The organism is Paenibacillus sp. Z3-2, assembly GCF_054161325.1.
In genome coordinates this window covers 4093623-4208965 of sequence record NZ_CP096397.1, presented here as the reverse complement: position 1 = coordinate 4208965, position 115343 = coordinate 4093623, and the positions used below count along the sequence as shown (strand labels likewise).

Sequence of the window (115343 nt, the reverse complement as noted above, 5' to 3'; positions counted from 1 at the left end):
GTTAGAGCCTGCTCTCGTGAGTCAATTAAAAGATGCGGCAATGACCAATCAACAGACCTTATTTATGCTTATGATGGCATCCTATCAGATTCTGTTGTCCAAATATTCAGCTGCAGAAGATCTTATAGTGGGCACTCCTTTTACATGCAGAGATACCCTCCAGCATGAACAAATGGTAGGCATGTTCGCCAACACGCTGGCACTTCGGAGTGAACCCAAGGCAGAACTGTCGGTAAGCGTATATCTGGAGAAGATGAGAGAAATTACGCTGGCAGCATATCAATACGGCCGATATCCACTGGAAGACCTGATAGATCGCTTGTCACTGCCGTTTGATTCAAGTCGACATCCATTGTTCGACACGATGTTTATGCTACAGGATTCGGCAACAGCACAGATGCATATACCGGGACTTGGGGTCGAGTATGCAGAGTGGGATCATCATGTATCAAAATTTGACATGACATGGGTCTGTACATATTCCGAAGATGATATGACGTTATCTGTTGAATATCGAACGGATCTGTGGGAGTCACATACCATAAAACGGATGTTACAACATTATGTACATTTGCTGCAGCAGATCGTGGCTTTCCCAGAACTGAAAATCGGGGAACTGGAGCTTGTAACCGAATCTGATATTGCACAGATAGATGTATGGAATAACAGCGATGCAGATTATCCTATAGATGTTTCTGTGGCTAGGCTGTTTGAGCAGCAGGTTGAGCTCGGCAGCGCGAATCCGGCTGTCGTGATGGACGGTTACCGTGTTACGTATCAGGAGTTAAATGATCGCGTGAATCGTCTTGCACGATACCTTATTTCACAGGGCGTTCAGCCTGGGCAACGTGTCGGGCTAATCATGGACCGCTCCATTGAGGTCATTGTTGCAATGCTCGCCATTGTCAAGAGCGGAGGGGCGTACGTCCCTATTGATCCGAGCTTTCCAGGGGACAGGAAGACATTCATGTTGATGGATAGCGGGGCAAGGTGGTTGATTGCAGACCATCCTGATCAGATCCCCAACTATGAGGGTGAAGCTCTGATTTTTAATGAAAATGTCTGGGCACACGAATCCAATCAGAATCCGGTTCTTATCCGAAATAATGTGAATAACAGCGCATATGCCGAGTCTCCTGGACCGGAAGATCCCTTATATGTCATGTACACCTCTGGTTCAACCGGCACCCCAAAAGGGGTAATTACGACACACCGCAATGTGATCAAGACGGTAATTCATAATGGTTACGTGGATATCACCCCTGAGGACCGCCTGCTACAGATATCTAATTATGCTTTTGACGGATCGACCTTTGACATCTATGGTGCCCTGTTACACGGTGCTGAACTTGTTCTGTTGAAAAGGGAAGAGGTGCTGGATGGGGGTGCTCTCGCCAAGGCCATTCGCGAACAACATATCACGATCGCTTTCATGACAACGGCACTATTTAACACATTGGTAGATCTGGATCCGTCGTGCCTGAACGGGACTAAGAAAATTCTCTTTGGCGGTGAGAAAGTATCCGGGACACATGTCAAAAAGGCCGTTGATCTGCTTGGCAAGCATAGACTTGTACATGTATACGGCCCGACAGAAACGACGGTATTTGCCACATTTTACTCCATCGTTTCTGGTGAATACATTCCAATTGGTCAGCCAACGAATAACACAAAAGTGTATGTGCTGAACCATGAAGGCAAGCGATTGCCTGTTGGTATTCCTGGCGAGTTGTATATAGGTGGACAAGGACTTGCCCAAGGATATTTGGGACAACCGGAGCTCACCCGTGACAAATTTATAGCTAGCCCATTTATTCCGGGAGAACGTCTATATCGCACTGGAGATCTGGTTAAATGGCTGCCGGATGGAAATCTGGAATTCATTGATCGAATTGACCATCAAGTGAAGATTCGTGGCAATCGGATCGAACTAGGGGAAGTGGAGGGACGCCTGCGTATGCTATCGGGTATCCATGAAGCGATAGTGATGGCGGATCGTGACGATCAGGGTCACTCCTATCTATGCGCGTACACTTTACTTCAGGATGGAGAAGCCAAGCAGCCCTTTCAAGAACTGGTAACGATGTGGAAGCAGGAACTCAAACAACAAATACCGGAGTATATGGTCCCAACCGTCTTTTCCATTTTGAATGAGATACCGCTTACTCCGAATGGAAAGATTGATCGGAAGAAACTTCCGAAGCCGACAATTGTACGAGGTCAGCAATATATTCCAGCAGAGAACCCGGTCCAACAGAGCTTGATTGAGATATGGGAAAGCGTTCTAGGCATTAAGAAGATAGGAATACAGGATCATTTCTTTGAATTGGGCGGACACTCTCTGAAAGCCATGTTACTAGTAGGCAAGATTCACCAGGAACTTGATGTCAGACTTACCTTGCTGGATGTATTCCAGGCCCCAATTCTTCGGGACATGGCTGGATGGATTCAGAAGGCCGCTAGGAAACAGTATAGAGCCATTGAGCCGGCTCCGGTGATGCAATCATATCCTGTTACATCGGTTCAGAAACAGATCTATTACGCCCAGCAATATGAGTACAGCGGAACAAGTTATAACATGCCAATGTTATTTGAAATCTCAGGCGCATTAGACACGGCTCGTCTGGAAGCATGTTTTAGACGGATCATCGCACGCCATGAAGCCCTGCGGACATCATTCGATATGGAAAATAGCGAGTTAACTCAACGCATTCATTCGATAGATGAAGTGGAGTGGAAGCTTGAAAGGTGGACTATGGATTCATTGGAATCCTCGATCCAGGAATCTGATGGAACTGAAACAGATCTAATATCTGGCGTGATGTCCACTTTTGTTAAGCCGTTTGATTTGGCAGAAGCACCGCTGATCAGGGCATGTGTAATTGAATTCGATAGGGAACGGTATGTACTGGCGCTGGATACACATCACATTGTGTCTGACGGGGTGTCTACTCACCTGATATATGATGAACTGTTTGATCTTTATCAGGTACGGACACTCGATCCGATCCGTGTTCAATATAAGGATTATGTGATGTGGAAGCAGAAACAGCAGGCAAGCCGTACGTATGAGGAAACGCAGCAGTTCTGGTTGGCACAGTACTCGGAATTTGAAAGTTCCGCTGAACTTCCAATGGATCGTGCACGTCCTGCCATCAGATCGTACCGGGGGGCATCATATACATTTGGCCTGCCAAGTAAGAAGGTACAGGAATTGAAAAGAGCAGCTGCGGGTTACGGGGCTACTCCATTTATTCTTCTTTTATCGGTGTATGGTCTGATGTTGTCTAAATATACGGGTGATGAGGACATCACCATAGGGGCACCGATTGCCGGACGAGAACATGTAGATGTGGAGTCCACTGTGGGGATGTTTGTAAACACGCTGCCTTTGAAGCTTAATCCAGCTGCTGATCTGACGGTTGGTGAATATATCCAGCATGTCAAAAAATATATGCTGGAAGTGCATGAGCGAGGCATGTATTCTCTCAGCGATCTATTAGACAAACTTCATTTTTCTTTTCAGCCGAGCCGCAATCCTTTATTTGACACATTGTTTGTACTGCAGGATATGACGCTCCCCGTCAAAACACTTCAGGATATATCTGTTCGCAAGTTGGATTGGCATGGACAGCAGGCCAAATTCGATATGTCCTGGGTATGGCATGAAGATGGGGATGAACTCGTGGCTGAGGTTGAATACAGTTCAGACCTATGGGACCGGGTTACCATCGAACAAATGACTCGTCATTATGTTTATTTGCTTGAACAACTATTGAATAACATGGATACGAAACTGCGGGATCTGGAGTTGCTTACCCTGCAAGAAAAGAAATATTTTAGAGAGCTTAATAAAACCGATGCTGAATATCCAAGAGACTGGACTGTTACGGAGGCATTTGAATCCATAGTATCAGAGCAACCTGAACACGAGGCACTCCTGTACGGTACAGAGATGGTGACTTATGGACAACTGAACGAACGCGTAAACCGGATGACAGCATTACTCAAGCGACGTGGAATTAAGCCTGGTGACTACGTCGGACTGTTAACACATCGTAAACCGGAGATGATCATTGCCATCCTGGCGATATTAAAAGCAGGAGGAACGTATGTCCCTCTCGATCCCAAATTCCCTGAAGACCGACTAATCTACATTCTGCGGGATAGTGGAGCTGAGTGGCTCATCATGGAGCAGAATCAGACCCTTGATTCCTACACGGGAACAATCATCCCGTTGCTCGAACCACAAGTTTATGCAGAGGGTAGTTCAATACAGACACCAATCTCCTATTCAGCAGAGCAACCGGTCTATGTCATGTACACCTCGGGATCTACCGGAATGCCCAAAGGTGTGGTAACGAGTCACCGCAATGTAGTGAAAACCTGTATCAATAACGGATTTGTTGAAATTGGGCGAGAGGATCGAATGTTACAGTTGTCCAATTATGCATTTGACGGGGCCACATATGAAATCTTTGGAGCACTTCTTAATGGAGCAACGCTCGTGCTTATGCCCAATCAACATGTTCATGATGTGTCGTATCTTACACGCACATTGAGACAAGAGAGGATCACGAGTCTTTTCATGACAACCTCCCTGTTCAATACGGTAGTTGATTATGACGTACACAGTCTGCGTGGTATGAGGAAACTGTTTATTGGCGGCGAAGCTGCCTCGGTGAATCATGTAATTAAAGCATTGGATGTGCTGGGAGAACATCGGATTGTAAATGGTTATGGCCCGACGGAGACAACCGTATTTGCAGCAACGTATTCCATTGATGAGAGAGTAAGGGAAACCGGGCGTGTTCCCATTGGCCGAGCCATTCATAATACAAGGCTTTATGTATTGAATACATGGGGCAAGCCCCAACCTGTGGGAGTTCCTGGAGAGTTGTACATCGGAGGCGAGGGTCTGGCTGACGGATATTTGGGACAGCCGGAGCTGACGGAAGAGAGATTTCTAGCCTGGCACATGGAAGGGGAAGATAGAGTCTATCGTACAGGAGACCTCGTAAGATGGTTAAAGGATGGGACCATTGAATATTTGGGTAGATTGGATCAGCAAGTGAAAATCCGTGGAAATCGGATTGAGCTGGCAGAGATCGAGGATCACATCCTTGCTCTGAAAGAGGTCAACGAAACTGTAGTTACCGCACATCGTGATGACCAAGGGCATTCCATGTTGGCGGCGTATGTTGTAATTGACCCTGCAAGTGTACTTGCCCGAAATGAAACGAAGAACGAGCATCAAGCCGAGAACTGGAGAAGAATCTTAAAAGAAACACTTCCTGAGTATATGATTCCATCCGTATTCATCGAGCTCTCATCCCTACCGCTTACACAGAACGGGAAGCTGGACCGAAAAGCTCTGCCTAAACCTGACCTTGCCAGACTGTCTTCAAATTATGTGGCTCCTTCAACACATACGGAGAAGGAACTGGCACAATTATGGACTGAAGTTCTGGACCTCGCACAAGCGGGCTTGCAAGATCATTTCTTCGAAATGGGTGGGCATTCATTGAAAGCAATGGTTCTCATAGCGAAGGTACAGGAGAAATGGGCTATCAAATTAAGCATGCCTGATTTATTTAATGCTCCAACGCTGCAACAGATGGCCTCCTTGATTGACCAAGGGGATAAGCAGAATCATACCCGGATTCCGCGCGTCAAAGAGCAAGAGGATTATCCGGTGTCGTCGGCACAGAAGAGATTATATCTGGTGGAACAGTTCGAGGATACCGGGACAAGCTACAATATGCCCATGGTACTGAGGATGAACGGGAAACCCGATGTGATCCGTCTGGAGCTTGCGCTGAAAGGACTTATTCATCGGCATGAATCACTAAGAACCTCCTTCAGAATGGTTGATGGTGAGCTGCGACAGCACATTCATGACCTGAAGGACATGCATTGGAAACTGGAACTTATAGCCGAACCTGAAACGCTTGCTGGTCTTGAGAGGGATGAACAGCTGGCTCGGTATATTGGCACATTTGTCCGGCCCTTCGATCTTGGATGTGCACCGCTTATGAGAGCAGGGTTATGTGAACTTTCAGATAGAGAATATGTGTTGGTCTTGGACATGCATCACATTGTTTCGGACGGAGTGACGACCGGAATTCTATATCAGGATTTTATTCAACTCTATCAGGGACATCCTCTTGATGAGATGACAGTTCAATATAAGGATTACACCGTGTGGATGAGTGAACAGAAGAGCAAGGCGGCCTACCTGACGAGTGAAGATTACTGGTTTAAGCGGTACGAGAGAGACATCACCGTATTGGATATCCTCACAGAGGGTCGTCGCCCAAGCCGGCGACAATTCACAGGTTCTTCCCATACGTTTGAACTGAGTCCTCAGCTGAGTGGCGCAGTGAAACAGTTAGCACAACAGACAGATGCAACACTCTTCATGGTAATGTTGGCAGCATATAACATTCTTCTGTCCAAGTACACGGGGGAAAAAGATATTGTTGTGGGCATTCCATTTGCGGGAAGGACTCATACGGATATCTCTTCCGTTGCAGGCATGTTCGTTAACACGTTGGCGCTGAGACAAGAATTGTGTGGTGATCTCCGGATTCACGAGTGGATCGGTCATGTGCGCAGGGACACGTTGCTGGCTTATGAACATGGAGAGTACCCATTGAATGAACTTATTGAGAAGCTGAATATCGCAAGAGATCCAGAGCGCAATCCGTTATTTGACACCATGTTTGTTCTACAGGATGCCAAACCCCTGACGGTAGAACTGCATGAGTTGCATATTGAACCACTGGATTGGACGAGTAACACTTCTAAATTCGATATGACTTGGGTAGTTCACGAGAATAAGGAATCTCTTAAACTGACCATAGAATATGCGACAGACCTTTACGAGCATTCTCAGATGGAAAATATGGCGCTTCATTATGAGCATGTGTTAAGTCAAATGTCCTCCTCCCCGGACATATTATTGGACGAGATCCAGCTGATCACTCCCTCGGAAGAGCAGGAGATCCTGGTACAGTTCAACGACACTTACGCAGAGTATCCGCGTGATCGTACGATTAGCCAGCTGTTTGAAAGCCAAGTATCGCTTCGTCCCAATCATACGGCGTTGCACTTTTATGGGGATACGCTAACCTATCGGGAGCTTCACCAGAAGGTTTGTCAGCTTGCAAGTTATCTTGAGCAGAGCGGCTTACGCCGTGGAGATGCTGTCGGCTTGTTGGCAGACCGTTCGATTGACATGATTGTGTCGATCTTGGGAATCTTGCGAGCAGGAGGTGTATATGTTCCGCTGGATCCTTCCTATCCACAGGAGAGAATGATCTACATGCTCGAACACTGTAATGCAAGTATGCTCGTTGCTCCATCGGATAGACCTCTCCCTGGGTTCCAGGGGTTCGTGGTTCCATTGGAAGAGTCCAGTCGAACCCTATTAGAGAAAGACAGATTATCTGTTCAATACGATGGGAATCCAAAGACATTAGCGGATGAAGCGACCATGCCAGCGTACATTATGTACACTTCTGGATCGACCGGATTGCCGAAAGGTGTGGTCACTACACACCGAAATATCATTAAGACAGCGATGAATAATGGATTTATCCATATCGATGAACAGGATCGTATGCTGCAGCTCTCCAACTATGCCTTTGACGGATCAACTTATGAGATCTTCGGTGCATTATTGAACGGGGCAACGCTTGTATTGATCAGTAGAGAGGACATGCTGGATATCAACAAGCTTTCCTCTATTATGAAGGGGCAGCGGATCACATCTGCTTTTGTAACTAGTGTACTGTTTAATGCGCTGGTCGATCATGATGTAACCTGTCTGCAACATGTGCATCGATTATTCGTCGGAGGAGAGGCACTTTCCAAATCTCATGTCATGCAAGCTCATCAATATCTGGGAGATGATCGGATCGCGAATGGGTATGGTCCGACCGAAACAACTGTTTTTGCAACGACATATAATGTCGGACGTAATCTGGCAGGTCACGGTTCGGTTCCTATTGGAAGACCCATTCATAATACGAAAGCCTATATTCTCAATGCGCAAGGCCATCTTTTACCTGTCGGTGTAGCAGGTGAACTATATATTTCCGGTGAGGGTGTAGCAGAGAGATACGTCGGAGATCCGGATCTGACACTGAACAGGTTCATGGAAGATCCATTCTGTCCTGGTGAACGAATGTACCGGACAGGGGACAGAGTCCGATGGATGCCTGATGGCTGTATTGAATTTCTTACACGGATCGATCATCAGGTCAAAATTCGCGGGCACCGAATTGAACCGGGAGAGATTGAGTCAAGGCTGATACAGCATTCTGACGTACAGGAAGCGGTCGTTGTTCCTCGTCAGGACAATACAGGACATTATCTGTGTGCTTATATCGTTTCATCGGAAGGATTCCAAGAACAAGAGCTCAGAAAGTATGTTCAGCAGAGTTTGCCCGAATACATGGTGCCGTCGTATTTTGTACCGATTCTAACGCTTCCGGTAACGCGTAACGGCAAGCTGGATCGAGGTGCTCTCCCTGCACCGGATCTGAACAGCATAAAAGGGGATTATCGTCCACCTGTAACTCAAGAAGAACAAATATTGGCCCAAGTCTGGTCGGAAGTACTGGGTGTGGAACATGTGGGAATCGACGACAACTACTTTGTCCTCGGAGGGGATTCCATCAAATCCATACAGATTGCTTCAAGACTCACTCGTCATCAGCTCAGACTACAGGTCAAGCATTTGATGCTGTATCCGACAATCGCGGAGTGTGCCGAGTTTTTGGAACCTATGGAAACGAGGAAAGAGCAACAAGAGATCATTGAAGGAGACATCCCTCTCACTCCAATTCAACAATGGTTCTTTGCACAGGGATATAGCAACATGAATCATTGGAATCAATCCATGATGCTATACAACCGAGAAGGATGGGATACGAACACGGTAAATGAGGTGTTCCATAAACTTTGTGAACACCACGATGCGCTACGTATCCGATTCGATATCCAGCCGGTTGGTGTGGTACAGCGTGTTTCCCCAATAGACAAGGATAAGGATTTCCCTATGGAGATACATGAAGTGGAAGCTGACGGGGATCATGCCCACCTTGAACGTTTTGCGACAGCGATTCAATCCAGGGTGAACCTGGGACATGACTTAATTCAGCTTGGTGTGTTCAGGACACCTGAAGGTGACCATCTGCTTATTGCAATGCATCACCTTATTATTGACGGTGTATCGTGGCGAATTCTGCTGGAAGATTTCCACTGCTTGTATCAGGCTATTCTCCTGGGGGACAAGACGGTGAAGTTGCCCGAGAAGACAGATTCCTATGCCTTCTGGAGTCGTGAACTTCAGAACGTAGCCACATCTGAAGAGATGAAGCGTCAACAAGCGTACTGGCACAAGCTAAATCAGAAAGCACTACAACTTCGCGATCATCACGATAAACCTGGTTTGCTCAAGCAAAGCAAAATAGTGACTTTGGAACTGGAACCTTACAGAACGCGCCAGCTATTGACTGAAGTTCATCGTGCGTATCATACCAAAGTCATGGATATCCTGTTGACGGCTCTCTCCATGACGTATGCAAAAGACATTGTTATCGATCTTGAAGGACACGGGAGAGAAGGCATACTGGACCATGTGGATACCACAAGGACCGTAGGCTGGTTTACCACGATCTATCCTGTGCTTCTCAGTACAGCTCATGAAGAACTTGGTGAAGCGCTGCGTCATACGAAAGAAATGCTTCGTGGCATTCCTGGCAAGGGAACTGGGTATTCCGTCTTGAAATATCTAACTTCCGAGTTGAATTTGGAGGAGTCACCGTGTGATCCCGGCATTGTCTTTAATTATCTGGGGCAATTTGGAGGAGATACACAAGGCGAGTCGTTTACCATGTCATCCATGCCTATGGGCGAATTGATTAGTCCACTTAACCGAATGTCCCATTTCGAAGAGTGGAACTGTGTTGTCGATGAAGGGAAATTCCAGCTGATCCTTCGTTATGATCCTTCAAGGTTGGATGAGAAAGAAGCTATGGAACAAGTAGCCAGCTATGGCTTGAATCTGGAGAAATTGATAGTGCACTGCCTGACTCGTGAAGCTGAGGAGTATACACCCAGCGACTTTAGCGATGCAGACCTCACGTTGGATGAACTTGATGATATCTCGGATATCATTGGCAAGCTGTGAGTTTTCCGGAGATTCCTGGAAATGGAAAGGAATCTCCGGGGCTCCTTCGGCTATCTATAGATTTAAGGGGAGGACATAAGGGATGATGAACAAACCGGAAATTGCTGATATTTATCCATTATCTCCAATGCAAGAAGCACTGCTGTTTCATTCGCTTTACGACCAGGGAGATGTATATTTCGAGCAAATGATTTTTACGATTGAAGGATTCATCGATGTCAAGGCATTGGAACGCTCCATGAACAAAGTTATCGAGAGATATGATACGCTTCGGACGATCTTTATTCACGACAAGATTAACAAACCACGACAAATCGTGTTACGTAACAGAAAAATAAAAGTAGAATCCTATCACTTGACTGAGTCTGATCCAGTCGAGCAACGGAAGATGATCCGGCAGATGGCAGAAGAAGACCGCCAGCGACCTTTTGACTTGTCCAAAGATCTCCTGCTACGCCTGCAAATCATTCATACCGGCCCGGCGGCATATACGCTGATCTGGAGCAATCATCATATTCTGATTGATGGATGGTGCCTGGGTATCATTTTTCAGGAGTGGTTCTCCCTCTACAAACAGGAGATTCACGGAACACCTGCACAACTTGATCGTGTTATTCCCTATAAAAGATATATTAAATGGTTGGGTGAACAGCAGGAGACGGAAGCCAGAACCTATTGGAAGAAATATCTCTCTGGTTATGAGATCGGAGCAGACTTCCCTGCGGAAATAGCTTCGGATTCAGCCGAACCACCGTCGATTCAAGAGATTACGTTTAATTTGGGTAAGGTGCTGACAGAGCAATTAATGGATGTTAGCCGTAAATATCAGGTCACAATGAGCAGTCTTTTTCAGACGTTATGGGGAGTCGTGCTTCAATATTACAGTAATTCTGACGATGTGGTTTTTGGAACCGTAGTGTCTGGAAGGTCGGCTGCCATACCGAATGTGGAGAAAATTGTAGGTTTGTTCATTAACGCTGTACCTGTAAGAATAACGTCGGATGAGAAACAGTCATTTGCCCAATTACTAAAAGAGACACACCAAAATGCCATTCTGTCCGAGGAGTTCAGCTATCTGTCTCTCGCTGAAGTGCAGGCAGAAGCAGGCCAGAATGGTCAGCTGTTTAATCATATTATGGTGTATGAGAACTACCCGTCCAGTGCCAGCATGTTTGATACCAAACAGTCTGAACTGGGATTTGATATTACTTCCATTGAAGCCTATGAACATACCAATTATGATCTGAACATTTCCATAGGTCCAGGTGAGGAGATTCGGGTCAAGATCAATTACAACGAGCAAGTATATTCGGGTCCTTTTATCGAGCGGTTGTTTGTTCACCTGAAGCAAGCCTGCCTATTAATCGCCCGAGAACCCGAGATAAGTGTTTCAGATATTCGTATCCTGACCCCGGAAGAAAACCATATGCTGGCGAAAGGGAACGAGACCATAGCAGACTATCCGAGGGACCAGTCCATTTCAGAATTATTTATTCGACAGGTAGAGTTATATCCTGATCATCCAGCGATTCAATTCGCTCATCAGACATGGACTTATGTAGAACTCCATGCTCTGGTTGAAGATTGGGCCAAAGCGATACAGTGGCATGGCATAAAGCCAGGAGACAAGGTAGGTCTGGTTGCCCGGAAATCCATGGAGATGATCGCAGGCATGTTGGCTATAATTCGGGCTGGCGCTGCCTATATTCCACTTGATCCCACATTTCCCGCCGAAAGATTGACCCATATGCTTCACGATAGTGGTGCACGATCCCTGCTTCGTTTCACTGAATTAGAATTGCCTGGCTATGAGGGAGATATCTTAACCTTGGATATGTTGATGATGCATGAACGTTCATTCAACTCGGACAACCACCAAGAGATTGATATCCTTTCGGGTCCTCGGGATGCCGCGTACATTATCTATACTTCGGGTTCAACTGGCAAACCTAAGGGCGTGGTTGCAACTCATCAAAATATCATCAAGACTGTGCGAAATAATGGTTATGTGGAACTGAACTCCAAAGATCGGATTCTGCAAATTTCGAATTATGCTTTTGATGGGGCTACCTTCGATATATACGGGGCATTGTTGAATGGCTCGACGCTTGTACTGACTACTGAAGAACAGATGCAGAATGTAGCTTCGCTTGCCGATATGTTCACGAAGGAAGAGATTACGGTCGCTTTTATGACAACTGCGCTATTTAACACGATGGTGGATTGGGACCCGAGCTGTTTCAGCAAGGTAAGACATCTCCTGTTTGGCGGTGAGAAAGCTTCAATCAGGCATCTAAACAAAGCATTTGCTGTCCTGGGACCAGAACGATTATTGCACATGTATGGGCCAACAGAAACGACGGTCTATGCGACATATTATCCGATTACGCGGCCTGATCTCGTACCCATAGGCAAACCGATCCATAACACCACTGCTTATGTCATGAACTCCAAACGTAATCCAATGCCTGTTGGTGTGACGGGAGAGTTATACATTGGCGGTGAAGGGTTGGCCAGTTACCTGAATGCTCCAGAATTGATGCTGGAACGCTTTGTGGATAACCCATATGCTCCGAATGAGAAAATGTATAAAACTGGGGATTTGGTTAAACGTCTGTCTGATGGAAATTTGGAGTTTATAGATCGTAAGGATCATCAGGTCAAAATCAGGGGTCACCGCATTGAGCTGGGAGAGGTGCAGGAGAAGATGAGGGCTCTTTCCGGAGTGGAAGATGTTCTTGTTACGACATGGCGGGATGCGCAGGGGAGTTCCAACTTAAGTGCATATATCATCCCTGTTCAATATGCAGATGCTCATGTGGAGCAGAATCAGCAAATTCAGAATTGGAAGTTGGCGTTGAAAGACCGTTTACCAGAATATATGATTCCTGCTGAATTCCAGATTCTTCGTGCATTTCCGCTTAATTCTAATGGCAAAATCGATCGGAAAAACCTTCCTATTCCAAAGGTGATGGGTCAACCCAAAAATCAGCCACTGTCTGGAGATACCGAACATAAGCTGGCTCAGATCTGGGAAGATGTATTGGGCATTAAACCAGGTGCCGGGGATCACTTTTTTGAACTTGGGGGTCACTCGTTAAAAGCTATGATGCTGGTAGCCAAAATACATAAGGAGATGGACGTAAAGCTTTCTTTGCATGAAGTGTTCCATGCAGCAGTACTGCGGGACATGTCTGTATGCATTGAAAATTCTCGCAAAAGTGTATATAAGGCTATTCCTGCCGCGGAACGACAGGACTCGTACCCGGTATCCGCATCGCAGAAAAGAGTGTATATTGCACAGCAGCTTGCTCCCTTGGAGACCAGTTATAATATGCCAATGGTACTGGAGATTGAAGGGAAACTTAACCGGGATAAGCTTGAGAAGGCCTTCATACAGCTTATACAACGGCATGAGGTTCTAAGAACGCGTTTCATCTGGTCTGGTGAACACTTGCGGCAACATATTTTGGAGCCTGCGGAATTAAACTGGAAGCTATTCGACTATGAAATGCAAGAACAACAAGTGGAGATGTATCGCGGCAAGGATGCTGTTGATGGTAAGAAAACGATGATTGCCTTACATCTTGAGACATTTGTACAGCCATTTGATCTTTCAACCGGTCCGTTGATCCGTGCAGCCCTTGCTGAAGTAACATCCGATCGAAGTCTCTTGTTCATTGATATTCATCACATCGTATCTGATGGTGTATCTACCGGAATCATTTATAAAGAACTGACCCGATTATACGAGGGCGAAGAGTTGTCACCCGTAAACCTACACTATAAAGACTACTCCGTATACGAACAGAATGAGCGAACAAGTCAGAGATATGAGGATAATCGGAAATACTGGTGTGCTCAATTCGAGGGTGAACTTCCGAGTACAGAGATTGTACCTGATTATATCAGGCCTTCCGTTCGATCTTATGAAGGGCATTCGATCTCATTTCAACTTGAATCTGAGCTCACGGATCGCCTAAAAGGTCTTGCTGCTAAGCATAAAACCACACTATATGTTGTCTTGCTGGCTGCCTATAATATCATGTTATCCAAATATACCGGAGAAGAGGATATTGTGGTCGGTTCACCCACTGCCGGAAGATATCACGAAGATGTTCAGCCTATGGTGGGTATGTTCGTCAATACGCTGGCCCTACGTAATCAGGTGCCAGGTGAACTCACAGTGGATGAATTCATAGCTCGGGTGAAGTCCAATTTTGTTGAGGCGCAAGAGCATGGAGAGTTCCCTCTGGAGGACCTGCTTGAGCATCTTCAACTGTCAAGGGATCTTAGCCGGCATCCGTTGTTTGATACCCTTTTTGTACTGCAAAATATGGATATTCACCCAATCCAACTGACGGGAACTACATTTACTGCAGCAGAGTGGGACTGGAATCATGCCAAATTTGATATGACATGGGGATGCCAAGAGGATCGCCATGGCTTGAACTGGACAGTGGAATATGCTTCCTCCATCTATAAAAAGTCAACCATTCTGAAGATGATTGATCACTTCAAAAACATACTTGTACAAATGGGTGATGCCCGCATCATGAGGCTGAGGGAAATTCATTTGTTAACGAACGATGAGCAATCCGCTATGCTTGCTTGCAATGAAACTCAGGCAGAATACCCACGTCAATCCAGTATTTCGTCAGCAATTGAGGAGCAGGCTGCCCGAACTCCTGATCAGATTGCGGTCATGGATAAATATCAGAGCTTGACATACAGGGAATTCAACGAAGTGACAGATCAATTTGCACGCGTACTGATGGAAAAAGGAATGAAGCAAGGAGATGTTGCAGGTCTCTTGACAGATCGTTCTCTGGGAATGATCATAGCTATTTTTGGGATTCTCAAGACAGGTGCTATGTATATTCCTATTGATCCTTCCTTTCCCGAAGAACGCAAGCGTTTCATTATGGAAGACAGCAAGGCCAATTGGCTGATCACAGCCAATGAATTAACTATGGCTGGATGTACAACACATCATCTGTCACTTGATGCAATACTTCAAGAGGCAGCAAGGACGAAGCAACAGTTCAGCAATTGGAAGTTGCCAGCAATCTCACCGGAAGCAACAGCGTATATGATGTACACTTCGGGCTCGACCGGTAAGCCCAAAGGGGTTATGACCAGTCATCGAAATATTATTAAGACAGCCATTCACAATGGCTTCAGTGAACTGTCCCCTGCCGATCGGGTACTTCAAGTATCCAATTATGCATTCGATGGTTCAACTTATGAGATTTTTGGGGCACTATTAAATGGTGCATCACTCCTATTAATCGCCAAACATACTTTACTCGATGCTGCCGAGCTGGCCAGAACGATGGATGAACAACGAATTACGTCTGCCTTTATGACGACGACATTGTTCAATACGATGGTCGACTATGACGTTACATGCTTCAAACATGTGAGGAAACTATTCTTTGGTGGAGAGAGCGCATCGATTAAACATGTACTGAAAGCACTGGATTACTTGGGTGAGCATCGTGTTGTGAATGGGTACGGACCGACAGAAACCACTGTTTTTGCTGCGACATATTCGGTTGAAAACAGTTTGCGTCAACATGTTCGGGTTCCCATCGGAAGGCCGATACACAATACACGACTGTATGTGCTTAATCGCTGGAACCAACTCCAGCCTATAGGGGTTCCTGGTGAGCTGTACATCGGGGGGGAAGGTGTATCGAAAGGATATCTGAACCAGCCCGGTTTGACGGAAGAACGCTTTGTTCCAGATCCATTTGTCCCTGGAGAAACGATATATCGAACAGGAGATTTAGTTGTTTGGAGAGAGGATGGCCAACTAGAGTACTTGGCAAGAATGGACAATCAGATCAAAATTCGGGGCAACCGGATAGAACTCGGTGAGATTGAAACCAGATTGAAAGAAATTCCCTCCGTCAATGAAGCAGTGTTAATTGCGCGCAAAGAGGAGCGTGGCGAGGGTTCCCTTCTTTGTGCATATGTAGTGCCCGAAGACCTTGCTACGAAGCAGATGGACAGCTCCGGTCTGGTTTCTAAGTGGAAGGATGAATTGAGACAGTCACTTCCGGAATATATGATTCCTGCTTTTATTCTTATTGTGGACACCATACCGATGACATCCAATGGTAAGGTAGATCATTCTGCTCTTCCCGAGCCTGCGGCTAAATGGAATACGGCGGAGGTTATACAGCCTGAGAACCCGTATGAAGAGCAGTTGCAGCATATCTGGTCCGAAGTTCTCGGGAAGGATTTTCCGGGCATGATGGAATCATTTCTGGATCTTGGAGGACATTCGCTTAAAGCGATGACCATGGTAGCCAAAATACACCAGAAGTTTGATGTAAAGCTAAGCCTTCAGGATATCTTCAGCCATCCTACCATTCGGGAGCAGGCAATGCTTATCCAGGGGAACGACAAGCTTCACAGGCATGTCTCCCTCCCTACTGTGAAACAGGATACAAGTTATAATGTGACTTCTGCTCAGAGAAGATTGTATATCATTCAGCAAAATGAAAATATGGGTACCAGTTATAATATGCCCATGGTATTACGAATCGAAGGTCATCTGAATATTGAACGACTCGAAAACGCTCTGCTTCAGTTGATTGAGCGCCATGAGTCCTTACGAACCTCTTTCTTAGTGGAAGACGATGAGGTTAGACAACAGGTACACGCGCCGGGCGAACTGGACTGGAAACTTGCTATGACAGAAGTAAATAATGGCACATCGCAATACGGGTCTATAGATCATGACGAGGCGTCATGGGTGGCGTCATGTATTTTGCCTTTTGATTTGTTAGCTCCAAGCTTGTTTAGAGCTTATGTCCGCAAGCAATCGGATACGCAGCATCTATTATTGCTGGATGTTCACCATATCGTTTCGGATGGGATATCAACAGCGATTATGTACGACGAGTTATTCAGAATATATGAAGGTGAAGAGCTACCTCTTCTGCAAAAACAGTATAAAGATTACGCTGCCTATGAGCAGCTACAGCAATCAACGGAAGCCTACAGTGCTGCTCGTGATTATTGGCATCGACTGTATGAGGGAGAGCTGCCGATATTGGACTTCCCTCTGGAGAATGTGCGTCCACGAGTACAGCGCTATGAAGGAGCGCAGCATACATTCCTGCTGGGTGACGTTCTTGCCAAGCGCCTGACCGATCTCGCGGCGAGCCAGGATACAACCTTGTATGTACTGCTATTAGCCGCATATTACATTCTGCTATCCAAATATAGCGGACAGGAAGATATCATTGTGGGTACACCGATCGCAGGCAGAGATCATGTCGAAACGGCTTCCATGGTGGGGATGTTTGTTAAAACGTTGCCTTTGCGCAGCGAAATCAAGCCGGAACTTACGGTTGCAGGGTACATGGCTTCATTGAAGCAACGTGTACTGGATTGCTCCAATCATGCGCTGTACCCACTTGAAGAGCTGCTGGATCATCTGCAAATGGTCAGGGAGCCGAGTCGTCATCCCCTGTTTGAAACGTTATTTGTACTACAGAACATGAACATGGCTCAGCTAAAGGCGGATCAGCTAAATATTGATCAGATGGAGACCACAACAGGGCGATCCAAGTTTGAGATGACTTGGGCTGGACATGAGTTGAAAGAAGACATCTCCATGACGATTGAATATAATACCGACTTATTTTCCCATGCCAGGATCCAACAAGTGTCTTCCCATTATGCGCACATTCTTGAACAGATGGTCAACGATCCCAATCTGAGTCTCAACGATATTGAATTGTGTACATTGGAGGAAAGCCTGTACTTTGAGAAGAATGAAGGACAAGTTGTTGAATATCCAAGAGAAGAAACAATACCAGTGCGGTTTGAAAAACAAGTGAGACAGCACGGAGATCGTCCTGCTTTGATCATGGGCTCCGTGAGCATGACCTATAGTGAGCTGGGTATGAAAGTTATACGGATGGCTGAAACGTTAAAACAGGAAGGGGTTCGTCCGGGAGACAGAGTCGGATTGTTAACGGATCGCTCTATGGGAATGATCGTGTCCATTCTCGGCATTCTAAAATCCGGAGCCACGTACGTTCCACTTGATCCGGGCTTTCCACAAGAGCGCATGGCCTTCATGCTTGAAGATAGCCAGGCACAATTGCTCATTGCTGAACAAGGTCGAGCTGTTCACGGATTCTCTGGGAAAACGATGGTGTTAAATGAACAGTGCTGGAGCGGACCTTTTAACGAAGAGTTCGAGTGGGATCAAAAGTCCCAACCGGATCATGCAGCTTATGTGATGTATACATCGGGTTCGACCGGGAAGCCCAAAGGAGTCGTGACTACACATCGTAACATTATGAAGACCAGTATCCGGAATGGGTTCATTGACATGATGCCTACGGATCGGGTGCTGCAATTGTCCAATTATGCTTTTGACGGATCGACATATGACATTTTCGGAGCTTTGCTGAATGGTTCCGCGCTTATCTTGATTTCCAGAGAGGACATGCTGCATATTACAGAACTGGCCCGTACATTGGATGAACAGCGAATTACAACTGTCTTCATGACGACGGCACTGTTTAATACGCTGGTAGACTTCGACTTGAGTTGTCTGAAACATGTGCGAAGACTGTTTTTTGGTGGGGAGCCCGGTTCCAGAAAACATGTCCTGAAAGCACTGGATTATCTTGGTCCCCATCGCATTATTAATTGTTACGGCCCAACGGAAACGACTGTTTTTGCAACAACATTCTCTGTGGACGAGAGTATGCGCGATAGAAGCAATGTGCCAATAGGCTGCCCAGTTCACAATACACAGGTATATGTGCTTAATTCGTGGGGAAAGAGACAGCCAATTGGGGTACCCGGAGAACTCTATATCGGGGGAGAAGGACTGGCACAGGGTTATTTGAATCAACCAGTATTGACGGAAGAGCGATTTGGTAAGAATCCGCTGAAGTCAGGAACAAGACTCTATCGTACAGGAGATTTGGTGAAGTGGTTACCTGATGGAAACTTGGAATTCCTGGATCGTTTGGATCAGCAGGTCAAAATTCGTGGCAATCGAGTGGAGCTGACAGAGGTCGAAGGCAGGCTTCTTGTATTGCCGGAAGTTAAAGAGGCGATGGTAACATCTGGACGGGATGAGCAAGGACACTCCTTTCTCTCAGCATATATCGTTCCTCATTCGACATCTGAGCCTAGGCTGGCGAGTATTATTCGGGAACAGTTGCTTCAAGATCTTCCAGATTATATGGTGCCTTCAACTTACACGTTGCTTGACTCTTTTCCGCTCACCAGTAATGGCAAAGTGGATAAGAGAATGCTTCCGAAGCCACAACCCCTGGTAACCGAGAGTTATGTTGCACCAACCAATCCACTCGAAGCTGAACTGGCCGAAATTTGGACCAATGTTCTGGGGTTATCAAGAGTGGGCATTCACGACCATTTCTTTGAACTTGGAGGGCATTCTCTTAAGGCTATGTCTCTTATTGCCCAGATCCATAAAGCTTTTGATGTAAAGTTGACGGTACAGGATGTGTTTACCTACACTTCCGTGCTGGATCAGTCCAAGTTTATTCAAAAAGCTAGAGGGACCCATCGTTATGCATCGTTGCAACCAGTGACGGTTCAAGATACCTACCCTGCTTCGTCGGCTCAGAAGAGACTATTTTTCCTTCAACATATGGATCAGCAGAGTACCAGTTACAATATGCCAATGATATTTGAAATTGAAGGTGAACTCTCTGCTGAGCGACTCGAGGAAGCTTTCATCTCCCTGATCCATAGACATGAATCTTTGCGTACGTCTTTTGAACTTGTTCAAGGGGATCTCAGACAACGCATATGGCCTGCAGCAGACTTGGAGTGGAGGATGGAGCGTATATTGGCTGTTCATTCGTTCATTCGCCCCTTCAATCTGAGAGATCACAAATCGCTTATTCGTGCAGGCTTGTTAAGTACTTCAGCAAATACGCATATTTTGGTTGTGGATACTCACCATATTGTTTCTGATGGTACATCGACCAGTATTATCTTCAGTGAACTGTTTCAGTTGTATGAACAACAAAAGTTTGAGCCGCTTCCTGTTCAGTACAAGGAGTATGCTGTCTGGGAACAGGAACAGAAGAACGCGGAAAGCTATCGAAGCAGTGGGGAATACTGGCTGAATCAATTCCAAGGTGAACTCTCGGTGCTGAATCTTCCTTATGACAATGCCTATGGCAGAACGGATAGAGCTACTGGGGCACGAGTAGAGATGCAGCTTGGAGCAGAGCTGACTGAGCAGCTGCAGATGCAGGCAGAAGAGAATAAAACAACGTTGTATACGGTAATGATGGCGGGCTATTCCATCCTATTGTCCAAATATGCCGGACAGGAGGATATCGTCATCGGTGTACCTACAGCCGGGCGGGAACATGCAGATACTGCATCCGTGGTTGGCATGTTCGTGAATACGTTGGCATTGAGATTGAGACCCGAGGGAGAGATCGAAGTACAGAGATACATTCAACAGGTTCACAACCTGTTGCTGCAGGGCTACGAACATGGGATGTATGCTCTTGAGGAGTTAATTGAACAGTTGGCATTGCCCAGAGAACTGAACCGCCATCCGCTATTTGATACGATGTTTGTGTTGCAGAACATGGAGCACTCATCACCTGAAGCGAGTTCGATCTCCATACGTCAGATACCTTCTGGATCGAGTGAGCCCAAGTTCGATATGACATGGGGAAGTGTTGAGCACGATGGAGGCCTGAGCCTAACCGTTGAATATAATGAAAATCTGTTCTCTTCGGAAACGATTGAGCGCATGATGCATCATTATGAACATATTTTGCAACAAATGGTGATTCGCCCTTATGAGCAAATCATGAAGATTGAGATGTGTACTCCGGAGGAAAGGCTGCACCTGGCAAGTCTCGAAGGAGAGATCGTAGATTACCCGAGGGAAGAAACGATATCACAAAGGTTTGAAAAGCAAGTGCTGCAATATGGGGATCGTCCATCCGTTGTGATGGGTACGGAGGAGATAACCTATGGAGAGTTGGAGATAAGGGCCAATCAGCTTGCAGAGATACTCCGACTGAAGGGAATCGCCTCGGGTGGAGTGGTAGGATTACTGGCTAATCGCTCCATAGGCATGATCGTATCCATTATGGGGATTTTGAAGGTGGGAGCCGCATATGTACCGCTTGATCCGACATTCCCGGAAGATCGGTTAGCCTACATGCTGAGAGATAGCCAAGCCCAACTATTAATCTTTGAAATTAATCTGGGCGTACCTGATTTTCAGGGTCAAACGATATTGCTAGACGAACGCTTATGGGATGAAGTGGCCAAGGAGGAGGTTGTATCTGATCGGGTTCACACATGGACGGCTGATTCACCTGCCTATGTCATGTACACATCTGGATCGACGGGTGCACCCAAAGGAGTCGTCACTACGCATCGGAATATCATGAGAACAAGTGTGAATAATGGTTTCATGGATATGGGGCCGGAAGATCGGGTTTTGCAGTTGTCCAACTATGCATTCGATGGATCAACCTATGAAATATTTGGCGCATTGCTTAATGGGGCTGTTCTGGTGCTGATTCCCAGGGAGAACGTTGTACACACAGCTGAACTTGCCAGAACGCTGAAAGAAGAGCGGATTTCCTCTGCTTTTATGACAGCTACACTGTTCAATACCCTTGTGGATTATGATGTGACCAGTCTGATACATGTTCGCAAACTGTTTTTTGGCGGCGAAGCAGCCTCCCGAAGTCATGTTCTAAAGGCTCTGGATTATCTGGGACCACACCGATTGGCTAACGGATACGGACCTACAGAGACGACCGTTTTTGCTGCAACCTATACTGTGGATGAAACGCTGAGAGATAGAAGGAATGTACCTATTGGGCGTCCGGTTCACAATACCAAAGTCTACGTGCTTAACCGTTGGGGACAAAGACAGCCGATTGGTGTTCCAGGGGAACTCTATGTTGGTGGGGATGGCCTGGCCTTGGGATATCTCAATCAGCCTGCGCAGACATCAGAACGATTCATTAAAAGTTTTATAACACCTGGAGAGATCATTTATCGTACTGGTGATTTGGTCAGATGGTTGCCTGATGGAAATCTGGAATATTTGGATCGCCTGGATCAGCAAGTCAAAATTCGTGGCAATCGTATTGAACTTCCCGAAATCGAGGATCGCTTGATATCACTACCTGAAGTGAGGGAGGCTGTAGTTGTTCCCAAACGGGATAAACAAAACCATTCTTATCTTGTGGCCTACGTTGTACTGCAATGGGAAGAACAGGCTGGACAGGAACAACAGGCCCATATCAGGCAAGAGTTAAGTTCAATGCTTCCACAGTATATGATCCCGTCTAGATTTGAGTTTCTGAATAATCTGCCGCGCAACTCCAATGGGAAAATAGACCGAAAAGCCCTGCCAGAGCCAGTCAATCAACTGATGAACGGCTATTGTGCCCCCCAAAATACGCTTGAACAGGATTTGGCAATAATCTGGGCACAGGTACTTGGCATTGAACGTGCAGGTACAGAGGATCATTTCTTTGAACACGGTGGACATTCACTGAAAGCCATGATGTTAAATACACTTATCCAGGAGCAGCTTCATATCCGGATAGATCTGCATGATGTATTTAAGTATCCGACGATAAAGTTGTTGGCCGCTTACATCAAGCAGCAAGGAACAGCCCTTTATCATGATGAATATGAGCCTATTCTTCCTGCACTTGAACAGAGCACTTATCCTGCAACGCCTTATCAAGCTTACGGTTACGAAGCAAGCGAGGACAATAATCATTGGAATATGCCAATGGCATTTCATATCAAGGGAAGACTTCAGGCGAAGCGGCTGGAGAATAGTTTTAGGGCTCTAATTGAACGCCATGAAGCTCTGCGTACCTCATTGCACAACGAGGGAGGACAAGTGGTTCAGTGTATTCACCAAAGGACTCCTTTTGACCTGATTCAAGAGAACGTTGAGTCAGAGTCAGACAGAATACGTATCATGGAATCTTTTATTCAACCGTTCAATACAGCACGGCCACCACTTCTTCGTGCGAAGCTGCTCCATATGGGAGAAGAGGATCACGTACTTCTGATGGACATGCATCACGCCATATCGGATGGTACATCCGTAGGCATTCTGATGAACGAATTGATTCAGCTCTATCAGGGGATAACGCTTCCGCTTGTTCAGTTACAATATAAAGATTATGCCGTTTGGCAAAAAGACAGGCTTGATCGGGGAGAATACGCAGAATCCCAAATCTTCTGGAAGGAAGTACTTCGCGGCTACCAACCCTTTACGGTAAGTAGCGAACGTGTAAGTGACAAGGACATCACTTCTTATGTGGGAGATCAGATAGTTGTGAAGCTACCTGCAAGCCATCTCGTACAACTTAGAGAAAAGCTCCATGATTCAAGCTTAACGGACTACGCTATTTTATTTTCGGTATATTTGCTTACGTTGCATCAGAAGACGGAGAGAACGGACCTGATTGTAGGAACGTATGCATTTGGCAGAAGAAGACCTGAATTGCAGGACACGGTTGGTTTGTTTATTAATTCAATTCCCTTGCGAAATATTATATCAACAGGCGATACGTATCACCAATATCTTCTTAAGCTCCAGGCTAACCAAATAGATGCATTTGATCATCAGGATTATCCATATGAAAGAATGATGGAAGATGCAGGTTTCTCTTCTGCACCCGATGGGGATTTGCTGTTTGATACCATGTTTAACCTCAACAATTTTGCTCAGCGCTCTGTAGAAATTTCTGATATTCAGATTACTCCATTCAAGTATGAATGGAAGTTCAGTGAGTATGAGATCTATGTTACAGCTCAGAAAATTGGAGAAGATTTCAGTATCCACTTTGATTATCGGGTGGCAAGTTTCACTCGGGAGGAGATGGAACAGTTTACAAATCAGTATCTGAGGTTATTCGAACATATTGTGGAGAAACCTCATATTCTTATTGATCATCTGAATCAAATGAACTATTGGAAAGATTCTGTGATACACTAATATAAACCATTCATAGGAGGAGAAAAACATGAGCAAATTTTTCAAATTCGGAGTTGTAAGGGACGAGGAAGTACCCGAAGAGATCAATGAATTGGTGGAAGAAACAGAGAAACTGCCTGAGACGATTAGACAGGAATTAAGTGACGCTTTCAAAGAAGAAGATGAAGATAAAAATAAATAATAAATAATAATTTAAGTTTTCATAATGTACCCTCTTGCAAATCTCAGGAAAATATGAGATATGTAAGAGGGTACATACATAAAGTGCATTGACGGAAAAATTTGGATGTGATACTATTAGACTGAATGGTCAGTCTTTTGATGGAGGGGTCTTCAATCGAAGTCAAACGGAGAAAAGATGTTGCTCAGATCAAGATGGATATTGCTCGTAATACCAAAGAGTTATTTGCCCAAAAGGGATATAGTGCAACCTCCATGGAGGACATATGTACAATCAATAATCGAAGTAAAGGCAGTATATATTATCATTTCAAAAGTAAGGAAGAACTCTTCATGTATCTCATCAAACTCAATAACGAAGAGTGGATGGATTCATGGCTGGAAAAGGAACATCAGTACGAGACGTCCGTAGATAAACTGTATGGTCTTGCGGATCATTATGTTGACGATTTGGCGAATCCGCTCAATCATTCGATTAACGAGTTTGTCTCGGGTCAGGTGGTCAGTCAAGAGATGCTGGATGAGATGCTTTCCCTGATCCGAATTCCTTATATGACTTATGAGCGGATCATCTCGAAAGGGATTGAGGATGGCGAACTGAAACCGGAAGACCCACAGGACTTAATGCACATTATTAACGGTCTTTTTAACGGATTAAGCACACTTTATTATGAGAAGGATCTGACCGATATCAGACGACTCTACAAAAAAGGTATTGCCAGCATGTTAGTGGGCATCCAACAACTTCAACAATGAAAAGCTGATGTATAATCAGTTTTTCTTTTGAAAATTAACAAACCGGACAGTCGGTTTAAAGGGAGATGGAGAATGAGCACATTGTTCAGGAACAAAGCTTTTCTTATCGTCACGGGGTCTGATCTACTGCAAAATCTGGCTATATGGATACGGAATATGGCGATCCTTTACTATGTGATGGATCAAACCCAGGGCAATCCCATAGCGGTCTCGCTTATAACGGTCCTTGAGTACGCTCCGATTTTCGTTTTCTCCATCATTGGCGGTGCACTTGCTGATCGCTGGAATCCCAAACGTACAATGATACTGGGCGACATGCTCAGTGCATTATCCATTGTAATGATTATTGCCATCTTGTCTTCTGGTTATTGGCAGATTTTATATGTTGCCACTTTTGTGTCCTCTATCGTTAGTCAGTTTTCACAGCCATCATCCGTGAAAATTGTGAAGCGAAATGTAGAGGAAGAGCATGTGCAGTCTGCAATTGCCATTACACAGAGTGGTCAATCTCTTTTCTTGATTCTCGGGCCTATCGTCGGAACTTTTATATATACCGTTATGGGGATTCAAACCTCGATGTATGCATTACTTATTCTGTTCATGGCCTCCGCTATTCTTCTTACTTTTTTGCCGAAAGATTCCGCCCAGCGGGAAACGGACACTTCATTACTGGCGGATATCAAGGAGGGATGGCAATATGTCGGGCAATCCCGTTCATTAAAAATGCTTAGTTTGGTATTCGTCTGTGTGGGACTCTCTTCAGGTCTTATCAGCCCACTCGAAATATTTCTGATCACTGAACGTTTGGGACTTGAGCAGACGTCATTACAGTTCCTGTCTGGTGTATCTGGATTAGGTCTGCTGATCGGTGGGGGAATCGCTGCTGCTTTGAGTGGCAAGTTGAATCAAACGTTGACTCTAATGGTAGGGGTGCTGTGTCTGGCTGTAACCACGATGGGTGAAGTATTATCCAGTTGGTTCTGGTTGACTCTTGTCATAAGTTTCCTGAGCTCCATCAGTCTGGCTTTTATCAACGTCATTATCTCCACGTACTTAGTTACCCAGATTGATGAGCACTTGATCGGGAGAGTAAATGGTACCATCACCCCGCTATTCATGGGGGCCATGCTTATCGGATCTTCCATGGCAGGTGTACTCATGAATAACACATCCTTAGTTATCGTCTATATCATCTCGGTTACCGTGATGGTCTTGAGTATCCTTCCAGGTATGAGAATTCAATTTCGCAATGAGCAGACTGCTCCCGTGAACACATTGAATCCGGAAGTTGCTCATCAGGCCGTAGACTAGGAAATTGGAGGAAGTTCATGAATTGCATACATCTCATCTGCTTTCCTTATGCTGGGGGTTCATCCATGGTGTATTATCGCTGGCGTAATAACCTTCCTTCTCATATTCAGTTACATCTGGTTGAATTGTCCGGAAGAGGTCGAAGAATGAACGAACCTCTGTACACATCCATGGAACAGGCTGTTGAGGATGCCTATTTATCTATTCCGTCCCACTTGTTCGAGGAGAAGATTGTTCTATTTGGATATAGCATGGGAAGCCTTATTGCTTATGAACTGGCTCATTACATCAAGGATAAACAGGGCAGAGATCCAGCGCATCTTTTTGTGGCTGCGAGAAAGGCTCCACATATAACCAATCATAAAAAAGCGATACATGCATTGCCTCACGATAAGTTTATACAGGAAATGCTTCAACTTGGCGGCATGTCACCAGAAGTATTTGAGAATAAAGAATTAGCGGAGATCTTCGTTCCCCTGCTCAGATCAGATCTGCAGATCGTTGAGAACTACCAGTGGGCAGGGTCAAGAGAGCCGTTAAATACAGATATAACCGTTCTTGCGGGGGCTGATGACTTGATTCCCATGGAACACATGCATGCATGGAACCAAGTAACGAAGGGGAGTTGTACGCTAAGTGTCTATCCGGGTGACCACTTCTTCATTCATCAGCAGTATAATCGGATCACGGAGCAGATCGCCCGTGTACTGAGCGAGTATGTATGATGAGAGCGTAAGCTAATCGGTTGAGGAAGTTGCAGCATTATGCATCTTAACTCCATCCCGATAAATAACAAAAACCATGATCATGTAGGGTCCCTGTATTGTGAGTCTTTGACTATGGGGACTCTACATGTTTATTTAGGAAAGGAATGTATATGAGCATTTTGCATAAATCCAAAGAATGACTTTCAATCAGCAAGATATAGATCGAAATGGTTCTATTCGTCTATATCTTGTACCCGGGAGCGAGTAGAATCGAATTATGCAAAATGCTCATATAAAAAGAGCAGCGGGATTACCCGCTACTCTGGTGTTAGATCGTATTTTATTGGAAAAGGACGGCGTACTCACCGTATCCTTCTTTTTCCATGTCTTCTTTGGGTACAAAACGAAGTGCCGCAGAGTTGATGCAATAACGCATTCCACCTGCCTCGGCAGGACCATCGTTGAACAGGTGGCCCAGATGGGAATCGCCCTCACGACTTCTCACTTCGGTACGAATCATGAAGTGGCTGAGATCGGTTTTTTCCTTCACGTTGTAGTCACGCAATGGACGTGTGAAGCTCGGCCAGCCGCAGCCGGAATCGTATTTGTCAGTAGAACTGAACAATGGCTCGCCCGATACGATGTCCACATAGATTCCGTCACCGTGGTGATCCCAGAATTCGTTATGGAATGCAGGCTCTGTTGCGCTGTTCTGAGTAACTTCGTATTGAAGCGGCGTCAGACGCTCTTTCAGCCCGTCTTTGTCCACGTTGCCAGACCAGTTGCGTTCGATGAAATCTACGCGCCCAGAACCTTTGCTGTAGCGTTTGTAATGGGCAGGGTTCTTCCGGTGATAATTTTGGTGATGTTCTTCCGCTTCATAGAACGGTTTTGCTGGCAAAATGGGTGTGAAGATCGGTTTGTCAAAACGGCCACTTTGTCCCAGCTCCGCTTTGGAAGCTTCCGCAATCTGTCGTTGCTCTTCGCTATGATAGAAGATGGCGGTCTGATATGAAGATCCACGGTCATGGAATTGTCCGCCTGTATCCGTAGGATCAATCTGCTGCCAGAATAGTTCAACCAGTTTCTTATAAGGGAAGATGGCAGGGTCGAACGTAATTTGCACAGCCTCTACATGGCCCGTTGTCTCCGAACAGACCTCTTCATATGTTGGATTCTCGGTATGTCCTCCTGTATAACCCGATACGATCTTATGAATACCGGGCAGTTCTTCAAAGGGGGATACCATACACCAGAAGCATCCGCCTGCAAAAGTTGCTAACTCACTTGAATGTTGTTCCATGCTATAGTCACTCCATTTCTGATGAAGATTTAGCGCTCGTGTTCGAGCTCCAGCAATCTACTGTTTTTATTGAAGCCTAACACAAGCAATTGGCTTGCTCTTCTATTATATCCTGAATTGGCTAGCCAACCAAGCCGCATTGAAAACAAGCTGGATCTGAATAGCTTTTGAGATCCGTATTCAGACTTTGTTGCGTGAGCGAAAGCGAAATAAGAGCAATACAATGGCCATGAGCACCAGATATCCGGCAAGGATTCCCAGGCTCAGCCAGATGGAGCTTTCAGCCTGTGCACCTGCATAGGCAAAAACAAAAATCGCTGGCATTTTGCCAATGGCCGTAGCGACCATGAAGACCCAGAATGGCGTATACGTTATACCTGCGTAGATATTAACAGCCATCTGAGGCACGACCGGAAGCAACCGCATCGACATGACTCCCATGAACGGATGTGCTTCCATCCACGTTGTGAAACGGTTCAAACCCCGAATGCGTTCGAGGTACGATCTCGCCTGATGCCTGAAGATAGTTCTTGCTCCGCCATAGACGAGTATGGCAGCAAGTGTTGTGCCGAGCCAGCATATCCAGGCTGCTGTGGTGGTACCGTAACTGTAACCAAAGGCAATAATAACAAACTTATAAGGAATTACAGGCACAAGAGCAAACAATGTTGCCATGGCGAGTAAAAGCGGGATGGACTGATGGAGATCGGTCCAGGCCAGCAGTTCATATCTGTAAATAAACGTGACTCCTGCAAGTAAAACATATAACAGGAGCCATAACCATTTTCGCAAAATTCCAAACGCTCCTTTCAGATCAGGCAGGTCTAGTCGTGTCCCGATCTGTACTGCTGTTCCTCTTAAGTTTATCACGTTCGCCCATTGTCTGAACAATTCGTGCCGAACTGCTGCAATCACTGGCAAGTTGCTGTCCGAAGGGTTACACTATAGGACGTGGAAATATAGAACCGAACTGAAGGTGGAATGATCATCATGGAAACAACCAAACGTAAACGAATTGCAATTATCGGCCTCGGGGGTATTGCACGTAAAGTATATTTGCCATTGTTGACCGCTCATCCGAACGTGGAGATTGTGGGGATTATGAACCGATCTCCGGAGCCGGTCAAGGCCATTCAGGAGGCGTATAGATTAGAAAGGGGAACCACGGATCTGAAAGAATTGTTGTCCTGGGATCTGGATGCGGTGTTTGTACATACAGCAACGGAAGCGCACTTTGACATTGTTATGCAATGTCTTGAACAGGGATTGGCCGTTTATGTAGATAAGCCATTATCCTATACGCTTCGGGAGTCGGAAGAGATGACGGCTTTTGCCGAGGCACAAGGTCTGTTACTGGCAGTGGGCTTCAACCGCAGATTCGCACCGATGTACCAAAAAGCGAAAGAGTGGATGCAGGGCGGAAAAGGTTTCGAGTCCCTCACAGTGACCAAACATCGCACAAGTATCCAGGATCGTCCTGCGGCAGAAACCATTTACGATGATCTCATCCATATGCTGGATCTAATGCTGTGGTACTCGGATCACAATGTGGAGCTGCTCCATCAATGGATTCGGAAGAATGATATGGACAGACTGCTGCATGCGACCGGAACGGCCAAGCTGGGCAGAACAGCCTACGGTCGATTCGATATGGTTCGTGAAGCTGGGGCAGATCTGGAGAAAGTGGAACTGCATGGTGGTGGGCGATCTGTCGAAGTCGTGAACATGGACACGATCAGCTACTTGGAACAGGGGAGTCTGGAAACCAAAGAAACCTTCGGGAGCTGGGATACCGTGTTAGCACGCAGAGGTTTTAGCGGAGCCGTCGATCATTTTCTGGCGAGTCTGGATACACCGGATGATTGCCTGATCAGTGCAAGTCATGTCATGGACAGCCACGAATTGGCTGAACAATTGATTCGCAAATAGTTGCAAGAATACACATGTGGGGGAATACACGTTATGGATGAATATGAAAAGGAACGAAGTAAACAGATCGAGGAAGCCGTCATTGAAACGTATAAACAAGAAGAAGAGATGATGATTCTGGTATTTGCCCAGTGGTGTGTCAATCATGGATTGGACCCGGAAGAGATGTACCGGCAAGCCTACCCGAATCAGCAAAGCAACGAGCGTTTGCAGCAGGTGCAGAAGCTGATTGTATCCAAGGAGGAAGCCGGTGAGATACCGGATGATACAGTACTTGGTGTGCTGTCCATGTTTGGTAATGAGGATTTGGCGATGGTTGTATCCGAGGCTATAGCCGCGCGCAAATAAGTTCAACTTACGTATACTAATATGATTACATCTGTTCCCGGTGAATAACGCGGAATTCCTTCGGGGACATGCCGAACCGGGAACGGAATACCCGATGGAAATAGGTATAGCTGTTAAAGCCGGAAGACTCAGATACTTGCTCTAGGGTCATTGGACTGAAAATAATCCGTTCCCTGGCCATGTTCAGTCGTACGTCGAGCGTATATTGCATGATGCTTTTGCCAAACGCTTCTTTAAAGAGATGAACACCCCTTGAGACACTGATGCCAATATGTGTTGCCACATCATCCAACTTGAACAAAGAGGAAGCGTTTTCTTCAATGTAGTTCTTGATCTCATAAGCCACATAATTGGTGTTGGTTACCGTCGGATGCTCCGAGAGCAGACGATCCACTTCGAGACATAAGATTCGCATATAATAACTTGAAATTTCAGGGTAAGGATTGGAGATGCGGCGCTGTTCCAGCACAAGTTGTCGAAACAGGACTAGCAGACTTTCCGTCAGTTCGACTTTGATTCGGGTCGGTCGTTTGTGACGTTTCCACCACTCATCTACCCAGGAACCATTGAAGAAGATGTGATAGTCTCCACTCTCCACCAGCCGTTCTCCCATCGGATTAATTTCATTGTCTATTCTAAGCTCATAGGGCTCGTCAGGATCAAAAAGAAGCAAATCGCCCGCATCTACCAGGGACATGTTCCCGTCAATACGTGCACGGCAACGTCCGTCTGTTTGCAGTCTTAAAAGGTAGTTCTTCACCCCTTCAGGCTGCACCATAGCATAAGGTTTACGATGAAATGAGAAGCCTGCTGTAAGAACTTGGCAGGATTGATCTGTCGACATGGGCATACTCCTTGCAATTTGAAAATTATGACCAGATAGTTCATGTTTCAATCATATTATTCATTTTAATTGAAGCTGAAACGGAATACCATAGTATTAGATTTAAGGAACAGGAAACATCCAACAAAACATATGGTTCTCAACCATTCAACCGCGGATTTTCACCATGCGTAAGGAGATGAACGTCACAGTGAAGAAAATGAAAGCAGGCATCATCGGGTGCGGTAACATCAGCGCCATCTACCTGGAAAATCTCAAAAACAACCCGGTCATTGAAGTCGTGGCTGTTGCGGATTTGATTCGTGAGCGCGCTCAGGAACGGGCAGATGAATTTAATATCGCAAACGTTTACAATGTAGATGAGTTGCTGCAAAATAACGAAATTGAACTTGTGTTGAATCTTACGGTTCCAGGCAGTCATGCCATGACTGATCTGGCTGCACTCGAAGCAGGCAAACATGTGTATGCCGAGAAGCCGCTGGCGATTTCTCTTGAGGATGGTCGCAAGGTTGTTGAGCTGGCTGAGGAAAAAGGATTGTATGTTGGTTCTGCACCAGATACTTTCCTTGGCTCAGGAATTCAGACCGCTCGTAAAGCCATTGAGGATGGACTGATTGGCAAGCCGATTGCAGCGACTTCATTCTTCATGGGCGGAGGACCAGAAGCTTGGCATCCTAATCCGGAATTCTTTTATGTCGCAGGTGGTGGACCGATGTTTGATATGGGACCTTACTACTTGACCGCGCTGATTACGCTGCTTGGACCAATACGCAGAATCAGTGCCTCGGCTGGAATACAGATTGCGGATCGCAAGATTGGCTCCGGACCGAAGGAAGGTGCGGCGCTGCAAGTAGAGACGCCTACCCACTTGGCAGGAACCATTGATTTTGCGGAAGGTGCTATTGCAACCATGATTACCAGTTTCGATATTCGCGGAGCTTCGGATCTGCCACGTATTGAAATCTATGGTACAGAAGGTACGCTTAGTGTACCGGACCCCAATTATTTTAACGGGGAAGTGAAGGTTCGCAGATACGGTCAAGACACTTGGGATACGGTCAAACCAGTCTTCGAAAGTGGGCAAAACGAACGAGGCATCGGCGTAACCGAAATGGTTGAATCCATTCGTGCCGGACGCGAACACAAAGCCAGTGGCAAGCTTGCTTATCACGTACTGGAAGCTATGCATTCATTCCAGCGTTCTTCACTTGAGGGCAAGCACATCCATCTGGAGAGCAGCTATGACTCTTTTGCAGTAACTCGCACAGTTCAAACTGAGATTGAAACCGTGGAATCGCACTAGAATGGAGTACCAAGTGTTTGAAGCTTGATGTTCTTTCCGAGTGGAGGAGAATAACCAGTATTCTTACGTTCAATTTCAGGATAGAAACACTTTCGATTTTCCACACTAATCAAACAGGCATGTGATCTGAACGGTAATGGTATACAGTTCAATATTCATGAATTCAGCAATCATACGATATCTAATCCAGGGAGGAATCGCACTTGAAACTCGGCGTATTTTTGGTACTATTCGGAGGACGTAAATTGGAGGATGCTCTTGATTATGTAGCATCCAAGGGATTAAAAGCAGTAGAGATCGGAACAGGAGGACATCCAGGCAATGCACACTGTAAGCCGGATGAATTGTTAAGCAATCCTACAGCACTGAAAAACTTCAAAAATGCAGTGGAATCACGTGGTTTGACGATCAGCGCACTCAGCTGTCACGGTAACCCGTTGCATCCGCAAAAGGATATTGCTAAAGGATTCCATGATGATTTTGTCAAAACGGTAGAACTGGCTGAGAAGCTGGAAGTGCCTGTAGTGAATACATTCTCCGGTTGTCCGGGAGACCATGAGGATGCCAAATATCCGAACTGGCCTGTTGCACCATGGCCGAATGACTTTCAGGAGATCCTGAAGTGGCAGTGGGAGAACAAAGTTATCCCTTATTGGACAGAGTGGGGTAAATTTGCAGCAGACCGTAATGTAAAAGTTGGACTGGAGCTGCACGGTGGATTCTCGGTTCATACACCTGCAACCTTGCTGAGACTGCGTGAAGCAGCGGGTGAAGTCATCGGTGCGAACTTGGATCCAAGTCACATGTGGTGGCAAGGCATCGATCCAGTGCAGGCGATTCACATCTTGGGACGTGAAGGTGCGATCCATCACTTCCATGCGAAAGATACAACGATTGATCCGGTAAACGTGAACAAACACGGTGTAACGGATATGCAAGATTATACAAACATGCTGGATCGGGCTTGGCAGTTCCGCTCGGTAGGTTATGGACATGATAACAAGACTTGGGCAGATATTATGAGTGCCCTGCGTCTGGTCGGATATGATTATGTAGTAAGTATTGAGCACGAAGACGGTCTGATGTCGGTTGAAGAAGGATTCTCTAAAGCTGTGCAAAATCTCCAGCAAGTATTGATCGAAGAGCCGCTGGGCGATATGTGGTGGGTTTAGAGCTACACTAGGGGGAAATTGAATATGATCAACGTCACCATTTGGAATGAATTTGTCCATGAGAAAATTCACGATGAAGTAAGGGAAGTCTACCCGGATGGTCTGCATCGAGCGCTGGCTGACGGACTTGGCGGCGAAGGCTTTGCTATTCGAACGGCTACACTGGATCAGCCTGAACACGGATTAAGTGATGAAGTGCTGAATTCCACGGATGTGCTCATATGGTGGGGACATATGGCACATGATCGCGTAAGCGATGAGATCTCGCAGAAGGTTGCGCAGCGGGTACTGAACGGCATGGGGATGATTGTGCTTCATTCAGGTCATTTCTCTAAACCATTCAAAGCGCTGATGGGAACAAGCTGCGATCTGAAGTGGCGTGTAGCAGATGAGCAGGAAATTGTATGGTGTGTGAATCCATCCCATCCAATTGCGGAAGGCATCGAAGGCAAGATTGTATTGGAAAAGGAAGAAATGTACGGGGAGTTCTTCGATATTCCGGTACCGGATGAACTGGTGTTTGTAAGCAACTTCCAGGGTGGAGAAGTATTCCGGAGCGGATGCACGTTCCGGCGTGGTGAAGGTAAAATCTTTTATTTCCGACCAGGTCATGAGACGTATCCGACCTATTACAAGCCGGAAATATTAAGAGTGATTAGCAACGCTGTGAAATGGGCATATCCTGCCCGTAGCTTTAAGCCGGAATTTGGCAAGAGCGAACCTGTAAGACCATTTGGTGGCGTGCTGGTTTAATTCATAAGCGATCGGAAAGTTGTTCTGACGTCGGAGTGCTAGTGTGAAATATTCTTTAGTTTAACTTATACTGATAATCTATACGAAGGAACCCTTCTCCAAGTCAATGATGACTGTGGCAGTTGGGTTCTTTTTGGGTAAGATAGTACTATGGGGAAGTTATACGATATTTCCCATGGTTATGGGACAGGGTGTACTGTATACTGGGATGAGGATGTAACATCCGATCTGGGTGATATGCTTCTAAAATTTAAACTTTTTAGTTGCAGACGTTTTCTTTGAAGCTTAAATATGTTATTATGAAATATACTAACAAAATGTAAGTTGAGTGATCTCTAAAGAGGTGATTAATGTGGAAGGTCAAGACTTGCGGATGTGTCCGCGTTTTGAGACGGCGTTTTCTTTTTTGGGCAAGCGCTGGAATGGTTTAATTATTCAAACGTTAATGAGTGGTTCGAAGCGATTCAAGGATATCTCCAATCTGATTCCGTCTATGAGTGACAAGATGTTATCTGAACGGATGAAGGATCTTGAAAGTGAAGGTATCTTGGTTCGTCACGTCTATCCCGAGACGCCAGTTCGTATTGAATATGAACTGACGGATAAGGGGAGAGCACTCCAGCCTGTCATGAATCAAATTCAAGACTGGGCTGAGAAGTGGGTTGACTAACGTATAAGCAACATCACCCGCTTTCGTTGCATGAATGACAAAAACCCCTGATTTCTGTGGAAATCAGGGGTTTTTGTCTTAAGTATAATGTGGATTGGCGTTTTTCTCTTGGGCTGTGCACATGTTGTCATGAGTTGTAGTATAATCTATAGAAAATGGCCACAGACGGCCGGAGCGAAGGAGGCCACTTGTCATGAGAGAAGAAAGCTTATCCCGCGAAGTATGCTACGGCAAGCAAGATATTGCAGAACTTGAGAGTGCATCCATTCAGGTCCATCTAATCTACAAAAAAGCTGCAGAGTTGTTCAAGCGCACAGTATATTCCCGTTCGGTTAAGGATGATCTAGCCGAAGTGAATATGTATTCTATGAACAGCGATGGTCCGAAATCAGCTCCGGCGGTGCTGCAAAAATGGATTCAAACGTCCAGGGGCTGGAAGTGTATTGGATGTGAACTAAGGCAACCTGAATCGACAATGTCCCAGATGGAGCAAGCCACGCATGGAAAGCGACTAATGCTGGATGTAGGCGAAGGTCGGTTGGCTCAGGCAGAAATGCTGATTCAGGCGGTTGTCTGGTCTCAATATGAGAAGATTCGAATGTTTGCCCCGTGGCTTGGGGATGAACCCTTTTATAGCGTGCAGGAACTGGATGTCATTGCCCGCTATATTGTGCCTACTTATTTTTCGGAACGACCTTTGCATGAGCAAGGCAAGGTATTCAAAATACACCAACAATATGGTCAGATTCCGCTATATCAGGAGTATGTAGATGTACCTTCCTGCTGCGTGCAGGTGGACGGTGGATTGCTTGAGGGCCGATTGCTGACAGGGGTATATGTATCTGAGGAACAGTTCTTCGGACTCAATCCATATCTGAAAGATGGCGGTGGAGGACGGACATACATGCAGGCTAGTGTCCAATGATAACGTAACCAATAAGAACGTAAAAATGATTTAGATTGGAGAGCCTGTGCGCAGGCTCTCTTTGTTGTACAAGCCTTGTGTGGAGAGTATGCTTCATAAAAGTAACGGCTTTGACACTTTTTTTTGTTGAATAATGTGCCATAATAGAGGTTATGGACAACAGGGTGAGTGATTTTACGCAGGGTGGTGTTACCTACATGAAGAAGAAAATCCCCGGTTACATAGGTGTATGTTTGCTCCTACTGGCGATCTTGGCTGGTTGTAGTGAGACACAGCCTTCAGAGCAGCCAATTGTGAAAGAGACAGAAACAACGAATACGATTACAGTGGCTGTAGATGGAAGTACGTTTTTGCCTGATGCAACAAAGTCCATTAAGCGAGATTTTAGTGAGGGTTTGACACTCAAAAAAGCATTACTGAATAGCGGACTGGTTGATTTTACAGCGGATGGCAAACGGATTCAATCCGTTGGTGAAGTCTCTCTAGATTCTTCGCTTAGCTGGGCTGTCAAATTAAACGGCAAGGATATTGAACAGGAAGATTGGGACATGGAGCTTCATGCCAAAGATGAAGTGATCATTTACGTGAAAGCCGCTGACAGTGGGGGGGATGGCGTTGCATACCAGACAACGTTACTCAAGGTGAGCGGTGGAAACATTATGCCCACTCTCAATCGTCAATATGCTGGCGTCTATGTTCAGGAATGCACAGTTCGCGATGTCTTGAAGTCCAGTGGGATTGTGAGAATGTCGGAGAACAACAAATTTGTTGTTTCGGTCGAGAATGTTACACCCCGCATGAATCAGCGGTGGGTCATTATGGTGAACGACAAGGAATTAATGGAAAATGGTTTGGACATGAAATTGAATCCACGTGATGCGGTTAAGCTTGAATTGACCAGTGCATCCTAAGCATACAACAAAGCCCAATCCCTCTGCAGAGGAATGGGCTTTTTTCATTCAAAAAATATATAAGCGACATTCTGCATAGCATAATCGAAGATTAAATACGACAGATCTCGTTCGGGCAAAGTTCACAGTGACAGATCCCTTGCAGCATCTTCAGATCTTTGATGACAATCATGCCATTGTCATATTCAATCGCATCTTTCTTGCGCAGATCGCTTAACATGCGGTTTACACTTTCACGAGTGGCTCCAATCATATTGGAGAGATCCGTGTGGGTAATCTTTTTGTGAATAATGACATGCTCTCCATGAGGCTCGCCGTATGAATTCGACAGCCGAATGAGGGTGGAGCAGAGCGCGCCTGGTTTGCCATATAACATGAGATCTCGGAACTTAGTCTGAGTTAGCCGGTGATGAATACCCATCCATTTCATAAAGTCGATCGCGAAGTCACAATGCTGGCAGATCAGCATTTCCAGGTCTTTGTGCTCCAGTACACCAATCTCACTGTCTTCCAGCACTTCCGCTGAAAAGCTATGCTTGGAGCCAAAGAAGGGATCAGCCTGGCCGATCATATCACCGGACTGATACATGTACATGATCAGTTCCTTGCCCTCATCTGTTGATTTGGTGATCTGGGCACGGCCCCGTTTCATATAATAAAGTTTGTCAGAGACGTCTCCTTCCCAGTACAGATGGGTACCTTCAGGATAGGTTCTATCTTTCATTGTAACCAGCAGATGGTTGAAATTCGCTTCCGAGAAACAGTTGGTATTGCCGCGCTTTTCCAGTACAGTCGTTAGTTCTCTCATAAGTCTATCTCCCCTTTATGTCCATCGGACGACCTTCTGTAGCTTGCAGTAGCCTCCGAGGTTCGCCGCAAACCGTTGCCGTCCTGATCAGGGTCATCTCGGCCGGGAGGAAGGACGGTACAAATTGCGGTGGTTCAATTTTTAAGTTCAGTATATACCTAAACTTACCTTTTGGGGGGCATGGGAAGGCATCAAAAATGGCGAAATTTCAAACATTGTGATTAAATTCACTTTTAATGGGGAAGGATGTGTTCGATAGCCCTACATTTATTATAGGAAGAGGAAATCAACTTGTTAGCAGACATTACAAAACTAAATTTAAATTTGTTATACTTTGTGAAAAAAATCACATGATTACGTTTTTGGCTATGGTACGATGTGAATGTAAATGAGAGAGACAAACTAATACGAACCTTTAGGAGGATGAGGGAGATGGCTGTAAAGAACGAAGTCGCCCCAGCAAAAGAACCGACAGCAGGTCAGTATATTCAAACGTTAATCGACAAAGCGAACAAAGCACACGCCGCATTTATGAAGATGGACCAGAAGCAGATTGACCGGATTGTGCAAGCCATGGCGCTTGCGGGTCTGGATAAACACATGATGCTCGCCAAGATGGCCGTAGAAGAAACAGGCCGCGGAGTGTATGAGGATAAAATCACCAAAAATATATTTGCAACAGAATATGTGTACCACAGCATCAAGTATGACAAAACCGTAGGTGTGATTGAAGATAACGAATATGAGAGCTTCCAGAAAATTGCGGAGCCGGTCGGTATTATTATGGGGATTACACCCGTCACGAACCCAACATCAACGACGATGTTTAAAGCACTGATCTCCATCAAGACGCGTAACCCAATCATCTTCGGTTTCCACCCATCTGCACAGAATTGTAGCCGGGAAGCTGCTAAAATCCTGCTGGAAGCGGCTGTGAAACATGGTGCACCAGCAGATTGTATTCAGTGGATTGATGATCCTTCCATGGATCGCACGAACGAACTGATGAATCACAATGATGTGGCTCTCATTCTGGCAACAGGCGGATCAGGGATGGTACGTGCAGCGTACAGCTGTGGTAAACCTGCACTGGGCGTAGGACCAGGTAACGTGCCTTGCTTTATCGAGAAAAGCGCGGATATCAATCAGGCAGTTACGGATTTGATTCTGTCGAAGTCCTTCGATAACGGCATGATCTGTGCTTCCGAGCAAGCGGTAATCATTGAAGAACCGATCTTCGATCAAGTGAAGAAAAAAATGATTGCGAACGGTTGTTACTTTGTTAACAAAGATGAAGCAGCTAAATTGACAGCAGGTGCGATTAATGCCGAGAAATGTGCGGTGAACCCGGCGATTGTTGGTCAATCAGCGGTGAGCATTGCGAAGTTATGCGGCATTGAAGTTCCGGCAGGCACCAAAATTCTCGTGGCCGAGATTGAAGGGGTAGGTACGAAATTCCCATTGTCGGCTGAGAAATTAAGTCCGGTACTCGCTTGTTACAAAGTCAAAACGGCAGCAGAGGGCATTGAGCGTGCGGCAGAAGTAGTTGCTTTTGGCGGCATGGGTCACTCCTCGGTTATCCACTCAACGAATGAAGAAGTGATCGGCAAATTCGCAGATCGTCTGCAAACCGGACGGATTATTGTGAACTCACCATCCACACACGGTGCGATAGGGGATATCTACAACACGAACATGCCGTCATTGACACTGGGATGCGGATCATACGGACGTAACTCGACTTCTTCCAACGTAACCGCTGTGAACTTAATCAATGTGAAAAGGGTGGCTCGCCGTACCGTGAATATGCAATGGTTCAAAGTGCCGAACAAAGTCTACTTCGAAAAAGGGGCAACGCAGTATCTTGCCAAAATGCCTGACATCACACGTGTTGCGATTATTACGGATGCCATGATGGTGAAACTTGGTTATGTGGAAAAGGTAGAACATTATCTTCGTCAACGCCAAATGCCAGTAGCGATCGAAGTATTCTCCGATGTAGAGCCAGATCCGTCCACAACAACGGTAGATCGCGGAACGGAAATGATGCGCCGCTTCCAACCAGACTGCATTATCGCACTCGGCGGTGGATCACCGATGGATGCTGCTAAAGCCATGTGGTTGTTCTATGAATATCCAGATACGGACTTCAACGATCTGAAACAAAAATTCATGGATATCCGCAAACGGATCTACAAATATCCACGTCTCGGCGTAAAAGCAAAATTTGTAGCGATTCCAACAACATCCGGTACAGGTTCTGAAGTGACATCGTTCGCGGTTATCACAGATAAAAATCAAGGAAACACCAAATATCCATTGGCCGACTATGAGCTGACTCCAGACGTAGCGATTGTAGATCCGGAATTCGTATACTCCCTGCCTAAAACAGCGGTTGCGGATACAGGGATGGATGTACTGACTCATGCGATTGAAGCTTATGTGTCTGTCATGGCGAATGATTATACGGATGGACTTGCGATTAAAGCAATCCAACTGGTGTTCCAATACCTGGAGCAATCTGCGCTGCAAGGAGATAAACTGGCACGTGAGAAAATGCATAATGCTTCCACGATTGCTGGTATGGCGTTTGCCAACGCATTCCTGGGCATTAACCACAGCTTGGCGCACAAATGGGGCGGTCAGTACCACACCGCACACGGACGCACCAATGCAATCCTGATGCCACACGTCATTCGTTACAACGCGAAAAAACCGACCAAATTTGCATCGTTCCCGAAATATTCGCACTTTGTAGCGGATGAGCGTTATGCCGAAATTGCCCGTATTTTGGGATTGCCTGCTCGCACGACAGAAGAAGGCGTAACCAGTCTCATCAATGCCATTCGCAAACTGAACAAAACATTGGGCATTGAAGAATCGTTCCAGGAAATCGGATTTGATGCCAAAGACTTTGAAGCACATGTAGATTATCTGGCTGACCGTGCCTTCGAAGACCAATGTACAACCGCCAATCCGAAGTTGCCGCTGGTAACTGAACTGGCTGATGTGTACCGCAACGCTTTCTACGGAAAGTTTGAATAAGGAATTAGAACTAAGCGTTCCTTACGGCAAGAGGATCAGGGTTCCCCGAGATGGGGAGCCCCGATTGCCGTCTTTCACACGATAACGAAGAGGGCAGAAAACGGAAGAGCAAAGCATCTGTTTTTCAGGGTCTATTTTAAGATTTGATTTGCTCCGAGTATAGAGGAGCAATGGTTCGGTTCTAGAGAGGTTACATGGAATCCGTGGTGATGTGGCTGTTTGAGCCAGATGTTCACACGATAACGAAGAGGGCAGAAAAACGGAAGAGCAAAGCATCTGTTTTTCAGGGTCTATTTTAAGATTTGATTTGCTCCGAGTATAGAGGAGAAATGGTTCGGTTCTAAAGAGGTTACATGGAATCCGTGATGTGGCTGTTTGAGCCAGATGTTCACACAATAACGAAAAGGGCAGAAAAACAGAAGAGCAAGCATCTGTTTTTCAGGGTCTATTTTAAGATTTGATTTGCTCCGAGTATAGAGAAGCAATGGTTCGGTTCTAGAGAGGTTACACGGAATCCGTGATGTGGCCTTTTGAACAATCCCTTTACACGACAACGGAGGGGCAGAAATAACCTGAAAAAGCGAAGCGTTCGCCTTTATCCCCGGATTTTCCCTTTTCGAAAGGGAATCAAAAAAATCTGGGGATAACAGCGATTGGAAGGTTGTTCTGCCACGCAGTGATCCTGTGTAAAGTTTCGGTTCAATGGGACAAATCGTAGGTGGAGTGAGTTAGTTCACTGACTTTGTGACAAAAATCACAGATGATGAAAGCCCCAAGGCGTATACTGAAAATGTAAGGAAAACATTCATCCCGCGGTTCCGGTTCCCAAGTAGAGAGAACATGATCCGGTTTATGTGAAACAATTCACATTAATCGCGGCTCTGGGCACACAATGATACGAATGAAGCAACATGTTATGTGTCCAGAAATCCAAATTAGTGGAGGGATTACGATGTCGGTGATTGAAAAAGATGTCAAACAACAAACAGGCTGGAGAAACTTTACCAAAGGAACATGGACCAAATCCGTCGATGTGAATGATTTTCTGGCACACAATTTGTCCCCGTATTACGGTGACGAAGCGTTTCTCGCAGGTGCAACCCAGAATACCAAAGAATTGTGGGAGATCGTATCTGATCTGACCAAAAAGGAACGTGATAACGGTGGTGTCCTTGATGTTGACGTGAACACACCAGGTACTATTATTTCTCACCAACCCGGTTATCTGGATCAATCCAAAGAGCAGATTGTCGGCGTTCAGACCGATGCTCCGTTCAAACGTTCCATTCAACCAACAGGCGGAATCCGCATGATGATCGACGCATGTGAGGCATATGGCTTTGAAATGCCACAAGGCGTGATTGATATATTTACAAACATTCGCAAAACGCATAACCAAGGGGTTTTCGATGCTTATACTTCCGACATGCGTGCAGCGCGTAAAGCAGGAATTATCACGGGTCTGCCAGATGCTTACGGCCGTGGCCGGATCATCGGTGACTATCGTCGTGTAGCTTTGTACGGGGTAGACTTCCTGATTCGTAACAAAAAAGGTGAATTGAATGCACTCGAAGTTGATGTCATTGATGAAGATGTCATTCGTCTGCGGGAAGAATTGTCTGAGCAGATTCGTGCATTGCAAGAATTGAAGCAATTGGGTGATATGCACGGATTCGATATTTCCTTGCCAGCGACGACAGCGAAAGAAGCGTTCCAATGGTTGTACTTCGGTTATCTCGCTGCGATCAAAGAACAGAATGGTGCTGCGATGTCACTTGGACGTGTATCTTCTTTCCTGGATATCTACATTGAACGCGACCTGCAAGAAGGCATTCTTTCCGAAGAACAGGCACAGGAATTGGTTGATCATTTCGTCATGAAACTGCGGATTGTCAAATTCTTGCGTACACCGGATTACAACGAACTGTTCAGTGGAGATCCAACATGGGTAACGGAGTCCATCGGCGGTATGTCTGTGAATGGCGAAACACGCGTAACCAAAAACAGCTTCCGTTTCCTGCATACGCTGAACAACCTGGGCCCTGCACCAGAGCCAAACCTGACTGTACTTTGGTCCACGAAACTTCCGGAAGCTTTCAAAGATTATTGCAGCAAGGTTTCCATCGAAACCAGTTCAATCCAGTATGAGAATGATGATCTGATGCGTCCGATCTACGGAGACGATTACGGTATTGCTTGCTGTGTATCAGCGATGAAGATCGGGAAACAAATGCAATTTTTCGGCGCTCGTGCCAACCTGGCAAAAGCTCTCCTGTATGCGATCAACGGTGGTCGTGATGAGAAATCCGGAGCACAGGTCGGACCTGAGTATCCTGCCATTACAAGCGAAGTGCTGGATTACAATGAAGTCATGAAACGCTTCAAACCAATGATGGAGTGGCTGGCGAAGCTGTACATGAACACTCTCAACGTCATTCACTACATGCACGATAAATACAGCTATGAGCGGATCGAAATGGCATTGCATGACCGTGACATTGTACGTACGATGGCTTGTGGTATCGCGGGTCTGTCGGTTACAGCAGATTCACTGAGTGCGATCAAATATGCCAAAGTTAAACCAATTCGTAACGAACAAGGCATCGCTGTTGATTTCGAAATCGAAGGAGACTTCCCTTGTTACGGTAACAATGAAGACAGCGTAGACAGCATTGCTGTTGAACTGGTCGAGAACTTCATGGGCATGATTCGCAAGCACAAAGCTTATCGTAATGCAGTACCAACACAATCGGTTCTGACGATCACTTCCAACGTGGTATACGGTAAGAAAACAGGGACTACACCGGATGGTCGTAAAGCAGGTGAACCATTTGCTCCAGGTGCGAACCCAATGCATGGTCGTGACAAAAAAGGTGCACTGGCATCCCTTGGCTCTGTAGCCAAATTGCCTTATGAACACAGTCTTGACGGTATTTCCAATACCTTCTCCATCGTGCCAAAAGCATTGGGTAAAGAGGAGACTACACGTAAATCCAACCTGACTGCGATGATGGACGGTTACTTCGGTCAAAACGCTCATCACCTGAACGTTAACGTATTTGATCGTCAACAATTGATTGATGCGATGGATCACCCGGAAAACTATCCACAACTGACTGTCCGGGTATCCGGATATGCTGTTAACTTCATTAAACTGACTCGTGAACAACAGTTGGATGTAATCAACCGTACGTTCCATGGCTCGATGTAAGTAATTTGCAAGTAGAGGACCGCTAAAGCAAGGCATTCCAAATCATATTAAACGCACAGCGGATGCGGATACAGAAAGGAAGAGGCAGCATGGTTAAAGGACATATTCATTCACTCGAAACTTTCGGGACGGTTGACGGCCCAGGCATCCGCTTCGTGCTTTTTATGCAAGGATGTCTACTCAAGTGTCAATATTGCCACAACCCTGATACATGGGCGCTGGATGGTGGAAAAGAAATGACGCTAGAGGAGGTACTGGCTGAAATTGAGCCGTATCTATCTTACTACCGCAGCTCCGGAGGCGGGCTCACGATATCTGGGGGAGAGCCGACGTTACAGGCCCACTTTGTAGCCGAAATCTTCAAGGAAGTGAAGCGGCGCTGGGGATTGCATACGACGCTGGACAGCAACGGGTTTAACGAACCGGAGCGGATTCACGATCTTTTGGATAACACAGACCTGGTTCTGCTGGACCTTAAGCATATGGATGACGAGAAACATATCAAGCTGACAGGCAAATCCAACGAGAGAACGTTGAAAACGGCCAAATGGCTATCGGAGCAAGGCCGGAAAATGTGGATACGCCACGTGTATGTGCCTGGTATTCATAACGAGGAAGAGGATCTGCTTAACCTCGGAAGGTTTATTGGAACATTGAATGGCGTCGAAAAGTTCGAAATTCTCCCATACCATCAGATGGGGATCTACAAATGGGAAGCGCTCGGTAAAGTATATCCACTGGATGGTGTTCCTTCGCCAAGTGAAGAAGAAGTGGAGCGGGCGTATCGCCTGATCGAACAAGGTCGCCAGGAAACGGCTGGCATGGCTTGTTCAGGTAAGTGATCTAACCTTTATATATGGTAAAACAATCAACCAAGCAGTCTCTGCGAACATACTTCGCAGGGGCTGTTTTTTTTGTTTCTTAACATGTGGCAAGATGGATTATTTGTCCAGTGAAGGATTTTATCCCTCCATTGATGAATTGTCATCCTTACGATGTAAGCTCCGGCTTTTTATAATCAGAGTGTAAAGTCAAATGCTCAATATCTTGAGGAGGGTCAACCAGATGAAAAAAGGAATGACGTTGCTGCTTTCAATATTGCTTATCACTTCATGGACTTTGGCGGGATGTGCAAGCTCAAGTAACGAGCCACAGCAGGGCGCGGGCAATACACCTGCGGGGGAGACAAGTAAGGAACCGATTGAGATGCTTCTCCGCCACACTCAAGTAGGGGCTGACAAACAGAAACGATTGGCTATCCTGCAGGATGTTGTGGACAAAGTTGAGGGTGAGATACCCAACCTGACCTTTACGTTGGATGGCGTCGAATCCGATGTGAATCGCAAGGAGAAGCTACGCGGGGAGATGGCGGCAGGCAACCCGCCGGATATATTTGAACTGTTCGGCAGTCCGGATTCCAAAGTCTATGCCAAGGAAGGCATGCTGCTTGATCTGACTCCGATTTTGCAAGAGCTGGGCATTCAAGACCAGTTCACATCCCTTGAACCATTCACGTATGAAGGCCAAGTATATGGACTGCCGATTGGCGGTTCGGGCGAAGGTTTTTTCTACAATAAAGAGTACTTTGAACAAAAAGGATGGAAAGCCCCTACCACCATGGCTGAGTTGGATCATATTCTCGCCGAGATCAAGGCCGATGGCAAAGTGCCGCTTGCTTCTGCATCCAAGGCAGGCTGGGTACCGCTCATGTTAACCAATCATCTGTGGTCCCGATATGCCGGGCCGGAGATTACCGCAAAGTTTGCAACAGGTGAAGCGAAATGGACCGACCCGGGTGTTGTGCAAGGTTTTGCCAAGCATAAGGAATGGGTCGATAAGGGTTACTTCAAAAAAGGCGAACTGGGCTTCGAGTATGCCGAATATACCACGCAATTTACGAGCGGAGAAGCGGTGTTGATGTATGACGGAACATGGAAATCATCTGTATTCAAAGAAGGCCAGAGCGGTGAATCGCTCATTGGCAAGGTTGGATTCTTCAATATGCCTCCGGTAGAGAACGGAGCAGGCGATCAGACGTCTTTGATGCGTGATGTGAACAATGGATACGGTTTCTCCGCATCCGTGGCAGACGATCCGCAGAAATTGGAAGCAGTGAAAGCTTTTATCAAAAATTTCTACAATGAAGATATGCAGATCCGTGGCCTTGTGGAAGATGGGGTATTGCCTGCCATGAAGCTGGATGAGAAAGTGCTGACCGATAGTATAACGGATGATCTGATGAAAGAAATTGTGGCCGTCCTTAATGCGTCCAAGACGTCGTTCCCGGCATTTGATGCACTCGTTCAGGCCGATGTGACGACAGAGATCAGCAATCTGCAGATTCAGAAATTGATTGGTGGCCAGACTACGCCAGAGAAAATGGCAGAAGAGCTGCAAAAGGTACAAGAGGAAGCAAACGCTTCAGTGGAATAAACCAATTCAAGATGAAACTGCGATCGTTGAAGTGACTGAAGGAGGCTGACCATGAATACTTCACTCCGCAGCCCGTTAATCTATACGTTGTTTGTCATGCCGGCCCTAATCCTGTTTGTGATGTTCTTTCTATACCCTATTGGGAGTTCCCTGTATTACAGTCTGACGAGTTGGAATGGGGTGTCGGCTGAGCCACGTTTTGTGGGCTTATCCAACTATGTGAAGGCACTGACCGATGAACGGTTTTGGATCTCCACACGGAATAACGGCTTTTTTATCGGATTTTCGGTACTGATTCAAGTACCCCTGATCGTCTTGTTTTCGCTTCTTATTGCCAATGTGAAAAGACTAAAAGGTCTGTATAAAACAGCTGTTTTTTTACCATCGATCATGTCCACAGCCGTTATCGGTATCTTATGGGGATTCATCTATGAGCCCAATATCGGACTATTAAATAAAATTCTTCATGTGCTGGGCATCGATCCAATCTACTGGTTATCGGATAACCGATTCGCCATGTTGTCCATTTTGGTGACCAACGCCTGGCAGTGGACGGGATTTTACATTGTCATGGTGCTGGCGGCCATACTGGCGATTCCCCGTGATCTGGATGAAGCGGCTGCAATCGATGGTGCAACGGCGGTACAACGTGCAATGCGAATTACCTTGCCGCTGATTCGGCCGATCATCTCAGTGGTTATCATGTTGTCCATTGCAGGTGCAATGAAAGCAGCCGATATCGTGATTGTCATGACCAAAGGTGGGCCCGCTGGGTCCACCGAGGTTCTGGCTACATATATGATCAAATATGCGATTACCAACTTCAAATATGGTTATGGCAATACCATAGCAGTGCTGATCTTTGCTCTGACGCTTGTGCTCACTGCGGTGTATCAACTCCTGGTGGCGAGGCGGGGCGAGAGGGTGGAATATTGATGGCGAAAAGCATAAAAAGCAGTATACCTCATGTGTTGTTAATGTTGTATTTAATCGCGATTTTGTTTCCCTTTTTGTTTGTGATTTTCTCTTCCTTCAAGCAGGATAACAATGAAATCGCCCTGAATCCGTTCGGTCTGCCTACAACATGGGAGTTTAACAACTACGTAGAGGCCTGGGTGAATGCCAAGATTGGCACGTATTTTTGGAACAGCCTGTACATTTCGGTTCTGTCGTCGGCATGCACGATTGGGCTCGGTGCCATGTTTGCTTTTGCCGTAACCCGCATGAGACATCAGAGATGGAGTTTGTTTCTGTACAGCCTGATTCTGGCCGGCATGCTTATACCCAACAATGCACTTATGCTGCCGATCTATCTGCTTGTTCGCAAAATGGGCATATTGGATACTCATCTGGCGTTGATCGTGCCTTATGTGGCGAATGCGATCCCTTTCACAATTATTATACTGGCCGCATTTATGCGTTCTCTGCCTGGAGAAATTGAGGAAGCTGCTGTCATGGATGGCTTGAGGGCCCCGGGTATCTTTGCTAAAATAGTGATACCTCTTACAGTTCCCGCCATCGTTACGGTTTTTATCGTTAATTTCCTCGGCAACTGGAACGAATTTTTGCTCGCCAACTATTTTTTATCCACCGATAAATTGCGTACGCTACCAGTGGGCATGGTCCAGTTTCGGGATCAATATCAGATGAACTATGCCCAGATGTCGGCAGGCATTGTGTACAGCGTTGTACCTGTACTTGTGATCTACGCCATACTGCAGGAGAAAATTATTGAAGGAGTAACTGCAGGTGGTGTCAAAGGTTAATACCATGAACCAGTGAATAGGGAGAACGGGATATGAACTTGCGAATGAAGCTGGCCTTGGCATTTCTGCTGCTGATCATTGTACCGATGTGTGCGCTGGGCATTGGCATGTTTCTGGTCACGTCACATACGATTGAGAAAAAGTACAATCAACAGGCCGAATATGCGCTTCAGGCCATTAGCTACAATATCGAGAATGTATTTCAGCAGATTAACAATGTTACCGACAACGGGATAGCCACATCGGTTTTTCAAATGGCATTGAACGCCAAAGATCCGACCAAGCAGGATCTGGGAACCGGTAATCAGTTATCCCTGAATGCCAGCCAGCGCAATTTCCGTTCCCTTCTATATAATTATCCGTTCATCAGTTATGCCTTTTTATATGATTTGCGTTCGTCCGAGAATAATCAGATTGTCTCCATTTTCACCAAAGAAAACTTTCAAGCCCTTCCTTTTCAGCAATTCAAAGTGCATCCCTTATATAATGAAATTAAGCAACTCAATGGTGTCCCTAAATGGCTCGCACCTCTGGAATATTCCGAATTAACGGGTGTAGAACCTGTCTTCACCCAGATCAGACTGGTCAAAGAACTCAGTTATTTTCAAAATATCGGCGTGCTTGTTGTTCAGATCAAAAAAGGAGAGATTGACCGAATCTTCCGCCATCTGCAAATCAGCGATTCAGCGCAGGATACGTCATTTCTGTTAATTAATGAGGAAGGACTAATCGTCTACGACCCCTCCGGACGTTACAATGGCGAGAACATGGAAAATCTGGGATCGAAATCCGGCGGTTATGGTCCCGGCTTTAGCAGCGTCAGAACGGTCTTTGACGGTACGGAGAGTATCATTTCACAATATCATCTGAAGAATTATAACTGGAGTCTCGTCAGTGTCACTTCATGGGAAGCCTTAGCTGCTGAAACGAATGCCTTCGCAGGTTGGTCCGTCATTATTATTCTGTTATGCCTGTTCGCCGCCATGATCTTCAATCTTTTTTTCATGAATCGCATTACGGGCAACATTGCTGTACTTGTAAGATTTATGCGTCGTGTGGATGATGGTGATTTCAATGCGAGGGTGGAAGGAAAAGGATTTGACGAGATGCAGCTGCTTGCGCAGGGGTTCAATGAGCTGTTGGACCGTATTGGCGGATTATTTCGTCGTGTTCGGGCCGAGCAACAGCAGAAGGCTCAAGCGGAATTACGTGTACTGCAAGCCCAGATCAAACCCCATTTTCTGTTCAATACTCTGGAATCCATTAATGGATTGGCACTACGTGGCGAGGGGCGCAAAGTAAGCGAGATGGTCACCAGACTTGGCAATATGCTTCGCATTAGCATCCAGGATCAGGAGGAGATTCCGCTGGGTGAGGAGGTAAGGCATTTGCAGAGTTATCTGGAGATTCAACAGTACAGGTTCAGTGATTTGTTTACGTATGAGATTGACATTCCACCTGATCTATACACCTCAATCGTGCTTAAGCTCACACTTCAACCACTGGTGGAAAATAGTATTCAACATGGGTTTGAAGGGATCACATATCCAGGTGTGCTGCGGATAAGCGCTTATGAAGAACGTGATCATCTGGTGCTACAGATTGAGGATAATGGCATCGGTATTCCCCAGGAAATGCTTGCACGATTTGAGTATATGGCGGCAGATCCGCCGGAATATATGTTAACTGAAGAAAGGGAATCATTGTCCGCCATAACGGAACGCAGAGGATTGGGATTACGAAGTGTAGCAGATCGCATTCGTATTCAATACGGGGCCGGGTATGGCATATTTATATGTTCAGCACCGGGGTATGGCACAGTTATTCAATGTATCATTCCATTATATGAGCAGGAGGAAGCCGGATGAATCTGACTGCAATGCTGATTGATGATGAACTGCCGATTCTGGAAAATCTAAGTTATATTTTACCCTGGGAAGAGATGGGGATCGAAATAACGGGTACAGCAAGAAGTGGCGCAGAAGCGCTGGATAAAGTGACTGAAAGTCATCCAGACATTATCTTATGCGATATCCGGATGCCGTCCATGGATGGATTGGAACTTATTCGATTGCTGCGAGAGCAGGGTGAAACGTGTGAAATTATTTTACTGACGGGATACCAGCAGTTTGAGTATGCTCGGACCGCTATCCAATATAACGTACATGAATACATATGCAAGCCCATTGATTATCTGAATCTGGAACTTAAACTGCGTGAGCTTGCAGAGCAGATCCAGAAGAGACGTCAGGAGAACGAGTCGAAGCGATATCAAAGTATGGAGATGGCAAGTTGGATCAGACAAAAACAGTTGATTGACCTGTTGCGAGGAGAAGCAACGTTGAAGATTTCTGATCCTGTCTCTGTGCCTCAATTCATGCTTCCTTCTGTAGGTTATACATTGCTGCTGATAGATGCAGTCGGTTATTTTCGGCATTCCATTGGCTGGTCCAAGAACCAGCATCAAAGATGGCATGAGGCGATGAGTTCCAGGCTAAGGGAAGTTACGGACAGAATTTCTAATAGCTGTCAGGTTCTGCGTACCCGCAAAGGAGAGTGGTGCATCTTGCTCGAGGCATCGGGTGAGTGGAAACTTCAGTCAGAGGAATTGGCACATCAACTTTTATTGGAATTAAATGAGATATTGTCCATGGATTCAAACGTAAGAGCAAGGGTTGTTCAGGATGATGTACCCGTGAAACTGGAACAGGAAATCCTTGAGCGGTATCAGCATTGTCAAAGAATTCTAATGACACATCCGGAAAGTACAGACAGGGTGCTGAAACCGGAATTCTCGTCATCTTCTTTATCATTTGGGTTTGAGACTTCCATTAAGGCGGGCACATGGATAACAAGAGACGATCTGGAGCTTGTCACACGCTTCATTCGGCAATGGAATAAGCAGGGGTTACTCGATGTAATAGATACGCTTAAACAGCGAATGAGGATCGCTGAGCAATCATTAGGCAGCATGGATGAAACCCATGTTCGCTATATGCTTGTACACATGCTTCGTGAACTGCGCGAAGTCAATGTCGTGGCCGAACAGGACGAAGCGAATTTCTGGGATGCGCTGCAGCGGGCTGTGTCCGTGAGAGAACTGATTGAACTCGCAGAGGTCATCACCCATTCCTGTCAGGGTAAACAATCTCAGCCGCGTCCTTCCATATCGGAACTAATCCGATCTGCATGTGATTACATGAACGCCAGACTGCAGCAGGACTTGGGTATAGATGAAGTCTCGGATTGGCTTGGAATCAGCCCGGGTTACTTTTGCCAGCTGTTCAAAACCCATATGGGGATAACGTTTGTTGAATATATGACTCAGAGACGTATGGAAAATGCCGCCTTGTTGTTGAGTACAACCGAATGGAGCATAACAGCGATCGGAGAAGCAACAGGATTCAAGGAGCGCCGTTATTTCTCCAAAGTGTTCCACAAACACTTTCATATGAAACCATCGGAGTATAGGCAGAGCAAACGGCTGGGTTCGTAGTCTCCAAGGGGAAACGGAGGGAGAGATTGCATGAAACCATTGAATAATTTGACGTTGGAGCAAAAGGTAGGCCAATTGTTCATGTGTGGATTTCACGGTCAGCACGCAGATGAACAGATTACTCGCTTGATCCGTGAATACCACGTTGGGGGTGTCATCTATTTCCGGCGTAATGTAGAAAGTGTAAATCAATTGACGCGACTGTCCGCTGAACTGCAAGGTATTGCTGCTGAAGTGGGGGAATTGCCACTCATGATATCAGTGGATCAGGAAGGTGGCATGGTCGCACGGATCGACAAAGATGGAGTGACCCAAGTGCCAGGTAACATGGCGCTAGGTGCGACAGGTAATCCGGAATATACGCTTGAATGTGCCCGAATTCTGGGTCGTGAGTTGAAAAGCATCGGTATTGATATGAACCTTGCGCCAGTGGTGGATGTGAATAACAATGCTCTTAACCCGGTGATTGGCGTACGGTCATATGGTGAAAATGCCGAGAGGGTAGCTGAGCATGGAGCAGCGGCTATTACCGGTTATCAATCACAGGGCATAGCTGCAACAGCGAAACATTTTCCGGGGCATGGGGATACCACGGTAGATTCTCACCTCGGTATGGTCACAGTGCCTCATGATCGAAAAAGATTGGAACAGATAGAGTTGCTACCGTTCCATCGAGCTATTGAGGCAGGAGTCGATGCTATCATGACGGCTCATGTTATCTTTCCGGCGATTGAACCTGAGCCTGTTCCGGCAACATTGTCACATAAAGTGTTAACCGGACTGTTACGCGAAGAAATGGGCTTCGAAGGTATTATTATTACAGACTGTCTTGAAATGCATGCGATATCCAAGCCATATGGGGTAGCTGAGGGTGCCATTCGTGCTGTGGAGGCAGGCGCGGATCTGATCCTGGTGAGTCACACTTTGCAAGACCAGGTCGCTGCTGTAGAAGCGGTCGTTAGAGCAGTCCGAACGGGGCGGATAACGGAAGAGGTCATTAACAAGTCACTGGAACGTATTATTACATGGAAGGCAGCGCGTTGCGGTTACTGGGAGACCGGTCTGATTTCGCCAAAAACGAATGAAACTGCCGAAGCATTAGATAATGAACCCTTTCCTTCCAATGAATCCATTGAATCGACCTTGTTCAAGATCGCTTCGAGCAGTATTACAGTGGTTCATAATGAAGGGTTGCTGCCGCTGAATCCAGAGCAGGACGTGTATGTCATCTGGCCTGAAGTTGTGCAACGGACAGAAGTGGATGAACCTTGGTCCCATACAGATTCCCTTGGCGTGGCGTTATCACAGCTGCGAGGCAGAGTTCGTGAGTGTAAAATAACGACTCAGCCATCATATGATGAAGCGGATCGGATTTTGAAGGATGTGTCAGAGGCTGAGCAGGTCATCGTATGTACTTACACATCTGCAGGTCATCTTCCGAAAGGGCAACGGTATTTAGTTGAAAAGCTTAGTGAAAATCATTCGCTAATTGTGATTGCTCTGCGTAATCCATATGATCTGCTGGAAATTTCGATGCCCGGAAGTTATGTGTGTACCTATGAAAATACGCCTACAGTCGTCCGGGCACTCTCTCTCGTGTTAACCGGTGAGTTGGAGCCTACAGGAAGCTTACCTGTCCGTTTAGGTTAGACATATTCAATCCTTTATCTCTCTATGGCATGGTACTAATCTACCATTTCCTGGAGAGATTTTTTTGTTGGGAATTGCTATTGGGTTAATTTGGGAGTAGATGCTAAAAAAGATTATTGATAGATAACTATTTTCATAGTATTTTCCTTCTATTAAAAGTTTACAATTCTCCTTTTAACTTTTTAGCAACTTTTCCCGGTTCCAAGCGTCTAATAATATGACTTTTTGAGGGGGATATTTATAAAATGGGAGCAGAAGGAGCCAAAGACAAAGAATGAATTTGAAGAAAAAATTGTCCATACTTACCGCTTTTGCTGTTTTTCAAGCGTTTGCAGTCATTCCTGCCAATGCACAATCAGCTGATCAGAGCGATACTACACCAGTGAATACAGCCAAAGTTAAATCCGTGGAGGTTGTGAAGAAAGAACAAACCATCGCGGAATCCGAAGTGAAATCCGGAACAGACACTCCAACATCAAATAATGAAACAACTGAAGAAGTGAATCCTGAGACAGATGTTCCTACAGGAACAGACGCGACTCCTGTTGAGCCAGTAACGGAACCTACGGACGAAGAAGGTACAGCTGAGGAAACACCAGCACCTGCACCTGCACCGGTAGAAGTGGAGCAACCGTCTACAGGAAATTCAACTGTCGCTGGAGGCGGGGGTGGAGACCTCACGCTGTATATGAACAGCAACAAAATGATGCAAGATGGCAAAACATATCTTGCCGGACAGCCAATGGCTGTTAAAAACGGTGTATCCTATGTAGCCATCCGTGCTCTCGTAGATCGGGTCGGCTATGATGTTAAATACGATAACACAACCAAAGAAACGATCATCATTAGTGGTGAAGATGAGCTGCGTTTCAAAACCAACAGCACAATCTATACCGTTAATGGTGTATCCAGATCGATGAAGGGCCCTGCTTATCAACAAAAGAATACGTTCATGGTGCCACTGACGTCGATTACGCAGGCCCTGAACATCACATATAAAGTTAATCAACCGGCCAAAACGGTTGTATTGAATCTGAGTACCAAACCGGTAGCCAGCTTCACGGTACAAAAAGAAGTATTTGCTGGAGACCAGGTAACCTACACAACCAGATCCAGTTCACCCAAAGGACTCAGCATTGTTGATGAGCGTTGGACTGGCCGTCAGGATTCATTCGACCAACCAGGTTCATATACGGTAACCTATGCGGTCCAGGATTCGAGTGGTCAATGGAGTGATCCGTACTCGGTTACGATTAAGGTTGAACGACCGAATCTGCCACCTGTCGCAATGTTTATGACAGATAAGGAAGAATACAAAATGGGTGAGAAAATCACCTATATTGATCAAAGTACAGATGATGAGAATGCGATTGTAAAAACAGAATGGGATAACAATGCACTGGCATTCTTTGTTCCAGGACCGAAGACCGTAACGATTACAGTTACCGATAAACATGGTGCTAGCGACAGCTATACCAAGATGATCAATATTACGGGCGAAACGCTCTACAGTTTGACTGACTTCAACCAATTGTTCACACCAGTAGGTGAGAAATTTACATTCGACGGTGGCGGCGTACCGGCATTGGAGAAAGTTCCTTTCACCTATTATGATGAACCAAGTCTGCTGATCCGCAGTAACAGCCCGGAAACCGTGAATACGGAAGGCATTGTGTACAAGGAATCTTCCTTTGGACAGACACGCTTCATGATTCACCATGTGAACAACACGGGCAAAAATGTGAAAATGTACGTTGTAGCGACAAACAACAATGCCTACACGGCGTCCATTGAACAGCAAAACATGGGCTTTGCAGGACCGTCTCCTTTTGCAACGGTAGCTGGGAAGTTATCCATTGACCGTTGGTTCCAGTCCATGCAGAATGGCACCGGACAAAAGAAAGTGTACATCCAGCCAGGAGAAAGCAAGCTGATCCTCAATGATCTGAGCGTTCTTCCGATGAAACAGGGACAAGTCATCTCCTTGTATTCGGATGTATTCAGTGACTATGAACTGGATTACAACATTATCATGATCGAAGAGAACAAGGACCCGATGGAAGTGTTGTCGAGCCTGCCGGTTCTGGATCGTGATGGGGTTCACAACCGTGGAACGTATCCAAATGCAACACGGGTTATTACGTACGATCAAGAAGTAGGGTCGAAGCCTGCACGTCTTCCACTTGGAGATAATGCAAGTGATCCAAACCTTGTAGGAACGGATCCTATGGCATATACAGAAGCTTCAAACGCAGGTAACTTCGGTGTATTGTACAAAATTACATTGAATAACGTTGCTCCACGTACTTTGATTTCATTCAACCCTCGTGGGGGCAGATACTCAGGTGTGGCACTTGTGAATGGACAGGTCGTTCAGATTTCCACAGGTAAATCTGTAACAGCACCAAATGAGCAAAGCGTTATGTATCGCACAGGTTCGTACGGCGAGAGTGTAACCATTCTCTTCTCGGCGGCACCAGGTAGTAACCTGCCTGTTAACCTGCTGTTCACACCGCTTCCGGCTGAAAAGTAATATCATGAACATGCACGGACGGTTTGGAGTGAAAGCTTATATCATATATACCCGTTCACCCCAAAAGTCGCCCGAACGATTGATCATCTGAACCGTCAGGAAGGGACTCCATCAAAATGCAATGTCATTAGCTCAAAGCTAAACGTAATGACATTGCATGTGCATGGAGTCCTTTTTATGTGTTGTTGGAATGATATAACCCGGTGTCTTCGTTGACTCTAATCATAATTTGATGCATTATTAGAGGTATACAAGAAAGCAAAAGTTTTCGTTTTTGCTGAATAACTGTCGCTCTATGAATAATGCAAAATGCTCGTATGACAGGAGGTGCTTTAGATCATGCTGTCGACAGAACAGATTATTTCGACCATGTCCTCACAGGGGCTCCGCATTACCGATCAGCGGAAAACATTGGCCCGGTTATTTGCCGAGTCGCCCGGGTATCTTACACCCAAGGACGTCTATGAATATATGGGTAAGACTTATAGCGGACTGAGTTTTGACACGGTATATCGGAATTTGCGTGTGATGCAAGAACTGGGTGTACTGGAACAGGTCATCTTCGAAGATGGCGTCAAATTCAGAGCACATTGTAGTGAAGATCATCATCACCATCATATGATCTGTCTGAAGTGTCAAAAGACATACCCGATTGTTTTTTGCCCGATGCAGCTTGCGGATGCGCCTGAGCAATTTCAGGTTGTAGATCACAAGTTCGAGGTATTTGGATATTGCAAGGACTGTGCTGAGTATGCTCCGGCCAAAGCGGCGTCTGGACATCAACACGCTCACGGGAAGCACTGACCATGAAGTTATCGCGCAGAATTGCTCAGGCACCCATTCGGGTGTACCGCAACTATATCTCTCCATTAACGCCGCCAACTTGTCGGTTCTATCCGAGTTGTTCGGCTTACGCCATGGAGGCGATTGAAGTACACGGTGCGCTCAAGGGCTCGTTGCTAACAGCAAAACGCATTGCCAAATGTCACCCGTTTCATCCAGGTGGTGTAGATCTGGTACCACCGAAGACGGAGAAATCCATGATGGTATCAGAGTAACGATGTAGCCTGAAGTATTCGGGGGGCCTGGAAGCAGGCCAGGATTGAACTTGAGTATGCTGTCCACTTGACAAAGGTGGCCGCATTTCAGTATATTTTTCCTATATGATTTCCAGTGAAGGGATAAGTACAGACACACCCCCAGTGCAGAGAGCCGGATGAGCTGAGAACCGGTCTGGGAGGAGGATGGAATATGGTCCCGGAGGAACCTCTTTCGAGCGTGCAGACAGTGATTTCAGAGCTGCTGTCGTAAGGCTGAGGCGTGATCCAGCGTTAATGGGCGGTCGAAGGACCGACAGAGCCTGTGTTTTGTGAAAAATACGGGGAATTTGGGTGGTAACACGTGAGAGCAACTCTCGTCCCATAGGGGCGGGAGTTTTTTGTGTACTTTTTTAGTGTTTTTAGACGAAAGGGCGCACAAGAAGCAGGAACATTTGAAGGAGGAGAAGTCATTCATGGCTGACCAAAAAACATTTTATCTGACAACCCCGATCTATTATCCGAGTGACAAATTGCATATTGGGCATGCGTATACAACTGTGGCGGGAGATGCGATGGTTCGTTACAAGCGTCTACGCGGTTATGATGCTCACTATCTGACAGGAACCGATGAACATGGCCAGAAGATTGAGCGCAAGGCACAAGAGAAAGGACAATCACCGCAAGCCTTTATCGACGATATCGTTGTGGGCATTAAGGAACTGTGGAACAAGTTGGACATTTCCAATGACGACTTTATCCGTACAACAGAAGAGCGCCACAAAACCGTGGTTCAGGATATCTTTGACCGTTTGCTGAAGCAGGGTGATATCTACAAGGGCGAGTACGAAGGCTGGTACAGCATTCCGGATGAGACTTATTACACGGAGACACAATTGGTTGATGTGGAAAAGAATGAAAAAGGCGAGATTATCTCAGCCAAGAGTCCGGATAGCGGACACCCAGTTGAACTGGTCAAAGAAGAATCCTACTTCTTCTGCATGAGCAAATATGCAGATCGTCTGCTCCAATATTATGAGGAGAACCCGGGCTTTATTCAGCCGGAGTCCCGCAAGAACGAGATGATCAACAACTTCATCAAGCCAGGTCTTGAGGACTTGGCCGTATCACGTACCACATTTGAATGGGGTGTCAAAGTCAAAGGCGATCCAAAACACGTGGTCTATGTGTGGATTGATGCGTTGTCCAACTATATTACAGCTCTGGGCTACGGTTCATCCGATGCATCCCTGTATAACAAGTTCTGGCCAGCGGATGTACATTTGGTAGGTAAAGAAATTGTTCGTTTCCATACGATTTACTGGCCAATCATGTTAATGGCGTTGGATCTGCCTTTGCCTAAGAAAGTCTTCGCACATGGCTGGTTGTTGATGAAGGATGGCAAGATGTCCAAATCCAAAGGCAATGTCGTTGATCCGGTGACCCTGATCGACCGCTACGGTCTGGATGCATTGCGTTATTACCTGCTGCGTGAAGTGCCGTTTGGTTCTGATGGTACATTTACACCAGAGAGCTTCGTAGAGCGTGTCAACTCCGACCTCGCGAACGATCTGGGCAACCTGTTGAACCGAACAGTTGCGATGGTAGACAAATATTTTGAAGGCAAAGCCCCGGCATTTGCTTCGAATGTAACGGAATTTGATGCTTTGCTGGAAGAAGCAGGCCATGCCACGGTGGAAAAAGTGGAACAGTCCATGGAAAACCTGCAGTTTTCCGTAGCACTGACGGCGATCAGCCAGTTTGTCAGTCGCACCAACAAATATATCGATGAGACGCAGCCATGGGCGCTGGCTCGTGATGAAGCAAAACGTGATGAATTGGCATCCGTTATGTCTCACCTAATCGAAAGCTTGCGGATTGCTTCCATTCTGTTGCAACCGTTCCTGACACGTGCTCCTCATAAAATCTGGGCACAGCTCGGCATTCAGGAAGGCGAACTCACGGCTTGGGATTCAGCCAAGCAATGGGGTCTGGTTCCGACTGGAAACGCCTTGCAAAAAGGGGATCCAATCTTCCCTCGTTTGGATTCCGAACAGGAAATTGCTTATATCTCAGAAGCGATGACAGGCGGCCAAAAAGCGGCACAGCCTGAAGCGAGTCAAGCAGATGCTGGAGCTTCGGCAGCTGTTGAACCGGTAACTGCACCTGAAGGTACGGAAGAGATCGGTATTGACGATTTTGCCAAAGTAGAACTGCGTGTCGCGCAAGTCATTGCCTGCGAACCGGTCAAAAAAGCAGATAAGTTGCTGAAGTTGCAGCTGGATCTGGGTTATGAGCAGCGCCAGGTTGTATCGGGAATTGCGAAGTTTTATTCGCCAGAAGAGATGATTGGACGTAAAGTCATCTGTGTGACCAATCTTAAACCAGTGAAACTCCGTGGTGAACTGTCCCAGGGCATGATTCTGGCAGCGTCGCACGGCGACCAACTAACACTGGCTACAGTACCTGAAAACATGCCTAATGGCGCACAAGTGAAATAAGAATATAAATGAATCAATTTCATAATACCTTTAGCTGCTTCAATCAAGGCTAGATATAGATCAAAACGGTTCAATTTGTCTATATCTAGTTACAAAAATCTAGTTACAAAAATCTAGTTTTATTGAGTTATGAAATTGATTCAAGTTCTGTCATAAAATTGACATAAGGTGGCCCGATGTAATTCGGGCCCCTTTTTTTATTGATATAATTCGCATCTTAAGGGAAGAGAACAAGCATAAACTGTTATGAACTTCGTACTTCGGGAGAGAATGAATAGGACGAGATAGCTTGACAACTGGGTTCAGGTTACCTATAATTCTTTCAGTAATGTTTACGATTAAGAGATGCGGAGTGAATCATAATGACATTTTATAAAGTGCAACATCAAGTTCGGGCTAACCGGGCAGGGAAGATGAACAAAAGAGGCAACATGAAGTTGCTATGGACGGGTCTGCTTATTCTCAGTTTGCTGGTATTATCTGCGTGTGGGCAGAATAGTTCCGATAATGCCAAGATGGTGGAAGGTAAAGTAAACGTCGTGACGACATTTTATCCTGTATATGCTTTTACAACTGCAATCGGTGGTGAAGATGCCAATGTCATTAACCTGCTGCCAACGGGAGTTGAGCCACATGACTGGACTCCGAAGAGTCAGGATATTGTCAATACGACCAAGGCACAGCTGTTCTTCTATAATGGAGCTGGACTGGAAGGATGGGTACCAAATTTCCTGAAGTCGCTGAACAGTGATACACAGGTGAAGTCTGTTGCCGTCAGCGAAGGCGTTAAGCTGTTAACCGCTGAGGGTGATGATGGCCATGGTCACGGCGAAGAACACGAAGACGAGCATGCAGATGAACACGCAGATGAGGCTACCAGCGAAGATGTAGCTGATCATCATACTGATCCACATACGTGGGTTAGTCCGAAATCAGCCATGATCATGGCTGAAAACATTAAAAATAGTCTGGTCGAGGCAGATCCTGATCACAAAGCAGGTTACGAACAACGTTATGAAGCGCTTCGTACGAAGCTTGAGACGCTGGATCAGCGTTTTACAGATGAATTGGCTACAGTACCGAACAATGAAATTGTTGTCTCGCACCAAGCGTTTGGTTACCTTGCGCGTGATTATGGATTAACCCAGCATGCCATTATGGGACTCTTCCCCGATGCTGAACCGACAGGACAGGATATTGTGAAGCTTGCGAAATTGGTTAAAGATGAAGGTATCAAATATATTTTCTTCGAAGAGTTGGTATCTGACAAATTGGCGAAAACACTGGCGAGCGAAGCAGGCGTGGAAACCATGGTCCTTAATCCAGTCGAGGGATTGACCAAAGAGCAAGCAACAAACGGGGATGATTATTTCACCCTGATGGAGAAAAATTTGCAAAATCTGCTGATCGCATTAAAATAAGATAGAATGAAGGAATCAGACATAAGAGTCTTTACCGTTCGCGGTGAAGGCTCTTAGGACGCTATGAGATCCTTATATATAATGAAGGGCGGCTTTGCCATGCAGCAAATCATGCCATTATGTCATGATCCAATTATAGAGATCGAGAAACTATCATTTTCCTATGGGGACCAGCGAGTGATTGAGAATCTCGATTTTATGGCCCAGGAGCGGGACTTTGTCGGGATTATCGGTTCCAATGGGGCGGGTAAAACGACATTGCTGCGCATGCTAGTAGGACTGTTACCTCCTGCGCAGGGAGATATCAAACTATTTGGACAATCGATCCGCAGGTTCAAAGATTGGGACCGTATCGGGTATGTGCCGCAAAAGAATGCATTTAACCCGTTGTTCCCTGCGACCGTTCGTGAAGTGGTCATGTCCGGCTTATACAACAACAAAAACATGTTCCGTCGTATGTCTCGCAAATGTCAGCAACAGTGCACGGATGCAATGCAAGTCATGCGGATCGAGGATCTGGCGAACAAACGTATTGGTCAGTTGTCCGGCGGTCAGCAGCAGCGTGTATTTTTGGCGCGAGCGCTTATCAATCACCCGGATCTGCTGATTTTGGACGAACCAACGGTAGGTATTGATGCTGAATCACAAGCCAGTTTCTTTGAACTGATTACGCATATGCATGAACATCACCGGATGACTTTTCTAATGGTGTCTCATGATATGGACCGGATGGAGAGTTATCTGGGTTCCGAAGCTGCGGTAACGAATGGCAAAATTAATTTCCATGTCCGTCATTCGCATGAGTTGCAAGATTGTGCCGAGACCAATCTGCAACATACTACTGCACAGGTACGCTAGCCGTGTTTTATGGCCCATTAGAATTAGAGCAAGGCCGAAGGAGTCGTGTTTGTTTTGGAAATATTAATGAGTGATTTTTTTCAGCGTGCGCTGGCGGGTGGATTGTTAATTGGCATCACCGCTCCGCTGATCGGACTGTTTCTGGTGTTACGGCGGTTATCGATGATCGGAGATACCTTGTCTCATGTGACCATCGCCGGCGTTGCACTCGGATTCCTGATTGAAGTGTATCCCATTGCGGTAGGTTTGATATTTGCCGTTCTTGCTTCATTTGCAATAGAGAAATTACGCAAAGCGTACAAGAGTTATGCCGAATTATCGATTGCCATTATCATGTCCGGAGGCGTGGCGCTTGCTTCATTGTTCTTCACGCTGGGCAAAGGATATAATGCAGATGTCATGAGTTATTTGTTCGGCAGCATATATACATTGGATGCGACGGATCTGAAGCTGGTAGGTGTGGTTACGCTGATCGTGGTGATCGTAGTGGCGTTGTTACATAAGGAATTTTTCCTGCTGAGCTTTGAGGAAGATGCGGCAGCTGTCACAGGATTACCTGTGAGAATTCTGAACATGTTAATCACTGTGATGACAGCACTTGTTATTAGTACGGCGATCAAGATTGTGGGTGCGCTTCTAGTATCGGCGTTATTGACCATTCCGGTAGCTGTCAGCCTATTGATGGCCCGAAGTTTCAAATCTGCCATTATTCTGTCCGTGGTTATCGGTGAAATTGCCGTAGTCCTTGGACTGGTTGTAGCAGGCATCTGGAACCTCGCACCTGGAGCAACAATCGTATTATTGCTGATCATGATGCTAATTCTGACGATGATTGGAAAAAAAGGGTTCCGAGCCTGACGATTAAACGAGCAAGCACGTGGGCCCAGGGAAGGGAGACATCCGCTTCATGCCTGATGTTAATGTATGGATGGCTTTTGTAGCAGGCTTGGTCTCATTTATATCACCATGTTGTCTTCCGTTGTATCCATCATACCTTTCCTATATCACAGGTATGACGGTGCAACAATTGAAGGATGACCGCAATCAGCGAGAAGTCCGATTTAAGACGATGACGCACACGCTGGCGTTTATTTTAGGCTTCTCGGCTGTATTTTATTCGCTTGGCCTTGGTGCCGGACTGTTTGGCCAATTTTTCAATGATAACCGCGAACTGATTCGTCAATTGTCTGCGATTCTGATTATGCTTATGGGATTGTTTTTGCTTGGTGTGTTCAAGCCGCAGTTTCTGATGAAGGAACGCAAGTTGGATATGAAATGGAAACCAGCAGGATATCTGGGCTCTTTTATTTTTGGCATCGGTTTCTCAGCAGGCTGGTCGCCTTGTATAGGCCCCATTCTAACAGCGATTATTGCTATGGCTGCGAGTGAGCCTACAACATGGTTGGCGCTGATTACAGGCTATACCGCAGGGTTTGCAATTCCTTTCTTTATTTTGGCGTTTTTCATCGGCTCGACACGCTGGATTTTACGGTATTCCAATGTCATGATGAAAGTCGGAGGAGCATTAATGTTGTTCCTTGGCGTATTACTTTTTACAGATCAGATGACGAAGATTACAATCTGGTTGCAGCAGATCACGCCAGACTGGATGATTATTTAAACGCATGAACTGAATTTTATTTTAAAAAAGTATGGCAAAGCAGGCTACATAAAACCAGAGTTATTCTGGTCATGTAACCTGCTTTTTAATCGTTTGTTAGGAATACTAATATCAGCTATGATTTTGGGCAGTTTTTCGTTTAGGTGAAATAATCAATATTAGCTAATGGAAAATGCTCAAAAATCCGTTCCGTAATAAATTCGCGAAGCGCATCCTGCTGGTCATCTTTATACACATACTTGTACTGACCCCAGCGGCCCCATTTCATCTTGCGTTTCTCAATATCCATCTCCAGCTTGGTCTTGGGATAACGCTTCTCAATGGTCGCTTTGGCCGTTTTGGTAAAACGGTGTTGAATCATCTCAAACGTAAGATCATTGGTCGCTTCCTCTGGAAGTGTATCTGCCAGCTTCTGCAACAGATCCGAGTATCCTTCTTCCCAGCCTTCATACCACATAATCGGAGCGATAATGAACCCCAGAGGATAACCGGCGTGTGCAATTTTTCCAGCAGCTTCGATGCGTTCTTCAAATCTGGAGGTAGCCGGTTCAAAGTTTTTGATGACATAATCCGAATTGACGCTAAACCGGATACGGGTGTGTCCATTATGTTTAATGTTCAACAACGGATCAATGTGATGATATTTGGTTACGAACCGCAAGCGTCCATATTCTTCTTCAGCCATAAAACGGATCAGGTCACTCAAATTTTCCGTGATATGCTCAAGTCCCACAGGATCGGAAGTACAGGCTGCTTCAAATCGCGTGATTTCAGGCGCGCGTTCTTCGATGTATCCTTTTGCAGCCTGAATGATCTCCTCGGTATTGACGTAGACACGGACATAAGGTTTAGCCCCAAGTGTAGTTTGAAGATAACAATAATGGCAGTGCCCCATACAGCCTGTAGAGATGGGAATGGCATATTCCGCTGAAGGTTTCGACTGGTCGAACTTGAGTGTTTTGCGCACACCGACGACCAGAGTACGCTTCGCCATCCGGTACTTTTCTTGTTCGGTTTCACCCGGCAGGTTCGTGATCCGGTTATGGGATGTGGTCATCTGATAAGGGATGTCTTTGGATGTTACCCATTCCATAATTCGTTTGCCTTTATCATATTCCAACGCACCGGGTTCAAAATACACCAAATCGGGAATAAAGGGTTTAGTACCTTTTGCTTTACGAACTGGCGCTTGGGCGACGCTTGTACTCACGAAATCACTCCTTTCGATGCGGAACCTTAATTAGTTTGCCTCGTTCGGGGAATAGTCACGCCTTCCAATTAATTGCGTAACCATGCACTCTGAATTGTGCAGGACTTGCCAATGCGTATTGATAACATGTATCATTATAAGATAGGGACCTGGCACGAATAGGGCCGGTCAGAGAGAAGAGAGGGAAGCAGATGCCAACGCCCAGTATGGAAGATTATTTGGAGCGTATATACAAATTAATTGATGAAAAGGGCTATGCTCGTGTGTCTGATATAGCTGAAGGACTGGAAGTACATCCTTCATCGGTGACCAAGATGATCCAAAAGCTGGACAAAGACGAGTACCTGATCTATGAGAAGTACCGCGGGTTGGTACTTACGCCAAAAGGCAAAAAGATGGGCAAACGTTTGATGGAGCGCCATCATCTGCTTGAACAGTTTTTGACAACGATTGGTGTTCAGGAAGAGAACATCTATAATGATGTTGAGGGTATTGAACATCACTTGAGCTGGGATTCTATTACTTGCATTGAGTCTTTGGTTGAATACTTTCGTCAGGATGAGAGTCGGTTACGTGACCTCAAAAATCTTCAGGACGTCATGAGTAATACGGAGTCTTGATTTACAGCAGTTAATTTAAACATGGTGATATACAATGAATCGTATCCTGTGATCAAAGGATGCTTCTTGCCGTTTCAATGGCAGGAAGCATTTTTTTTGTGCATTCACACCATAATTTGGTGATATTCGCAACTAAACAACCGTTAGGAGCGTCTATTAAACTAGTAGAATTTACCGCAAATTATAATGATTTTGGAGGATTGCACTGATGAAGCTTCGTAAAGGATTGATGCTGCTGCTCATTTTTGTACTTGGATTACAGACAGCAGGTATGACAGCACAAGCAGCTGGGCAGAAGGAAATCGCTATTTTTCTTGATGGCAACCGCTTGGAATCGGATGTATCACCTTACATCCTGCCTAAGGTAAATGTAACGATGGTACCTCTGCGTGTTATTAGTGAAGGACTGGGTGCGTCTGTTCTATGGTCTCAGGCTACACGTACCGTGACGATCCAGAAATCCGATTCTGTCATCACGATGACGAGCGGACGCCAGCAGGCTACCGTGGATAACACTGTAGTTGGTCTGGATGCATCCGTAGAATTGAAGCAAGGTCGGGTCATGGTACCTATTCGATTCGTCAGTGAGAATCTTGGTATTCGGGTGAACTGGAATCAGGCAGCTCAGACCATTGATCTGTACACAGGGGGCGAATCAGTACCGACTCCTGAACCAACACCGGCAACCCCAGCAGAGCCTGGAGGTACAGGCTCTGTACCAGCTTCTGAAGAGATGCGGGGAGCTTGGATCTCCACTGTGAATGGAGACTGGCCTTCATCCGGGGCCAAGGGAAATGCGGAGAAGCAAAAGCAGGAGTACACGAAACAGCTCGATACTTTACAAGGTATGGGCATTAATGCCGTATTCGTTCAAGTGAGAGCCAATGGGGATGCCATCTATCCTTCAGGTCGGGTACCTTGGAACAGCGTATTGACAGGAACACAAGGTAAAGATCCCGGCTATGATCCCCTCGCGTTCATGGTGGAGGAAGCACACAAACGTGGCCTGGAATTCCATGCCTGGTTCAATCCGTTTAGAGCAACGAATTCGGCGAGTACATCCAATCTGGCTGCAAATCACATTTCCAAGCTTCATCCAGACTGGATTGTGAACGCGTCCGGCAAAATGTACATTAACCCGGGTATCCCCGAAGCCAGACAGCATATTATTGATACGATCATGGAAGTGGTCAATCAGTATGATATTGATGGTGTACATCTGGATGATTACTTCTACCCGTCCAATGTGACCTTTAATGATGATGCAGCCTTCAAAACTTACAACACATTGAATACCAAGGACCGTGCTGAATGGCGTCGTGACAATATTAATCAATTCGTCAAGCAGCTTGGACAGAGCATTCACAGAGTGAAAGCTAACGTTGAATATGGAATTAGCCCATTTGGAGTCTGGCGTAACAAATCCGTTGATCTGACAGGTTCTGATACCAAAGCAGGAGTAACCGCGTATGATAGCATGAATGCGGATGTGCGGACATGGATTAACCAGGAGTGGATAGACTATGTCGCCCCTCAGGTGTATTGGAGTATGACATTGAACGTAGCCCGATACGACAAAGTCGTGGACTGGTGGGCGAATGAAGTGGCTAACACGAATGTAAAATTGTATATCGGCCACTCACCTTATAAGTTAGGTACGCCAGAGATTGGCTGGCAGACATCACAGGAGATCATCGATCAGCTGAACTATAACAAGAAGTATTCTTCGGTTAAAGGGGATATATTCTTTAGTTCACAGTACCTGACGAAGAACCCTCTCGGCTTAATTGCCAAATTAAAAGCTTATTATGGTCTCTAAAACAATTTAACAATACAGTTATAAGACAAACCCTTGTTCTCATAGAGTGGCAGTAGAAACGTGGCTGCCTGGAGAACGGGGGTTTTGTTGTGTTAATTAACGCAGTGTTTGAAGGTGGAGGCGTGAAGGGAATCTCGCTTGCGGGAGCTGTACAGGGTGCTCAAGACTGCGGGGTTCAGTTTAATCGGGTGGCTGGGACGTCATCGGGTTCCATTGTAGCTGCTCTATTAGCGGCTGGTTACCGGGCCGAAGAGATGAAAGTCATTATTGAGAATACGCCGTTTGCTTCATTGCTGCGTCGTTCCCCCATATTTAATACCCGATGGATCGGGCCCGCAGCGAGGCTGTTCTTGAAGAAAGGTTTGTATTCGGGGGAAGCACTGGAATCATGGATTCGCAAGATGCTGGAGCAGAAAGGGATTCGCACTTTTGCCGATTTGCCACAAGGCAAACTGCTCATTACCGCATCAGATATATCCAATGGGACCATTCTGGTGCTGCCAGATGATATTCGGCGCTTCGGAATTGATCCTGCCAAGCTGGATGTTGCGAAAGCGGTACGTATGAGTTGCAGTATTCCTTATTTTTTCGATCCGGTCGTGATACGCAAATCGCCGGTATTCTCCAAAGGTCTGCCTTTTCAAGATCAGTTCGTTTATGTTGTGGATGGTGGATTGCTTAGCAATTTTCCGTTGTGGCTCTTCGATGGTGATCGTTCGGAACGAGGGGGAGACATGATTCCGGTTGTCGGATTCAAAATGGTGGGTAAGACGGAAGTGGAACCTGCACGGATTAAAGGACCGCTAAGCATGCTTCAGGCTCTTGTGGAGACGATGCTCACAGCCCATGATGAGCGCTATATTGAACAGATTAACCGGTTCCGTACAGTGAAAATACCAACGCTTGGGATTAAACCGACACAGTTTCATCTATCGGTCCAAGACAGTACGGCTTTGTATCGATCCGGTGCTACCGCGGGAACCCAATTTTTCAATGGATGGAATACAAAAATGTATGATGATCAGCTGGACAAACAAAGAAAAGAGCTCCGCAAGAAACAAGCTGAAGCTCCGCCTCTGATTCCTGTATAAACACGAAAAAAAGCAATTCTCCACTTGTTGGAAGAATTGCTCTTTTGTATGTTCAATAACGTTTAGTGAAATTTCGGTATATCTTCATCGCTTTTACCTTTTTGTCCCTGAATCACTTGGAAAGGATAATCCTTGCGTTTCTTCGAAGAGCTGCTGCTCTTTCTGGCACTGGACTGTGCATTGACTTTCGCCATAGTTCGTGCCGATGGCTTAATCTTCGGTGATTTGGCTTTTTGTGCCCAGCGACGAGGCGGATACTTATACAGCAGGAATACAGCTCCGAACACGACCAGAGGAATAATGATCCTGGATGGACTAGCGCTTCCCAGCCAAGTCAAGACTCCAACAGCAGCTAGTGCGATGAACGTCCAAAATAAGATTGCCTGCTTGTTCATATCATTCACCCTTTCACAGGATCGAGTGTTGCAACAGGTACTTCTGATCTAGCCGAGACATTGGCGAGCTTGGAATCCAACTCACGCATACGGTTAAACGAAGCAATGGATACTTCAACCTGTTCGTTGGTCGGTTCTTTTGTTGTCAGCAATTGTAGCCACAATCCCGGGTATCCGAGATAACGCAGTACAGGAATATCACGTACCGAATTCGTAAGCTTTAACAGTTCAAAAGAAATACCCAGTACAACAGGCAACAACAGCAGACGCTGACCCATCCGTTCCCATAGGTTATCGTACGTGAAGAGGGAGTATAGAAACACTCCAATAATGACAGTCAGCATAATAAAGCTGCTTCCGCAACGGTAGTGCAGTCGGCTGTATTTTTGCACTTTCTCCGGTGTCAATTCTTCACCAGCTTCATGTGCGCTGATTACTTTGTGTTCTGCTCCATGGTACTGGAAGAGACGTTTGATCATCGGTGTCTGGGAGATCAACCACAAGTAGGCGAGCAACAGGATCAGCTTGATGCCGCCTTCCAGTAAATTATGCAAAAATTGATTGTCGAATGCATTTTTAAATAGAAAATTCTCAATGACAACAGGAAGCAATGTAAGCACAACTTTACCGAAAAGGAATGAAAGGATGGCTACCGCAGTCACACCAATGATCATGCTAAGGCTCCAGCCTGAACCTTCTTTCTCTTTTTGCTTGGCTTTCTCTTCCGGTTCCAGTTCATCATCAGCATAGGCGTCAGCAGAATAATTGAGATGTCTGCTACCTTTGACACTTGAATCTATAATGCTGACAATTCCGCGTAATAAAGGAATCCGCCGCAATTTCGTGACCCAGGACTTGTCTTGCTTGGGAACTTCCAGATACGTAATTTCGCCGTCTTTTCTACGAACAGCTGTAACGTTGACATGTTTCCCACCGAACATTACGCCTTCAATGACAGCTTGCCCCCCATAGCTGACAGGCTTGGATTGTTGAGGCAAATTATTCACCTTCCTATTCTGTTCTAGACCTTCGCGATCAAAGGCAGTTTAATAACCCTATTGTATCGAATTTTAAGAGCAATTTCTAGTTTGTGAGTCAATCCTTGAAGGATGTTGTTAAGATTGTCCTGTTTTGAACATACTACCTCGTAGAATCAGGCACAAAAATCGAGTCATAATACGGAGTTATCAACTGAAATAAAGGAGAATATCGATGACAGAACGTAAGCATGATGATACATCACATGATGAGGGTCAACGACCGAATGAGCGTCAGCAAAAAGATAAGGGCAGACGCCCTACTCAGAGACAAGGTCAAGCGCACTACTATACCAAGCCATTTTCCTTTGCATTAGAGCTTGGCTTCTTTGCCGGCTTTATCTGGGGTGGGTTACACTGGCTATTCTATCTGCTGCATTTTACGATTGTGCCGGTGGGATTTCTGGCCGAGCCTTTTTTCAAACATGAATATATATATACTGCAGCCGGACATTTGACAGGCTGGTTGTTTTTTATCGTTTTTTCCATCTTGGCTTCCTTGCTCTACACGTTCACGATTAGAAAATTAAGAGGGCCTTTACCCGGCATGGTGTATGGAATCGTCTGGTGGCTGATTCTCTTTATCCTGGTAGGGCCGAAACTGGGGATGATGAAGCCTCTGAACGGTTTAACGTGGGATTCAATCATCACGGAACTCTGTTTCTTTTTGCTATGGGGGCTGTTCATTGGTTACACGGTAGCCATGGAGTACACGGATGAACGTAAACGCGAGCCAGAGCAAGCGGGGGCATAGCGCAAAAAAGCTTCTCAATCCGGCAATGGCTGTGTTAAAATAGCAGATGGTTATTTGCAGAGAGGGTGGAGTAGCGATGAAACGAATTATTGTGATCAATGGTCCGAACCTGAACATGCTTGGTGTACGTGAACCGGGCATCTATGGAACGCTTAGTCTGAAGGATATTGAGGACAAAATTCGCAGACAGGCTGATGAACTTGGCGTCTCCATCGCTTTTTATCAATCGAACCATGAAGGGGACATCATTGACCGCATTCATGCAGCGATGGGTGAAGCAGACGGACTGATATTGAATGCCGGTGCATTTACCCATTATAGCTATGCTATACGTGATGCAATCAATGCTGTAAAAGTCCCTACAGTGGAAGTACATCTATCCAACATTCATGCACGCGAAGCGTTCAGACATCATTCAGTGATTGCAGCGGAAACAATCGGGCAGATTGCCGGATTTGGCGAAGTAAGCTATGAACTGGGATTGCTGGCTCTTGTGCGTCATCTGGACAAACAAACCTGAGCCGGGAACCCGGGAATGTGAGAGAAAGAAGGGTTACCGATGGAAAACAAACGAGTAAATAAGTTGCGTGAAGCCATGCGTGAGCGTGAACTCGAAGCAATGCTGATTACAAACCCGATTAATCGTCGGTATATGACGGGCTTTACAGGTTCGGCGGGATATGTGCTGATTACGGAACAGGATGCATATTTACTGACTGATTTCCGTTATATGTCACAAGCGCCTCAGCAAGCCAAAGGATTTACCGTTGTGGAGCATGGAGCTAAGCCGATGGATACGGTGCGCGAATTGCTGACATCCGCGAATATCAAAGAAGTGGGCTTTGAGCAGGATAGTGTCACATTCGGCACGCATTCCGCTTATGCTGAAGCACTTCAATCTATCGAACTGAAAGCTGTATCCGGGATTGTGGAACAACTTCGCATGTTCAAGGATCAAGACGAGATTGCGGTTATGCAGAGAGCAGCAGATCTGGCGGATGCCACGTTCAGCCACGTTCTGCAATTTGCAAAACCAGGCATGACGGAGCGTGAAGTGGATCTGGAGATGGAGTTTTTCATGCGCAAACATGGAGCAACGTCCTCTTCGTTTGACACTATTGTAGCATCGGGTGAACGTTCTGCTATGCCTCATGGTGTAGCGAGCAGCAAGGTCATCGGTCAAAATGAGTTAATTACATTTGACTTTGGTGCACTTTTGGACGGATACTGTTCAGATCTGACACGTACCATTGCAACAGGCACACCTGTACCTGAACTGCGCAAAATTTATGACATTGTACTGGAAGCTCAGTTACATACGCTGGAGAACCTGAAACCGGGTATGACCGGACGGGAAGCAGATGCACTGGCTCGTGATATCATCGCAGGTCACGGATATGGAGATCAGTTCGGACACAGCACAGGCCACGGTCTGGGCATGGAAGTTCACGAAGCTCCTCGCTTGTCCAAGCTTAGCGACGATGTATTGAAACCGGGTATGGTTGTTACCGTTGAACCGGGTATATATATTGACGGGCTTGGCGGCGTGCGTATCGAGGATGACGTGGTGATTACCGAGACGGGTATTCATATTCTCACGAAGTCGGACAAGAAGTTCACCGTAATCGGCTAAATTACAGCCACCAGGGATATAAGACGATTTTTAATGTGTTATTTAAATTGAAAATAAGAAATTCAACCATAACGGAGAGTGCAGAACCAATCTGATGAAGCGAAGCGTTCGCCTTTATCACCGGATTTTCCCATTAATAATGGGATCAAAAAATCTGGGGATAACAGTGATCGGAGGATGGTACTGCAATCGAAGTGAACAAGGTGGCCTTTCTTGAATTCATTTTACATATAACATTAACCCATCGTCTTATATCACCTACTTTTCAACCATATCAGGAGGGATTTTTTGTGATTTCAGTAAACGATTTTAAAACAGGTTTGACCGTGCAAGTAGATAACGATATCTATACCGTACTTGATTTCCAACACGTTAAACCAGGTAAAGGCGCTGCCTTCGTACGTTCCAAATTGAAAAACCTGCGTAATGGTAACACCGTTGAAAAAACATTCCGTGCAGGCGAAACCATTGGTCGTGCCATCATCGAAAACCGTGGCGTATCCTACCTCTATGCAAGTGGTACAGAGCACACGTTCATGGATAACGAAACATATGATCAGTTCACATTGACTAGTGAGCAACTGGAATGGGAATTGAACTTCCTGAAAGAAAACATGGTCGTTAAGATCGTTAGCTACCAAGGTGAAATCCTCGGAATCGACTTGCCAACAAGCGTTGAGTTGAAAGTTATCGAGACTGAGCCAAGCGTAAAAGGTAACACTGCACAAGGTGCTACCAAAAATGCAAAAGTGGAAACAGGCTTGAACGTACAGGTTCCTTTGTTCATTAACGAAGGTGACGTTCTCCTGATCGATACACGTGAAGGTAAATACTCTTCCCGTGCGTAACTTTCACAACCTGTAAGCTAAAAAACGTTACTAACAACCCTTTGCCATTCCTGTGGCAGAGGGTTTTTTCGAAAAAAGATTAGCCTATCAGTCGCTTTCGTAATATACTGGGTTAAAGTCATTTCTCGTAGAGAATAATGACGGTGGACATCAATTATGCATACTGCACAAGGTAGGGAGTGGATTTGCGTTGTCATTGTACGTCATGAAATTTGGGGGCAGTTCGGTCGGAGATACAGAGCGCATGAAGCGTGTAGCCGGACGTGTTGTAGAAAAAGCTGATGAAGGACATCGGTGTGTAGTCGTGGTTTCGGCCATGGGGGATACAACCGATGATTTGATTGATCAGGCAAAACAACTGAATAGTGATCTGCCTGCTCGTGAGATGGATATGCTCTTAACGACAGGAGAACAGATTTCGATCTCTTTGTTATCGATGGCTATTCAAGCGCTTGGACGCAAGGCAGTATCATTTACGGGCTGGCAAGCGGGATTCCGTACAGAGCCGGTTCACGGAAAAGCACGTATACATGATATTCATCCCGACCGTGTGAATGCAGCGCTTGCTGAAGGTAACATTGTTATTGTTGCTGGCTTCCAAGGCATGACGGAAGACGGCGAGATCACAACACTGGGTCGTGGTGGTTCGGATACAACAGCTGTAGCGCTGGCTGCAGCCATTAAGGCTGATGCGTGCGAGATCTATACGGATGTAGACGGAATTTATTCTACGGACCCGCGGATCGTTAAGGTTGCGCGCAAGCTGAAGGAAATATCGTATGACGAAATGCTGGAACTCGCTAATTTGGGAGCAGCGGTGCTGCATCCGCGTGCAGTAGAGTACGCGAAGCATTCCGGTGTGCCTTTGATTGTAAGATCCAGCTTTAACCATAATGAAGGAACGGTTGTGAAGGAGGAAGCAGCAATGGAACAAGGCGTAGTGGTTAGTGGTATTGCCTATGACAAAAACGTGGCTCGCATCAGTATTTTGGGTGTGCCGGATGTACCAGGAGTTCTGGCTGAAGTATTTGGTGCGCTTGCATCCAATCAGCTGGATGTGGACATTATCGTTCAGAGCGGAGTGATGGATGGCAAAGCGGACTTCTCGTTCTCTGTTGCGCTATCTGATCGTGAGAACGCATTGCGTGTCATTGAAGGCCTTCACAGCCGCTTGCCTTACCGTGAAGTCACATCTGAAGAGAACCTCGTTAAAATCTCCATTGTTGGCGCTGGGATGGTCAGTCACCCAGGTGTAGCTGCCAAGATGTTCAAGGTCATTTCTGCTGAAGGCGTGAGCATCAAGATGGTGAGCACTTCCGAGATCAAAGTATCTTGTGTCATTGATGGAGAGAAGCTGCATGACGTTATTAAGGCGTTGCATACAGCATATGATCTCGATACCGCCGAGCAAGCCGTTATTGGCGGACCACAAGATCGCAGATAAGTTGTTTCTACACTTGTAAACATAACAAAGGTGTACTGTTGCCAACGGGCAGCAGTGCACCTTTTTTTCATAGCATTTCTCACAGCAACTTGAATATCTTCTCCCCGCGTATCCCCCGATAAGGCGCCATACGGTTCCCCTCCCCCATCTCCGGAACACAATCCAGCAGGTTTAATTGAGAACAATACGAAATATCATGAACCCTGCCTAACTTCTCAAGCCTTCGCCCACCAGACGATATTCTCATCATATCCGGGATGCTGTCCTTACATTGGGATACCGCCTGATGAAGGACTATACCGAGATCGTTCAATTGAATGGGGGAATAGGATTGTCGGTGTAGCTCTTCGATAATGCATCCAGCACACAAGCCATCCTCCAGTGCAAATTCATCCTGTGTCCCCGCACATAGCAACAATACATCTCTTTGCAGTTCGCATAGAACTGCTGCGACAGCCTGCACATTGAGAAATGATCCAGCGAGTACATGTTTCGCCTTGGAAGCTTTGATCAAGGCCCGGGTCCCATCGGTTGTAGTCAATATGATCGTTTTATCTGCAACACCTTCAGTCATATATTCATAGGGGGAATTACCCACCTCGAATCCGGTAATTTTTTTGTCAAACCGCTCCCCGCCCCGAATGCAATCTTTCATTTCCATTTGTTTGGCTTGTGGAACCGTCTCTACGGCAATCACAGCTGCAGCATTATAAGCCAGGGCTGTAACAATCGTACTGGTCGTACATAATACATCAATGACAACCGCACTACGCCCTGCAACATCAATGGTGCGTAACTCATTCACATTGCCTACCACATCAACTCGCACTCCCCACAACTCCTTCCTGTATCTGGGGATCGGTAGTTCTATTTGAACTGGAATGGAACTTACCTATCTGCAATTACCATATGCATGCACATCTAGACGGGTGCCTAGAGCAGTAGGTTGATCTATGGTTTCAACTCTCAACCGCATTCTGAAGAAATGATAGATTTCAGCGTCATAAATTAAATGTACAGGCATAAACTTGAGATATGAACAAGCGCCAGAAGCGTGAACCATATGATCTCAAGGTTGGAGGAGCCTACTCATGAAGGTGAACTGGAAGGAACTTTTTCCGGAACCGATCCGCACCATTCTCGGAAGAATGCCACCCGCTCTATTGGAACAAGTGGAGGAAGTACGTATTCGTGAAGGCAGACCGCTGGAGATAAATGCAGGCAACACATACCACTTCCTGACACCTCAAGGTAGTCCGACAGGGAACCCTGAAGAGGCGTATGTTCCTCAGAAAGAAGTGACGCACAGGTTGCTGGATCTGATCAGTAACCACTCACTCTACACATTGGAAGAGGAACTGCGCAAAGGGTTCATCACCATCCCCGGGGGACATCGAATTGGACTTGCTGGCCGAACCGTACTAAGCGGTGGGCGTGTCGAATACCTGCGCGACATCAACGGATTTAACGTCCGGGTAGCACGTGAGGTACATGGAGTAGCTGACCGTATCCTTCCTTATCTTCTCGATATGAAGAGCGGACAGGTCTTCCATACGTTGATCCTTTCACCGCCTCAACAAGGAAAAACGACGTTGCTGCGAGATCTGGCGAGACAAATTAGCAGCGGAACGAAGCTTACGGGGGGCAGTGAACTGGTACAGGGAATACGTCCGCGTCTGAAAGTGGGCATTGTGGATGAGAGGTCCGAAATCGCCGGTAGCTACAAAGGAGTACCTGGATTCGACGTGGGCCCACGAACAGATGTGATGGACGGTTGTCCGAAGGCTGAGGGCATGATGATGATGCTTCGCTCCATGTCGCCCGATGTCCTGATTGTGGACGAGATCGGTCGTCCGGAGGATGCCGAGGCGGTGATGGAAGCCCTGCATGCAGGAGTCTCAGTAATCGCGACTGCTCATGGCCGTGACCTATCGGAGCTGTCGTCCAGGCCTGCGCTCAGAACCTTAATTGCAGAGCAGATGTTTCAACGTTATGTCCAGCTGCAACGGACGAGCCGAGGCATGACCTTTCGGCTGGCTGATGGCAAAATGCGTGGTTTGCAGCAGACCGGGGCAGGAGGTGAAGCCTTTGGTTAACATGCTTGGTGCGGTAATCATCCTGCTCGCCAGCACCCTCGCCGGATTTTACAAGGCCAGACAGTATGCATTAAGACCGAGACAGTTGCGAGAACTCATTGCAGCCCTCCAGCGACTAATGACGGAGATTAACTATGGGCTCACTCCCCTTCCTGATGCCATGGGCAAGATGGGAGCCCAGACCAAAGAACCTGTAAAGACGCTGTTCCTTCATGCAGCCACACAGATGGAACCTCCTCATGGACTCACTGCCCGGGAAAGTCTTCAGTCAGGCGTAGATCTGGCTTGGGGAAGATCGGCCATGAAGGCTGACGAGCGGGAAGTCATGCTGCAATTAAGCTTCAGCCTTGGCACAAGTGACCGTCAGGATCAGACCAAACATATATCGTTAGCCATTCAACAACTAATGCATGAGGAATCCCGTGCGCAGGCCGATCAAATGAAATATGAACGAATGAGCCGAAGTCTCGGGATGCTTGTCGGAGCGTTAATCGTCATTCTGATCTTCTGAAATAGCCGGGATAGTGAGGTGCCAAGGTCATGAATCTAGAAGTGAACGCAATCTTTCAAATTGCGGGTATCGGAATCATTATTGCCATGATTCACACGGTACTGAAACAAATGGGAAAGGAAGATATGGCTCACTGGGTGACCGTAATCGGATTTGTCGTTGTATTGTTCATGGTGGTCCGTATGCTGGACAGCCTGCTACAAGAGATCAAATCGATATTTCTTTTTCAATGAAAAACGGTCATGAAGCCGGATGGTGGTGACCTGTGGAAATTATCCAAGTTGTAGGTTTGGCGCTCATCGCAACAGTGCTCATTCTGGTCATTAAAGAACAGAAGCCGATGTTTGCCTTTCTGATTGCTGCCGCGACCGGCATTGTGATCTTCATGTTGTTGATTGGCAAGATCGGTGCAGTCATTGAAGTGTTGAAGCGGCTTGCCGAGAATTCAGGCATGGAGAGTATTTATCTAAAAACGGTGTTGAAAATCATTGGCATAGCGTACATTGCTGAATTTGGTGCTCAGATCGTCAGGGATGCAGGCCAGGAGAGCATTGCGTCCAAGATTGAACTGGCTGGTAAGGTGTTGATCCTGGTACTTGCTATACCGATCATCAGCATTATAATCGAAACCGTCATGAAGCTGATGCCGGTGTAGAAGGGGCGTGCGGACTTCATATGAAATCGATGCATCATAAGCCGCAATGGCGCCTTACGGTTGTGCTGATGCTCTGTTTTCTGTTCGGTATTCTGGGACAGGTTACTGCAAGCTCGCCTTCCGGCGAGTGGATGGAGCAACAGGCCGATCAGCTTCCCAAGGATCAGGTGGAGAAATACTGGGATCAACTGATGCAACAATACGGTGGTTTTTTCCCGGATGGGAAAACCCCTTCCTTCATGGATATGTTAGTCCCCGGCAATGAAGGGTTCAGCCTGAAGTCGGTGTTTGTAGCCATAGGAACCTTCTTGCTGCATGAAATTTTATATAATGGCAAGCTTCTGGTCACGATTGTGATGTTAAGCGTACTGAGCATGATTCTGGAGACCCTTCAGACCGCTTTCGAGAAAAATAATATTAGCAAAATTGCCTATTCCATCTGTTATATGGTCATCATCATCATTGCGATTAACAGCTTCAGTGTGGCGATTGGATACGCCAAGGATGCCATAACCGGCATGATCAACTTCATGATGGCGATGGTTCCCTTGTTATTCACACTGCTCGCGTCCATGGGTAACGTTATCACTGTTTCCGTGACCCATCCACTCATCATTTTCATGATCCATCTGGTGAGTACATTGATTCACATGTTGGTATTCCCGCTACTCTTCTTCTCAGCTGTTCTGCATCTCGTCAGTTCATTGTCTGACAAGTACAAGCTGACACAGCTGGCTGACCTCCTGCGCAATATTAGTGTGGCACTGCTGGGTATCCTGCTAACGATGTTTCTGGGCGTAATCTCGGTTCAGGGAGCATCGGGCTCCGTAGCGGATGGAGTCAGCCTGAAGGCCGCCAAATACATCGCAGGCAACTTTGTCCCTATTGTGGGCAGAACATTTGCGGATGCGACGGATACGGTAATTACAGCTTCTTTGCTTGTCAAAAATGCAATTGGACTCACTGGAGTTATCATCATTCTGTTTCTATGTGCCTTTCCGGCACTCAAAATCCTGGCTCTTGCCTTGATATACAACGTTACCGGTGCCATTATGCAACCGCTAGGAGACACCCCGATCGTAGGATGCCTGCAGGCCATCGGCAAGAGCATGATATACGTCTTTGCGGCGCTGGCAGCTGTCGGCTTGATGTTTTTCCTGGCGATCACCATCCTGCTGACTGCAGGGAATCTGACTGTCATGATGCGCTGAGTGCAGGTTGCAAGAAAGGGGTTGGAAAAGGATGGGGTGGCTGAGCAACTGGCTCCAGGAATTGATCATGATCGTTCTGCTGGCGACTTTCGTGGATATGCTGTTGCCCAATCGATCCATGGAACGTTATGTCAAGCTTGTGCTGAGCCTTCTCATCCTGCTGACCCTTTTATCCCCCGTTACAAAGCTCCTTAGAAGTGATCCGGTTGGTGAACTGAAACGGGCAATGTCGGCAATGGATGCTCCATCGAATGGGAGTGCAACGCTCGAACAGATTCTGGCTCAGGGCAAGCAGCTGCAATCAAACGAACAGGAACAATCCCTGCAATGGACAGCCAAAGAACTGGCTAATGTCATGAAAGGCCAGATCGAAGAAACAACAGGAGCGAAGGTTCGGTCCGTAGAGGTGCAACTGGCAATGAGTAAATATGAAACGGAAATGGAAGCTGCCTCGTCAGTCGAACTGCCTGTAATCCAGCGTGTGCTGGTTGAGATGGCAGGAGAGAATGCAGGAGGAGAAGTGAAATCAAGCCAGCAAGAAGTTGCTGCAAATACACAACCCATATTCGGCACAGATACAGAGTCAGATAAGGATGAATCGCAGAAAACACAGCAGCCCATCCAGATTGGTCAGATTGAAGTGCCTGATGTACAGATTGATGTGAGTAAAAGTCAACATGATGGAAATGAAGCATCTTCCGAGCCTGTTATACGTGATCAGGCAGATGAGACCAAGACCCCAAGCGAGACATCTTCACGGTCAGAACATGCGGTGAAAATTATTACATTGTTGACTGAAAAGTGGGATGTTGATGCGAACAACGTCCAAGTGAAAGAGCCGAAAAGTGCTGACGTGCTCTGAGAAGGAGGGTGTCCGATGAAACAATGGTTCAAAAAGATGGAAACCTGGATGGGTGGCGGTGAGGGTGGGGCAAGGCGGAGCCAAACTTTCCGTTGGTTGATTATCCTGGGTTTGATCGGGGTGGGAATCATGCTGTTCAATTCCTTCGTCAATGTCAAAAAAATTGATTCCGAAAATATCGGTCGGGAACCACCTGATCCGGCAGCATCCATGGCATCCATACAGAGTGATCCGATGGATCAGAACCCTTTTCAGGCAATCGAAATTGCATTTGAGGACAAGATCAAAGGTGTGCTGGAGAATATAGTTGGTGTGGGGACCGTTGATGTGATGGTTACCGTGGATTCCACAGAAGAACTGGTTGTTCAGCGGAACGTGAAGGATTCTCAGCAACTTACCGAAGAGACTGATGCTAACGGGGGCAAGCGACATATGACGCAATATACCCGCGATGGCGAGATTATTACGTACGAAATATCAGGGGATCAGACACCGATAGTGACCAAAAAGCTCAAACCGCAGATCCGTGGTGTGCTTGTAGTTGCGAGGGGTGCAGAGAACAAGGTTGTGAAGGAACTGATAACCGATGCTGTGGAAAAAGGACTGAATGTGGCCGCCTACCGGATCTCGGTTGTACCGCGCAAACAAGACTAATCTGGTGTGATGAATCGCAAGATTCAATTCTCATAAGAGTGAAGCCAATTTGAGGAGGAAGTTCTAATGAATAACAAACGTCAAACGGTATGGCTCGTTTCCATGCTGAGTCTGATGGTCATTTTGTCCGCGTATTATCTGTTCACTGAGGATTCTGGTCCAGTCAATGCACCGGTGGCTGACAGTCAGCAAGTCGATGGAATCAAGCAAGGGGAAGCGACGGAAACAGCAGGCATTCTTGATCCTACAGAAGGTCTGGTCGTGAATGAAGTGGTGAATAGCGGCGAAGTTGAAAGTGATCCAAGTACGGCTGGCACTACTGAAGAACCTGCGGCTACAGAAGATAAAGAGACTGGAAATACAGAGAAAACACCTGCTGTTGAATCAGGCGAGAATAAGGGTGAAGCAGGAAAAGAAGCCGACAAAGAAACGGATAAAGGGGCAGCAAGCACACCCGAGACAGACGGTCAGGCAGAAGGTACGGCAACGAAGACAGATGAGGAAGTTCTCAAGGAAATGGAAGAGCAGAATACGACAGCATCTGCGAGCAGCCAGTTCCAGAACTACCAGTGGCAGCGTGAGGAAAGCAACAATCGCAAGTATGAGGAACTGATGACCGTGGCAGGTGATCTGAGCAAAACGCCAGAGGAGAATGCCAAAGCAACGGAGCAACTCCGTACACTGGAAGAAAAAGAAGCCAAAATTACAGGCATTGAGGAGACGCTTTCCCAGCAGTTCGCCAATGCGATCGTTGAAGAAGATGCAGACAAGTATAAAGTCGTAGTCCTCAGTGACAAACTGGACGTAAAACAGGCGGTATCCATTGTGGATCTGGTCATGAAAGAATTGGCTGTATCCCAGAACAAAATCAGCGTTCAATACGTTACAGAAGAGTAATACAAATCATGGAAATGAAGTCCCGGGAGCTGGTTGTACTCTCGGGCTCTTTCCATTTTTAACGATTATGATATAATACATAAAGCCATATGACCGTCCTAGTGAGACTGGCATGATGCCGAAGGAGTGAATAATGGAAATGTTTAAATTGAGTGAGATCAAAGAACTGATCAAACTGGTAGATGAAAGTTCCGTTCAAGAGTTGGAAATTGAAAGTGAAGGATCACGGTTATCGATCCGTAAACCGGGCAAAACGGAGTATGTTCAGGCAGCTGCTATGCAACCGCAAATGATTGCTGCTCCGCAAGTACAGCCGGCTGCTGTGGTAAGTGAAGCTGCTCCGCAGGTCGATACTACAAGTCATTTACATAAAATTGTATCTCCGATGGTAGGTACTTTTTACAGAGCTTCCTCGCCGGAAGCGGGTCCTTTTGTGAGTGCTGGTGATAAAGTTGTTGAAAAAACAACGGTATGTATCATCGAAGCGATGAAGCTGATGAACGAGCTTGATGCGGACATCAAGGGAGAAATCGTTGAAGTGCTGGTTGAGAACGGACAGCTGGTCGAGTACGGGCAGCCCCTTTTCCTGGTGAAACCGGAATAACCGTTATAGCTGGTTAACAGCTAACCGCATGAGCTTCGAAGGAGGACAAAACGAAATGAAATTTCAAAAAATACTGATTGCGAACCGTGGAGAGATTGCGGTACGTATTATTCGTGCCTGCCGCGAAGTTGGCATATCGACGGTAGCCGTCTATTCGGAAGCCGATAAGGATTCACTGCATGTTCGCCTTGCAGATGAGGCCTACTGTATCGGACCGACACCGTCCAAGGACAGTTACCTGAATTTCACAAACCTGATGAGTGTAGCTACGCTGACGGAATGTGATGCAATCCACCCTGGATACGGTTTTTTGGCAGAGAATGCTGATTTTGCAGAAATCTGTGGTTCCTGCAACATTACATTTATCGGCCCTTCACCGGAAGCCATTACCAAAATGGGAGACAAGGCTGTCGCCAAACAGACGATGAAAGATGCGGGAGTGCCTGTTATTCCTGGATCAGACGGTCTCGTTGAAAATTTGGATGAAGCAATCATGATTGCTAGAGACATCGGATATCCTATCATTATCAAAGCTACTGCTGGTGGCGGTGGTAAGGGAATTCGGATTGCCGAAGATGAAGAAACGCTGATTAAGCAGATTACAGCTGCTCAGCAGGAAGCACAGAAGGCTTTTGGCAACGCTGGTGTGTATCTGGAGAAATTCCTGACAGGTATGAAGCACGTGGAGATTCAGATCATTGCTGATAAACACGGTAATGCTGCACATTTGGGAGAACGTGATTGCTCGGTTCAGCGTCGTCGCCAGAAATTGGTAGAAGAAGCTCCGTGTCCGATAATCTCCGAAGAGGTACGTACTCAAATGGGCGCAGCAGCGGTACGGGCAGCTCTTGCCGTAGATTACTCGGGAGCGGGCACCCTGGAGTTCCTGCTTAGCCCGAATGGCGAGTTCTATTTCATGGAGATGAATACGCGCATTCAGGTAGAGCATCCGGTAACCGAGATGGTTACTGGCGTTGATTTGATCCGTGAGATGATCTCGGTAGCGGAAGGCAACCCACTTTCATTCCGTCAGGAAGACGTGGTAATCAATGGTTGGGCTATTGAATGTCGTATCAATGCGGAAGATCCGGATCGTAACTTCATGCCATCTCCAGGTAAAATCGGATTCTACCTTGCACCCGGAGGACCGGGCGTGCGTGTAGATAGTGCTGCTTATCCCGGTTACACCATTTCACCTTTCTATGACTCCATGATTGCAAAATTGATTGTGTGGGGAGCGAATCGTGAAGAGGCAATTGCCAAGATGAAGCGTGCCCTTGGGGAATTTGCGATTGAAGGCATATCTACAACCATTCCTTTCCATCAAAAATTGCTGGAGCACCCAACGTTCATTCGTGGTGACTTTGATATCAAATTTCTTGAGGAAAACGAGATTTAAAAGGTATATTGGGCTTGTTTGTCATAATGTAGCCCAAATGATATAGTATGTAATAATAAGAGCGCATGTCTCCTGCAAAGGATAAGCCCGCACCTCGCGGATGTTTGCAGGAGTTCCGGTAAAGCCGGACCGGAAGGGTTCTGAAGGTCGATTGACCTGAGTCCAGCGCCCTCACGGATGGCCGCAAACTTATCTCGCGAAAGGTGTGTTGAACAGTTATGAGTACACTACCGACTGAATTTGAACGAACGGATATCGGTGAAATCCAGATCGCACCTGAAGTTATTGAAGTGATTGCTGGATTGGCAACTCTTGAAGTGAAAGGTGTAGCAGGCATGAGTGGCGGATTCGCAGGCGGATTTGCTGAATTGCTTGGTCGCAAGAACCTTTCCAAAGGCGTTAAGGTTGAAGTGGGCCAACGTGAAGCTGCAGTCGATGTTTCCGTAATTATCGAGTACGGATACCGTCTTCCACAAGTGGCTACGGAGATTCAACAGAACGTGAAACGTTCCATTGAGAACATGACAGGATTGAATGTGAATGAAGTGAATGTACACATTCATGACGTTCAGTTCAAGAGCACTGAGAAAGTGGAAGAAATTGACCTGAACAGTCAGCGCGTAAAATAAAAGAAGACAGATTCCCCCGGCATCATCTGCCGGGGGTTATCCCGTCTTGGACAGGTCTTCATTATAGCGAAAGCTAGATGAGGATCTGATTTTTGCTAGTGAACAGGTTAAGCGATGTTAGTGAGCAAGGGAGGCTGTGCAGTTCGTGGCTAAAATACTGGATCGGCTTCTGTTGTTTATATACAGCATAAGCGTTGGAGCAATATCGGCAGCCGTCATTCTTCTGATTAGCGGTGTGCTGCCTTACGAATTGAATTACCAGCAGGAACAAAACGTTATTGTTGCGTCGGTTATTGCAGCAGCGATTTTGTTTATCCTGAGTTTGCGATTTTTCTACATCTCGGTTCGGCGTGAGCGTGCTTCGTTGCCGTCTGTGGATCAACGCACAGAATTTGGTGATGTACAGATTTCGATGGAGACGATAGAGAATCTCTGTTTGAAGGCGGCTTCCCGTTTCCGGGGAGTACGTGATGTCAAGGCACGTATACGTGTGGTTGAGTCAGGACTGGAGATTATGATCCGTGCAGTAGTGGATGGCGAGACACCTATTCCTGCGCTGACTTCTGATCTGCAAAAGGCTATACATGATCATGTGCAAGAGATTACGGGCATTCCGGTATCTTTTGTCACGGTGTATATCGCTAATGTAACCCAGTCGCCTAACTACAAGAGTCGAGTGGAATGAGGTGAGTTTCACTGATGCTGTGGAAAGAGATTTGGGATAGTTACAGAGGCCGAATTACCGGGATTATCGGCGGCATCTTTTTTGGATTTCTTTATGTATGGATCGGTTTTTGGGATATGTTGTTCTTTGCACTCTTGGTGTTCATCGGTTATACGTTAGGCAGACGAAGCGATTCGAAGCTGGGTTCGTCCATTCCCTGGAGGGAGTGGGGACAATGGCTTGGCGATCGCTGGCGTCCGTTTAAGTGACCTACCTGAACCCTGCAATATGTTTCTTCCGAAAATAGAGCTGTAGTTTAGGTTGCCCGTTTTTTGGAGGAAACGTATTGCAGGTTTTTTTGTGAAAAGGGATAACAATAACAATACCATGGAAGCCATCCATCTATCCGATACAGGATATGATGCGATGTTTGCATGATTTTAAAATAAGCATGATGACGCTCCAGACGGAGCGCTGCAGGAGGCAGGACATGAAAAGACGTTTGGCAAGGGAAATTGCAGTACAAAGTCTGTATCACATGGAAATGAATGAGGTAGGTGCAGCGGAAGCTGTGAACATGTTGATCAATGAAGCTGCTGAAGATAACGAAACCGAAGTGGTCATCCGTGATGCAGATGTAATGCGTACCTATGTTACTGAGATGGTACAGGGAGCCTGGAACAATAAGGAAGCGATTGATGGGCTACTCGTGGATTATTTGAAAGGCTGGCAGATTAGCCGTCTGTCGCGTGTAGATCGCCAGATTCTACGACTGTCAACGTATGAAATGGTATTCCGTGATGACATTCCGGCCAAGGTATCGGTCAATGAAGCAATCGAGCTGTCCAAATACTTTGGTACAGAAGAATCCGGTAAGTTCGTCAATGGCGTACTTGGACGTATGATTCAGGAAGTTGATGCCATTAAAGCAAAATTATCTTCTTAGTTCGCTAGTTATTTAATTATATTCACATAAGGGAGAGAGAGTACAATGACAGCATCTATTATTAACGGTAAAGAAGTATCCCAAGAGATCCGCGCAAGCATGACAACAGAAGTAAAACAGCTTAGCGAACAGGGGGTAGTACCTGGTCTGGCTGTTGTGCTCGTCGGGGAAGATCCGGCATCCCAAGTATATGTGCGTAATAAAGAAAAAGCATGTCACGACCTCGGCTTCTATTCCGAAGTGCATCGCTTGGATGCAGACACGTCCCAAGAAGATCTGCTTGCCCTGGTGGACAAGCTGAACAATCAGCAATCCATTAACGGAATTCTGGTTCAGCTCCCACTGCCGAAGCATATTGAAGAGAAAGCGGTTATTGATGCGATTGCCGTGGATAAAGACGTAGACGGATTCCATCCGGTGAATGTAGGTAATCTCGTTATTGGAGACGATAGTCTGCTTCCATGTACCCCAGCGGGTGTAATCGAACTGATCAAGCGTACTGGACTGGAAATGTCCGGTAAACATGCAGTAGTCATCGGGAGAAGCAATATTGTCGGCAAACCGGTATCGCTGTTGCTCCAACGTGAGAATGCGACGGTAACGATGTGTCATTCCCGTACCGCCAACATGAAAGAAATCACACGTCAGGCGGATATTCTGGTTGTAGCCATCGGCCGTGCCAATTTTGTGGATGCTGATTTTGTGAAACCGGGTGCGGTTGTTATCGATGTTGGCATGAACCGTTTGGAGAATGGCAAGCTGGCTGGAGACGTTGATTTTGAGAGCGTGAAAGAAGTATCTGGTCCAATTACACCTGTTCCTGGTGGTGTTGGTCCAATGACAATTACGATGTTGATGCAAAATACATTGATCGCTGCCAAACGCGCTCACGGATTGGCCTAGGGTTCTGTCTGTGGCAGATCAAAAGATCTACTCCATCAAAGATCTGAACCGATACATTCGAATGAAACTGGAATCGGATCAGGTCCTGTCGGACGTCTGGTTGCGCGGGGAGATTTCGAATTTCACACATCACTCCAGCGGCCACATGTATTTTACATTGAAGGACAAGGACAGCCGGATCAAGTCGATTATGTTTGCATCCCATAATCAGCGATTACCCTTTGTACCGAAGGAGGGTGCAAGGGTTATTGCCCGTGGTAATGTCTCGGTGTATGAACGGGATGGGCAATATCAATTCTACGCTACCCATATGCAACCGGACGGAATTGGAAGTCTGTATTTGGCTTACGAACAATTGAAGAAAAAGCTGGAGGATGAAGGGTTATTTTCACCTTCGAGAAAAAGACAGATTCCTCGTTACTCACAGACGATCGGGGTTGTAACTTCACCGACGGGAGCGGCGGTGCGGGACATTATGATCACACTCCAACGCAGATACCCTTCTGCCAAAGTCGTTTTATATCCTGTTCTGGTCCAAGGTAAAGGTGCAGCACCTTCCATTGTTAAAGCGATTGGCAACCTGAACCGCATGGGAGAAGCCGATGTACTTATCGTTGGACGCGGAGGCGGTTCACTGGAAGAATTGTGGGCGTTCAATGAGGAGATCGTGGCAAGAGCAATTGTCGCTTCGGATATTCCTGTCATTTCTGCGGTTGGACACGAAACGGACTTTACCATTGCTGATTTTGCGGCCGATTTGCGTGCGGCTACACCTACAGCAGCTGCTGAACTGGCTGTACCTAATCGAGCCGAGTTGCTCGATCAGATCGGACAACGTCAGCGCCAGTTACAGCACAGCTTGCGTCAGCGTGCTGTTCATAACCGTGAACGACTCGCGAGATTACAACGTTCGCCAGTGCTTGTTCATCCAAGACGTACCTTGATGCAGCACACGGAACGTTTGGATATGATGCACCAACGGCTTTTGAGAACTGTGGATACGCGCATGAAATGGACGGGAGAGAAGCAGGAACGCCTTCGGGCCGCGCTGCAACGATTCAATCCTCGTGATCAGGTCGCTGCAGCACGCCGTGAAAACGCGGCAGCACGCAGACAACTTGAACTAGCGATCAGGTCCATAACCAGATCGAAGCAGCAACAGTGGAAGTCATCTGTGCGGCATCTGGATGCGCTTAGCCCGCTTAAAGTTATGTCACGCGGATATAGCCTCGTTTATGACGAGCAGGAACAACGATTGATCAAGTCGATGAAGGATGTACAGCCTGGAGATTCGATCAAGATTAAATTAACAGACGGACAGCTGGACTGTCAGGTTTGGGGAATGAAGGAGGACGACAATACCCATGGCGAATGAACCGGAATTGAATTTTGAAGAGGCAATGGCGGCATTGGAAGACATCGTAGGTCAGCTTGAGCATGGTGATGTTCCGTTGGAACAGGCCATCGATCTGTTTCAGCGCGGGATGAAACTTTCGCAACTTTGCGGTCTGAAGCTGGAACAAGTGGAACGCAAGATCGAGATGATCGTAGAAGAAGATGGAGAGCTTCGCAAGAAGCCATTCGGAACTGCTGACGATGAGAGCGGTGAAGTCCATGAGTAATCGTCCTTCGTTTCAAGCATACCTTGAGGAAGTCACAGCTGAGGTGACAGAAGAGTTGAAGCACACTATTCCCGATCATTGGCATGTACCTCAATCGCTGAAGGATGCGATGCAGTATTCACTTATGGCCGGAGGCAAACGCCTTCGACCTCTTCTGGTCGTTGCTGCGGCGGAAGCCTTCGGTGCACAGCGTAAAGCTGCTATGCCGGTAGCCTGCGCCGTGGAGATGGTTCACACCTATTCGCTGATCCACGACGACCTGCCTGCAATGGATAATGATGATTACCGCAGGGGAAAATTAACAAATCATAAGGTATATGGTGAAGCAACAGCCATTTTGGCAGGTGATGCACTGTTAACGCATGCTTTTTATAGTATTGTTCAAGCAGGTCGGCGCAGTGGCGTGGCATCAGAAGCTTTGCTGTCCATCGTAGAGGATATGTCTGAACTCGCTGGAGCAAGAGGCATGGTCGGTGGCCAAGTTGCGGATATGGAAGGCGAGCAAGGGATGACTGATCTTGCGCAGCTCCAGTACATTCATCTGCACAAAACGGGCGACCTGATTGTATTCGCCCTCATTGCTGGAGCGCGAATCGGTGGAGCTACAGAAGGACAGTTGGAAGCACTGCGTGTGTTCGGCCGTGATCTGGGGATGGCGTTCCAGATTCAGGATGATATTCTCGACCTGACGGGCGACGAGCAAAAGATGGGCAAGAAAACACAGAGCGATGTGAATCAGCAGAAGGTAACGTATCCTTATTTTATTGGGATGGATGCCTCTATGGATGAGGTGAAGTCCCTTACAAAATCTGCAAAAGATGCACTTGAAAGAGCCGAGTTACCTGATGCATCGAGATTGGTGGAAATCGCAAATTATCTGATGAGTCGAGACCATTAGATTCTGAAGGAACACGCTGTTTCAAAACCTGTAGAACAGTGTAATGAATGTAATGTCCTTTTTCCGAGTGGATGGAAAAAGTTTGTCCCGAGTAGATTCGGGAATACATACGGAGACAGATCATATATATTTTGCTGGCGAAAATGCTCGTTATCGGGAGTATGGTGCAGTAAATTATGATTCTTGTTCTTTTATGTTATAATGATTTAATGTCATTTGATTCATAATGTATATAGGGATTTACACTAATAATTAAACAATCTAGGAAAGCGGGGAGATTCTCGTGCTGCTTCCACAAATTAAACAACCCAGTGATCTAAAATCGATGTCTCAGGATGATCTTGCGCTTTTGTCAGCAGAGATCCGGCAGTTTCTTATTGAGAAACTGTCCGTTACAGGTGGGCATCTTGCACCCAACTTAGGAGTGGTTGAGCTCACGGTAGCCCTGCATTACTGCTATAACAGTCCAGCAGACAAAATGATTTTTGATGTAGGGCATCAGGCTTATGTGCACAAAGTACTCACAGGGCGTATGGATCGCTTTGATACATTGCGTCAACACAACGGACTCTGCGGATTTGTTAAACGTAACGAAAGTGAACATGATGTATGGGAAGCTGGCCACAGCAGTACTTCATTGTCCGCTGCGATGGGGATGGCCCTTGCACGTGATCTGAAGGGTGGAGATAATCAAGTCATCGCAATGATTGGTGATGGAGCGCTTACAGGTGGTATGGCATTTGAGGCCCTCAATCATATTGGTCATGAGCAGAGAAAACTGATGGTTATTCTGAATGATAATGAAATGTCCATTGCTCCAAACGTTGGGGCTATGCATAAATATTTGAGCAAAATTCGTTCGGATCGCCATTATCTGAAAGCGAAAGATGATGTCGAGGGAATGCTCAAAAAAATCCCTGCTATTGGGGATCGTTTGGCCAAATCGGCGAGCTGGATCAAAGACAGTGTCAAATATATGATGGTGCCAGGGGTTCTTTTTGAAGAACTGGGTTTCACGTATTTGGGGCCGATTGATGGGCATGATATTCCCAAATTGATCGAAACATTTAAACAGGCAGATAACGTGGATGGTCCTGTGCTCGTTCATGTACTGACAACCAAAGGAAAAGGCTATAAGCCAGCAGAAGCTGATTCACACAAGTGGCACGGAATTTCTCCGTACAAAATTGAATCCGGTCAAGTGCTGAAGGCTGTGGGAAAACCGATGTATACGGAAGTGTTTGGTCAAACGCTGATTGATCTTGCGAAGCAGGATAAGCGGATCGTAGCTGTCACTCCAGCAATGCCTACAGGATCAGGGCTCATCCCGTTTAGTAAGGAATTTCCGGATCGCATGATTGACGTGGGGATCGCTGAACAACATGCGGCGACGATGTGCGCAGCATTGGCCATGGAAGGCTTAAAACCGGTCTTTGCCGTGTATTCCACGTTTATGCAACGTGCATATGATCAGATTGTACATGATATTTGTCGTCATAACGCCAACGTGATGTTTGCCATTGACCGTGCTGGGTTTGTGGGTCCGGATGGGGAAACACATCAAGGGGTATACGATGTGGCGTTCATGCGTCATATTCCAAATATCGTTCTGATGATGCCAAAAGACGAAAATGAATTGCGTCATATGATGAAAACGGCGCTTGATTATAATGAAGGTCCGATTGCTTACCGTTATCCACGAAACAATGTGGTGGGTGTACCTCTGGATGATGTGCTTGTTACGATTCCGATTGGAACATGGGAGCAATTGCGTCCCTCGGAAGGATATGCCGTCATCGCTTCAGGATCGATGGTGCAGCTTGCAGAAGAAGCAGCAGAGTTGCTGAAACGGGAAGGCATTACAGCAGGCGTAATCAACGCTCGCTTCCTCAAACCTCTGGATGAGCAGATGCTTCGGGATTTGGCTGTTCGAGGTACCAAATTAATTGTGCTTGAAGAAGCATCCCAAGCAGGTAGTATGGGCAGTGCGGTTCTGGAGTTCTACGCAGAAGAGGGATTGCATGATGTACATGTACAACTGATGGGGATTCCGGATCGCTTTATCGAGCATGGCAGTATCAAGGAACAACGTGAGGAAGTGGGTCTTACCGTTGAAAATGTATGTGCTGAACTGCGTAACATGGCTGTTCAATCATCTTACGGCATGCCCAAAACACGTTTTCCTTCGTAAAATTACATGATAGGAGAAAGACATGTCACTCCCGAAAGAACGAATTGATGTTCTGCTGGTTGAGCAGGGCTATTATGAAAGTCGTGAGAAGGCGAAAGCAGCGATCATGGCTGGACTGGTGTATGCCAACAATGAGCCGATTGAAAAAGCTGGTATGAAAATTCCACGGGAAGCCGAGCTGAAGGTTAAAGGCTCGGTACATCCCTATGTTGGCAGAGGCGGATTGAAGCTCGAAAAAGCGATCCGTCATTTCGGCCTTGATATGAATGGACTTGTCATGCTCGACATCGGTTCATCCACCGGTGGTTTTACGGATTGTGCACTGCAGCATGGTGCTTCTCACGTATATGCCATTGATGTGGGCTATAATCAGCTCGACTGGTCTTTGCGTAATGATGAACGGGTTACCGTGATGGAACGAACTAATTTTCGCTATGTGACTCCCGAAGATCTGACGGGACCCGTGCCAAATTTTGCGAGTATTGATGTGTCCTTCATTTCACTACGCATCATATTGCCGCCACTCCTGGCCCTTTTGAAACAACCTGCAGATATCGTAGCATTGATTAAACCTCAATTTGAGGCAGGGCGTGAAAAAGTAGGCAAGTCCGGTGTAGTACGTGATACGAAGGTACACAAGGATGTATTACAGACCATGCTTCATTTTGCGAGTCAACTTGGTTTGGATCTGCAGAGTTTAACTTTTTCCCCTATAACCGGTGGAGAAGGCAATATCGAATTTCTCGCTCATTGGCGTCTGGAAGCACCAGAGGCAACACAACCAGAGAACGATCCAGCTTCACTTGATGCACTTGCGGAGCAAGTTTCGAAGGAAGCGGCGCATACATTTACGGGAAACTCATCATAAGATGGGTTTCTTTTCGCTGGAAAGGTGATCGATGTAAAGGGAAATCATCACTGAATCTCGAATATGTCTTCGAGGTGAGCGATAATGAATGGTCAATATGACACAATCGTTATAGGTGTTCTTGCTGTCTGTCTGATCTTGTGGCTGTTCTTCGGTCTGCGTAATTGGGTGAACCGACCGATGCCTGTAAGCTTGTCTGGAATGCAACTGAATGTGAAGATTCAGGATTCCCCTGCATTAGATCTGCTTGAAGCGCAGGGTTACGAAGTCATCGGTGGTAAAATGAAAGTCCCTCTGGCTTTTGAGGCCAACGAATCCGTATTTTACAGCAGATTATTCATTGATTATGTTGCAGAGCGGGAGGATCTCAGATACCTGGTCAAAACATCGCGTCGCAGACAGCCGCTTGAATTGACTGGACCTGCGCTAAGGGATCGCTTCCTCAATTATCTGTTGTTATATCCTGGTTGTGAAGGATTGCTGTATGTTGACTTGGAGGATTCCGATATTAAGTTAATCAGGCTCATGGACTATCAGGAAGATGTGTATGATGGGGATGATCTGGACTAATATATAAGAGTGAACATGGTTTGGCGAAATCTGCGGCGATCTACAATTGCTGCTTTATTGCAATACATTTAACTGGAGGCATGTATGAAAGGACAAAGGCACATCAAGATTCGTGAAATCATTAGTCAAAATGAAATTGAGACTCAGGATGATCTGGTTGAAGCACTGCGCAAATCAGGTTTCCAGGTGACTCAAGCTACGGTATCCCGGGATATCAAAGAACTTCTGTTAATCAAGATTCCGATGGATGACGGACGGTACAAGTATTCTTTGCCAACAGATCAACGATATAATCCGATTCAGAAGCTGAAGCGTGCACTCGTTGACAACTTCCTGCACATTGATCACACGAACAACCTGGTGGTGATGAAATGTTTGCCGGGAACAGCGAATTCCATTGCTGCTTTACTTGATAATATTGAGTGGAATGAAGTCATGGGCACGATCTGTGGAGATGACACCATCCTGATTATCTGCCGGACTGAAGGTAACAGTGTGACCGTTATTGAGCGGATCATGGGTTACATTTCCTGAATAAGTGATTCAAAAACATAATTTCTGAGTTAGTTCATCCGGAGGTGTTTTTGCAGATGTTAGTTACTTTATCGATTCGCAATCTGGCTGTGGTGGAAGAAGTGGATGTTGTATTCCACCCGGGATTCCATGTACTCTCTGGGGAAACGGGTGCAGGGAAGTCGATTATTATAGATGCACTTGGTTTAATTGCAGGTGGACGCAGTTCAGCAGATCTGATCCGGTACGGATGTGACAAGGCAGAGATGGAAGCCCTGTTCGAGATGGAGCAGAGTCATCCCGTATGGCAGACATTGGAGAAGCTGGGTATCCACTGTGAGCCGGAAGAACATTTGGTCATTCGACGTGAGCTGAACATGCAGGGGAAGAGTACGTCCCGCATTAATGGACAATTGGTCAATCTCACCATGCTGCGGGAAGTAGGCGAGAAGCTGATCAATATCCATGGTCAACATGAACATCAGAGTTTGCTACGCGCTGAGAGCCATCTGGGGCTTCTCGACACCTATGGCTCTGAAGTAATCGGACCGATCAAAGCAAAGTATCAGGAGCGCTACAGCAAGTTTATCACAGCGGAAAAAGAACTGCGTGCGCTCCAGGAGTCCAGTCAGCGTGCTTATCAACTTCTGGATATGTATCGCTTTCAGCTTGAAGAGATCGCAGCCGCAAGCCTTACACGAGGTGAGGATGAATTACTCGGGGAAGAACGGGTCAAACTATCCCATAGTGAGAAAATGATGGACAGTGTTGCCGGAGCGTATGATCTGCTCAGTGGTCAACGCGGACTTGAAGCTGTAAGTATTGCTCTTTCAAGAATTGAAGATATATCCGGATACGATAGTAAAGGTCTGCAACCGATTGTAGAGCAACTGCAATCGGCATTTTATCAATTGGAAGATGCGACTTTCCAGTTAAGGGATTACCGGGAGAAGATTGAATTTAATCCGGCAAGGCTGGAAGAAGTGGAGCAAAGGCTGAATCTGATTTCTGGCCTCAGACGGAAATACGGGGACAGCGTGGAACTTATTCTGAGTTATTTTGATCAGATTAGCCATGAAACCGACCAATTGGAGAACAAGGACGAACGTCTGGAGAAATTGCGAGCTGAACGTGATAAAATGCTTAATCTTGTGATGGAGTCTGCCGAGGAACTCAGCAAGGTTCGCAAACAATGTGCCGAGGAACTCGCCGCACAAGTGGAAAGTGAGCTTAAGGATCTGCAGATGGAGCGAACTTCACTGCGTGTTCAGATTACTCCATTTGAAGATCCGAAGGGCATTGAATGGAAGGGACGCCGTATTCGTCTGAATCGTCAGGGTGCGGACAATGCCGAATTCCTGATCTCACCGAACCCAGGTGAACCACTTCGACCATTGGGCAAGATTGCTTCAGGTGGCGAGCTGTCGAGAATGATGCTGGCGATGAAGAGTATCTTTGCGCGACATGATCAGATACCTGTTTTGATTTTTGATGAAGTTGATACTGGCGTTAGTGGGAGAGCAGCTCAATCCATTGCAGAAAAATTGTTCCGGCTGTCTTCGACTTGTCAGGTATTCTCAATAACTCACTTACCACAAGTGGCTTGTATGGCAGATCATCAGTATCTCATCGAGAAACATGTCTATGATGGACGGACGATGACGCAGGTGGAATCGCTGTCAGACGAAGGCAGAGTGAAGGAATTGGCACGTATGCTGGGCGGCGTGGAAATTACAGAAAAAACGCTGCATCACGCACAGGAAATGCTGAATTTGGCGGAAGCCAAAAAAGGGTGAAACGGACGGCTGGCGTAATGATTGACAGTAATAAAAGCCTGGGGGCGAGGTTATCTTAAAGGTACGCAATTGGCGACCACCTTTCGTCAAGCGAAAGAAGCAAAGGGAGTGTGACAGCCATTGAATTCCCCCCTCAGGAAGAAATTGCTAGGTCTTTTATTTGCCTTCTTTCTTTGTGTGATTAGCCAGGCCATTCAGCCTGTGCAAAGTTATGCTTCACTGCCGGATGAATTACAGGTGTTTGCTGGCAGGCAAGCGGATGTCCGGCTCGCCGTACCTGCTGCTTCAAGCGCCGTTGTAGATCGTCCTGATATCGTTGGTTTGGATGATCAGGCAGCGATGCACTTTACCAGGCAACAACCTTTGCATCTCCACCCTCAACAGACGGGACATGCTAAATTAACGTTGAAGTTGTGGGGGAAAATTCCCGTGAAAACAGTTCAGGTAAACGTGATACCGGATTTGCGTGTTGTACCCGGGGGTCAAACGATCGGCGTCAAAGTTAAATCGGCGGGTATTCTGGTGGTTGGACATCATCTGGTCCATTCTGGCCAAGATGAGCGCGTATCGCCCGGAGAAACCGCGGGCATTAAGCTTGGAGATCTGATCACGCATATGGATGGTAAACGTCTCGATGGTGTGGCAGGTGTCTCCGAAGCCGTTGAACTTGCAGGCAAAAGTAAAAAAGGGATCGATGTGGTATTGAAACGTGGCAAGGAAACAGTCAAAACACGATTGACTCCAGCGTATGACTCCGAGGATCAAGCGTGGAGGCTTGGCTTGTATATTCGTGATTCTGCAGCTGGTGTTGGTACTCTTACCTTCTATGCTCCCGATCAGGGCGTATATGGCGCACTGGGCCATGTCATTACAGATATGAACACACAGACATCCATTGTTGTGGGGAGTGGTCAGATCGTTCAGTCAAACGTTACGTCAATTTCGAAGAGCGAGACCGGTGATCCGGGTGAAAAGCGTGCTCATTTCCTCAAGGAAAGTAAGATTTTGGGCAATATTGAACGCAATACGGCTTTTGGCATCTTTGGTAAAATGTCCGGAAATCCTGAGCACAGTCTGTATTCCAAAGGTATTCCCATTGCTTTTTCTCATGAAGTTAAAGAAGGCCCGGCCGAAATTCTTACCGTGGTTGACGGTCAACAAGTTGAACTCTTCTCCATTGACATTGTTCATGTAGCAGATCAATCTGAGCCAGCGACTAAAGGTTTGGTACTTCGAATTACAGACCCGAAACTGCTGGATAAGACCGGAGGTATTGTTCAAGGCATGAGTGGTAGCCCAATTGTGCAAAATGGTAAATTGATTGGTGCAGTGACTCATGTATTTGTCAACGATCCGAAATCAGGGTACGGTTGCTTCATTGAATGGATGTTACAGGATGCTGGTGTAATGATGAAAAAGGAAAACGCAAAGAACCTCAAGGCTGGATAAACAGCCCTGAGGTTCTTTTTTGTCGAAAGCAAACATAATATATCGGATAATGAAATAAATTATTTATTATATAGGATCAAGAAAAAAAAATAAAGAAAAATAATTTTCGACAGGAGGAATTTAACCTGCTGTGTCGAAAATTTAACCTGTAAGGAAATGTACGAAACGATGTTTAATTTAAAGGAGGATACCGTTTTGCAAAAAATTGAGGTATTGCTGGCCGATGATAATCGTGAATTTACGAATTTGCTTGCCGAATATATATCTGAACAGGAAGATATGGAAGTAACCGGTATTGCATACAATGGAGAAGAAGTACTGCAATTGCTGGAGCAAACACGAGATGTGCCGGATGTGCTGATTCTGGATATCATCATGCCACATCTGGATGGACTGGGTGTGCTGGAGCGCTTGCGCAACCTGAACCTGTCTCCACAGCCTAAGGTCATTATGCTTACGGCATTCGGACAAGAGAATATCACACAGCGTGCCGTGCAACTCGGAGCTTCCTATTACATTCTTAAGCCGTTTGACATGGAAGTGCTCGCGAATCGTGTACGCCAACTGGTGGGAACACAGACCGCGATGTCCACAAGCAACGGCTCATCCATGTTCATGAAATCTAATGTCGTGCCAATGGGCAAACACAAAAATTTGGATGCCAGCATCACGTCCATCATACATGAAATCGGCGTTCCTGCGCATATTAAGGGATATCAGTATTTGCGCGAAGCCATTACGATGGTGTACAACAATATCGAAATTTTGGGAGCCATCACCAAAACACTGTATCCGGCCATTGCCGAAAAATTCAAAACAACGCCGTCCCGCGTCGAACGTGCGATCCGTCATGCCATTGAGGTGGCTTGGACGCGTGGTAACATCGACAGCATCAGCCACTTGTTTGGCTATACGATCAACATCAGCAAGTCTAAACCAACAAATAGCGAGTTCATCGCGATGGTCGCTGACAAGCTGAGAATTGAGAATAAGGTGAGCTGAAAGAGTTAGGAGTAGTGAGCCGGCAAGGAAACTTTGGTTCAGAATAGATTTCAGCCAAATGAAATTTGGTTAAAAATATTTGGATTATATTTTATGCCGATAAACTTTGTGATATATGCCAACGAATACCGTCATTTATTGGATTGAAGATCATCCAATAGATGACGGTATTTTACATTACGAAATAACGGAGATTATGATGATGAGACCTATTTTTACAAAGTTACTTCCGATCATTAAGGAAAAACGTATCTCTTAGTAACATTTTAGAATAAGGAAATATTTTATAAACTTTTACCTTGAGTTAACGATTTTTCAGTTAGAAAGTGGTACGATGTGACCATTGACAAAGACCTACTATATAATTGGAAAGCTTGGATTTGATGCTTCGAATAGAGGGGTAGAGTGGTATGTTTACGCAAATAGGGGAGATTGCTGAACCAATTCCTGTAGTACGATCTGATACAAAATGCGATATCGTCTATCAGCTGTTTAAGTCCAATCCCAGTCTGGAAGGTGTAGCTGTTATGGGGGAGAAGGATGTGTCATTGATGATGCGAGCCCGGTTCTTTCAACAGATTGGTACACAATATGGCTATAATCTGTATATGGGACGCCCTGTAGAGCTAGTGATGAATACGGAGGCACTGGTCGTGGATTATTCGGAACAGATTACAGATGTAAGTGTTCTTGCGATGGATCGAGATGAAGGGGATTTATATGACCTTGTGCTAATCACCTCGGGCGACAGTTTCTTTGGTGCGGTAAGTATTCGCCGTTTGTTACTTGCGGTTGCAGATGTCCGGGCTGAAATGGCGATTTTTATGAACCCGCTAACAGGTCTTCCAGGGAATCATATCATAAATGAACGGTTAAATCAGGCTCTACAGATGGATCATTTTAGCGTACTTTACGTCGATCTCGATCAGTTCAAATCCTACAATGATAGCTATGGTTTCAAGATGGGGGATCAGCTTATTCAGGCAACAGTTAACTTGCTTCGCAAGCTTTTTGTATTTCCGGAAGCTTTTCTTGGACATATCGGAGGTGATGATTTTATTGCAATCCTGAATCATCATAATTACCAGCATATTAGTGAGGAAGTCATTTCAGGCTTTGAGGAAATAAAGAGGACGTTCTACAACGAACATGATTGGAGTCATCAATATGTTCTGGGGGAAGGACGCTCCGGGTTGAATCGGCCCATTCCTCTCGTTTCGGTATCCATCGCTGTTGTGACCAATCGTAAGCAAAAATATGAAAACATAGATCAGATTATCGATGAAGCAACACGGATCAAAAAAGGTTGTAAAGCGATTGCCGGCAGCATCATCTGTGCAAATGATACCGCCAGTAATCCATGTTAGAGTAAGCATTACTCATAATAGATGCAGCTAGCGTGTAAGATGCAAGAAAACCGCTACGCATCTGGCGTTAGTCACCTGTCATAGCGGTTATTCTATCATTTGGATTAGAGTCGAAGGTGGTGTTATAACATGACTCTAACCTCATTATGTATACATATAAGATTGTAGGATCAGACCCTACTCAGATTCGAATATCAACAGATGGATATGAAGCAGTAGGAGATGCAGAAGCCGAAGTTTGCAGGCGGTTTTCGGATATCTGATCTGTGTTTTCGCCATCCAATGACTTCTCCGTATTTCCAGTTTTATTACCTTCATTTACTTCCTGAGCTTCTTCCCCAGATGCTGCAGATCTAGGAGGTTGGACCGCTTCTTTAGGCACGAATTGATGGATCTCTTCCACCAACTCCCCAATCTTCTGATTGACTTTGCTCAACTGAGCATTGATGTCCTGAACTACTTCTCGTTTTGCCTGGAAGACAGTGCGCTCTGCGTTTTCCAGCATCATTGATTTGCCGAGATCGAGGTCATTTCCCGGAGGGTTGATCTCCAGGACAAGTCGGTCGAAGCGGGTTTCTCCCTCGGTAGTCTGTATGGAGCCCTGCATGCGATCACGCATACCGACCAGCTTACCCAATTGATCATAAGTCTGACTATTCTTGATCAGGTGATCAAGTGAAGGGGATTGTGCCTCGTCGGTTGGTTTGGGCTGTTGCTGATGAGTCTTTTCGGGCTGTTTTAATTTGTTCTTTTCCTGCAATTCTTCTGCTTTAATTTGGGCAATCTGGCTGTCGACTTGGGATATGGAGTTTGTTAAGGATTTAATTCGCTCAGCTTTTGTTTTGGTATCCAACTCGTCATTGGCTTTCACGCCCTGCATTTCTTCATTAAGTCTGATCTTCTGCTGCATGAGTCCCTGAATTTCTTTATCCCGATTGGAGACTTGGTTCCCGGGAGTGAAACTGCTTTTGGTTGCAGATGAGATTGAATTCATTACCCTGTTCTCCTTCTACGTTTAATTGTGGTTCTATGTACATATATCGGATGTGAACGGAAGTAAATGAAGATCAATTGCTTCGTTAGAATGGATTCATTTACATAGTCTATTTCGTACTTAATCATTACACGAAGAGACCGCCTAGTTCGGTTAAGCGTTGAATAAAGAAAAAGAATCTCCATGATAAGATGAAATCCAATTCCAGCCTAAAATTACAGTTGATAATGAAAATTATTATCATTTATAATGTAAGGAATATTAGTGAACCTCTGCTACGCATGTATTTCAAGGATGGGTGGCAGAATGATGACCTTGCAAGGTCTTTGTTGCGGGTGAGGCTGGGATTGGAGAGTATTCGATGCAATTAGATGAACAGATGAAATGCTGGAATCATGCCGCAGTTAAGGTCCTGGATATACGCCGGATTGTTATGGAGGCGGGAGCGCAACTGGAGTCCTACATACTTCCGGCAAATGGTTTTATATATGCGATTCGAGGATCTGCTGTACTACGATTGGATGGGCAAGGATACAAGGCAGAGCGATTTTACATGCTTCATGGGGCGAAAGGATCCTCACTGGATATACAAGCTAACGAAGATTTTGAGTATATTTTGCTCTACTACAGAGCATTCATTGCCTTTCCTAGTTATCGCAAAAAGTGGTTAATGGCACAACCTGAGGTTGCACCGTTCTCTTTGCAATATGGCTTTACGCCAAGTAATCCACTTGGGTTGTTACGTTACCTTGACGAGCTTGAGAATGCATGGGTGCAGTCCGGCAGTCTGGATCTGCTTCATACGAAAAGTTTATTTTACCTATTCATTCATGAAATGATGGTTCAGTTGGCAGAGCAGGAGATCAAAACAGAGCTTGCTGACCCGGTGAAAAAAACACTTCGTTATATACAGAATCATTACAGGGAACAGGTCACACTTGATTTTTTGGCTGAACAAATGAACTACAGCTCCCGTCATTTATCGATGCAATTCAAACGACAGACGGGTTACAGTCCCATTGATTATTTAATTCAGACCCGAATCGCCAAGGCTCGCAATCTGCTTGTACGATCGGATGCAACGCTGAGTGAAATTGCAGCAGAAGTGGGCTATTCGGATGTGTATTATTTTAGTCGTATCTTCAAAAAACATGTGGGGATCTCTCCAATTCTGTATCAACGAAAGATGAGGGAAGAAGCTCGAACAGAGGATCGTCCATTGCAAATCTCTGAATCGTCCATTGGCCGGAGATGGAAGTCGAGCTATATTGATTATGAGAATCATTATCAATATATAGACGGAGGGTCTACACCAATGAAAAGAAGAAAAACAAGATCCAGTATGATCATGGTTGCATTATTGAGCATAACGATGCTCCTCGCAGCCTGCTCTTCAGGTACTGCAACAACACCAGTAGCTGGCGAAGGAACGGGTGCCAGTTCCAATAACAGTCGTACGGCCGTGTCATCGGACACAGGAAGCCAGACGAACAAAGACAATGAAACACGTACGGTCTCAACGGTTAAAGGTGACGTGGTTGTTCCAGCGAATCCGAAACGGGTTGTTGTATTGTATCTCCAGGGGGATGTTGTTGCACTTGGAATTAAGCCAATCGCTACCTCAGAAGTATTCGCCGGCGCTGCATACAAGGGCGAACTTGAAGGTGTAAATTCACTGGGCGCCTGGTTTGAACCGAATCCTGAAGCTGTCATAGACCTCGATCCGGATCTGATTATTGCGCCTTCAGAAGAGACGTATTCGTTGTTAAAGGATATCGCTCCTACGGTATATATTCCGTACGAGAAAATGACTACAGAAGAAAGACTCCGGAGTATAGCGAGTATTTTTGGCAAGAACAGGAAGCCCAGACATTAATCACTAATCTCAACAGCAAAGTTGAAGAAAGCAAGAAAACACTTGCAGATGCAGGCATATTGGACAAAACGGTTTCCATTGTGGAGGGCGGTTTGAAAGGTATGGTCGTTGTAGAGAGCAAGCAATATGGCCGAGGATCTCAGGCACTATATGAGTACTTGGACATGAAAGCTCCTGAAATAGTGCAGAAGAAAATTGATGTGGTTTCGGAAGCAGGAGGCTCCAACTTGTCCATGGAAGTACTGCCTGAATATATCGGAGATTATGTGTTACGTTCGGTGTATGAAGGGGCAGATAACCTTACGAATGATCCAATTTGGAGTAGCATACTAGCTGTTAAGGAGGGCCGTCTGATCGAGATTGACTTTGAATTTTTCTATTATTCCGATATCTATTCAGTCAATAAACAACTTGATTTTGTCGTAGAAAAGATGTTGGCGGCTCCAAGGGAGCAATAGTAAGAGCGGTTCGCTGAAGTTTTGTATAAGAAATGTTTGTTTTTTAGTCATTGTAATTTGATAAGATTGCCATTAAACTAGATTTAAGTGATAATGAGAATCGATATCAAATACTCGATGTTCTGGATCGAATTAACGGAGGTATTTTTTAATATGAATCAGCAGTTGGAACTCTATGATGTAACCATTATCGGCGGTGGCCCTGCGGGCATGTACTCTGCCTTTTATAGCGGCATGCGGGATATGAAGACCAAGTTGATTGAAGCACGTGACAGATTGGGCGGTCGCATGCTCTTTTATCCGGAGAAAATGATCTGGGATGTTGGAGGTGTGACGCCAATTCTGTGTGAAGATCTGATCAAACAATTGGAAGAACAGGCACGAACTTTTGAGCCAACCCTTGTGTTTGAACAACAGATTGAAGGATTCGAGCGTCAACCTGATGGCACGATTCTGTTAACTTCTGCAACAGGTGAACAACACTGGACACGTACCGTCATTTTGGCAATTGGATATGGTATATATAAAATGGCCAAGCTGGAGCTTGAAGGTGCAGACCGTTACGAGGTTAGCAATCTGCACTATACTGTGCAGGAATTGGAGCCATTCCGCGGTAAACGCGTGCTGATCTCGGGTGGAGGCGACTCTGCTGTGGATTGGGCGAATGAACTGGAAGCACTGGCAGAGCAAGTTACGGTAGTGCATCGTCGTGACCGCTTCGGCGGGTTGGAGCGTAATGTACTGCGCATGAGAGAATCCTCGGTGGATGTCCGTACACCTTATGCGGTAGAGACACTGCATAGTTTGAGTGGTGATGTGATTGAACAGGTGACCATCTCACACGTGGACACAGGTGAAACTGAACTGCTTGAAGTAGATGCTGTCATTGTAAACCATGGCATGAAGAGTGATTTTGGTCCAATCCGGGATTGGGGACTTGATCTTGGGGAATGGCATGTCACTACCACAGAGAGATTGCAAACCAATATTCCTGGCGTATTTGCCGCAGGTGATTTTGTAGATTATGGTAGCAAACTGTACCTGATTGCGGGTACTTTCACTGATGCAGCCCTTGCAGTAAACAGTGCGAAGCTTTACATGGACCCTGAAGCGGAGAAAGTGGCTTATGTTTCTTCCCATAACAGCCGCTTTAAGGAGAAAAATAAAGCCCTTGGTGTTGTAGAAGAATAAAGCTCCGCAATTGGTTATATTAAGATGACTTCGGGTTCATTCCGGAGTCATCTTTTTTGCATAAAATGGGTAATAAGAAGGCATAATGGCACAAGATAGAACAAGCTCCGAATTGAACATGTACCACCAAATGTCTATAATAAGCCTGAGAAACATTTGAATAACAACAAGTTATGATAATAGATCAGAGTGGAGTGCGGCGTATGAAAAAGGGTTCACAACCACAACGAGGTTTCACCTTCATTCAGCGTTGGTTTAAACGACCTGACAAGAAAAAAATCAAATGGTCTGAAATTTATCTCGCACTTGCTGGTGCGCTTCATCGGCTGTTGGTTGAAGGTCGGCGTGAACGTTCAGCAGCCAAACGGTTACATCGGGACTTGCCGATTAACGCATTGGGCGAGATGAAGTTGGAGCCGGGGGATATCGTGTACACACCAAGCTCGGAATCAACGTATTACGCCGGGCATATGGGCATTATCGGGCTCGACGGCAAAGTGTATCATGTGCACCCTTATGGGCCTGTATTTGCTGATTCACTGGATTGGTATATCACCCGTTTCTATGAAGGTGATCGGTTCATTGTATTCCGTTCCAGACTGAATGAGGCAGGCATGAAGGCAGCAGGCTGGGTACAGGACCATTACAAGCAGGTGAAATTCTACCGTTTGCAGACCAATCTGCATAGTATTGAGCGCAATTACTGTTCCAAGTTTATATATCAGGCCTACCAGTTCACATCCGGATTGGACCTGTGGAGCCGTAAATTTACCCGAATGAAGCAGGGCTACATCTACCCTTTTCGAATTGAGCGCTCACCAGAGCTGGAAGTTCTGGGAACTTTTTATAAATGAGGTTGGAAACCGACTACAATGCTGTTTTTTCCAAACTAAGGAGAGCAGGTTCTGTCGGTTTTTTTTATATGTGCAGAGATTAAAAACAGGAAAAACGCTCAAAACGTCGAATAGATTATGAGATAGGCATGCACAACTTGGAATCGTATACATAAAAAAAGGCGCGATGATTTTTAGCCCAGAGCGAAAAAACGACTACAAAAGTAGGCGAACAGAAAGAGTGAAGCGAGATGAAATGGCCGGGCTTCTTACGCCGATTCCGACTGAACAAAAACGTAGTGAAGCTATCGGACTACACCCCAAAAAAGGAAAGGAGGCACTACTGTTCCATATGCAAGAAAAATGTTAAATCGGTCGTGCATTATGCGGCCCCACAGGGAAATGTTTCAGGTGTATGCAGTTCTTGTAAGTCTTTGGCGGATGAACGAGGAATGTTCCCCATTTAATAAGAAAAGATGCGCTCAGGAAATAACATTGCTTTGATTTATGCGCGTTTTTGTAGTACATTAGCAAATGTATTCGAAGGAGGATTCTAATGTACTCAGGTAGACAAGACGATACTTTATACATCATGACCTACACCTTAAACAGCGGTATCAAGGGTACGGTTCCACTGTCTAATAAGCAGATTATTGAGTGGCTGGATTGCTACAGAAATGAGAAGCGCTTCGTGACCGAAATTGGCAAGGAGTTTTTTGGATTGAATGCAGGATTGGTTGCAGATTTCAAGGTTCAGAATCATTTATCGGATTATCAGCAGACGATTATGCCTACACAGCAGCAGGATAACCTGGAACGCTTGTCTAGTGCTTACAAATCAACCGAGTTATTAATGAAGATTGATTGTAAATGCGGCACGGCTTACGTGACGGAATCTCCATATAAGCGTACGAAATGGTACTGCACCAAGTGTAAAGAGATTGTATTTTTGGATGCCAAAAAAGGAATGGTGGAAACGTCGCGTGGTGACGCTTACTACATGACCAACAAATATTTTGTTTCCCGGGACTAGCGGGAAGTGACCCTGCAAGCATCGCTGAGAAGCGGTGCTTTTTTGTACGATTGCGCAGCTACAACAAAAAAAGCCCATAAGGGCTTTTTGGAGGATCTCAGAGATCTCTTAGAAATTATGAAGAGCATTCAACTTTGTGAGGAGGAATGAAGCAGCAACGACAGCGAGGCTCGTAAGCTTCTGAATCGCCGATCATGACAACCGGACCCAAGGTAACGGGTTCACCATTAACGATACGTTGCGTAAAGGCAGCATCCGGGCTACCACATACGGCACAGAAAGCCGAGAGTTTCTCAATGTCATCCGCCATAGCGAGCAGACCGCCGACAAATCCGAATTCCTTACCACGGTAATCCATATTAAGTCCGTCCACAATAACATGTTTGCCACAATAGGCTAGCTCCGAGACCAGTTCCATAATGGCGCTGCTGAAAAATTGTACTTCATCAAATGCAACAACATCAGCATCTATGGTTTGGTTCAGGATCATTTCTACGGATTCCGGGGTTAATTGCCGGGGAATGGAATGAGCAGGTAATCGATAACCAATTCGGCTCACGATCTCGTCCTGGGCAAATCGATCATCCTCGGCTGGTTTGTAGGCCACAACCTTTTTACGGCCAAATTGAATTAATTTCTGACAACGGCGAATGAGTTCACCGGATTTTTCACTGAACATGGGTCCAGTAATTACGGTAATACGTCCTGTTTGCACGGTGCTGCTACTCCTCTCACATACGGGATTCAACAAAAAAAGCGACCATTACAGAGTACCACAAAATCTTTAGTAAGAGCCAGAACTAATCTGTACAGCTTTGTGTTACTATATGGAATGTTAAGCCGTTGGTTCAGGCAGCTATTTAACAGGAGTTGGAAAAGAGGTGTTTACGATGAGTGAAGCATTAACATCACTGCAAGCGCAATATGAAAGTCTGAAAGAACAGGGGTCTCTGGATGAAGCGACGCAGGCGTTATTTGCAGAACTGTTCGCAGAAGCGGAGAGACTGCAGGCAAGTAACCTTACCTTGCGCAGAACGATATTGAAGTCCTCTTCCAAAGAATCACGTATGTCTACCAAACTGCGGGATGCATTATACGAATGACTCGGAGGTTACTCCGGGTCCTCTTCTGTCTTTAATTTGCGAGGGAATAGAATACCTGCTGTAATTCTGGCAATCATGGCAAAGGTAAGCCCAATGCCGGCAAACATGTAAATCACGGTAAAGGCTTTGCCGAATCCGGTGGCGGGCACAAAATCAGGGTGTCCCACCGTAGTTAAAGTAACCGCACAGAAATAAAGCGCATCGATCCATTGCAGGCCTTCAACGCGCGTGTAAAACAAAGTGCCTGACAGCAGAGTAGCTGCAATTAATACGAACAAAGCCAGAAACTTGGGGTCCTTGAACGCATGATAAATGCCTTTGAGCAATCGTTGTAACGTGATTAAAAACGATACCATGAAGATCCATCCTGTCTATGTATAATTGTCGGTGTGATGCAGAAAAACACACAAAAAGCCCGGACTCATGGAGTCCTTCCGGGCGTCTCTGCTTTTTCAGGTACACTTTTGGATCGGAAACGGGGACCTACATAATTTCGCTTGCGGTCACGGAACAGGATCCAGCCTCCCAGAAAACTCATACCTGCCGCGAAAAGGACAAGTCCACCGCCGAAGGAAAGCCACTGGAAACCTGGTGAAATCAGTTCGTTCCCGTGCTCGGCATAATATAGGAACAGGGCATCTTTCATCATTAGAAAACCCTTCATTGCCATTAAACCGGGAATGACCAGAACAACAATCGCCAAGAATCGCGCAAAGACCAATCTTGTATTCATGAGCATTATACCCTTTCTGCCAGAGTCGACATAAAATAAAGGTTACGCTTACAGATCATGCCTGATTCCATCATAGCTTGGAATGCATGGGCTGTCCATGTGTGATTGGTTCAAACTTTGAGTTGACCGCTTAAGGAGAGTACAATGGTATATAGAGATTATATGCAAAACCATGAGTTAACCGATCATCATCTAATACATTTATATTGAAATTTGATTCATAGAGGAGAACATGAGAGATGCCAATTACATGTGATGTTGCAATACTTGGAGGAGGTACCGGGGGGTACGTTGCCGCGATCCGGGCAGCACAGCTCGGAAAACAGGTCGTTATTATTGAGAAGGACAAACTTGGTGGAACATGCCTGCACCGTGGCTGTATTCCGAGTAAGGCTTTGCTGAAAAGTGCGGAAGTGTACGCCGAGATTCAGGAGAGCGAAACGTATGGTATCGAGACGGCTGGGGCCACACTTGTATTTCCCAAAGTACAGGCGCGCAAGGATGCGATTGTGGAGCAGCTCCATCAGGGCGTTCAATATTTGATGAAAAAAAATAAGATCCAGGTTGTACACGCGAAAGGTCGCGTCATCGGACCATCCATCTTCTCACCGCAGAGCGGAGCAGTCGCGGTGGAGTTTGAAGATGGAGAGATGGATACGGTAGTTCCAACCAATCTCATCATTGCGACTGGTTCGCGTCCACGTGTGCTGCCGGGCCTGGAACCAGACGGCAAGTTCATTATGAGCAGTGACGAAGCATTGCGCATGGATGAGCTTCCAGCATCACTCATCATTGTTGGTGGTGGTGTGATTGGATTGGAGTGGGCATCCATGCTGAATGACTTTGGCGTAGAAATCACAGTGGTAGAAGCAGCTGCTCACGTGTTGCCTGCCGAGGATGAGGATGTTGCCAGAGAAATGCAGCGATTGCTCGGCAAACGAGGTGTTCGTTTCCTGACAGGCGCCACCGTTCTAACGGAGACATATAGCACGGATCAAGAGGGTATACAGATTGACGTGCAGCTTGGAGAAGCAAAACAGGAAACGTTGAGAGCGGAGAAAATGCTTGTGTCGGTTGGACGTCAGGCCAATGTAGAAAATATCGGACTTGAAAATACAGATATTAAATTGGAACGCGGCTTCATCGCTGTGAACAAACAGCTACAAACGGGTGAAGGTCACATCTATGCCATTGGTGATTGCATTGGAGGTCTACAGCTTGCACATGCCGCAAGTCATGAAGGTATTCTCGCTGTCAATCATCTGGCGGGCGAAACGGTACATGCCGTAGAATCCCACCTTATTCCGCGCTGTGTGTATACACGTCCGGAAGCAGCCAGCATCGGATTCACCGAGCGTGAAGCCAAAGAACGTGGTTATGATATTAAAACAGGCAAATTTCCGTTTCAGGCCATTGGTAAATCGCTCATTCACGGAAGTCGTGATGGATTCGTGAAGGTGATCGCAGATGCCAAGACGAATGATATATTGGGAGTACATATGATTGGAACCCATGTGACGGAATTAATCGCTGAAGCTTCACTGGCTCAGATGCTGGATGCTACACCTTGGGAAGTCGGACAAACCATCCATCCACACCCTTCTCTGTCGGAGATCATGGGTGAAGCCATGCTGGCGGTCGATGGAAAGGCCATTGGAATATAAGTCAAACAGGCTTATGAGAAAGGTCCTTTCCTTTTTTGGGCAAAAGGGATTATAATAAGGTTAAGCCAAGTCTTAGTACCAGGTTATAAGATCGGGTAGTAAGAATGGCACAGGCTCTGATTAAAAGGAGGTACCTCATATGAGTTCAAAAGGTACTGCAGACGCGGTCCACAGGCATCAACAGCTGGGGCTTAGCGATGGTGAAGTATTGGATATGTACAAATACATGCTGCTCGCGCGCAAGTTTGACGAGCGTTGCTTGCTCTTGCAACGGGCCGGCAAAATTAACTTTCACGTATCCGGTGTAGGACAGGAAGCTGCGCAAGTAGGCGCTGCTTTTGGTCTGGATCGGGATCACGATTATTATTTACCTTATTACCGCGATTACGGCTTTGTACTGGCGGTAGGCATGACTCCGCGTGAGTTGATGCTGTCTGCTTTTGCGAAGGCAGAAGATCCGAATAGTGGTGGTCGGCAAATGCCGGGTCACTTCGGTCACAAAAAGCTGCGGATTGTGACGGGTTCCAGCCCGGTTACAACACAGGTTCCGCACGCTGTTGGATTTGCGCTCGCTGCCAAAATGAAGAAGCAAGATTTTGTTTCTTTTGTTACGTTTGGTGAAGGATCAAGCAATCAGGGTGACTTCCACGAGGGAGCCAACTTTGCAGGTGTGCACAAATTGCCTGTCATTATTATGTGTGAGAACAATCAGTATGCAATTTCGGTACCGATTCACAAGCAGTTGAGCGGCAAAATATCCGATCGAGCACTAGGATACGGGTTCCCCGGACTGCGTGTAGATGGTAACGATGCATTGGAAGTATACGCCGCAGTGAAGGAAGCGCGTCGCCGTGCCATAGCCGGAGAAGGCCCAACACTTATTGAAGCGATGATGTATCGGTTGTCCCCTCATTCCACCTCCGACAATGATCTGGCTTACCGGACCAAAGAGGAAGTGGAGGAGAACTGGAAGAAAGATGGCGTTCCTCGCATGAAAAACTATTTGATCGATTGCGGCATCTGGGATGAAGCACGGGATGCGGATCTGGCTTCCCAGCTTGCGCTGGAAATGAAAGAAGCAACTGAATATGCAGACAACGCGCCATATCCGAAACCTGAGGACACTCTGACGCACGTTTATGCGGACAGCGAAGAAGGGGGACGGTAAGTATGGCAGTGATGGAATATATTGATGCAATCCGTCTCGCGATGAAAGAAGAGATGGAACGGGATGAAAATGTTTTTATCCTTGGTGAAGACGTAGGTCTTAAAGGTGGTGTGTTTACCACAACTAAAGGGTTGCAAGATCAGTTTGGCGAAATGCGGGTGATGGATACACCTTTGTCTGAATCCGCTATTGCAGGTGTTGCCATTGGTGCTGCGATGTACGGGATGAAGCCGATTGCCGAAATGCAATATTCGGACTTTATGCTGCCAGCAACGAACCAGATCATTAGTGAAGCGGCGAAAATTCGCTATCGTTCCAACAATGACTGGAGTTGTCCGATTGTTATTCGTGCGCCGATTGGTGGCGGAATCTTCGGTGGGTTGTACCACTCCCAATGTCCGGAATCGATCTTCTTTGGTACGCCTGGTCTGAAAATTATAGCTCCCTACTCGGCATACGATGCCAAGGGGCTGCTCAAAGCGGCCATTCGCGACCCGGACCCGGTACTCTTTTTTGAGAATAAAAAATGCTACAAGCTTATCAAGGAAGATGTGCCTGAAGATGATTACATCGTTCCGATTGGCAAAGCCAACGTACTTCGTGAAGGTGCCGATATTACCGTGATCGGCTACAGCCAGCCATTGCATTTTGTGATGCAGGCTGCTGAGGAACTCGAACGGGAAGAGGGCATTACAGCCCACGTTTTGGACCTGCGCACATTACAACCATTGGATCGCGAAGCGATCATAGCTTCCGCTCGTCTGACAGGCAAGGTGCTGATCGTACACGAAGATAACAAAACCGGTGGTGTAGGTGCCGAGGTTGCCGCTATTATTAGTGAGGAATGTCTGTTTGAACTGGATGCACCGATTCAGCGTCTTTGCGGACCTGACGTGCCGGCTATGCCAATTAGCCCAACATTGGAGAAATTCTACATGCTGAGCAAGGACAAAGCCAAAGCAGCAATGCGTACACTGGCCGAGTTTTAATTTCGTTTTTTGGATCGTTTAAAAGTAAAGTTTGGAGTGATAATCAAATGGCTGAACGTATGAAATGGATCGAGGTCATTATGCCGCAATTGGCGGAATCGCTGGTCTCGGCTACCATAGGCAAATGGTTGAAAAAACCGGGCGACCGTGTGGAACAGTACGAGCCGATCTGTGAAGTAATCACCGATAAAGTCAATGCCGAGATTCCATCCACTGTGGATGGAATTATGGGTGACCTCTTGGTGGAAGAAGGCACAACGATTGCTGTTGGTGAAGCAATCTGCCGCATGCAGGTCGCTGCTTCCGACGAAGAAGCGGCTGAGCAAGTAACACAAGTATCGCAACAACAGGAGCAAGTGCAACATAATGCCAGCCACACTCCTGTTCCTGCCTCAAATACAGCAGCACATGACCCTAACCAGCCGATGCGCAATCGGTATTCCCCGGCAGTGCAATCCTTGGCAGCAGAGCATGGCTTGAACTTGCAAAGCATCCAAGGTACTGGGGCCGGTGGTCGGATTACCCGCAAAGATGTGCTGACATTTGTTGCACAAGGAGGTAACGCGGCTGGATCGTCTGCACAAACATCATCTGCAGCAGTACAGCATGCGCCTTCTGGCGTGCCGTCTGCTTCTCCATTCAGCGGAGTGAATCGTGGAAATGGCGAAATGGGTTTAACCGCCGGAGAAGCGATTTCAGCATCCGATGCAGGTGTTCCTGTGAGACATTCTGGTATTCATCTGACCGAAAGTCCGAAAATTCCACAGATCGAAGTGGAAGGAGGAGGTCAGGGAAGATCGGAGTATTTCATCGATGTTACCCCTGTGCGTAATGCCATTGCGCGGAACATGCGTCAGAGCGTATCTGAAATTCCGCATGCATGGACGATGATTGAAGTAGACGTAACAAATCTCGTGATGCTGCGCAATAAACTCAAGGATGAGTTCAAGCGTAAGGAAGGCATTAATCTGACGTATCTGTCCTTCATGATGAAGGGAGTCGTTAATGCGATCAAAGACTTCCCGATCATGAACTCGGTATGGGCAGTTGACAAAATTATCGTTAAACGGGACATCAACCTGTCCATGGCAGTAGGAACCGAAGATTCCGTACTTACACCGGTAATCAAACATGCCGATCAACGAAATATCGCAGGTCTGGCTCGTGAAGTGGATGAGCTGGCTAGGAAAACGCGGGAGGGTACATTGAAGCTGGACCATATGCAGGGTGGTACGTTCACGGTGAACAATACGGGTTCATTCGGTTCAATCCTGTCCCAGCCAATCATTAACTACCCGCAGGCAGCGATTCTTACTTTTGAGTCGATTGTCAAGAAGCCAGTGGTCATTAATGATATGATCGCCGTTCGTTCAATGGCGAACCTGTGTCTGTCGCTGGATCACCGAATCCTGGATGGTGTAATCAGCGGACGGTTCTTGCAACGTGTCAAAGAGAACCTGGAAGGATACACCATGGAGACTAAGGTTTATTAAGAAAATAGTTGAAGGACGGGAAAGTGTATGTGCCACAGGCCGTGCACTTTTCCGGCTGTCTACGGACAGGTGCTCAATTTTGCATTGAACATGAAGCAGAAGGGTGTGGGGAAATCATGAGCAAGCCGCTGGATGTTGCATACATACCGATGCTTGATTATGAAGAGGCATGGAACCGCCAGAAAGCGATTGTGCAGCGATTGGACGAGGGTGAGGGAGCGGAGCAGATGCTTCTTTTACAGCATCCGCCAACGTATACGATCGGGTCACAGAATCATCCGGAGCATCTGCTTCTCAGTCAAGATGAGTTGCGGGAGCAGGGAATCTCCTTGTTTCAAATTGACCGCGGCGGTGATATTACTTATCATGGCCCGGGCCAATTGGTAGGCTACCCGTTGTTGGTCCTTGGTCGGGATGAAGACTTGGATCTACACGGTTATTTACGGAAACTTGAGCAGGTCCTTATGGATTACCTCGCAGATGAGGGTGTTGAAGCCGGGCGCAAAGAGGGGTACACCGGTGTGTGGATTGGTGATATGAAGATTGCTGCAATTGGCATCAAGTTTAATCGTTGCAAACACCGCCGTGGTTTTGTTACAAGTCACGGGTTTGCTTTTAACATCACCTCAGGCATTCAACATGCTGGTTTTCAGGGTATTGTTCCTTGTGGGATTGAGCAGTATGGCGTTACCTCCCTGGAGGATATAACAGGCAAGTCCTATGCAGTGGAGCAGGTAGCGCAGGAGATTGTTCCGTATTTTAATCGCATTTTCCCCTATGAGATCACTTGGGTCACCGAAAAAGAAGCCCTTCAACGTCTGTAAACAGATCATCGAAAGGCTTCAGGGGTTGCTATCCGAACAATAACGGTTCGAGAGCTATGAAAAGGGTGGACCCGATCATGGCGATCAGCATGAGATAGATGATGATTTTGAACCATTTCTTTTTTTGCATGATGAGAGAACTCCTTTCAACAAAAAGTAAACAAGCCATAGTAATTATATTGTACCGTATCCACGAGAGGGAGGAAAGTCCTATGATTAAACACCAACGTGTTATTGATCAGTTCATGGAACTGGTGCAGATTGATAGTGAAACGAAAAACGAACAGAACATCTCCAAGGTGTTAAAAGAACAGTTTGCAGACCTCGGTCTTCATGTCTATGAGGATGACACCATGGAGCAAACGGGACATGGCGCCGGAAACCTCGTCATTACCTGGGAAGCCGAAGGAACAGAAGGGGTCGCACCGATCTTTTTCACATGTCATATGGACACCGTAACGCCGGGACAGGGAATTAAACCTGAACTGGGTGAAGACGGCTGGATTCGCAGTGACGGAACAACGATCCTGGGAGCAGATGACAAGGCCGGAATTGCAGCATTGTTCGAAGCGATTCGTGTGATTCAGGAAAACAACATTCCGCATGGTAAATTACAGTTCGTCATTACGGTCGGCGAAGAGTCTGGTCTGGTGGGTGCACGTGCAATGAATCCAAAAGATATCGAAGCCGAGTTCGGCTATGCGTTGGACTCCAACGGAGCTGTAGGCACGATCTGTGTAGCTGCACCGGCCAGAGCTGAAATTCAGATGAGGATCTATGGCAAGTCTGCCCATGCGGGAGTGAATCCGGAAGACGGGATCAGCGCCATTCAGGTGGCAGCCAAAGCGATTGCAGCGATGACACTGGGCAGAATTGATGATGAGACGACAGCGAACATCGGTAAATTCCAGGGTGGATCAGCACTCAACGTGGTATGTGACTTTGTACAGATTGAGGCGGAAGCTCGCAGTATTGTGCAGGAAAAAGTGGAATTGCAGGTTGCGCAGATGCGTGAAGCATTGGAAACCACTTGCCGGAAATACGGTGCTACGGCTGAATTCAGAAGTGAGATCCTGTATCCCGCATTTGGTTTCCATAATGAACATGAAGTTGTACAGCTTGCACAGCGTGCTATTCGCAGTCTGGGCCTGGAGACAAGTACGTTTGCTTCCGGCGGTGGCAGTGATGCCAACATATTTAATGGATTTGAGATTCCGACAGTGAATCTGGCGGTAGGGTATGAGGATATTCATACAACCAAAGAACGCATTCGTGCCGAGGATATTGTGAAGTTGTCTCAGGTGGTTGTGGCTATTATTCAGGAAAACGCAGCAGATAAGAAATAATATAGAGCACATGTTATCTAACAAGTTCTTAGACAAAAGTCCGAACCCGGTCTGTATCGGATTCGGACTTTTTGTGAATTCATGTTATATTTCATGGGAGAAGACTCGTTCATTTTAAGTTCAAACGGAACTATGTTTCGGGTCATTTATTTACGTCCAGCGAGCAGATCGCTTAACTTGGCATCAGGGCCCCACTCGCGCATCCATTGCTTGAGTATGAGCTGCACTTGCCGGGCTTGTCCTACCACGTGTACGGATTGAGGCGTCAAATAACTGTTCATCGAAAGTCCCCCTGATTCGGTTTATATTTGCTGTGAGAGTTCTATACGCTCACCATATGCCCAAAATCAGAGAATTATACATTAACCGAATATATAAATTGAGCTAATCCTTTACACAAGAACGGAGAGGACAGAAATAACCAAGAGAAGCGGAGCGTTCGCCTTTATCACCAAATTTTATCTATTAGAGAAAGAAATCAAAAAATCTGGGGATAACAGCGATCGAAGGGTTGTTCTGTCATCGGAGTGGTTAGTGTAAGTATTTTTAGTCAATTTATATATAATCCAACGATATGGAGTTGAAGAACAAATGAAACCAAACCAATCTGCCCAATCCATCCATGCGGCACAACCTGCTAATCCGAAGCTGGATGAAGTGACCGTGTCTACCAAGCCGATCTTCGAGGGGAAAGTGATTTCACTTCAGGTCGATACCGTTAAGCTACCGAACGGTCAGACGGCTACACGTGAAATTATCCG

The 115343-nt window shown here is 46.2% G+C and carries 92 protein-coding genes (2 of these 92 cut by a window edge); 78 read left to right on the top strand and 14 right to left on the bottom strand.

All coding sequences use genetic code 11. The features are described 5' to 3' along the window. From M1D71_RS18900 to M1D71_RS18875, 6 genes are all read left to right on the top strand, one after another. Nucleotides 1–10201: the 3' portion of an amino acid adenylation domain-containing protein gene (locus tag M1D71_RS18900; RefSeq protein ID WP_458123199.1), read on the top strand. Its footprint begins 3314 nt before the window's first position; only the last 10201 of its 13515 coding nucleotides appear in the window; the start codon falls outside the window, past its left edge; the stop codon is at nt 10199–10201. Between the two features lie 82 nt (nt 10202–10283). Then, nucleotides 10284–24227, top strand: coding sequence for an amino acid adenylation domain-containing protein (locus tag M1D71_RS18895; RefSeq protein ID WP_458123198.1), 13944 nt, complete (start codon nt 10284–10286; stop codon nt 24225–24227). A gap of 28 nt (nt 24228–24255) precedes the next feature. Then, complete coding sequence (locus M1D71_RS18890; RefSeq protein WP_186327814.1) at nt 24256–24408, top strand: hypothetical protein; 153 nt, start codon at nt 24256–24258, stop codon at nt 24406–24408. 140 nt (nt 24409–24548) lie between these two features. Further along, a complete protein-coding gene (locus M1D71_RS18885; RefSeq protein WP_458123197.1) occupies nt 24549–25163 on the top strand; it encodes a TetR family transcriptional regulator C-terminal domain-containing protein in 615 nt (204 codons plus the stop codon). Nucleotides 25164–25235: 72 nt separating this feature from the next. Beyond that, on the top strand, nt 25236–26474 hold the full coding sequence (locus tag M1D71_RS18880) for an MFS transporter (protein ID WP_458123196.1): 1239 nt from the start codon (nt 25236–25238) through the stop codon (nt 26472–26474). 17 nt (nt 26475–26491) lie between these two features. Further along, nucleotides 26492–27199: a thioesterase II family protein gene (locus tag M1D71_RS18875; protein ID WP_458123195.1), complete on the top strand. Its 708-nt coding sequence runs from the start codon at nt 26492–26494 to the stop codon at nt 27197–27199. 322 nt (nt 27200–27521) lie between these two features. Here the strand turns inward: M1D71_RS18875 and msrA are convergent, their stop codons facing one another. Both msrA and M1D71_RS18865 read right to left on the bottom strand, forming a co-directional pair. Continuing rightward, nucleotides 27522–28484: a peptide-methionine (S)-S-oxide reductase MsrA gene (gene msrA, locus M1D71_RS18870; protein ID WP_458123194.1), complete on the bottom strand. Its 963-nt coding sequence runs from the start codon at nt 28482–28484 to the stop codon at nt 27522–27524. A 180-nt stretch (nt 28485–28664) separates the two neighbouring features. Next, nucleotides 28665–29276, bottom strand: coding sequence for a TVP38/TMEM64 family protein (locus M1D71_RS18865; RefSeq protein ID WP_458123193.1), 612 nt, complete (start codon nt 29274–29276; stop codon nt 28665–28667). 198 nt (nt 29277–29474) lie between these two features. Here M1D71_RS18865 and M1D71_RS18860 point away from each other — a divergent pair, with 198 nt between their 5' ends. Beyond that, on the top strand, nt 29475–30413 hold the full coding sequence (locus tag M1D71_RS18860) for a Gfo/Idh/MocA family protein (protein WP_458123192.1): 939 nt from the start codon (nt 29475–29477) through the stop codon (nt 30411–30413). A gap of 33 nt (nt 30414–30446) precedes the next feature. Beyond that, nucleotides 30447–30761 (top strand): hypothetical protein, encoded by a 315-nt coding sequence (locus M1D71_RS18855; protein WP_458123191.1) that lies wholly within the window; start codon nt 30447–30449, stop codon nt 30759–30761. Between the two features lie 25 nt (nt 30762–30786). Here the strand turns inward: M1D71_RS18855 and M1D71_RS18850 are convergent, their stop codons facing one another. After that, entirely contained in the window at nt 30787–31605 is an 819-nt protein-coding gene (locus M1D71_RS18850) for an AraC family transcriptional regulator (protein ID WP_458123190.1), read from the bottom strand. 190 nt (nt 31606–31795) lie between these two features. Between M1D71_RS18850 and M1D71_RS18845 the strand changes: the two genes are divergently transcribed. The 6 genes from M1D71_RS18845 to M1D71_RS18820 all read left to right on the top strand — a co-directional run bounded on the left by M1D71_RS18845 (nt 31796) and on the right by M1D71_RS18820 (nt 37339). Then, entirely contained in the window at nt 31796–32908 is a 1113-nt protein-coding gene (locus M1D71_RS18845; RefSeq protein WP_458123189.1) for a Gfo/Idh/MocA family protein, read from the top strand. Between the two features lie 203 nt (nt 32909–33111). Beyond that, complete coding sequence (locus M1D71_RS18840) at nt 33112–34080, top strand: sugar phosphate isomerase/epimerase family protein (RefSeq protein ID WP_036674961.1); 969 nt, start codon at nt 33112–33114, stop codon at nt 34078–34080. 24 nt (nt 34081–34104) lie between these two features. Next, entirely contained in the window at nt 34105–34833 is a 729-nt protein-coding gene (locus M1D71_RS18835; RefSeq protein WP_458123188.1) for a ThuA domain-containing protein, read from the top strand. Between the two features lie 373 nt (nt 34834–35206). Next, nucleotides 35207–35503 carry a winged helix-turn-helix transcriptional regulator gene (locus M1D71_RS18830; protein WP_076333333.1) on the top strand — a complete coding sequence of 99 codons (297 nt, stop codon included), beginning with the start codon at nt 35207–35209 and terminating at the stop codon, nt 35501–35503. Nucleotides 35504–35696: 193 nt separating this feature from the next. After that, a complete protein-coding gene (locus tag M1D71_RS18825) occupies nt 35697–36428 on the top strand; it encodes a hypothetical protein (RefSeq protein WP_458123187.1) in 732 nt (243 codons plus the stop codon). Between the two features lie 197 nt (nt 36429–36625). After that, nucleotides 36626–37339, top strand: coding sequence for a hypothetical protein (locus M1D71_RS18820; protein WP_458123186.1), 714 nt, complete (start codon nt 36626–36628; stop codon nt 37337–37339). Nucleotides 37340–37430: 91 nt separating this feature from the next. Here M1D71_RS18820 and M1D71_RS18815 read toward each other — a convergent pair whose 3' ends face one another. Continuing rightward, complete coding sequence (locus tag M1D71_RS18815) at nt 37431–38147, bottom strand: Crp/Fnr family transcriptional regulator (protein WP_145322690.1); 717 nt, start codon at nt 38145–38147, stop codon at nt 37431–37433. A 432-nt stretch (nt 38148–38579) separates the two neighbouring features. On the opposite strand from M1D71_RS18815, the gene adhE reads away from it, so the two are divergent. The 17 genes from adhE to M1D71_RS18730 all read left to right on the top strand — a co-directional run bounded on the left by adhE (nt 38580) and on the right by M1D71_RS18730 (nt 63719). Next, nucleotides 38580–41192 carry a bifunctional acetaldehyde-CoA/alcohol dehydrogenase gene (gene adhE, locus M1D71_RS18810; protein WP_339782901.1) on the top strand — a complete coding sequence of 871 codons (2613 nt, stop codon included), beginning with the start codon at nt 38580–38582 and terminating at the stop codon, nt 41190–41192. Between the two features lie 952 nt (nt 41193–42144). Continuing rightward, complete coding sequence (pflB, locus tag M1D71_RS18805) at nt 42145–44403, top strand: formate C-acetyltransferase (protein ID WP_458123185.1); 2259 nt, start codon at nt 42145–42147, stop codon at nt 44401–44403. Nucleotides 44404–44492: 89 nt separating this feature from the next. Further along, entirely contained in the window at nt 44493–45245 is a 753-nt protein-coding gene (gene pflA, locus M1D71_RS18800) for a pyruvate formate-lyase-activating protein (protein WP_458123184.1), read from the top strand. 223 nt (nt 45246–45468) lie between these two features. Further along, complete coding sequence (locus M1D71_RS18795; protein ID WP_458123183.1) at nt 45469–46836, top strand: extracellular solute-binding protein; 1368 nt, start codon at nt 45469–45471, stop codon at nt 46834–46836. Nucleotides 46837–46887: 51 nt separating this feature from the next. Next, entirely contained in the window at nt 46888–47772 is an 885-nt protein-coding gene (locus tag M1D71_RS18790) for a carbohydrate ABC transporter permease (RefSeq protein WP_458123182.1), read from the top strand. Next, nucleotides 47772–48602: a carbohydrate ABC transporter permease gene (locus tag M1D71_RS18785; protein ID WP_458123181.1), complete on the top strand. Its 831-nt coding sequence runs from the start codon at nt 47772–47774 to the stop codon at nt 48600–48602. The genes M1D71_RS18790 and M1D71_RS18785 overlap by 1 nt, the downstream gene beginning before the upstream one ends. A gap of 32 nt (nt 48603–48634) precedes the next feature. After that, nucleotides 48635–50470, top strand: a complete 1836-nt coding sequence (locus M1D71_RS18780; protein ID WP_458123180.1) for a cache domain-containing sensor histidine kinase — start codon at nt 48635–48637, stop codon at nt 50468–50470. After that, nucleotides 50467–52098, top strand: a complete 1632-nt coding sequence (locus M1D71_RS18775; RefSeq protein WP_458123179.1) for a response regulator transcription factor — start codon at nt 50467–50469, stop codon at nt 52096–52098. The genes M1D71_RS18780 and M1D71_RS18775 overlap by 4 nt, the downstream gene beginning before the upstream one ends. 30 nt (nt 52099–52128) lie before the next feature. Continuing rightward, on the top strand, nt 52129–53748 hold the full coding sequence (gene nagZ, locus M1D71_RS18770; protein WP_458123178.1) for a beta-N-acetylhexosaminidase: 1620 nt from the start codon (nt 52129–52131) through the stop codon (nt 53746–53748). Nucleotides 53749–54022: 274 nt separating this feature from the next. Continuing rightward, nucleotides 54023–56281: a stalk domain-containing protein gene (locus tag M1D71_RS18765; protein WP_458123177.1), complete on the top strand. Its 2259-nt coding sequence runs from the start codon at nt 54023–54025 to the stop codon at nt 56279–56281. Nucleotides 56282–56620: 339 nt separating this feature from the next. Then, nucleotides 56621–57085 (top strand): Fur family transcriptional regulator, encoded by a 465-nt coding sequence (locus tag M1D71_RS18760; RefSeq protein ID WP_433745014.1) that lies wholly within the window; start codon nt 56621–56623, stop codon nt 57083–57085. Between the two features lie 2 nt (nt 57086–57087). Next, nucleotides 57088–57339 (top strand): membrane protein insertion efficiency factor YidD, encoded by a 252-nt coding sequence (gene yidD, locus M1D71_RS18755; protein WP_264927769.1) that lies wholly within the window; start codon nt 57088–57090, stop codon nt 57337–57339. 455 nt (nt 57340–57794) lie between these two features. Beyond that, a complete protein-coding gene (metG, locus tag M1D71_RS18750) occupies nt 57795–59819 on the top strand; it encodes a methionine--tRNA ligase (RefSeq protein WP_458123176.1) in 2025 nt (674 codons plus the stop codon). A gap of 413 nt (nt 59820–60232) precedes the next feature. Next, a complete protein-coding gene (locus M1D71_RS18745) occupies nt 60233–61240 on the top strand; it encodes a metal ABC transporter solute-binding protein, Zn/Mn family (RefSeq protein ID WP_458127294.1) in 1008 nt (335 codons plus the stop codon). A 99-nt stretch (nt 61241–61339) separates the two neighbouring features. Further along, nucleotides 61340–62098 (top strand): metal ABC transporter ATP-binding protein, encoded by a 759-nt coding sequence (locus tag M1D71_RS18740; protein WP_458123175.1) that lies wholly within the window; start codon nt 61340–61342, stop codon nt 62096–62098. Between the two features lie 54 nt (nt 62099–62152). Continuing rightward, entirely contained in the window at nt 62153–62956 is an 804-nt protein-coding gene (locus M1D71_RS18735; protein WP_017687569.1) for a metal ABC transporter permease, read from the top strand. 49 nt (nt 62957–63005) lie between these two features. Further along, nucleotides 63006–63719 carry a cytochrome c biogenesis CcdA family protein gene (locus M1D71_RS18730; RefSeq protein WP_036614418.1) on the top strand — a complete coding sequence of 238 codons (714 nt, stop codon included), beginning with the start codon at nt 63006–63008 and terminating at the stop codon, nt 63717–63719. 139 nt (nt 63720–63858) lie between these two features. Here M1D71_RS18730 and splB read toward each other — a convergent pair whose 3' ends face one another. Next, nucleotides 63859–64929, bottom strand: coding sequence for a spore photoproduct lyase (gene splB / locus M1D71_RS18725; protein ID WP_458123174.1), 1071 nt, complete (start codon nt 64927–64929; stop codon nt 63859–63861). A 191-nt stretch (nt 64930–65120) separates the two neighbouring features. On the opposite strand from splB, the gene mntR reads away from it, so the two are divergent. From mntR to M1D71_RS18710, 3 genes are all read left to right on the top strand, one after another. Beyond that, nucleotides 65121–65549, top strand: coding sequence for a transcriptional regulator MntR (gene mntR / locus M1D71_RS18720; RefSeq protein WP_062835284.1), 429 nt, complete (start codon nt 65121–65123; stop codon nt 65547–65549). A 208-nt stretch (nt 65550–65757) separates the two neighbouring features. Further along, nucleotides 65758–67368, top strand: coding sequence for a family 10 glycosylhydrolase (locus tag M1D71_RS18715; protein WP_458123173.1), 1611 nt, complete (start codon nt 65758–65760; stop codon nt 67366–67368). Nucleotides 67369–67457: 89 nt separating this feature from the next. Next, a complete protein-coding gene (locus tag M1D71_RS18710) occupies nt 67458–68459 on the top strand; it encodes a patatin-like phospholipase family protein (protein WP_458123172.1) in 1002 nt (333 codons plus the stop codon). Between the two features lie 62 nt (nt 68460–68521). Here the strand turns inward: M1D71_RS18710 and M1D71_RS18705 are convergent, their stop codons facing one another. Both M1D71_RS18705 and M1D71_RS18700 read right to left on the bottom strand, forming a co-directional pair. Beyond that, nucleotides 68522–68854, bottom strand: a complete 333-nt coding sequence (locus M1D71_RS18705) for a hypothetical protein (RefSeq protein WP_458123171.1) — start codon at nt 68852–68854, stop codon at nt 68522–68524. A gap of 5 nt (nt 68855–68859) precedes the next feature. Further along, nucleotides 68860–69852 carry a DUF1385 domain-containing protein gene (locus tag M1D71_RS18700; RefSeq protein WP_458123170.1) on the bottom strand — a complete coding sequence of 331 codons (993 nt, stop codon included), beginning with the start codon at nt 69850–69852 and terminating at the stop codon, nt 68860–68862. Between the two features lie 214 nt (nt 69853–70066). Between M1D71_RS18700 and M1D71_RS18695 the strand changes: the two genes are divergently transcribed. From M1D71_RS18695 to M1D71_RS18675, 5 genes are all read left to right on the top strand, one after another. Next, nucleotides 70067–70645 (top strand): YqhR family membrane protein, encoded by a 579-nt coding sequence (locus tag M1D71_RS18695; RefSeq protein ID WP_458123169.1) that lies wholly within the window; start codon nt 70067–70069, stop codon nt 70643–70645. Nucleotides 70646–70721: 76 nt separating this feature from the next. Further along, nucleotides 70722–71165: a type II 3-dehydroquinate dehydratase gene (gene aroQ / locus M1D71_RS18690; RefSeq protein ID WP_442032198.1), complete on the top strand. Its 444-nt coding sequence runs from the start codon at nt 70722–70724 to the stop codon at nt 71163–71165. 39 nt (nt 71166–71204) lie between these two features. Beyond that, nucleotides 71205–72278 (top strand): M24 family metallopeptidase, encoded by a 1074-nt coding sequence (locus M1D71_RS18685; protein WP_458123168.1) that lies wholly within the window; start codon nt 71205–71207, stop codon nt 72276–72278. Between the two features lie 290 nt (nt 72279–72568). Continuing rightward, nucleotides 72569–73126, top strand: coding sequence for an elongation factor P (gene efp / locus M1D71_RS18680; RefSeq protein WP_036614394.1), 558 nt, complete (start codon nt 72569–72571; stop codon nt 73124–73126). A gap of 190 nt (nt 73127–73316) precedes the next feature. Continuing rightward, complete coding sequence (locus M1D71_RS18675; RefSeq protein WP_458123167.1) at nt 73317–74570, top strand: aspartate kinase; 1254 nt, start codon at nt 73317–73319, stop codon at nt 74568–74570. A gap of 79 nt (nt 74571–74649) precedes the next feature. Here the strand turns inward: M1D71_RS18675 and M1D71_RS18670 are convergent, their stop codons facing one another. Then, on the bottom strand, nt 74650–75399 hold the full coding sequence (locus M1D71_RS18670; RefSeq protein ID WP_458123166.1) for a 2-phosphosulfolactate phosphatase: 750 nt from the start codon (nt 75397–75399) through the stop codon (nt 74650–74652). Nucleotides 75400–75661: 262 nt separating this feature from the next. On the opposite strand from M1D71_RS18670, the gene spoIIIAA reads away from it, so the two are divergent. From spoIIIAA to M1D71_RS18540, 26 genes are all read left to right on the top strand, one after another. Continuing rightward, entirely contained in the window at nt 75662–76666 is a 1005-nt protein-coding gene (gene spoIIIAA, locus M1D71_RS18665) for a stage III sporulation protein AA (RefSeq protein ID WP_458123165.1), read from the top strand. Beyond that, nucleotides 76659–77177, top strand: coding sequence for a stage III sporulation protein SpoIIIAB (gene spoIIIAB / locus M1D71_RS18660; protein ID WP_145322639.1), 519 nt, complete (start codon nt 76659–76661; stop codon nt 77175–77177). Before spoIIIAA ends, spoIIIAB begins: the two co-directional genes overlap by 8 nt. Nucleotides 77178–77206: 29 nt before the next feature. Continuing rightward, nucleotides 77207–77410 carry a stage III sporulation protein AC gene (spoIIIAC, locus tag M1D71_RS18655; RefSeq protein WP_017687585.1) on the top strand — a complete coding sequence of 68 codons (204 nt, stop codon included), beginning with the start codon at nt 77207–77209 and terminating at the stop codon, nt 77408–77410. 32 nt (nt 77411–77442) lie between these two features. Beyond that, complete coding sequence (gene spoIIIAD, locus M1D71_RS18650; protein WP_017687586.1) at nt 77443–77832, top strand: stage III sporulation protein AD; 390 nt, start codon at nt 77443–77445, stop codon at nt 77830–77832. Between the two features lie 68 nt (nt 77833–77900). Beyond that, nucleotides 77901–79043 (top strand): stage III sporulation protein AE, encoded by a 1143-nt coding sequence (spoIIIAE, locus tag M1D71_RS18645; protein ID WP_458127293.1) that lies wholly within the window; start codon nt 77901–77903, stop codon nt 79041–79043. A 31-nt stretch (nt 79044–79074) separates the two neighbouring features. Beyond that, nucleotides 79075–79905 (top strand): stage III sporulation protein AF, encoded by an 831-nt coding sequence (gene spoIIIAF / locus M1D71_RS18640; RefSeq protein ID WP_458123164.1) that lies wholly within the window; start codon nt 79075–79077, stop codon nt 79903–79905. Between the two features lie 15 nt (nt 79906–79920). Continuing rightward, entirely contained in the window at nt 79921–80559 is a 639-nt protein-coding gene (gene spoIIIAG, locus M1D71_RS18635) for a stage III sporulation protein AG (protein ID WP_458123163.1), read from the top strand. Nucleotides 80560–80625: 66 nt separating this feature from the next. Further along, nucleotides 80626–81456 carry a SpoIIIAH-like family protein gene (locus tag M1D71_RS18630; RefSeq protein ID WP_458123162.1) on the top strand — a complete coding sequence of 277 codons (831 nt, stop codon included), beginning with the start codon at nt 80626–80628 and terminating at the stop codon, nt 81454–81456. Between the two features lie 139 nt (nt 81457–81595). Further along, nucleotides 81596–82060, top strand: a complete 465-nt coding sequence (accB, locus tag M1D71_RS18625) for an acetyl-CoA carboxylase biotin carboxyl carrier protein (RefSeq protein WP_458123161.1) — start codon at nt 81596–81598, stop codon at nt 82058–82060. A 55-nt stretch (nt 82061–82115) separates the two neighbouring features. Then, nucleotides 82116–83459, top strand: a complete 1344-nt coding sequence (gene accC / locus M1D71_RS18620; RefSeq protein WP_458123160.1) for an acetyl-CoA carboxylase biotin carboxylase subunit — start codon at nt 82116–82118, stop codon at nt 83457–83459. A gap of 218 nt (nt 83460–83677) precedes the next feature. Beyond that, nucleotides 83678–84088 (top strand): Asp23/Gls24 family envelope stress response protein, encoded by a 411-nt coding sequence (locus tag M1D71_RS18615; RefSeq protein ID WP_017687593.1) that lies wholly within the window; start codon nt 83678–83680, stop codon nt 84086–84088. Nucleotides 84089–84233: 145 nt separating this feature from the next. Next, nucleotides 84234–84773 carry an alkaline shock response membrane anchor protein AmaP gene (amaP, locus tag M1D71_RS18610; RefSeq protein WP_458123159.1) on the top strand — a complete coding sequence of 180 codons (540 nt, stop codon included), beginning with the start codon at nt 84234–84236 and terminating at the stop codon, nt 84771–84773. Between the two features lie 14 nt (nt 84774–84787). Further along, complete coding sequence (locus M1D71_RS18605; RefSeq protein WP_458123158.1) at nt 84788–85021, top strand: DUF2273 domain-containing protein; 234 nt, start codon at nt 84788–84790, stop codon at nt 85019–85021. A 221-nt stretch (nt 85022–85242) separates the two neighbouring features. After that, the gene (gene nusB / locus M1D71_RS18600) at nt 85243–85698 is read left to right on the top strand and encodes a transcription antitermination factor NusB (RefSeq protein WP_458123157.1); all 456 of its coding nucleotides are present in this window, start codon (nt 85243–85245) and stop codon (nt 85696–85698) included. A gap of 45 nt (nt 85699–85743) precedes the next feature. After that, on the top strand, nt 85744–86601 hold the full coding sequence (folD, locus tag M1D71_RS18595; protein ID WP_017687597.1) for a bifunctional methylenetetrahydrofolate dehydrogenase/methenyltetrahydrofolate cyclohydrolase FolD: 858 nt from the start codon (nt 85744–85746) through the stop codon (nt 86599–86601). A 10-nt stretch (nt 86602–86611) separates the two neighbouring features. Then, on the top strand, nt 86612–87976 hold the full coding sequence (gene xseA / locus M1D71_RS18590; protein ID WP_458123156.1) for an exodeoxyribonuclease VII large subunit: 1365 nt from the start codon (nt 86612–86614) through the stop codon (nt 87974–87976). Further along, on the top strand, nt 87966–88223 hold the full coding sequence (xseB, locus tag M1D71_RS18585; protein WP_017687599.1) for an exodeoxyribonuclease VII small subunit: 258 nt from the start codon (nt 87966–87968) through the stop codon (nt 88221–88223). The genes xseA and xseB overlap by 11 nt, the downstream gene beginning before the upstream one ends. Continuing rightward, nucleotides 88216–89121 carry a polyprenyl synthetase family protein gene (locus M1D71_RS18580; protein WP_458123155.1) on the top strand — a complete coding sequence of 302 codons (906 nt, stop codon included), beginning with the start codon at nt 88216–88218 and terminating at the stop codon, nt 89119–89121. Before xseB ends, M1D71_RS18580 begins: the two co-directional genes overlap by 8 nt. Before the next feature lie 283 nt (nt 89122–89404). After that, nucleotides 89405–91312 (top strand): 1-deoxy-D-xylulose-5-phosphate synthase, encoded by a 1908-nt coding sequence (gene dxs / locus M1D71_RS18575; protein WP_458123154.1) that lies wholly within the window; start codon nt 89405–89407, stop codon nt 91310–91312. Between the two features lie 22 nt (nt 91313–91334). Beyond that, nucleotides 91335–92180: a TlyA family RNA methyltransferase gene (locus M1D71_RS18570; protein ID WP_458123153.1), complete on the top strand. Its 846-nt coding sequence runs from the start codon at nt 91335–91337 to the stop codon at nt 92178–92180. 84 nt (nt 92181–92264) lie between these two features. After that, complete coding sequence (locus M1D71_RS18565; protein WP_458123152.1) at nt 92265–92750, top strand: hypothetical protein; 486 nt, start codon at nt 92265–92267, stop codon at nt 92748–92750. A gap of 84 nt (nt 92751–92834) precedes the next feature. Beyond that, complete coding sequence (gene ahrC, locus M1D71_RS18560) at nt 92835–93284, top strand: transcriptional regulator AhrC/ArgR (protein ID WP_145322615.1); 450 nt, start codon at nt 92835–92837, stop codon at nt 93282–93284. A 56-nt stretch (nt 93285–93340) separates the two neighbouring features. After that, nucleotides 93341–95059, top strand: coding sequence for a DNA repair protein RecN (gene recN / locus M1D71_RS18555; protein ID WP_458123151.1), 1719 nt, complete (start codon nt 93341–93343; stop codon nt 95057–95059). A gap of 120 nt (nt 95060–95179) precedes the next feature. Beyond that, nucleotides 95180–96508, top strand: coding sequence for a SpoIVB peptidase (spoIVB, locus tag M1D71_RS18550; protein WP_458123150.1), 1329 nt, complete (start codon nt 95180–95182; stop codon nt 96506–96508). 195 nt (nt 96509–96703) lie between these two features. Beyond that, nucleotides 96704–97510, top strand: a complete 807-nt coding sequence (gene spo0A, locus M1D71_RS18545; protein WP_458123149.1) for a sporulation transcription factor Spo0A — start codon at nt 96704–96706, stop codon at nt 97508–97510. A 410-nt stretch (nt 97511–97920) separates the two neighbouring features. Next, nucleotides 97921–98877: a GGDEF domain-containing protein gene (locus M1D71_RS18540; RefSeq protein WP_458123148.1), complete on the top strand. Its 957-nt coding sequence runs from the start codon at nt 97921–97923 to the stop codon at nt 98875–98877. A gap of 181 nt (nt 98878–99058) precedes the next feature. Here M1D71_RS18540 and M1D71_RS18535 read toward each other — a convergent pair whose 3' ends face one another. Further along, nucleotides 99059–99871 carry a hypothetical protein gene (locus tag M1D71_RS18535; RefSeq protein WP_458123147.1) on the bottom strand — a complete coding sequence of 271 codons (813 nt, stop codon included), beginning with the start codon at nt 99869–99871 and terminating at the stop codon, nt 99059–99061. A gap of 361 nt (nt 99872–100232) precedes the next feature. Here M1D71_RS18535 and M1D71_RS18530 point away from each other — a divergent pair, with 361 nt between their 5' ends. From M1D71_RS18530 to M1D71_RS18510, 5 genes are all read left to right on the top strand, one after another. After that, a complete protein-coding gene (locus M1D71_RS18530; protein WP_458123146.1) occupies nt 100233–101747 on the top strand; it encodes a helix-turn-helix domain-containing protein in 1515 nt (504 codons plus the stop codon). Continuing rightward, a complete protein-coding gene (locus tag M1D71_RS18525) occupies nt 101660–102205 on the top strand; it encodes an ABC transporter substrate-binding protein (RefSeq protein ID WP_458127292.1) in 546 nt (181 codons plus the stop codon). Before M1D71_RS18530 ends, M1D71_RS18525 begins: the two co-directional genes overlap by 88 nt. Before the next feature lie 153 nt (nt 102206–102358). Beyond that, the gene (locus M1D71_RS18520) at nt 102359–103396 is read left to right on the top strand and encodes an NAD(P)/FAD-dependent oxidoreductase (RefSeq protein ID WP_062835253.1); all 1038 of its coding nucleotides are present in this window, start codon (nt 102359–102361) and stop codon (nt 103394–103396) included. 203 nt (nt 103397–103599) lie between these two features. Continuing rightward, nucleotides 103600–104250, top strand: a complete 651-nt coding sequence (locus M1D71_RS18515) for a hypothetical protein (RefSeq protein ID WP_458123145.1) — start codon at nt 103600–103602, stop codon at nt 104248–104250. A 535-nt stretch (nt 104251–104785) separates the two neighbouring features. After that, nucleotides 104786–105262, top strand: coding sequence for a hypothetical protein (locus M1D71_RS18510; RefSeq protein WP_017687614.1), 477 nt, complete (start codon nt 104786–104788; stop codon nt 105260–105262). Nucleotides 105263–105377: 115 nt separating this feature from the next. Here the strand turns inward: M1D71_RS18510 and M1D71_RS18505 are convergent, their stop codons facing one another. Then, entirely contained in the window at nt 105378–105977 is a 600-nt protein-coding gene (locus M1D71_RS18505) for a thymidine kinase (RefSeq protein WP_458123144.1), read from the bottom strand. 175 nt (nt 105978–106152) lie between these two features. Between M1D71_RS18505 and M1D71_RS18500 the strand changes: the two genes are divergently transcribed. Continuing rightward, the gene (locus M1D71_RS18500; protein ID WP_062835250.1) at nt 106153–106365 is read left to right on the top strand and encodes a hypothetical protein; all 213 of its coding nucleotides are present in this window, start codon (nt 106153–106155) and stop codon (nt 106363–106365) included. An 8-nt stretch (nt 106366–106373) separates the two neighbouring features. Here M1D71_RS18500 and M1D71_RS18495 read toward each other — a convergent pair whose 3' ends face one another. Beyond that, nucleotides 106374–106721, bottom strand: a complete 348-nt coding sequence (locus tag M1D71_RS18495; RefSeq protein ID WP_458123143.1) for a potassium channel family protein — start codon at nt 106719–106721, stop codon at nt 106374–106376. Between the two features lie 65 nt (nt 106722–106786). After that, nucleotides 106787–107104, bottom strand: a complete 318-nt coding sequence (locus tag M1D71_RS18490) for a DUF2627 domain-containing protein (protein WP_017687618.1) — start codon at nt 107102–107104, stop codon at nt 106787–106789. A 233-nt stretch (nt 107105–107337) separates the two neighbouring features. On the opposite strand from M1D71_RS18490, the gene lpdA reads away from it, so the two are divergent. The 5 genes from lpdA (at nt 107338) to lipB (ending at nt 113236) form a co-directional block, all read left to right on the top strand. Then, the gene (gene lpdA / locus M1D71_RS18485; RefSeq protein WP_458123142.1) at nt 107338–108762 is read left to right on the top strand and encodes a dihydrolipoyl dehydrogenase; all 1425 of its coding nucleotides are present in this window, start codon (nt 107338–107340) and stop codon (nt 108760–108762) included. Nucleotides 108763–108901: 139 nt separating this feature from the next. Next, a complete protein-coding gene (locus tag M1D71_RS18480; protein WP_458123141.1) occupies nt 108902–109930 on the top strand; it encodes a thiamine pyrophosphate-dependent dehydrogenase E1 component subunit alpha in 1029 nt (342 codons plus the stop codon). 2 nt (nt 109931–109932) lie between these two features. Continuing rightward, complete coding sequence (locus M1D71_RS18475; protein ID WP_017687621.1) at nt 109933–110919, top strand: alpha-ketoacid dehydrogenase subunit beta; 987 nt, start codon at nt 109933–109935, stop codon at nt 110917–110919. Nucleotides 110920–110966: 47 nt separating this feature from the next. Then, entirely contained in the window at nt 110967–112412 is a 1446-nt protein-coding gene (locus tag M1D71_RS18470; protein ID WP_458123140.1) for a dihydrolipoamide acetyltransferase family protein, read from the top strand. Nucleotides 112413–112528: 116 nt separating this feature from the next. Beyond that, nucleotides 112529–113236 carry a lipoyl(octanoyl) transferase LipB gene (gene lipB, locus M1D71_RS18465; protein ID WP_458123139.1) on the top strand — a complete coding sequence of 236 codons (708 nt, stop codon included), beginning with the start codon at nt 112529–112531 and terminating at the stop codon, nt 113234–113236. Nucleotides 113237–113264: 28 nt separating this feature from the next. On the opposite strand, the gene prli42 is transcribed toward lipB, so the two are convergent. Next, nucleotides 113265–113366 carry a stressosome-associated protein Prli42 gene (gene prli42 / locus M1D71_RS18460; RefSeq protein WP_017687624.1) on the bottom strand — a complete coding sequence of 34 codons (102 nt, stop codon included), beginning with the start codon at nt 113364–113366 and terminating at the stop codon, nt 113265–113267. Between the two features lie 82 nt (nt 113367–113448). On the opposite strand from prli42, the gene M1D71_RS18455 reads away from it, so the two are divergent. Further along, nucleotides 113449–114582: a M20/M25/M40 family metallo-hydrolase gene (locus tag M1D71_RS18455; RefSeq protein WP_458123138.1), complete on the top strand. Its 1134-nt coding sequence runs from the start codon at nt 113449–113451 to the stop codon at nt 114580–114582. A 146-nt stretch (nt 114583–114728) separates the two neighbouring features. Here the strand turns inward: M1D71_RS18455 and M1D71_RS18450 are convergent, their stop codons facing one another. After that, entirely contained in the window at nt 114729–114863 is a 135-nt protein-coding gene (locus tag M1D71_RS18450) for a Z-ring formation inhibitor MciZ (RefSeq protein WP_458123137.1), read from the bottom strand. Between the two features lie 310 nt (nt 114864–115173). Here M1D71_RS18450 and M1D71_RS18445 point away from each other — a divergent pair, with 310 nt between their 5' ends. Continuing rightward, a protein-coding gene (locus M1D71_RS18445) for an NUDIX domain-containing protein (RefSeq protein ID WP_458123136.1) crosses the window boundary here: on the top strand, nt 115174–115343 show its start. It continues 424 nt past the right edge of the window; only the first 170 of its 594 coding nucleotides appear in the window; its start codon is at nt 115174–115176; its stop codon lies off the right edge, out of view.

What these genes read in the sequence shown, in the direction of transcription:
- aroQ (WP_442032198.1), top strand. Translation starts at nt 70,722, where the DNA reads ATGAAACGAATTATTGTGATCAATGGTCCGAACCTGAACATGCTTGGT.
- pflB (WP_458123185.1), top strand. Translation starts at nt 42,145, where the DNA reads ATGTCGGTGATTGAAAAAGATGTCAAACAACAAACAGGCTGGAGAAAC.
- M1D71_RS18790 (WP_458123182.1), top strand. Translation starts at nt 46,888, where the DNA reads ATGAATACTTCACTCCGCAGCCCGTTAATCTATACGTTGTTTGTCATG.
- M1D71_RS18775 (WP_458123179.1), top strand. Translation starts at nt 50,467, where the DNA reads ATGAATCTGACTGCAATGCTGATTGATGATGAACTGCCGATTCTGGAA.
- M1D71_RS18760 (WP_433745014.1), top strand. Translation starts at nt 56,621, where the DNA reads ATGCTGTCGACAGAACAGATTATTTCGACCATGTCCTCACAGGGGCTC.
- M1D71_RS18500 (WP_062835250.1), top strand. Translation starts at nt 106,153, where the DNA reads ATGAGTGAAGCATTAACATCACTGCAAGCGCAATATGAAAGTCTGAAA.
- spoIIIAC (WP_017687585.1), top strand. Translation starts at nt 77,207, where the DNA reads ATGAATCTAGAAGTGAACGCAATCTTTCAAATTGCGGGTATCGGAATC.
- spoIIIAA (WP_458123165.1), top strand. Translation starts at nt 75,662, where the DNA reads ATGAAGGTGAACTGGAAGGAACTTTTTCCGGAACCGATCCGCACCATT.
- lipB (WP_458123139.1), top strand. Translation starts at nt 112,529, where the DNA reads ATGAGCAAGCCGCTGGATGTTGCATACATACCGATGCTTGATTATGAA.
- pflA (WP_458123184.1), top strand. Translation starts at nt 44,493, where the DNA reads ATGGTTAAAGGACATATTCATTCACTCGAAACTTTCGGGACGGTTGAC.
- M1D71_RS18850 (WP_458123190.1), bottom strand. Translation starts at nt 31,605, where the DNA reads ATGTCGACAGATCAATCCTGCCAAGTTCTTACAGCAGGCTTCTCATTT.
- M1D71_RS18780 (WP_458123180.1), top strand. Translation starts at nt 48,635, where the DNA reads ATGAACTTGCGAATGAAGCTGGCCTTGGCATTTCTGCTGCTGATCATT.
- M1D71_RS18490 (WP_017687618.1), bottom strand. Translation starts at nt 107,104, where the DNA reads ATGCTCATGAATACAAGATTGGTCTTTGCGCGATTCTTGGCGATTGTT.
- M1D71_RS18570 (WP_458123153.1), top strand. Translation starts at nt 91,335, where the DNA reads ATGTCACTCCCGAAAGAACGAATTGATGTTCTGCTGGTTGAGCAGGGC.
- mntR (WP_062835284.1), top strand. Translation starts at nt 65,121, where the DNA reads ATGCCAACGCCCAGTATGGAAGATTATTTGGAGCGTATATACAAATTA.
- M1D71_RS18815 (WP_145322690.1), bottom strand. Translation starts at nt 38,147, where the DNA reads ATGAGAGAACTAACGACTGTACTGGAAAAGCGCGGCAATACCAACTGT.
- yidD (WP_264927769.1), top strand. Translation starts at nt 57,088, where the DNA reads ATGAAGTTATCGCGCAGAATTGCTCAGGCACCCATTCGGGTGTACCGC.
- M1D71_RS18605 (WP_458123158.1), top strand. Translation starts at nt 84,788, where the DNA reads ATGCTGTGGAAAGAGATTTGGGATAGTTACAGAGGCCGAATTACCGGG.
- nagZ (WP_458123178.1), top strand. Translation starts at nt 52,129, where the DNA reads ATGAAACCATTGAATAATTTGACGTTGGAGCAAAAGGTAGGCCAATTG.
- lpdA (WP_458123142.1), top strand. Translation starts at nt 107,338, where the DNA reads ATGCCAATTACATGTGATGTTGCAATACTTGGAGGAGGTACCGGGGGG.
- nusB (WP_458123157.1), top strand. Translation starts at nt 85,243, where the DNA reads ATGAAAAGACGTTTGGCAAGGGAAATTGCAGTACAAAGTCTGTATCAC.
- M1D71_RS18455 (WP_458123138.1), top strand. Translation starts at nt 113,449, where the DNA reads ATGATTAAACACCAACGTGTTATTGATCAGTTCATGGAACTGGTGCAG.
- M1D71_RS18730 (WP_036614418.1), top strand. Translation starts at nt 63,006, where the DNA reads ATGCCTGATGTTAATGTATGGATGGCTTTTGTAGCAGGCTTGGTCTCA.
- M1D71_RS18530 (WP_458123146.1), top strand. Translation starts at nt 100,233, where the DNA reads ATGCAATTAGATGAACAGATGAAATGCTGGAATCATGCCGCAGTTAAG.
- xseB (WP_017687599.1), top strand. Translation starts at nt 87,966, where the DNA reads ATGGCGAATGAACCGGAATTGAATTTTGAAGAGGCAATGGCGGCATTG.
- M1D71_RS18855 (WP_458123191.1), top strand. Translation starts at nt 30,447, where the DNA reads ATGGATGAATATGAAAAGGAACGAAGTAAACAGATCGAGGAAGCCGTC.
- spoIIIAE (WP_458127293.1), top strand. Translation starts at nt 77,901, where the DNA reads ATGCTCTGTTTTCTGTTCGGTATTCTGGGACAGGTTACTGCAAGCTCG.
- M1D71_RS18885 (WP_458123197.1), top strand. Translation starts at nt 24,549, where the DNA reads ATGGAGGGGTCTTCAATCGAAGTCAAACGGAGAAAAGATGTTGCTCAG.
- M1D71_RS18785 (WP_458123181.1), top strand. Translation starts at nt 47,772, where the DNA reads ATGGCGAAAAGCATAAAAAGCAGTATACCTCATGTGTTGTTAATGTTG.
- accB (WP_458123161.1), top strand. Translation starts at nt 81,596, where the DNA reads ATGTTTAAATTGAGTGAGATCAAAGAACTGATCAAACTGGTAGATGAA.
- ahrC (WP_145322615.1), top strand. Translation starts at nt 92,835, where the DNA reads ATGAAAGGACAAAGGCACATCAAGATTCGTGAAATCATTAGTCAAAAT.
- M1D71_RS18715 (WP_458123173.1), top strand. Translation starts at nt 65,758, where the DNA reads ATGAAGCTTCGTAAAGGATTGATGCTGCTGCTCATTTTTGTACTTGGA.
- M1D71_RS18860 (WP_458123192.1), top strand. Translation starts at nt 29,475, where the DNA reads ATGGAAACAACCAAACGTAAACGAATTGCAATTATCGGCCTCGGGGGT.
- M1D71_RS18875 (WP_458123195.1), top strand. Translation starts at nt 26,492, where the DNA reads ATGAATTGCATACATCTCATCTGCTTTCCTTATGCTGGGGGTTCATCC.
- recN (WP_458123151.1), top strand. Translation starts at nt 93,341, where the DNA reads ATGTTAGTTACTTTATCGATTCGCAATCTGGCTGTGGTGGAAGAAGTG.
- prli42 (WP_017687624.1), bottom strand. Translation starts at nt 113,366, where the DNA reads ATGCAAAAAAAGAAATGGTTCAAAATCATCATCTATCTCATGCTGATC.
- M1D71_RS18745 (WP_458127294.1), top strand. Translation starts at nt 60,233, where the DNA reads ATGAACAAAAGAGGCAACATGAAGTTGCTATGGACGGGTCTGCTTATT.
- M1D71_RS18450 (WP_458123137.1), bottom strand. Translation starts at nt 114,863, where the DNA reads ATGAACAGTTATTTGACGCCTCAATCCGTACACGTGGTAGGACAAGCC.
- M1D71_RS18520 (WP_062835253.1), top strand. Translation starts at nt 102,359, where the DNA reads ATGAATCAGCAGTTGGAACTCTATGATGTAACCATTATCGGCGGTGGC.
- M1D71_RS18475 (WP_017687621.1), top strand. Translation starts at nt 109,933, where the DNA reads ATGGCAGTGATGGAATATATTGATGCAATCCGTCTCGCGATGAAAGAA.
- M1D71_RS18890 (WP_186327814.1), top strand. Translation starts at nt 24,256, where the DNA reads ATGAGCAAATTTTTCAAATTCGGAGTTGTAAGGGACGAGGAAGTACCC.
- M1D71_RS18630 (WP_458123162.1), top strand. Translation starts at nt 80,626, where the DNA reads ATGAATAACAAACGTCAAACGGTATGGCTCGTTTCCATGCTGAGTCTG.
- M1D71_RS18535 (WP_458123147.1), bottom strand. Translation starts at nt 99,871, where the DNA reads ATGAATTCAATCTCATCTGCAACCAAAAGCAGTTTCACTCCCGGGAAC.
- M1D71_RS18510 (WP_017687614.1), top strand. Translation starts at nt 104,786, where the DNA reads ATGTACTCAGGTAGACAAGACGATACTTTATACATCATGACCTACACC.
- M1D71_RS18540 (WP_458123148.1), top strand. Translation starts at nt 97,921, where the DNA reads ATGTTTACGCAAATAGGGGAGATTGCTGAACCAATTCCTGTAGTACGA.
- M1D71_RS18795 (WP_458123183.1), top strand. Translation starts at nt 45,469, where the DNA reads ATGAAAAAAGGAATGACGTTGCTGCTTTCAATATTGCTTATCACTTCA.
- M1D71_RS18580 (WP_458123155.1), top strand. Translation starts at nt 88,216, where the DNA reads ATGAGTAATCGTCCTTCGTTTCAAGCATACCTTGAGGAAGTCACAGCT.
- spoIIIAG (WP_458123163.1), top strand. Translation starts at nt 79,921, where the DNA reads ATGAAACAATGGTTCAAAAAGATGGAAACCTGGATGGGTGGCGGTGAG.
- M1D71_RS18830 (WP_076333333.1), top strand. Translation starts at nt 35,207, where the DNA reads ATGTGTCCGCGTTTTGAGACGGCGTTTTCTTTTTTGGGCAAGCGCTGG.
- metG (WP_458123176.1), top strand. Translation starts at nt 57,795, where the DNA reads ATGGCTGACCAAAAAACATTTTATCTGACAACCCCGATCTATTATCCG.
- M1D71_RS18695 (WP_458123169.1), top strand. Translation starts at nt 70,067, where the DNA reads ATGACAGAACGTAAGCATGATGATACATCACATGATGAGGGTCAACGA.
- M1D71_RS18480 (WP_458123141.1), top strand. Translation starts at nt 108,902, where the DNA reads ATGAGTTCAAAAGGTACTGCAGACGCGGTCCACAGGCATCAACAGCTG.
- M1D71_RS18835 (WP_458123188.1), top strand. Translation starts at nt 34,105, where the DNA reads ATGATCAACGTCACCATTTGGAATGAATTTGTCCATGAGAAAATTCAC.
- M1D71_RS18565 (WP_458123152.1), top strand. Translation starts at nt 92,265, where the DNA reads ATGAATGGTCAATATGACACAATCGTTATAGGTGTTCTTGCTGTCTGT.
- M1D71_RS18515 (WP_458123145.1), top strand. Translation starts at nt 103,600, where the DNA reads ATGAAAAAGGGTTCACAACCACAACGAGGTTTCACCTTCATTCAGCGT.
- M1D71_RS18765 (WP_458123177.1), top strand. Translation starts at nt 54,023, where the DNA reads ATGAATTTGAAGAAAAAATTGTCCATACTTACCGCTTTTGCTGTTTTT.
- M1D71_RS18470 (WP_458123140.1), top strand. Translation starts at nt 110,967, where the DNA reads ATGGCTGAACGTATGAAATGGATCGAGGTCATTATGCCGCAATTGGCG.
- M1D71_RS18880 (WP_458123196.1), top strand. Translation starts at nt 25,236, where the DNA reads ATGAGCACATTGTTCAGGAACAAAGCTTTTCTTATCGTCACGGGGTCT.
- M1D71_RS18820 (WP_458123186.1), top strand. Translation starts at nt 36,626, where the DNA reads ATGAAGAAGAAAATCCCCGGTTACATAGGTGTATGTTTGCTCCTACTG.
- M1D71_RS18895 (WP_458123198.1), top strand. Translation starts at nt 10,284, where the DNA reads ATGATGAACAAACCGGAAATTGCTGATATTTATCCATTATCTCCAATG.
- accC (WP_458123160.1), top strand. Translation starts at nt 82,116, where the DNA reads ATGAAATTTCAAAAAATACTGATTGCGAACCGTGGAGAGATTGCGGTA.
- msrA (WP_458123194.1), bottom strand. Translation starts at nt 28,484, where the DNA reads ATGGAACAACATTCAAGTGAGTTAGCAACTTTTGCAGGCGGATGCTTC.
- M1D71_RS18495 (WP_458123143.1), bottom strand. Translation starts at nt 106,721, where the DNA reads ATGGTATCGTTTTTAATCACGTTACAACGATTGCTCAAAGGCATTTAT.
- adhE (WP_339782901.1), top strand. Translation starts at nt 38,580, where the DNA reads ATGGCTGTAAAGAACGAAGTCGCCCCAGCAAAAGAACCGACAGCAGGT.
- folD (WP_017687597.1), top strand. Translation starts at nt 85,744, where the DNA reads ATGACAGCATCTATTATTAACGGTAAAGAAGTATCCCAAGAGATCCGC.
- M1D71_RS18685 (WP_458123168.1), top strand. Translation starts at nt 71,205, where the DNA reads ATGGAAAACAAACGAGTAAATAAGTTGCGTGAAGCCATGCGTGAGCGT.
- spoIIIAF (WP_458123164.1), top strand. Translation starts at nt 79,075, where the DNA reads ATGGGGTGGCTGAGCAACTGGCTCCAGGAATTGATCATGATCGTTCTG.
- M1D71_RS18825 (WP_458123187.1), top strand. Translation starts at nt 35,697, where the DNA reads ATGAGAGAAGAAAGCTTATCCCGCGAAGTATGCTACGGCAAGCAAGAT.
- M1D71_RS18705 (WP_458123171.1), bottom strand. Translation starts at nt 68,854, where the DNA reads ATGAACAAGCAGGCAATCTTATTTTGGACGTTCATCGCACTAGCTGCT.
- M1D71_RS18615 (WP_017687593.1), top strand. Translation starts at nt 83,678, where the DNA reads ATGAGTACACTACCGACTGAATTTGAACGAACGGATATCGGTGAAATC.
- M1D71_RS18740 (WP_458123175.1), top strand. Translation starts at nt 61,340, where the DNA reads ATGCAGCAAATCATGCCATTATGTCATGATCCAATTATAGAGATCGAG.